The sequence below is a fragment of the Microbaculum marinisediminis genome (assembly GCF_025397915.1).
Lineage (GTDB): Bacteria > Pseudomonadota > Alphaproteobacteria > Rhizobiales > Tepidamorphaceae > Microbaculum > Microbaculum marinisediminis.
In genome coordinates, this window is sequence record NZ_JALIDZ010000001.1 from 111,019 (window position 1) to 224,147 (window position 113,129).

General features: G+C 67.1%; 108 protein-coding genes and 2 pseudogenes (2 of these 110 only partly in view). 45 read left to right on the top strand and 65 right to left on the bottom strand.

The features are described from left to right. The 12 genes from MUB46_RS00565 to coxB form a co-directional block, all read right to left on the bottom strand. On the bottom strand, positions 1–1,463 hold the 5' portion of the coding sequence (locus MUB46_RS00565) for a sensor domain-containing phosphodiesterase (protein ID WP_261613911.1). The gene continues 1,438 nt to the left of window position 1, outside the view; only the first 1,463 of its 2,901 coding nucleotides appear in the window; the start codon lies at positions 1,461–1,463; the stop codon falls past the left edge of the window. 47 nt (positions 1,464–1,510) lie between these two features. After that, the gene (locus MUB46_RS00570) at positions 1,511–2,104 is read right to left on the bottom strand and encodes a GNAT family N-acetyltransferase (protein ID WP_261613912.1); all 594 of its coding nucleotides are present in this window, start codon (positions 2,102–2,104) and stop codon (positions 1,511–1,513) included. 20 nt (positions 2,105–2,124) lie between these two features. Further along, positions 2,125–3,405, bottom strand: a complete 1,281-nt coding sequence (locus tag MUB46_RS00575) for a M16 family metallopeptidase (protein ID WP_261613913.1) — start codon at positions 3,403–3,405, stop codon at positions 2,125–2,127. Further along, positions 3,402–4,814: a threonine synthase gene (gene thrC / locus MUB46_RS00580; protein ID WP_261613914.1), complete on the bottom strand. Its 1,413-nt coding sequence runs from the start codon at positions 4,812–4,814 to the stop codon at positions 3,402–3,404. The genes MUB46_RS00575 and thrC overlap by 4 nt, the downstream gene beginning before the upstream one ends. 53 nt (positions 4,815–4,867) lie before the next feature. Further along, positions 4,868–5,635 carry an SURF1 family protein gene (locus MUB46_RS00585; RefSeq protein ID WP_261613915.1) on the bottom strand — a complete coding sequence of 256 codons (768 nt, stop codon included), beginning with the start codon at positions 5,633–5,635 and terminating at the stop codon, positions 4,868–4,870. A 4-nt stretch (positions 5,636–5,639) separates the two neighbouring features. Further along, on the bottom strand, positions 5,640–6,041 hold the full coding sequence (locus MUB46_RS00590) for a DUF983 domain-containing protein (RefSeq protein WP_261613916.1): 402 nt from the start codon (positions 6,039–6,041) through the stop codon (positions 5,640–5,642). A 74-nt stretch (positions 6,042–6,115) separates the two neighbouring features. Next, positions 6,116–6,952, bottom strand: coding sequence for a cytochrome c oxidase subunit 3 (locus MUB46_RS00595; RefSeq protein ID WP_261613917.1), 837 nt, complete (start codon positions 6,950–6,952; stop codon positions 6,116–6,118). 71 nt (positions 6,953–7,023) lie between these two features. Further along, the gene (locus MUB46_RS00600; protein WP_261613918.1) at positions 7,024–7,656 is read right to left on the bottom strand and encodes a cytochrome c oxidase assembly protein; all 633 of its coding nucleotides are present in this window, start codon (positions 7,654–7,656) and stop codon (positions 7,024–7,026) included. Positions 7,657–7,666: 10 nt separating this feature from the next. Continuing rightward, positions 7,667–7,822, bottom strand: a complete 156-nt coding sequence (locus MUB46_RS00605; protein WP_261613919.1) for a hypothetical protein — start codon at positions 7,820–7,822, stop codon at positions 7,667–7,669. Positions 7,823–7,825: 3 nt separating this feature from the next. Beyond that, positions 7,826–8,794 carry a heme o synthase gene (locus tag MUB46_RS00610; RefSeq protein WP_425256204.1) on the bottom strand — a complete coding sequence of 323 codons (969 nt, stop codon included), beginning with the start codon at positions 8,792–8,794 and terminating at the stop codon, positions 7,826–7,828. 92 nt (positions 8,795–8,886) lie between these two features. Next, positions 8,887–10,485 (bottom strand): cytochrome c oxidase subunit I, encoded by a 1,599-nt coding sequence (ctaD, locus tag MUB46_RS00615; protein WP_261613920.1) that lies wholly within the window; start codon positions 10,483–10,485, stop codon positions 8,887–8,889. 46 nt (positions 10,486–10,531) lie between these two features. Continuing rightward, positions 10,532–11,392, bottom strand: a complete 861-nt coding sequence (coxB, locus tag MUB46_RS00620) for a cytochrome c oxidase subunit II (protein WP_425256205.1) — start codon at positions 11,390–11,392, stop codon at positions 10,532–10,534. A 382-nt stretch (positions 11,393–11,774) separates the two neighbouring features. On the opposite strand from coxB, the gene MUB46_RS00625 reads away from it, so the two are divergent. The 3 genes from MUB46_RS00625 to MUB46_RS00635 all read left to right on the top strand — a co-directional run bounded on the left by MUB46_RS00625 (position 11,775) and on the right by MUB46_RS00635 (position 14,157). Continuing rightward, positions 11,775–12,341: an invasion associated locus B family protein gene (locus MUB46_RS00625; RefSeq protein ID WP_261613921.1), complete on the top strand. Its 567-nt coding sequence runs from the start codon at positions 11,775–11,777 to the stop codon at positions 12,339–12,341. Between the two features lie 24 nt (positions 12,342–12,365). Continuing rightward, positions 12,366–13,838 (top strand): MATE family efflux transporter, encoded by a 1,473-nt coding sequence (locus tag MUB46_RS00630; RefSeq protein WP_261613922.1) that lies wholly within the window; start codon positions 12,366–12,368, stop codon positions 13,836–13,838. Between the two features lie 94 nt (positions 13,839–13,932). Further along, a complete protein-coding gene (locus MUB46_RS00635) occupies positions 13,933–14,157 on the top strand; it encodes a DUF2093 domain-containing protein (RefSeq protein WP_261613923.1) in 225 nt (74 codons plus the stop codon). Positions 14,158–14,257: 100 nt separating this feature from the next. Here the strand turns inward: MUB46_RS00635 and lpxK are convergent, their stop codons facing one another. The 6 genes from lpxK to MUB46_RS00665 all read right to left on the bottom strand — a co-directional run bounded on the left by lpxK (position 14,258) and on the right by MUB46_RS00665 (position 20,340). Then, on the bottom strand, positions 14,258–15,289 hold the full coding sequence (gene lpxK, locus MUB46_RS00640; RefSeq protein WP_261613924.1) for a tetraacyldisaccharide 4'-kinase: 1,032 nt from the start codon (positions 15,287–15,289) through the stop codon (positions 14,258–14,260). Between the two features lies 1 nt (position 15,290). Further along, positions 15,291–16,601 carry a 3-deoxy-D-manno-octulosonic acid transferase gene (locus tag MUB46_RS00645; RefSeq protein ID WP_261613925.1) on the bottom strand — a complete coding sequence of 437 codons (1,311 nt, stop codon included), beginning with the start codon at positions 16,599–16,601 and terminating at the stop codon, positions 15,291–15,293. Next, on the bottom strand, positions 16,594–17,310 hold the full coding sequence (locus tag MUB46_RS00650; RefSeq protein ID WP_261613926.1) for a lysophospholipid acyltransferase family protein: 717 nt from the start codon (positions 17,308–17,310) through the stop codon (positions 16,594–16,596). The genes MUB46_RS00645 and MUB46_RS00650 overlap by 8 nt, the downstream gene beginning before the upstream one ends. Beyond that, positions 17,294–19,174 carry an ABC transporter ATP-binding protein gene (locus MUB46_RS00655; protein ID WP_261613927.1) on the bottom strand — a complete coding sequence of 627 codons (1,881 nt, stop codon included), beginning with the start codon at positions 19,172–19,174 and terminating at the stop codon, positions 17,294–17,296. The genes MUB46_RS00650 and MUB46_RS00655 overlap by 17 nt, the downstream gene beginning before the upstream one ends. Positions 19,175–19,267: 93 nt before the next feature. Next, positions 19,268–19,525: a DUF4170 domain-containing protein gene (locus tag MUB46_RS00660; protein ID WP_261613928.1), complete on the bottom strand. Its 258-nt coding sequence runs from the start codon at positions 19,523–19,525 to the stop codon at positions 19,268–19,270. A 23-nt stretch (positions 19,526–19,548) separates the two neighbouring features. Beyond that, complete coding sequence (locus tag MUB46_RS00665; protein ID WP_261613929.1) at positions 19,549–20,340, bottom strand: inositol monophosphatase family protein; 792 nt, start codon at positions 20,338–20,340, stop codon at positions 19,549–19,551. A 239-nt stretch (positions 20,341–20,579) separates the two neighbouring features. Here MUB46_RS00665 and MUB46_RS00670 point away from each other — a divergent pair, with 239 nt between their 5' ends. Beyond that, on the top strand, positions 20,580–21,176 hold the full coding sequence (locus MUB46_RS00670; RefSeq protein ID WP_261613930.1) for a DUF6101 family protein: 597 nt from the start codon (positions 20,580–20,582) through the stop codon (positions 21,174–21,176). 73 nt (positions 21,177–21,249) lie between these two features. Here MUB46_RS00670 and MUB46_RS00675 read toward each other — a convergent pair whose 3' ends face one another. After that, entirely contained in the window at positions 21,250–22,107 is an 858-nt protein-coding gene (locus MUB46_RS00675; RefSeq protein ID WP_261613931.1) for a hypothetical protein, read from the bottom strand. Positions 22,108–22,557: 450 nt separating this feature from the next. On the opposite strand from MUB46_RS00675, the gene arfB reads away from it, so the two are divergent. Then, entirely contained in the window at positions 22,558–22,983 is a 426-nt protein-coding gene (gene arfB / locus MUB46_RS00680) for an alternative ribosome rescue aminoacyl-tRNA hydrolase ArfB (RefSeq protein ID WP_261613932.1), read from the top strand. Between the two features lie 97 nt (positions 22,984–23,080). Next, a complete protein-coding gene (locus MUB46_RS00685) occupies positions 23,081–24,196 on the top strand; it encodes an NADH:flavin oxidoreductase/NADH oxidase (RefSeq protein ID WP_261613933.1) in 1,116 nt (371 codons plus the stop codon). A 24-nt stretch (positions 24,197–24,220) separates the two neighbouring features. Here the strand turns inward: MUB46_RS00685 and ubiA are convergent, their stop codons facing one another. After that, entirely contained in the window at positions 24,221–25,162 is a 942-nt protein-coding gene (gene ubiA, locus MUB46_RS00690; protein WP_261613934.1) for a 4-hydroxybenzoate octaprenyltransferase, read from the bottom strand. A 228-nt stretch (positions 25,163–25,390) separates the two neighbouring features. Here ubiA and MUB46_RS00695 point away from each other — a divergent pair, with 228 nt between their 5' ends. From MUB46_RS00695 to MUB46_RS00710, 4 genes are all read left to right on the top strand, one after another. After that, a complete protein-coding gene (locus MUB46_RS00695; RefSeq protein ID WP_261613935.1) occupies positions 25,391–26,119 on the top strand; it encodes a 16S rRNA (uracil(1498)-N(3))-methyltransferase in 729 nt (242 codons plus the stop codon). 108 nt (positions 26,120–26,227) lie between these two features. Beyond that, positions 26,228–27,598 carry a glutamate--cysteine ligase gene (locus MUB46_RS00700; RefSeq protein WP_261613936.1) on the top strand — a complete coding sequence of 457 codons (1,371 nt, stop codon included), beginning with the start codon at positions 26,228–26,230 and terminating at the stop codon, positions 27,596–27,598. Beyond that, complete coding sequence (locus MUB46_RS00705) at positions 27,595–28,527, top strand: DMT family transporter (RefSeq protein ID WP_261613937.1); 933 nt, start codon at positions 27,595–27,597, stop codon at positions 28,525–28,527. Before MUB46_RS00700 ends, MUB46_RS00705 begins: the two co-directional genes overlap by 4 nt. 60 nt (positions 28,528–28,587) lie before the next feature. After that, positions 28,588–29,043 (top strand): hypothetical protein, encoded by a 456-nt coding sequence (locus tag MUB46_RS00710; protein WP_261613938.1) that lies wholly within the window; start codon positions 28,588–28,590, stop codon positions 29,041–29,043. A gap of 49 nt (positions 29,044–29,092) precedes the next feature. Here MUB46_RS00710 and MUB46_RS00715 read toward each other — a convergent pair whose 3' ends face one another. Next, positions 29,093–29,974 (bottom strand): LysR substrate-binding domain-containing protein, encoded by an 882-nt coding sequence (locus MUB46_RS00715; RefSeq protein WP_261613939.1) that lies wholly within the window; start codon positions 29,972–29,974, stop codon positions 29,093–29,095. A gap of 173 nt (positions 29,975–30,147) precedes the next feature. Between MUB46_RS00715 and MUB46_RS00720 the strand changes: the two genes are divergently transcribed. From MUB46_RS00720 to MUB46_RS00730, 3 genes are all read left to right on the top strand, one after another. Next, a complete protein-coding gene (locus tag MUB46_RS00720; protein WP_261613940.1) occupies positions 30,148–30,423 on the top strand; it encodes a DUF1127 domain-containing protein in 276 nt (91 codons plus the stop codon). Between the two features lie 207 nt (positions 30,424–30,630). Next, entirely contained in the window at positions 30,631–30,894 is a 264-nt protein-coding gene (locus MUB46_RS00725) for a YjiS-like domain-containing protein (protein WP_261613941.1), read from the top strand. 363 nt (positions 30,895–31,257) lie between these two features. Then, positions 31,258–31,461, top strand: coding sequence for a YgaP family membrane protein (locus MUB46_RS00730; protein WP_261613942.1), 204 nt, complete (start codon positions 31,258–31,260; stop codon positions 31,459–31,461). Between the two features lie 67 nt (positions 31,462–31,528). Here the strand turns inward: MUB46_RS00730 and xseA are convergent, their stop codons facing one another. After that, entirely contained in the window at positions 31,529–33,013 is a 1,485-nt protein-coding gene (gene xseA / locus MUB46_RS00735; protein ID WP_261613943.1) for an exodeoxyribonuclease VII large subunit, read from the bottom strand. Positions 33,014–33,211: 198 nt separating this feature from the next. Between xseA and purD the strand changes: the two genes are divergently transcribed. Genes purD through MUB46_RS00755 form a run of 4 tightly spaced genes read left to right on the top strand, consistent with a single transcriptional unit; the run spans position 33,212 to position 37,366 of the window. Next, on the top strand, positions 33,212–34,495 hold the full coding sequence (gene purD, locus MUB46_RS00740) for a phosphoribosylamine--glycine ligase (protein WP_261613944.1): 1,284 nt from the start codon (positions 33,212–33,214) through the stop codon (positions 34,493–34,495). After that, positions 34,492–35,403, top strand: coding sequence for an alpha/beta fold hydrolase (locus MUB46_RS00745; protein WP_261613945.1), 912 nt, complete (start codon positions 34,492–34,494; stop codon positions 35,401–35,403). The genes purD and MUB46_RS00745 overlap by 4 nt, the downstream gene beginning before the upstream one ends. Beyond that, positions 35,400–36,491 (top strand): phosphotransferase family protein, encoded by a 1,092-nt coding sequence (locus MUB46_RS00750; protein ID WP_261613946.1) that lies wholly within the window; start codon positions 35,400–35,402, stop codon positions 36,489–36,491. Before MUB46_RS00745 ends, MUB46_RS00750 begins: the two co-directional genes overlap by 4 nt. A gap of 2 nt (positions 36,492–36,493) precedes the next feature. Continuing rightward, positions 36,494–37,366, top strand: a complete 873-nt coding sequence (locus tag MUB46_RS00755) for a patatin-like phospholipase family protein (protein ID WP_261613947.1) — start codon at positions 36,494–36,496, stop codon at positions 37,364–37,366. 22 nt (positions 37,367–37,388) lie between these two features. On the opposite strand, the gene MUB46_RS00760 is transcribed toward MUB46_RS00755, so the two are convergent. Then, positions 37,389–37,880 carry a BA14K family protein gene (locus MUB46_RS00760; protein ID WP_261613948.1) on the bottom strand — a complete coding sequence of 164 codons (492 nt, stop codon included), beginning with the start codon at positions 37,878–37,880 and terminating at the stop codon, positions 37,389–37,391. A gap of 205 nt (positions 37,881–38,085) precedes the next feature. Here MUB46_RS00760 and MUB46_RS00765 point away from each other — a divergent pair. Beyond that, positions 38,086–38,373 (top strand): annotated as a pseudogene (locus MUB46_RS00765) (ArsR/SmtB family transcription factor); the annotation flags it as partial. Positions 38,374–38,544: 171 nt separating this feature from the next. Continuing rightward, complete coding sequence (locus tag MUB46_RS00770) at positions 38,545–39,570, top strand: permease (RefSeq protein WP_261613949.1); 1,026 nt, start codon at positions 38,545–38,547, stop codon at positions 39,568–39,570. A 141-nt stretch (positions 39,571–39,711) separates the two neighbouring features. Here the strand turns inward: MUB46_RS00770 and MUB46_RS00775 are convergent, their stop codons facing one another. After that, positions 39,712–40,161, bottom strand: a complete 450-nt coding sequence (locus MUB46_RS00775) for a nucleoside deaminase (RefSeq protein ID WP_261613950.1) — start codon at positions 40,159–40,161, stop codon at positions 39,712–39,714. Between the two features lie 43 nt (positions 40,162–40,204). Here MUB46_RS00775 and MUB46_RS00780 point away from each other — a divergent pair, with 43 nt between their 5' ends. The 3 genes from MUB46_RS00780 to MUB46_RS00790 are packed head-to-tail and all read left to right on the top strand — an operon-like array spanning position 40,205 to position 42,454. Continuing rightward, positions 40,205–41,176 carry a pseudouridine synthase gene (locus MUB46_RS00780; protein ID WP_261613951.1) on the top strand — a complete coding sequence of 324 codons (972 nt, stop codon included), beginning with the start codon at positions 40,205–40,207 and terminating at the stop codon, positions 41,174–41,176. After that, positions 41,151–41,711, top strand: coding sequence for a 16S rRNA (guanine(966)-N(2))-methyltransferase RsmD (rsmD, locus tag MUB46_RS00785; RefSeq protein ID WP_261613952.1), 561 nt, complete (start codon positions 41,151–41,153; stop codon positions 41,709–41,711). Before MUB46_RS00780 ends, rsmD begins: the two co-directional genes overlap by 26 nt. A 38-nt stretch (positions 41,712–41,749) precedes the next feature. Further along, positions 41,750–42,454, top strand: coding sequence for a type 1 glutamine amidotransferase (locus MUB46_RS00790; protein WP_261613953.1), 705 nt, complete (start codon positions 41,750–41,752; stop codon positions 42,452–42,454). A 248-nt stretch (positions 42,455–42,702) separates the two neighbouring features. Here the strand turns inward: MUB46_RS00790 and mutL are convergent, their stop codons facing one another. The 10 genes from mutL to MUB46_RS00840 all read right to left on the bottom strand — a co-directional run bounded on the left by mutL (position 42,703) and on the right by MUB46_RS00840 (position 56,673). Further along, a complete protein-coding gene (gene mutL / locus MUB46_RS00795; protein WP_261613954.1) occupies positions 42,703–44,565 on the bottom strand; it encodes a DNA mismatch repair endonuclease MutL in 1,863 nt (620 codons plus the stop codon). Between the two features lie 669 nt (positions 44,566–45,234). Beyond that, the gene (locus tag MUB46_RS00800) at positions 45,235–46,554 is read right to left on the bottom strand and encodes a glucose-6-phosphate isomerase (RefSeq protein ID WP_261613955.1); all 1,320 of its coding nucleotides are present in this window, start codon (positions 46,552–46,554) and stop codon (positions 45,235–45,237) included. Positions 46,555–46,686: 132 nt separating this feature from the next. Beyond that, positions 46,687–48,060, bottom strand: coding sequence for a M16 family metallopeptidase (locus tag MUB46_RS00805; RefSeq protein ID WP_261613956.1), 1,374 nt, complete (start codon positions 48,058–48,060; stop codon positions 46,687–46,689). A 70-nt stretch (positions 48,061–48,130) separates the two neighbouring features. Continuing rightward, positions 48,131–49,561: a M16 family metallopeptidase gene (locus MUB46_RS00810; RefSeq protein WP_261613957.1), complete on the bottom strand. Its 1,431-nt coding sequence runs from the start codon at positions 49,559–49,561 to the stop codon at positions 48,131–48,133. 138 nt (positions 49,562–49,699) lie between these two features. Then, on the bottom strand, positions 49,700–50,368 hold the full coding sequence (locus MUB46_RS00815) for a hypothetical protein (RefSeq protein WP_261613958.1): 669 nt from the start codon (positions 50,366–50,368) through the stop codon (positions 49,700–49,702). Between the two features lie 108 nt (positions 50,369–50,476). Then, positions 50,477–50,989, bottom strand: coding sequence for a signal peptidase II (gene lspA, locus MUB46_RS00820; RefSeq protein WP_261613959.1), 513 nt, complete (start codon positions 50,987–50,989; stop codon positions 50,477–50,479). A gap of 37 nt (positions 50,990–51,026) precedes the next feature. Continuing rightward, positions 51,027–53,963 (bottom strand): isoleucine--tRNA ligase, encoded by a 2,937-nt coding sequence (gene ileS, locus MUB46_RS00825; RefSeq protein WP_261613960.1) that lies wholly within the window; start codon positions 53,961–53,963, stop codon positions 51,027–51,029. Between the two features lie 267 nt (positions 53,964–54,230). Then, positions 54,231–55,193, bottom strand: a complete 963-nt coding sequence (locus tag MUB46_RS00830) for a DMT family transporter (protein WP_261613961.1) — start codon at positions 55,191–55,193, stop codon at positions 54,231–54,233. 8 nt (positions 55,194–55,201) lie between these two features. Further along, a complete protein-coding gene (locus MUB46_RS00835) occupies positions 55,202–56,194 on the bottom strand; it encodes a bifunctional riboflavin kinase/FAD synthetase (protein ID WP_261613962.1) in 993 nt (330 codons plus the stop codon). Between the two features lie 29 nt (positions 56,195–56,223). Next, positions 56,224–56,673, bottom strand: coding sequence for a MaoC family dehydratase (locus tag MUB46_RS00840; protein ID WP_261614427.1), 450 nt, complete (start codon positions 56,671–56,673; stop codon positions 56,224–56,226). A gap of 248 nt (positions 56,674–56,921) precedes the next feature. On the opposite strand from MUB46_RS00840, the gene MUB46_RS00845 reads away from it, so the two are divergent. Both MUB46_RS00845 and MUB46_RS00850 read left to right on the top strand, forming a co-directional pair. Continuing rightward, the gene (locus MUB46_RS00845) at positions 56,922–57,305 is read left to right on the top strand and encodes a response regulator (RefSeq protein ID WP_261613963.1); all 384 of its coding nucleotides are present in this window, start codon (positions 56,922–56,924) and stop codon (positions 57,303–57,305) included. A gap of 66 nt (positions 57,306–57,371) precedes the next feature. Next, a complete protein-coding gene (locus tag MUB46_RS00850; RefSeq protein WP_261613964.1) occupies positions 57,372–58,022 on the top strand; it encodes a protein phosphatase CheZ in 651 nt (216 codons plus the stop codon). Positions 58,023–58,024: 2 nt separating this feature from the next. On the opposite strand, the gene MUB46_RS00855 is transcribed toward MUB46_RS00850, so the two are convergent. From MUB46_RS00855 to aptA, 4 genes are all read right to left on the bottom strand, one after another. Further along, positions 58,025–58,912: a TIGR01459 family HAD-type hydrolase gene (locus tag MUB46_RS00855; RefSeq protein WP_261613965.1), complete on the bottom strand. Its 888-nt coding sequence runs from the start codon at positions 58,910–58,912 to the stop codon at positions 58,025–58,027. Then, positions 58,913–60,238, bottom strand: coding sequence for an EAL domain-containing protein (locus MUB46_RS00860; RefSeq protein ID WP_261613966.1), 1,326 nt, complete (start codon positions 60,236–60,238; stop codon positions 58,913–58,915). A gap of 66 nt (positions 60,239–60,304) precedes the next feature. Beyond that, a complete protein-coding gene (locus tag MUB46_RS00865) occupies positions 60,305–60,904 on the bottom strand; it encodes a hypothetical protein (protein ID WP_261613967.1) in 600 nt (199 codons plus the stop codon). A gap of 28 nt (positions 60,905–60,932) precedes the next feature. Beyond that, complete coding sequence (aptA, locus tag MUB46_RS00870; protein ID WP_261613968.1) at positions 60,933–62,282, bottom strand: omega-aminotransferase AptA; 1,350 nt, start codon at positions 62,280–62,282, stop codon at positions 60,933–60,935. A 181-nt stretch (positions 62,283–62,463) separates the two neighbouring features. Between aptA and MUB46_RS00875 the strand changes: the two genes are divergently transcribed. Both MUB46_RS00875 and MUB46_RS00880 read left to right on the top strand, forming a co-directional pair. After that, positions 62,464–63,900, top strand: coding sequence for a sigma-54 interaction domain-containing protein (locus MUB46_RS00875; RefSeq protein WP_261613969.1), 1,437 nt, complete (start codon positions 62,464–62,466; stop codon positions 63,898–63,900). 102 nt (positions 63,901–64,002) lie between these two features. Next, positions 64,003–64,587: a hypothetical protein gene (locus MUB46_RS00880; protein ID WP_261613970.1), complete on the top strand. Its 585-nt coding sequence runs from the start codon at positions 64,003–64,005 to the stop codon at positions 64,585–64,587. Here MUB46_RS00880 and MUB46_RS00885 read toward each other — a convergent pair. Together MUB46_RS00885 and MUB46_RS00890 are read right to left on the bottom strand one after the other, a co-directional pair. Then, the gene (locus tag MUB46_RS00885) at positions 64,584–64,940 is read right to left on the bottom strand and encodes a DUF427 domain-containing protein (protein WP_261613971.1); all 357 of its coding nucleotides are present in this window, start codon (positions 64,938–64,940) and stop codon (positions 64,584–64,586) included. The genes MUB46_RS00880 and MUB46_RS00885 overlap by 4 nt on opposite strands. Before the next feature lie 35 nt (positions 64,941–64,975). Next, positions 64,976–66,178, bottom strand: a complete 1,203-nt coding sequence (locus tag MUB46_RS00890) for an MFS transporter (RefSeq protein WP_261613972.1) — start codon at positions 66,176–66,178, stop codon at positions 64,976–64,978. Between the two features lie 197 nt (positions 66,179–66,375). Between MUB46_RS00890 and MUB46_RS00895 the strand changes: the two genes are divergently transcribed. The 6 genes from MUB46_RS00895 to bcsS all read left to right on the top strand — a co-directional run bounded on the left by MUB46_RS00895 (position 66,376) and on the right by bcsS (position 72,798). Continuing rightward, entirely contained in the window at positions 66,376–68,349 is a 1,974-nt protein-coding gene (locus MUB46_RS00895; RefSeq protein ID WP_261613973.1) for an adenylate/guanylate cyclase domain-containing protein, read from the top strand. 16 nt (positions 68,350–68,365) lie between these two features. Further along, positions 68,366–68,683, top strand: coding sequence for a hypothetical protein (locus MUB46_RS00900; RefSeq protein WP_261613974.1), 318 nt, complete (start codon positions 68,366–68,368; stop codon positions 68,681–68,683). 112 nt (positions 68,684–68,795) lie between these two features. Beyond that, entirely contained in the window at positions 68,796–69,719 is a 924-nt protein-coding gene (locus tag MUB46_RS00905; RefSeq protein ID WP_261613975.1) for a DMT family transporter, read from the top strand. Positions 69,720–69,898: 179 nt separating this feature from the next. Continuing rightward, positions 69,899–70,213, top strand: a complete 315-nt coding sequence (gene groES / locus MUB46_RS00910; RefSeq protein WP_261613976.1) for a co-chaperone GroES — start codon at positions 69,899–69,901, stop codon at positions 70,211–70,213. Between the two features lie 60 nt (positions 70,214–70,273). Continuing rightward, positions 70,274–71,911, top strand: a complete 1,638-nt coding sequence (gene groL / locus MUB46_RS00915) for a chaperonin GroEL (protein WP_261613977.1) — start codon at positions 70,274–70,276, stop codon at positions 71,909–71,911. A gap of 170 nt (positions 71,912–72,081) precedes the next feature. Further along, on the top strand, positions 72,082–72,798 hold the full coding sequence (bcsS, locus tag MUB46_RS00920) for a cellulose biosynthesis protein BcsS (RefSeq protein ID WP_261613978.1): 717 nt from the start codon (positions 72,082–72,084) through the stop codon (positions 72,796–72,798). Positions 72,799–72,811: 13 nt separating this feature from the next. Here bcsS and MUB46_RS00925 read toward each other — a convergent pair whose 3' ends face one another. Next, entirely contained in the window at positions 72,812–73,120 is a 309-nt protein-coding gene (locus tag MUB46_RS00925; RefSeq protein ID WP_261613979.1) for a hypothetical protein, read from the bottom strand. A 326-nt stretch (positions 73,121–73,446) separates the two neighbouring features. On the opposite strand from MUB46_RS00925, the gene MUB46_RS00930 reads away from it, so the two are divergent. Continuing rightward, positions 73,447–73,719: a hypothetical protein gene (locus tag MUB46_RS00930; protein WP_261613980.1), complete on the top strand. Its 273-nt coding sequence runs from the start codon at positions 73,447–73,449 to the stop codon at positions 73,717–73,719. Here the strand turns inward: MUB46_RS00930 and hisG are convergent. From hisG to MUB46_RS00950, 4 genes are all read right to left on the bottom strand, one after another. Then, on the bottom strand, positions 73,716–74,690 hold the full coding sequence (gene hisG, locus MUB46_RS00935) for an ATP phosphoribosyltransferase (protein WP_261613981.1): 975 nt from the start codon (positions 74,688–74,690) through the stop codon (positions 73,716–73,718). The two genes, MUB46_RS00930 and hisG, sit on opposite strands and share 4 nt — an antisense overlap. Next, complete coding sequence (locus MUB46_RS00940; protein WP_261613982.1) at positions 74,687–75,823, bottom strand: ATP phosphoribosyltransferase regulatory subunit; 1,137 nt, start codon at positions 75,821–75,823, stop codon at positions 74,687–74,689. The genes hisG and MUB46_RS00940 overlap by 4 nt, the downstream gene beginning before the upstream one ends. Positions 75,824–75,929: 106 nt before the next feature. Further along, positions 75,930–77,414 (bottom strand): histidine--tRNA ligase, encoded by a 1,485-nt coding sequence (gene hisS / locus MUB46_RS00945; protein ID WP_261613983.1) that lies wholly within the window; start codon positions 77,412–77,414, stop codon positions 75,930–75,932. A 116-nt stretch (positions 77,415–77,530) separates the two neighbouring features. Beyond that, positions 77,531–78,256, bottom strand: a complete 726-nt coding sequence (locus tag MUB46_RS00950; RefSeq protein WP_261613984.1) for a protein phosphatase CheZ — start codon at positions 78,254–78,256, stop codon at positions 77,531–77,533. 210 nt (positions 78,257–78,466) lie between these two features. Here MUB46_RS00950 and MUB46_RS00955 point away from each other — a divergent pair, with 210 nt between their 5' ends. Both MUB46_RS00955 and MUB46_RS00960 read left to right on the top strand, forming a co-directional pair. Next, positions 78,467–79,054, top strand: coding sequence for a hypothetical protein (locus MUB46_RS00955; RefSeq protein WP_261613985.1), 588 nt, complete (start codon positions 78,467–78,469; stop codon positions 79,052–79,054). A 222-nt stretch (positions 79,055–79,276) separates the two neighbouring features. After that, complete coding sequence (locus tag MUB46_RS00960) at positions 79,277–80,113, top strand: L,D-transpeptidase (RefSeq protein ID WP_261613986.1); 837 nt, start codon at positions 79,277–79,279, stop codon at positions 80,111–80,113. A gap of 132 nt (positions 80,114–80,245) precedes the next feature. Here MUB46_RS00960 and MUB46_RS00965 read toward each other — a convergent pair whose 3' ends face one another. The 3 genes from MUB46_RS00965 to aceB form a co-directional block, all read right to left on the bottom strand. Then, the gene (locus MUB46_RS00965) at positions 80,246–81,523 is read right to left on the bottom strand and encodes a methyl-accepting chemotaxis protein (RefSeq protein ID WP_261613987.1); all 1,278 of its coding nucleotides are present in this window, start codon (positions 81,521–81,523) and stop codon (positions 80,246–80,248) included. Between the two features lie 10 nt (positions 81,524–81,533). Beyond that, entirely contained in the window at positions 81,534–82,115 is a 582-nt protein-coding gene (locus tag MUB46_RS00970) for a PAS domain-containing protein (RefSeq protein WP_261613988.1), read from the bottom strand. A 267-nt stretch (positions 82,116–82,382) separates the two neighbouring features. Then, the gene (aceB, locus tag MUB46_RS00975) at positions 82,383–83,981 is read right to left on the bottom strand and encodes a malate synthase A (RefSeq protein WP_261613989.1); all 1,599 of its coding nucleotides are present in this window, start codon (positions 83,979–83,981) and stop codon (positions 82,383–82,385) included. Positions 83,982–84,057: 76 nt separating this feature from the next. Between aceB and MUB46_RS00980 the strand changes: the two genes are divergently transcribed. The 4 genes from MUB46_RS00980 (at position 84,058) to MUB46_RS00995 (ending at position 88,792) form a co-directional block, all read left to right on the top strand. After that, positions 84,058–84,876, top strand: a complete 819-nt coding sequence (locus MUB46_RS00980; RefSeq protein WP_261613990.1) for a cache domain-containing protein — start codon at positions 84,058–84,060, stop codon at positions 84,874–84,876. A gap of 14 nt (positions 84,877–84,890) precedes the next feature. After that, a complete protein-coding gene (locus tag MUB46_RS00985; protein WP_261613991.1) occupies positions 84,891–86,558 on the top strand; it encodes a methyl-accepting chemotaxis protein in 1,668 nt (555 codons plus the stop codon). 186 nt (positions 86,559–86,744) lie between these two features. Continuing rightward, on the top strand, positions 86,745–88,370 hold the full coding sequence (locus MUB46_RS00990) for a GMC oxidoreductase (protein ID WP_261613992.1): 1,626 nt from the start codon (positions 86,745–86,747) through the stop codon (positions 88,368–88,370). A 2-nt stretch (positions 88,371–88,372) separates the two neighbouring features. Continuing rightward, positions 88,373–88,792, top strand: coding sequence for a hypothetical protein (locus tag MUB46_RS00995; RefSeq protein WP_261613993.1), 420 nt, complete (start codon positions 88,373–88,375; stop codon positions 88,790–88,792). Here the strand turns inward: MUB46_RS00995 and glcF are convergent. The 3 genes from glcF to MUB46_RS01010 are packed head-to-tail and all read right to left on the bottom strand — an operon-like array spanning position 88,789 to position 92,778. Then, positions 88,789–90,114: a glycolate oxidase subunit GlcF gene (gene glcF, locus MUB46_RS01000; RefSeq protein WP_261613994.1), complete on the bottom strand. Its 1,326-nt coding sequence runs from the start codon at positions 90,112–90,114 to the stop codon at positions 88,789–88,791. The two genes, MUB46_RS00995 and glcF, sit on opposite strands and share 4 nt — an antisense overlap. 4 nt (positions 90,115–90,118) lie before the next feature. Further along, positions 90,119–91,306: a glycolate oxidase subunit GlcE gene (gene glcE, locus MUB46_RS01005; RefSeq protein ID WP_261613995.1), complete on the bottom strand. Its 1,188-nt coding sequence runs from the start codon at positions 91,304–91,306 to the stop codon at positions 90,119–90,121. 8 nt (positions 91,307–91,314) lie between these two features. After that, on the bottom strand, positions 91,315–92,778 hold the full coding sequence (locus MUB46_RS01010) for an FAD-linked oxidase C-terminal domain-containing protein (RefSeq protein WP_261613996.1): 1,464 nt from the start codon (positions 92,776–92,778) through the stop codon (positions 91,315–91,317). Between the two features lie 141 nt (positions 92,779–92,919). On the opposite strand from MUB46_RS01010, the gene MUB46_RS01015 reads away from it, so the two are divergent. Next, positions 92,920–93,873, top strand: a complete 954-nt coding sequence (locus tag MUB46_RS01015) for a LysR family transcriptional regulator (RefSeq protein ID WP_261613997.1) — start codon at positions 92,920–92,922, stop codon at positions 93,871–93,873. Positions 93,874–94,024: 151 nt separating this feature from the next. Beyond that, positions 94,025–94,450, top strand: coding sequence for a c-type cytochrome (locus tag MUB46_RS01020; RefSeq protein ID WP_261613998.1), 426 nt, complete (start codon positions 94,025–94,027; stop codon positions 94,448–94,450). 40 nt (positions 94,451–94,490) lie between these two features. Here MUB46_RS01020 and MUB46_RS01025 read toward each other — a convergent pair whose 3' ends face one another. The 10 genes from MUB46_RS01025 to MUB46_RS01070 form a co-directional block, all read right to left on the bottom strand. Beyond that, positions 94,491–95,804, bottom strand: coding sequence for a DUF3422 family protein (locus MUB46_RS01025; protein ID WP_261613999.1), 1,314 nt, complete (start codon positions 95,802–95,804; stop codon positions 94,491–94,493). Between the two features lie 92 nt (positions 95,805–95,896). After that, complete coding sequence (locus MUB46_RS01030) at positions 95,897–97,279, bottom strand: TRAP transporter large permease (RefSeq protein WP_261614000.1); 1,383 nt, start codon at positions 97,277–97,279, stop codon at positions 95,897–95,899. Between the two features lie 11 nt (positions 97,280–97,290). After that, a complete protein-coding gene (locus MUB46_RS01035; protein WP_261614001.1) occupies positions 97,291–98,304 on the bottom strand; it encodes a TRAP transporter small permease subunit in 1,014 nt (337 codons plus the stop codon). Between the two features lie 70 nt (positions 98,305–98,374). Beyond that, the gene (locus MUB46_RS01040; RefSeq protein ID WP_261614002.1) at positions 98,375–99,403 is read right to left on the bottom strand and encodes a TRAP transporter substrate-binding protein; all 1,029 of its coding nucleotides are present in this window, start codon (positions 99,401–99,403) and stop codon (positions 98,375–98,377) included. Between the two features lie 274 nt (positions 99,404–99,677). Beyond that, a complete protein-coding gene (locus MUB46_RS01045; protein WP_261614003.1) occupies positions 99,678–99,836 on the bottom strand; it encodes a hypothetical protein in 159 nt (52 codons plus the stop codon). A gap of 26 nt (positions 99,837–99,862) precedes the next feature. Continuing rightward, the gene (locus MUB46_RS01050; RefSeq protein ID WP_261614004.1) at positions 99,863–101,233 is read right to left on the bottom strand and encodes an amidase; all 1,371 of its coding nucleotides are present in this window, start codon (positions 101,231–101,233) and stop codon (positions 99,863–99,865) included. Next, positions 101,223–102,578: a TRAP transporter large permease gene (locus tag MUB46_RS01055; protein WP_261614005.1), complete on the bottom strand. Its 1,356-nt coding sequence runs from the start codon at positions 102,576–102,578 to the stop codon at positions 101,223–101,225. The genes MUB46_RS01050 and MUB46_RS01055 overlap by 11 nt, the downstream gene beginning before the upstream one ends. After that, positions 102,575–103,237, bottom strand: coding sequence for a TRAP transporter small permease subunit (locus tag MUB46_RS01060; protein ID WP_261614006.1), 663 nt, complete (start codon positions 103,235–103,237; stop codon positions 102,575–102,577). Before MUB46_RS01060 ends, MUB46_RS01055 begins: the two co-directional genes overlap by 4 nt. Further along, positions 103,212–103,334 (bottom strand): hypothetical protein, encoded by a 123-nt coding sequence (locus MUB46_RS01065; protein ID WP_261614007.1) that lies wholly within the window; start codon positions 103,332–103,334, stop codon positions 103,212–103,214. Before MUB46_RS01065 ends, MUB46_RS01060 begins: the two co-directional genes overlap by 26 nt. A 40-nt stretch (positions 103,335–103,374) precedes the next feature. Further along, complete coding sequence (locus MUB46_RS01070) at positions 103,375–104,541, bottom strand: TRAP transporter substrate-binding protein (protein WP_261614008.1); 1,167 nt, start codon at positions 104,539–104,541, stop codon at positions 103,375–103,377. A 479-nt stretch (positions 104,542–105,020) separates the two neighbouring features. Here MUB46_RS01070 and MUB46_RS01075 point away from each other — a divergent pair, with 479 nt between their 5' ends. Together MUB46_RS01075 and MUB46_RS01080 are read left to right on the top strand one after the other, a co-directional pair. Continuing rightward, positions 105,021–106,169, top strand: a complete 1,149-nt coding sequence (locus MUB46_RS01075; RefSeq protein ID WP_261614009.1) for an alpha-hydroxy acid oxidase — start codon at positions 105,021–105,023, stop codon at positions 106,167–106,169. 121 nt (positions 106,170–106,290) lie between these two features. Continuing rightward, positions 106,291–107,424: an iron-containing alcohol dehydrogenase gene (locus MUB46_RS01080; protein ID WP_261614010.1), complete on the top strand. Its 1,134-nt coding sequence runs from the start codon at positions 106,291–106,293 to the stop codon at positions 107,422–107,424. Here MUB46_RS01080 and MUB46_RS01085 read toward each other — a convergent pair. From MUB46_RS01085 to MUB46_RS01095, 3 genes and pseudogenes are all read right to left on the bottom strand, one after another. After that, the gene (locus MUB46_RS01085) at positions 107,396–107,863 is read right to left on the bottom strand and encodes a hypothetical protein (protein WP_261614011.1); all 468 of its coding nucleotides are present in this window, start codon (positions 107,861–107,863) and stop codon (positions 107,396–107,398) included. The two genes, MUB46_RS01080 and MUB46_RS01085, sit on opposite strands and share 29 nt — an antisense overlap. A gap of 17 nt (positions 107,864–107,880) precedes the next feature. Further along, complete coding sequence (locus MUB46_RS01090; protein ID WP_261614012.1) at positions 107,881–108,351, bottom strand: MarR family winged helix-turn-helix transcriptional regulator; 471 nt, start codon at positions 108,349–108,351, stop codon at positions 107,881–107,883. 314 nt (positions 108,352–108,665) lie between these two features. Next, positions 108,666–109,868 (bottom strand): annotated as a pseudogene (locus MUB46_RS01095) (L,D-transpeptidase family protein); the annotation flags it as partial. 392 nt (positions 109,869–110,260) lie between these two features. On the opposite strand from MUB46_RS01095, the gene MUB46_RS01100 reads away from it, so the two are divergent. After that, positions 110,261–110,881 carry a thioredoxin family protein gene (locus tag MUB46_RS01100; RefSeq protein WP_261614014.1) on the top strand — a complete coding sequence of 207 codons (621 nt, stop codon included), beginning with the start codon at positions 110,261–110,263 and terminating at the stop codon, positions 110,879–110,881. A 20-nt stretch (positions 110,882–110,901) separates the two neighbouring features. Next, positions 110,902–111,504, top strand: coding sequence for a hypothetical protein (locus MUB46_RS01105; RefSeq protein ID WP_261614015.1), 603 nt, complete (start codon positions 110,902–110,904; stop codon positions 111,502–111,504). Here the strand turns inward: MUB46_RS01105 and MUB46_RS01110 are convergent. Further along, positions 111,501–113,129 carry the 3' portion of a putative bifunctional diguanylate cyclase/phosphodiesterase gene (locus MUB46_RS01110; protein ID WP_261614016.1) on the bottom strand. 468 nt of this gene lie beyond the right edge of the window, so 1,629 of the gene's 2,097 nt are visible here — the last part of the coding sequence; its start codon lies off the right edge, out of view — the gene reads right to left on this strand; it ends in the stop codon at positions 111,501–111,503. The two genes, MUB46_RS01105 and MUB46_RS01110, sit on opposite strands and share 4 nt — an antisense overlap.

Here is a 113,129-nt window from a genome sequence, read left to right on the forward strand (position 1 = left end):
GAGGCGCGCAGGCGGAAGTCCTGGGCGATGCGGCCGCGGCGCTGCTCGACCACGGCGTCGAGGGAGGCGCGGAATCGGTCTCGGTCGCCGGCGTGCAGGACGTCGAACCACTTGCGGGCGCTGCCTTCCAGCGTGCCGGGCTTGAGGCCGAGCTTCTCCTCCAGCTCCGGCGAAACGAAGACGCGGTCGCGCGGCACTTCCCAGTCCCAGACCAGGTCGCCGGCGCCGATCAGCGCCAGCGCCTTTCGGTGGAAGTCGGAGAGCGTGCCCTGGCCGATGGCGCCACCGGCGAAGGCATGCTGCATCACCGTGAAGCCGACGAGCAGCACCAGAACGACGAGACCGCCGGCCAGCGCCGGCGCCACCAGGTCGTTCGACAGCCGTCCCGTCGCCGTCATGCCGGCGGCAAGCAGCCAGGCGAGCAGCAGCGCCCAGGTGGGAATCAGCAGGATCGCCCGGTCGAAGCCGCGGAAGGCGAGGAACAGGATCAGGGCGAGGCCGATGACACCGGTGAGGCCGAGCGACAGGCGGGCGATGCCGGCAGCCAGCGGCGCATCGAATACGGCGATGCCGGCGACACCGAACAGCGTCACCAGCCACAGGCCGGCGACATAGATCAGCCGGACATGCCAGCGCATCAGGCTTAAATAGGAGGTCAGGAAGATCAGCAGCGTCGCCGACAGCATCGCCTCGGCGCCGGCGCGGAACACCTGATCGCCGCGGACGGCGACGTCAAAGATCTTGTTCCAGAAGCCGAAGTCGATCGACAGGTAGGCGAGCACGGCCCAGGCGAAGGCGGCCGCGGCGGGAAAGATGATCGTGCCCTTGACGACGAACAGGACGGTCAGGAACAGCGCCAGCAGGCCGGCGATGCCGATGACCATGCCCTGATACAGCGTGAAGCTGTTGACGTTCTCCTTGTAGGTGTCGGGCTGCCACAGCCGGAGCTGGGGCAGCGTATTGCCCTCCAGCTCGACGACGTAGGTGACCACGGCACCGGGATCGAGGGTAATCAGGTAGGAGTCTGAATCGTGGCTGTCCGCCCGGTCGGGCCGGAAGCCCTGGCTCGGCGTGATGGCGGCAATGCGGGTATCGCCGAGATCGGGACGGATGATCCCGGAGCCGACCATGCGGAAATAGGGGGCGACCAGAAGCCGGTCGATCTGCTCGTCGGAATCGTTGCGCAGGGCGAAGACCGCCCAGGACGCCGACCGCCCAGGCTCGCGCGAGCGCACCTCGATGCGGCGCACGAATCCCTCGGCGTCGGGCGCCGTCGAGATCTGGATACGATCACCGTAGCGCAGGTAGAGATCGACGGAATCGGTGAGATCGACGGCACCGGCGTCGAGCGGGACCGGAATCGCTTCGAGCGCCCTGACCGGCAACCCGGACAGCACGACGAACGCCAGTCCCAACAGGGCTGCGATCAGCCGTCCGTATGTCCCCCAGAGCGTCTCGTTCATCCGGTTTTCCGTGTATCGCGGCCCCGGCAAGGCCGGCATGTCAGGACCTACCGCACCGCAGGGCGCGGATCTTCACTAAGCATCGCGTAAAGGAGATGGTCCTGCCAGACACCATTGATACGCAAATACCGCCGCGCGAAGCCCTCGCGCGTAAAACCGACTTTTTCAAGGAGGCGTATAGACGCCGTGTTCGAAGGAAGGCAAGCCGCTTCGAGCCGGTGCAGCCGAAGCTGATCGAAGACGAAGGGCATTATCGCGCCGACCGCGGCCGACATATACCCCTGGCGGGCGAAGGCTTCGCCGATCCAGTATCCGATCGACGTCGACTGGGTGACGCCGCGGCGGACGTTCGACAGGGTGATCCCGCCCAGAAAGGCGCTGTCTTCGCTGCGGAAGACGAAGAACGGATAGGCGTTGTCCTCGCGAACATCCTGGATGTAGCGGCGGATGCGGCGGCGAAACGAGGCCCGCGTCAGGTCGTCGAGCGGCCAGGTCGGCTCCCACGGCGTCAAGAACGGGCGACTTTCCGCGCGCAAAGCCGTCCAGGCGGGAAAATCGCCCATCTGCGGCGTCCTGAGAAAGACACCGTCGCCATGGATCGCCGGCCCAGTATCCGCGGTGACCGAGCGCAGGAAGACCATTTTTTCGCTACCAACAGATCTCACGCCGCGCGACGGGCGGCCGAACGCAATCTTTCCTGTAAATCGGCCGCGGTTTCAAGTTTCTCGACCGGACCGACGGCGGCGAGCGTCGGCGGCGTGTCGAACACCATGCGCGCCAGGATGTGCTTCACCTGCGCCGTATCGACCGCGTCGATCCGCGAAATCAGCTCGTCCATCTCCACGACACGGTCGAGGAACAGCGACTGGCGGGCGATCTGCTCGGCGCGGACCGCACAGCTTTCCAGGCTCATCAGCAGCCCCGCCTTGAGCTGGGCGCGGGCCCGGGCGACCTCGGTATCGTCGATATCGTCGATCGCCAGAGCGAGCTCGCGCGTCGTCACGTCGATCAGCTCTTCCAGGTCATCCGGCCCGGTGGCCGCCGACACGCCGAACAGGCCGACATCGGAAAAGGCCCAGTTGAAGGCATAGATCGCGTAGCACAGGCCCCGCTCCTCGCGCACGCGCTGGAACAGGCGCGAGGACATGCCGCCCCCGACCACGGACGCGGCGATGCGCGCGGCATAGAAATCGTCGTCGACAAAGGCGGGCGCGCGGAAGGCGAATAGCAGGTTCGCCTCCGACAGGTCGCGCTCGGCGCGCCGCTCGCCGCCGGTATAGCGGGCCTGAGAGGTCTGCTCGCCGGGATCGGCCTGGAAGTCGCCGAACAGACGGGCGGCCATCTCGACCATGGCATCGTGGTCGACCGCGCCGGCGGCGCCGACGATCATGCCCGGCGCGCGATAGTGTTCGCCAAGATAGGCGCGCAGGCTTTCGGGGCTCTGCGCGTTGACGGTCTCGGTGGTGCCCAGGATCGGACGGCCGATCGGCTGGTCGCCGAACGCGGCTTCCTGCAGCAGGTCATGGACCAGATCGTCGGGATCGTCGAGCGCGGCGCCGATCTCCTGGACGATGACATGCTGCTCGCGCTTCAGCTCGTCGGCATCGAACTGACTGTCGCGCAGGATGTCGGACAGGATGTCCAGGGCCAGCGGCATGTCGTCCTTGAGGATGCGCGCGTAGTAGGCGGTCGTCTCGTGCGAGGTGGCAGCATTGAGATCGCCCCCGACCGATTCGATCGTCTCGGCGATCTCCCGCGCGTTGCGCCGGCTCGTGCCCTTGAAGGCCATGTGCTCGAGCAGGTGCGACAGGCCGTGCTGGTCCGTGCGCTCGTCGCGCGCGCCGGCCTTGACCCAGACGCCGAGCGCGGCGGTCTCGACATGGCCCATCTCGGCGGTGACGACCCGTACGCCGTTGTCGAGCCGGGTGGTGCGCACGCTCATTCGACGCCCTCCGCGACGACGCGCGTGGCCTTGCGGATATGGGCGGCGACGGCGGCCGTTTCGGCCGGCAGCCGCTCGAAGCGCTCCCGACGCTCGTGCAGGTCGGCCAGCCACGCCGGCAGTGCCGGACGGATGCCGGCCGCGGCCTCGACGGCATCGGGGAACTTGGCCGGATGGGCGGTCGACAAGGTGATCATCGGCACGCCGGCGTCGATCCGGACCTTGCGCGCGGCGGCGATGCCCACGGCGGTGTGCGGATCGGCCAGATAGCCGGCCCCGTCGAGGACCCGCTTGATCGTTGCCGCGCATTCGGCCTCGTCGGTGCGGGCGGCGTCGAAATGGCGCCTGATCGTCGAAAGCGTGGCATCGTCGAGGGTGAAGGAGCCGGACTGCTTGAGACCGTCCATCCAGCGGTTGACCGCGCCGGCGTCGCGGCCACTCGTCTCGAACAGCAGCCGCTCGAAGTTGGACGAGACCTGGATATCCATGCTCGGGCTCGTCGTCGGCAGCACCGAGCGCACCTCGTAGCGGCCGGTCTCGAGCGTGCGGGCTAGGATGTCGTTGACGTTGGTGGCGATCACCAGCCGGTCGATCGGCAGGCCCATCCGCGCGGCGACGTAGCCAGCGAAGATGTCGCCGAAATTGCCGGTCGGCACGGTGAAGCCGACCGGACGGTGCGGCGCGCCAAGGGCCACGGCAGACGTAAAGTAGTAGACGACCTGGGCAACGATGCGCGCCCAGTTGATCGAATTGACGCCGGAGAGCGCCACCTGCCGCCGGAAGTCCGAATCGTTGAACAGGCCCTTCACGATTGCCTGGCAGTCGTCGAAGTTGCCCGACAACGCCAGGGCGTGGACATTGTCCTCGCTGGCCGTCGTCATCTGGCGGCGCTGGACGTCGCTGACGCGCCCGTCCGGGAACAGGATGAAGACGTCGGTGCGGGCGCGGCCGCGGAAGGCCTCGATCGCCGCACCGCCTGTGTCTCCCGAAGTGGCGCCGACGATCGTCGCGCGGGCGCCGCGTTCCTCGAGCACATGGTCCATCAACCGCGCCAGCAGAAGCATCGCCACGTCCTTGAAGGCGAGCGTCGGCCCGTGGAACAGTTCGAGGACCCAGTCGTTCGGCCCGGTCTGCACGAGCGGGGCGACGGCCGGGTGACGGAACTGGGCGTAGGCATCGGCGATCATCGCGCGCAGCGCCGCCGGCGCGATGGCATCGCCGACGAACGGTGCAATGATCCGCTCCGCGACCTGTGGATAGCTCAGGCCGGCCAGCGCGGCGATATCGGCTTTCGACATGACCGGCCAGGTTTCGGGCACATAGAGCCCGCCGTCGGCGGCAAGGCCGGTCAGCAGGACGTCGGCGAAGTCGAGGACGGGCGCCTGCCCGCGGGTGCTCACGTATCTCAATTCTGCTCCAGACCGGTTCGGGAGGCGCGTTAAACGCCGCTTTCGAGTGGACCCTATTGCCGGGGCGCATCCTCGGCAAGCCGCCGACTACGCAGCTGGCCGAAGGCCCAGGCGATGTAGACGCCGGCCAGCGCGGCGGCGAGGCCGTACCAGGTGATGGCGTAGCCGAGGTGACTGTTGCTGAATTGGATCCGCGTGGTGCCGCCGAGCGGCAGGCCGCCGGGATTGGGCGCCGCGTCGGCATCGACGAAGAACGGCGCGACGCGCTGCAGGCCGAAGGCTTCGGCGATTTGAGCCGGGTCGCGGACATACCAGTCGCCGCGGGCCGGATCGGGATCGGGCGTAAACAGGTTGCCCGGTTCCGGCATGCGGATCAGGCCGGTCACCGTCACTTCGCCTTCGATCCGCCCCTCGGAGCGGCTCTCCGGATCGCGCTTGCCGTGGGGCACGAATCCGCGATTGACGATCACCGTCGACCCGTCGGCGAGGTCGAGCGGCGTCAGGATCCAGTAGCCGGGGCCGGATACGGCGAACCGATCGTCCTCGAGGCTGGTGAAGACGGCCACCTCGTGGGCGTGGTCGAAGGTGCCGGTCAGCGTCACCTTGCGGTATTCGTCAGCGTCGAAGTCGATCGCGGGCCAGTCGGCCTCCGTCGGGAGCGGCAGGGCTGGCTCTTCGATGCGCGTGGTCACCATCGCGATCAGGCCCTCTTTCCAGGCCAGCCGCTTGAGCTGCCAGGTGCCGAGGCCACACAGGATCGCGACGCCGAGCGCGCAGACGAGGCCGGCAAGGACGATTTTTCGGGTGACGGTCTTTTCCATGCCGCTAGTCGCCGCGTGGCTCCTCGTCGTCCCGGACGAGCCTGCCCTCCTGCGCCTTGTGGACATACTGCTGGGCGATCAACAGGCCCTTGAGCGGGCGCAGCATGCCGATGGACAGAAGCAGGATCAGCGGGATCCACAGGATCAGATGCAGCCAGTAGGGCGGCTGGTAGGTGAACTCGACGAAGAAGGCGAGGCCGACGACGATGATCCCGACGACGAGAATGACGAAAACCGCCGGGCCATCGGCGGAATCGATGAAGGAATAGTCGAGCCCGCATTGGTCGCATTTCGGCGCGGTGTCGAGCCAACGGGTGAACAGCCGGCCCTGGCCGCAGCGCGGGCACCGGCCGGCAAGGCCGGCGGACAGAGGCGAAACCGGCGGATATCTGTGGTCGTCGCTCATCACGAATGGGCCTCAGAAAGCAGGAAGGCGGCCGTGTGGCCGCCCCCCAATGGTTGTCGTGAGGCGGAAAAGCCTCAGTAGATCTCGGCGGTGCTGGCGCCCCACACGTAGATGCAGGCGAACAGGAACAGCCACACCACGTCGACGAAATGCCAGTACCAGGCGGCGGCCTCGAAGCCGAAATGGTGGTCCGGCTTGAAGTGGCCGGCCAGCGCGCGGAACAGGCAAACGAGCAGGAAGATCGTGCCGATGATGACGTGGGCGCCGTGGAAGCCGGTCGCCATGTAGAAGGTCGCGCCGTAGATGTTGCCGGCGAAGGAGAAGTCCGCGTGGGCATACTCGAACGCCTGCACGCAGGTGAACAGCACGGCCAGGATCACGGTGGTGATCAGCCCCCACTTCAGGCCGTTGCGGTCGTTGTGCACCAGCGAGTGGTGGGCCCAGGTCACCGTGGTGCCGGACGTCAGCAGGATCAGCGTGTTGAGCAGCGGCAGGTGCCAGGGATCGAAGGTCTCGATGCCCGCGGGCGGCCAGACACCGCCGGTCGCCTCGACGCGGGAATACTGGATCGCCTCGCCGGTGAACAGAGACGCGTCGAAGAAGGCCCAGAACCAGGCGACGAAGAACATCACCTCGGAGGCGATGAACAGGATCATGCCGTAGCGCAGATGCAGCTGGACGACAGGCGTGTGGTGCCCCTCGAACTCCGCCTCGCGGATCACGTCGCGCCACCAGGAGAGCATCACGAAAGCGACCAGCAGCAGGCCGATGATCAGCACCCAGGGGCCGGCGTCATGCATGAACATGACCATGCCGACGGCACTTACAAGGCCGGAGAAGGCCCCGACGATCGGCCAAGGGCTCGGATCGACGAGATGAAAGTCATGATTTTTCGCGTGGGCGTCTGCCATTTCGAAGTGTCCCCTCGTCAGGTCGCGTACCGCTTAGCGCGGCCTGTTCCCTCTATCTAGCCTCACAATGGCTACCCGTCAGCCCCGGTCGGGGCGGCGGCAGCCGGTTTAACTTCGGCCTTCTTCGCGTCCTTGTCGGGGAAGAAGGCGTAGGAGAGCGTTATCTCGCCGATCCGCTGGGTGTCCTTGTCGTCGACGATGGCCGGATCGACGAAGAAGACGACAGGCATGTCCGCGGTGGAGTCCGCGTCGAGCGGCTGCTCTGTGAAGCAGAAGCACTCGAGCTTGTTGAAATAGATGCCGGCCGCGGCGGGCGAGACGTTGAACGACGACGTGCCGACCGTGCCCTCGTGGCTCAGGTTGCGGGCGACGTAGATCATCTGTCCCGTCTCGCCGATGTTCAGGGTCAGCGTGGTCTGCTGCGGCTTCACCTTCCAGGGCAGATCGCCGGCCACCGTCGCATCGAAGCGGACGGTGATGGTTTGATCGAGCACCCGGTCGGCGCCCTGATCGGCGCGCTGGGTCGTGCCGCCGTATCCGGTGACGCGGCAGAACAGGTCGTAGAGGGGCACGGCGGCATACGACAAGCCGACCATAACCGCGACCAGCACGACCAACGAGTACGCGGTCGCCTTGTGCCCGCGCGGCACCGGCTTTTTCCCGTTCGTGTTGTTTCCGGTCGTGTTGTTGCCGTCCGTGCTCATGCCATACCCACTACAACGGCCGGTCTATGACGCTGGGACCGAAATTGACGATGGTGATGAGATAGATCAGCACAACGAATGCACTGAGCGCCACCGCGATGGCGATCGAGCGCGACCGTCGACGACGCTTCTGTTCTTCCGTCAAGACAATGCCTTCTTCCTTCATGGCTCACACAGAGATCCCCAGGAAAGAGTGGGCCGAGATACCGGTGCCCGGCAGGCCGACGACGCGTTCGACAAGCAGCGCCGCGAACAGGGCGAAGAGATAGAGAATCGAAAAGCCGAACAGGCGCTTGGCGACCGGGCCGATCGCCCCTTCAGGGCCGCGCCACAGTTGCCAGGCGAGGGCTAGGAAGACGATTCCGAGGCCAAGCGAAACGGCGAGATAGAGCCAGCCGCCGAAGCCCAGCACCGCAGGCGCGACGCCGAGCGGCACCAGGAGAACCGAATAGAGGAAGATCTGGCGGCGCGTCTCGCCGATGCCCGAGACGACCGGCAGCATCGGCACGCCGGCGCGCGCGTAGTCGCCGGAGCGCACCAGCGCCAGCGCCCAGAAGTGCGGCGGTGTCCAGAAGAAGATGATCAGGAACAGAACGATCGGCTCGAGCGTCACGGTGCCGGTCGCCGCCGCCCATGCGATCACAGGGGGGAAGGAGCCGGCCGCGCCACCGATGACGATGTTCAGGGCCGTCGCCCGCTTCAGCCACATCGTATAGATGACGGCATAGAAGAAGATCGTGAAGAAGAGCAGTCCGGCGGCCAGCCAGTTGGTGGCGAGGCCGAGCACGACGACCGAGAAGCCGGACAGGATCACGCCAAAGGTGAGCGCCTCCTGCGGATTGACCGCGCCCGAAGGAATCGGGCGGCCGCGCGTGCGCGACATCACCCGGTCGATGTCGGCGTCGTACCACATGTTCAGCGCGCCGGCGGCACCGGCGCCGATCGCGATCGAGAGGATCGCCGCGACCGCGATGACGGGATGAAGCTGGACGGGCGCCAGCGCCAGCGCGACGATGGCGGTGAAGACGACGAGCGACATCACGCGCGGCTTCAGAAGCGCGATGAAGTCGCCGACATCGCCGTTTCCGGCGAGGGTCGTGTCGACCGTCGTATCCATTTCGATGCGTGCGTCGCTCATACGAATCCGGAACCCATCCGTAACGCTGACCTGTCGTTAAGCGTGGTCCGGCGGCGTCTCGACGACGCCGCCGGAGCGTTTTCCTACTGCCGTCAGCTGATCTTCGGCAGCGTGTTGAACTGGTGGAACGGCGGCGGCGAGGACAGCGTCCACTCCAGCGTCGTCGCACCTTCGCCCCACGGATTGTCGGCAGCCTTGCGCTTGGCCATGAAGGCCTGGATCACGCCGAACAGGAAGATGAACACGCCGAACGCCGAGATGTAGGAGCCGATCGAGGAAACGTAGTTCCAGCCGGCGAAGGCATCCGGGTAGTCCACGTAGCGGCGCGGCATACCGGCAAGTCCGAGGAAGTGCTGCGGGAAGAAGATCAGGTTCACGCCGATGAACGAGACCCAGAAGTGCAGCTTGCCGATTGTCTCGTTGTAGAGATAGCCGGACATCTTCGGGAACCAGTAGTACCAGGCGGCGAAGATGCCGAAGGTGGCACCCAGCGACATGGTGTAGTGGAAGTGTGCGACGACGTAATAGGTGTCGTGCAGCGACCGGTCGACGCCGGCATTCGACAGCACCACGCCGGTGACGCCACCGACCGTGAACAGGAAGACGAACCCGATCGCCCAGAGCATCGGCGTGCGGAACTGGATGGAGCCGCCCCACATGGTGGCGATCCAGGAGAAGATCTTCACGCCGGTCGGTACCGCGATGATCATGGTCGCGGCGACGAAGTAGGCCTGCGTGTCGACGTCCATGCCGACGGTGTACATGTGGTGGGCCCACACGATGAAGCCGACGGCGCCGATGGCGACCATGGCATAGGCCATGCCGAGATAGCCGAACACGGGCTTGCGCGAGAAGGTCGCGATGACCTGGCTGACGACGCCGAAGGCCGGCAGCACGATGATGTAGACCTCCGGGTGACCGAAGAACCAGAACAGGTGCTGGTACAGGATCGGGTCACCGCCACCTTCCGGCGAGAAGAAGGTCGTGCCGAAGTTGCGGTCGGTCAGCAGCATGGTGATGGCGCCCGCCAGAACCGGCAGCGACAGCAGCAGCAGGAAGGCCGTGATCAGCGCCGACCACACGAACAGCGGCATCTTGTGCAGGGTCATGCCCGGCGCGCGCATGTTGAAGATCGTGGTGATGAAGTTGATGGCGCCGAGGATCGACGAGGCACCAGCCAGATGCAGGGCGAAGATCGCAAGATCCATCGCCGGGCCTGTGTGGCCGGTCGTCGACAGCGGCGCATAGGCCGTCCAGCCGGCGCCGACGCCGTTGCCCGACGCGGTGCCCGGCACGAACAGGGACATCACCAGCAGCGACATGGCGGCGGCCAGCAGCCAGAACGAGATGTTGTTCATGCGCGGGAAGGCCATGTCCGGCGCGCCGATCATCAGCGGCACGAACCAGTTGCCGAAGCCGCCCATCAGCGCCGGCATCACCATGAAGAACACCATGATGAGACCGTGGCCCGTGACGAACACGTTGAACATCTGGCCGGAGCCGAAGATTTGCAGCCCGGGCTCCATCAGCTCTGCCCGCATCATCACCGACAGGAAGCCGCCGATGAGGCCGCCGGTCAGCGCCAGGATCAGGTAGAGCGTCCCGATGTCCTTGTGGTTGGTGGAAAGAAGCCACCGCCGCCATCCGTGCGGATGGTCGTCGTGGGCTTCGTGTGCCGCTGCATAAGCCATTTGCTGTCGTCCTCTCTAAATCGTGTTCCGCTGCGGCGGGACCGGATCACTCGCCCGCGGCGCCAGCCGGCTGGGCGGTGACCTGCGCAAGCTTCTTGGTCTCATCGCGCGGATCGAGATGCGCCGTCTGCTCGGCGACCCAGGCGTCGTATTCCTCCTGGGTCACGACACGCACCGAAATCGGCATGAAGGCATGGTCGCGGCCGCACAGCTCGGAGCACTGGCCGTAGTACATGCCGGTCTTGGTCGCCTTGAACCAGGTCTCGTTCATACGGCCGGGAACGGCGTCGACCTTCGACCCGAAGGCGGGAATGGTCCAGGCATGGATGACGCCGAGCGGATCGGCGGTGATCAGCATCTTCACCACCTTGTCGACCGGAACGACGACGTCGTTGTCGGTGGCAAGCAGGCGCGGCTGGCCGGGCTGCAATTCATCTTCGGCCAACATGATCGAGTCGAAGCTCAGGCCGTCGTGATCGGGGTATTCGTAGCCCCAGTACCACTGATAGCCGGTCGCCTTGATGGTCACGTCGGGCTCGGGAACCTCGAGCTGGAAGTAGAGCAGACGGAAGGAGGGAATGGCGATCACGACCAGAATGATCACCGGAAGCACCGTCCAGGCGACCTCGAGCATGGTGTTGTGCGAGGTACGCGAGGGATTCGGGTTCCTGCGGGAATTGAACCGCACGACACACATCCCCAGGAGCACCACCACGAACAGCGTGATCAGTGTGATCAGGATCAGCAGGAAATTATGGAAACTGGCGATCGATTCCATCACCGGTGTGGCAGCCGGCTGAAAATCCAGCTGCCATGGCTCTGGCTGCTGGGCCAGCGCCGGCATCGCGCCAGCCGTGAATACCGCCGCCACCGCGAGGGCTGCCGCGATTCGCAATCTCGAAGCCATTTTGAGCGTGCTCCCTTACCTCTTGCCCCTGCCCCGGCGCGGTTTCCGTGATGTTCCGTCTTCGCGCCTGCCGGCAGTCCAGCGTGCCGGCACTATTGGGCCTGCTTTAAAATCACACTTCCGCCGCTCTCGGCAATGACCTTTGCCTTTTTTGGCCGCGACAAATTTCCACATCTGGCGATGTGCCGCAGTATGGCCATCCCCGGGTGGGACGGAATGCGCCTCTGTCCCACCGGCAAAGGGTCGCAACGACCATAGTTCCCTACAAGGTTCGCGGGGGCGTAACGATCATTCGGTCCCTTGACAGCCCGAAGGGGTCTGGTAGCACCGCGACTGACAAACAGACCGGGCGCGGCCCGGTCATCGGAAAAGGCGTAACAATATGGCGAATCGCCTCGAATCGCTGGCCGGTCGGCTGCGCAGCCGGTTTTCCGGGTCTTCCAAGCACTTTCTGACCGCCGGCATCCTCGGCGTCTGCACCCTCCTGGCCGGTTTCTCGCTTCCGAGCGCCGCCAACGCGCAGGGTGCGGTCAAGTCGACGCATGGCGACTGGCAGATCCGCTGCGACACGCCGCCCGGCGCCCAGGGCGAACAGTGCGCCCTGGTCCAGAGCGTCACCGCCGAAGACCGGCAGAATGTCGGTCTGACCGTGATCGTGCTGAAGACGGCGGACGGCAAGGACCAGATCCTGCGCGTCCTGGCGCCGCTCGGCGTCCTGCTGCCGACCGGGCTCGGCCTCAAGGTCGACGATGCGGATATCGGCCGCGCCCAGTTCATCCGCTGCCTGCCCAACGGCTGCGTCGCCGAGGTCATCATCGACGAGGAGCTGGTGAAGGCCCTCGAGGGCGGCCAGCTCGCCACCTTCATCATCTTCCAGACGCCGGAGGAAGGGATCGGCATCCCGATGTCGCTGGCCGGCTTCACCGAAGGGTACGCCGCACTGCCCTGACAGGCGGGATCGGGAGCTCCCGCCATGACCGGGCCTTCGCAGGGGGATGCTGTGACCGGGCCCGACGACAATCCCTCCGCGGGCGGGTCCGCGCCGATACCGAAGCACTTCGTCGCCGGCGGCACCATGCGCCACGTGGTGGTGATGACGGCGACCGCCTCGTTCGGCCTGATGTCGGTGTTCCTGGTCGACCTGGCCGACCTCTATTTCCTCTCGCTTATCGGCGAAGTGGCGGTGGCCGCGGCGATCGGCTACGCGGGCACGCTGCTGTTCTTCATGATTTCGGTCTCGGTCGGCGTGACGATCGCGGGCTCCGCCCTGGTCTCGCGGGCCATCGGCGCCGGCGACAACGAGCGGGCGCGCCGCATCGCGACGTCCAGCCTCGTCTACGCCGCTCTCGTCACCAGCCTGGTGGCGCTGCCGTTTGTCGTTTTTGTCGAGGACGCCCTGACCCTGCTCGGCGCGGACGGCCAGGCGCACACCCTGGCCACCGGCTACCTGCGGATCGTGCTTCCCGCGACGCCTCTCCTGGGGATGGGCATGTGCGCGGGCGGACTGCTCAGGGCGCGCGGCGATCCGCGCCGGGCAATGTACGTCACGCTGGCCGGCGCGGTGGTCAACGCGGTGATGGATCCGATCCTCATCTTCGGCGCAGGACTCGGGGTCGACGGGGCCGCGATCGCCTCTGTGCTGGCCCGTGTCGCCTTCGTCGTCGTCGGCTTCAACGGTCTCGTCCGTGTCCACAACCTGCTGGCAGCGCCGAGGCTCAGGGGCTTCGCCACCGACGTCCGGCCGATCTCCGCGATCGCCATTCCGGCCATGCTGACCAATGTCGCCACGCCCGTCGGCAACGCCTACATGACATGGGCGATCGCCAAATACGGCGTGTCGGCGGTGGCCGGCTGGGCGATCGTCGGACGCATCTTGCCAGTCGCCTTCGGCGGCATCTTCGCGCTGTCGGGCGCGGTGGGGCCGATCATCGGCCAGAACTACGGCGCCGGCCAGTTCGACCGGGTCCGCCAGACCTATATCGACGCGATGGTCTTCGTCCTCGTCTATGTCGGCATCGTCTGGGTGATCCTGTTCTCGACCCGGCACCTCCTCGTCGCGGCGTTCTCGGCCAGCGGCGACGGCGCCGGGCTCGTCCTTTTGTTCTGCGGGGTCATCTCCGCCAGCTTCGTGTTCGTCGGCGTGCTGTTCGTCTCGAACGCGGCCTTCAACACGCTCGGCTATCCCTACATCTCGACCCTGTTCAACTGGGGGCGGGCGACCCTCGGCACGATCCCGTTCGTCTGGATCGGATCGCTGTGGCTGGGCGCGCCGGGCGTCCTGTGGGGACAGGCGATCGGCAGCGTCCTGTTCGGCGCCGCCGCCGGGCTCGTCGGCTACCGGCTCGTCACCCACCTGCACCGCCGGCCGCCGGGCGAACCGCCGGTTCCGCTGTGGCGCATCGCCCTGTCGCCGTTCTCGACCGGCAAGAGCCTGACCGGAATCTGAGGGACGCGTCGCGCGAATATCCGAGGGTTATGGAATTCCGCGCCTAGAGACGCTATCTATCGGGCAGCGACAACCGGTCCCGACGGAATTCATCATGAACCGCTACGAACGCCCGGCCGCGCAAGGCGAAGCGGTCATCCAGTATCTCGACGGCGATTTCCGGATCCTCAAACCCGGAAGCTACGTCCTGTGCGCGGTCACGGGCCGCCAGATCCCGCTGAGCGAACTTCGCTACTGGAGCGTCGAGCGTCAGGAAGCCTACGCCGACCACGAAGTCGCCATGCAGGTCTACGAGGAAAAGTTCCGCAAGCGCGGATGACCTAGACCCGGATAACGGAGACCCGGATAACGGGGACGCGGATAACGGGCCGCCGATAACGGGCCGGGCGCGAAACCGCCCCGCCCTGCCCCTTCCGGCTCTATCCCCGCCGCAGCCCGCCCACCAGCAGCGTCCGCAGGTCCAGGGCGCTCGCCTCGTCGAGCGCCAGCGTCACCGGCAGGGCCACCGACGCCTCCGCGAGCGCCTTCAAGGTGCCGCCCTTCGGCGCGCCGATGCGCACGATGTCCTTTTCCGTCGTCACCGGTATAGCGCCGCTGCGCTTCTGCAACGCCATCAGGCCCCGCGCATCCGCCTCCGTATAGACGTGATGATCCGGAAAGCCGCGCGCCTCCATGATCTGCATGCCGATCGCGGACACGGTCTCGAAGAACTTGTCGGGGCGGCCGATGCCGGCGAAGGCGATGGCGGGACGCCCGGCCAGTGCCGTGGTCATCGCCGGCGCGGGTGCCAACCGGCCGCGCAGGACCAGCATTCCCTTGTCGCCGGCAAGGGTCGCGACCGCCTCGCCGGCCTCGCCCTCGCCGATCACCACGACGGCGGCGGCGCGGGCAAGCTGCGGGTCGAGCGGCAGGCGCAACGGGCCGGCGGGCAGACAATAGCCGTTGCCGATCCCATAGCCGCCGTCGATCACCAGCAGGGACAGATCCTTGGCCAGAGCGGCGTTCTGGAAGCCGTCATCCATGACGATGATGTCGCCGAGGGTCTGCGCGAGCCGGGCGCCGGCGGCGCGGTCGGGCGAAACGACGGTCGGCGCGGTGCGGGCGAGCAGCAGCGGCTCGTCGCCGACGTCGGCGGCGGTATGGACGGCCGGGTCGACCGAGACCGGCCCGGCGACGCGGGCGCCGTAGCCGCGACTAAGGAACACCGGCTTATGCCCGAGCGCGGCCAGCAGCCGCGCGATCAGGATCGCGGTCGGGGTCTTGCCGGAACCGCCCACCGTCGGATTGCCAATGCAGATCACCGGCACATCGGCCGTCGTTGCCGGCGCGCGGCGAAACCGCAGCCAGGCAATCAGCGCATAGATCAGGGAGAGCGGCCACAGGCACAGGGCCTGCCAACCCGGTCCGCGCCGACCGTCCCCGGGTCCTCGCCAGAAGCCGGGCGCGCGCACCTCACCGCCCTCCGGCCGTCTCGGAGAGAAGCGGGTCGAGCGCGGCCATCGACCGGTCGAGCGCGCCGGAGAAGGCGGAGACCGCCGCATTCGCGGCCTCGGCATGACGGCCGACGGCGGCGGGCGTGGCCATGAACGCCTCGACCTTGCCGGCAAGATCCGCGGCATCTGCGATTTCCTCGGCACCGCCGGCGCCATGCAGCGCGGCGTAGACGTCGGCGAAGTTGTGGATATGCGGGCCGTGCAGGATCGCCGTCGTCAGCTTGGCCGGCTCGATCGGGTTCTGCCCGCCGTGCGGGATCAGCGAGCCGCCCATGAAGACGATCGGGGCGAGCCGGTAGACAAGCCCCATCTCGCCGATCGTGTCGAACAGATAGATGTCGGTATCCGGCGCGGGCATCTCCCCCCTCGAGCGGACGGCGACCGTCAGGCCCCGGGCCTCGGCAGCGGCGGCCATCTCGGCGCCGCGCTCGGGATGGCGCGGGGCGATGATCGTCAGCGCGCCGGGCCGGCCGGCGACGATCGCCGCGTGCGCGTCGAGGATCGCCTCGACCTCGCCGGGATGCAGGCTCGCCGCCGCCCAGCGCGGCCGCTCGCCGATCGCCGCGCCGACATCCTTCAGAGCGGCTTCGTCGGCCGCAGGCGCCGGTACGTCGTATTTCAGGTTGCCGGAGCAGATCACCGGTTCCGCGCCCAGGGCCCGCAGGCGCTCGGCGTCGCCTTCGGATTGCGCCAGACACAGGTCGAAGCGCGACAGCAGCGCGCCGATCATCGCCGGTCCCTTCTGCCAGCGGCGGAACGAGCGGTCGGACATGCGCGCGTTGACGAGCGACAGGCGCGCCCCGCTGCGCGCGGTCTCCAGGATCAGGTTGGGCCAGAGCTCGGACTCGGCGAAGATCGCCAGCCCCGGGCGCCAATGCTCGAGGAACCGGCGCACGAAGCGCGGCCCGTCGAGCGGCACGTATTGATGGATCGCACGACCGTTCAGGCCCGCCCCGGCCAGCCGGGCCCTGGCGATCCGCGTCGACGTCATCGTCCCCGTCGTCAGCAGCACCGAGACGCGGCCGTCGGCGAGGATGCGCTCGATCATCGGCAGCACGGACATGGTCTCGCCTACGCTTGCGGCATGGACCCAGACGAGCGGGCCGTCCGGGCGCGGCAGGCTGGCCTCGCCGTAGCGCTCGCCCTGGTGCTCGGGGTCTTCCTTGCCGTGCTTGAGCCGCCAGCTCAGGATCAGCCCGGCCAGAGGATGGGCCACCGATGTCAGCGTCCTGTATGTCGCCAGTATCAGCGAGCGCGGCGCCTCAGCCATTCTCGGGTCCGTCGACGATCTCGTAGGCCCGGCGGGTGCAGGCGTTGATGGACTCCTCCACCTGCAGCCGGATCGCCTCCAGCGTATCGCGATCGGCATCGGGCGCCACCCTAATCTCGTCGGCGACGACGGCGGAGAGATGGCTGAACGGCAGGTTCACCGCGGCTTTGTCCCAGCTCTTCATCGTGATGCGCCGGCTCGACGCGATGGCGATGGGAAGGATCGGCCGGCCGGACTGCTGGGCGAGCTTGACGACGCCGAGGCCGGCACGCCGAGAGATCTTCGGCACATCGGCGGTCAGCGCCACGTTCACGCCTTCGCCCAGCGTCGCCACCATCTCGCGGAAGGCCACTGAGCCGCCCTTGACGTGAAACCGGCCCTTGGTGTCGCCGGAGCCGCGGATCGTGCCGACGCCGAGCCGCTCCGCCGCCTGGGCGTTGATCTCGCCGTCGCGGTGACGGGAAATCAGCACGGCGGCCTTGTGATAGGGCCTCTTGACGAACGGCATGAGGAAATGCTGCCCGTGCCAGAAGGTCAGGATCAGCGGCAGGTTGCGATCGATCCGCTCGTAGACATCCGGCGGCTCGATGGTGACCCGGCTGGTCCTGTAGACGAGGCGCAGGTAGCCGGCGATCAGCGCGCCGAGAAGGACCTGCACCCAGCGGGCGGCGAACAGTCGTTTCAGCATCGCCTCAGGCGTTTGTCGCATTGGCCGCAGCACGCGCGCGCGGCTCGCGGTCGGTCGGATCGGAAGGCTCCGACTTCGTTGATTCGGCGCCGAACTGGGTGCGATGCAGCCGTGCGTAGACGCCGTTCCTGGCGACGAGCTCGTCATGGTTGCCGCTCTCGACGATCCGGCCGGCTTCCATGACGTGGATGACGTCGGCCTTCTTCACCGTCGACAGGCGGTGGGCGATCATGATCACCGAGCGTCCCTTGAGAAGCACGTCGAGGGCTTCCTGGATCTGCGCCTCGGCCTCGGTGTCGAGCGAGGAGGTCGGCTCGTCGAGCAGCAGGATCGGCGCGTCGCGCAACATGGCGCGGGCAAACGCGATGCGCTGGCGCTGGCCGCCGGACAACATGTTGCCGGCCTCGCCGACCGGCGTGTCGTAGCCCTTCGGGAAGGCCATGATGAAATCGTGCGCGACGGCGGCCCTGGCCGCGGCGATCACCTGTTCCTCGCTCGCCCCTTCCGAGCCGTACATGATGTTGGCGCGGATGGTGTCGTCGAACAGCACCGGCTCCTGGGTCACCAGCGCGCTGGCGAGGCGGACGGAGGAAATGGTGCAGTCGGTGATGTCCTGGCCGTCGATCCGAACCTGCCCGGACTGCGGATCGTAGAAGCGCAGCAGCAGGTTGAGAACGGTGCTCTTGCCCGAGCCGCTCGGCCCCACCAGGGCGATCCGCTTGCCGGCGGGAACGGTCAGCGAGAAGTCGCGCAGCACCGGTTCGCCGTCGCGGTAGTGGAAGGAGACATCGTCGAAGGAGATCTCGCCGGCGGTGACCTTGAGCGGCAGCGCGCCCGGCTTCTCCGCCACCTTCGAGTCGAGGTCGATGATGCCGAACACGCGGTTGGCCGCGACCACGCCTTCCTGCAGCATGGTCTGCAGTGAGGCGACCGTCTTCATCGGCTGGTACATCAGCATCGCGGCGGTGACGAAGCCCATGAACTGGCCGGCGGTCAGCGAACCGTGGATGCCCTGATAGCCGCCATAGAGGATGGCCAGCGCGAAGCCGACCCCGGTCAACGCCTCGACCACCGGGCCCGACGAGGCCTTGGTGCGCACCGAGCGCATGATGAATTCGAGCGTGCGGTCGATGATGCGCCGGGCCCGTTCGGTCTCGTGCGCCTCGCGGTCATAGGCCTTGACGACGCGGATGCCGGTCAGCGTCTGCGACACCAGGATGCCGAGGTCGCCGGTCTCCTGGAACGTCTTTGTGGCCGAGACATGGACCCGGCGGCGCTGGCGGCCGAGCACCCGCAGCGCCAAGGGAATGGCGATCACCGCGAAGACTGACAGGCGCCAGTCCATGTAGAACATCGAGCCGGTGAGCAGCAGGACTTTCAGGATGTTCTGGCCGAGCGCGACGATGGTCAGGCTCGCGGCCTCGCGGATCGCCAGCACGTCGTTCATGAAGCTGGAGACGAAACGGCCCGAATGGGTCCGCTGCAGCCAGCCGAGATCGGCCTGGGTCAGCCGCTCGAACATCTCCACCCGCAGGTCGGCGACGATCGAATTGCCGACATAGGCCTGACCGACGGTGGCGAAATACTCCGACGTCGCCTTGATGGCGACCATGACGATGACGAGCGCCGGCAGCATATAGAGCATCGTCTCGTTCTTGCCGAGGAACACCTCGTCGGCGGCCTGCTGCATCAGGAACGGCAGCGAGCCGGTGGCGATCGCCGAGAACATCATCGCCCCGAAGCAGCCGAGCAGCAGCTTCTTGCGCGGCAGAAGATGGTCGCGCGTCAGCCGGCCAACGACCTGCCATGTCGACAGATTCGTGGTGTGCAGGCTGTCGTCGGCCCGGTCGATTGAATTGCTGTCGGTGAATACGTTCGAAACCACGCGATCTTTCCTCGAGCGCGGGATGATCCGCGTGCGTTCTATCCCGTCTGCGGCCCGCCGTCACCTATGACGAAGGCCGAAGGCCGGTACCGGTCAATCCGTGCCGGCGTCCCTACCCATCGCTTCGGGATCGAGCAATCGGTGCATGTGCACAATGAAGTAGCGCATCTGGGCATTGTCCACCGTGCGCTGCGCGGCGTCCTTCCACGCGTCGTAGGCCGTCGCATAGTTAGGATAGATGCCGACGATATCCAGTCTGTCGAGATCGCGAAATTCCAGTGCCTCGACGTCCCGCAGCTCGCCACCGAAGACGAGATGGAGAAGCTGCTTCCCGGTCTGGGTCTCGGCCATATCCCTCACTCCTGCATTCGAAGTCATGTGTTTTCGTGGCCGATGGCCGCGAGAATCGCGCCATGCAGCCGTCGTCCCGCCGCAAAGAAGGCCGGATGCCGCGCCGATGCACCGTTCAGGCGGATCGGGGCACCTTCGAAGTCGGTGACGATACCGCCCGCTTCCTGCACGATCACGAGCGCGGCGGCAAGGTCCCAGTCCGCACTTCCCGACGTCGCCAGCGCCGCATCGACATCGCCGCTGGCAACCCGGGCCAGGCGATGGGCGAGCGACTTCAGGAAACGGCGATCCTCGGCAAACCGCGCATTTTCAACGCCGGCCTGGGCGATCGCCTTCTTCGAGGCGGCGATTTTCGCCGATTCGAGCGACGAACAGTCGCTCACGGCGAGTTTTGCCCCGTTCAGCGTCGCCCCGGACCCGGACCGTGCCGCCCAAAGCTCGTCGCGGACCGGATTGTAGAGGACGCCGGCGACCGACGCGCCGTTTTCCACGACCCCGATGGACACCACCCATTCGTCGGTCCGTTCGACAAAGGCGCGGGTGCCGTCGATCGGGTCGACAATGATAACGCGGGCGGCCTCGTGGCGCGAACCGTCGTCCGGGCGCTCTTCCGACAGCCAGCCGTAGTCCGGCCGATATCCGGTCAGCCGCGCATGCAGCAGGTCGTCGAGGGCGATATCGGCCTCGGTGACGATCGACTGATCGTGCTTGTTCCATCGCCTCGGGTCGCCGCGGAAATATTCGAGCGCCAGCGCGCCGGCCTCGCGGGCGACGGCCGAGATCATGTCGAGGTCCTTGCGGTCGATGTCGGACAAAAGTGGCGATCCAATCGGTAGACGGCGGCCGGCGGCGTTCCGAACACTTCGGCCGGCGGCGACGGAAATCGTTGATGGGCGGGGCTTTGTGTAGTGATCCCTTACAAACTGTTCAAGTCGACACGACCTGGTGACTCCCTTTTAACCGAACCTCTTAAGCCGTTCCCAAGGTTTGGCAGGCACACTCCTGAATAACGACGGGCACCAAACAAACAAGCGGGCCCGGCAGGGAGACTTTCATGAGGCGTCAAATCGCGTGCACCGCCGAGGTGCACCGGGGTGCGAGCTGTCGTGTGCGGCTCGACCCCTTCGAATTGCCGGCGCGGGTCGTCTACAAAGGCGTGTCCCGCGCCGGCGGCCACGCTCCGGGACAGCACGTGGCGATCGTCGGTCGCGACAGCGTGATGATCCGCCGCGAGACGAACGCGGGCGTGCCGCTCTACGTAACCGTACCGCTCTCCGCCTATGCGGGCGTCCTGCTTTCGGTCCATGACGGTCCGGAAGGCCGGATCGTCGGATTGACCCTGCACCACAGGAACGGCGACCTCGAGGTGCCGCTGTTCGAGGCGGACAACACCGATGACGTCATCGCCGACTGGCAGGTCTGGTCGCGCACGCTCTCCCGGCCACTGCTGATCCGCAACGCCGACGGCACGGTCTGCGAGCCCCAGGAGCGGCTCGGCGGCGTCATCGTCAAGCGTCCGGTGGCGCGGCGCGCCAACCGGTTCTTCGCCGAGCGTCGGCCGAAATTCCTGTGCCAGCGCGGCACCGGCGGGCGGCTGTCCGGCATCATCTATCGCGAGGACGAGATCATCGCCCGCGACATCGCCAGCTAGGGCCGCTCCGCACAGCGCGAACACTGCGAAACCGCCGGCCGGACGGCCGTCCACATCGGCGGTTTCCATCCATTCACGCGGACGAATCGGGGGCTTTCGGCGCCAGCGCCTCGCGTATCGCGAACAGGTGCAGCATCAGGATCGCCGCGATGAAGCGGTCCACCGCATCGAGCAGCGATCCGGTCACGGCGATGCCCTCGCCACGCTCCCCGCTGCGGACGACCATGGCCTGACCTTCCGCGTCGCGCAGGACCGAGAGCACATGACCGCGCGACGCAGACGCACGTTTCGCGAGATCGGTGATCGTGACGGCAAGCGGCGCGAGGGGATCACGCCCGTCACGGCGTGCCTCGACCGCCAACGTCATCAGGATCAGCATGCCGGCGTCGCGCCTGAAGACGGCTTCCAGTTCGGGGACGTAGTCGACGAGCCGCATTCCGGACACGAACATCCGCGCGAAGGCGGCCATGTGCGCGGCGACGAAGTCGGGATCGCCCTCCCGCTCCAGTGCCTGCTCCCCCTCCGGCATCAGCATCGCCAGGGCCTCGAAGAAACTGCGGCGGCGGTCGCGATGAAGCGCCAGAAACCTGTCGGTGGGGCGCAGCCGGCGAACACGGCGATCCGCGCCGCGGACCTCCTCCAGAAGCCCGAGCATCTTCAGCGCGCCGAGCATGGCGGTGACGCGCCCCGGACTGCAAATACCGAGCTCCGTACAATGCTGCTTCAGGTTGGTCGCGGTCAGGCCGCCCTCGTCGGCGCGGTTGTAGTGGAGATCCAGGATGGCAAGGCCCAAGACCGTGCGGCCGCGGTCGCCGAGGAGCCGGTTGAGCACCCAGTTGCCCTTGTACTGCTCTACGACGCCGACGGCCGCGTGCAGCGACGCCTCGCCGAAACGGGGATGGCGGCGCAGCCGCTCGACATCCTCCGGCATGGGGTATCCGGCGGCGTGACCTGATCTCGACCGCTCGGGCGCAGAAGCGGTCGGGGACGGCCCGGATTTCGCGTTCAACATGAAGTGGCGCCCTGCGATGCGATCAAACTTTGACATTGTCCGTAGGCTGCATCGCACCACTGTAGCCGTACAGACCGCGTGCGCGAATCACACATTCGCGACACAGCGAGTCGTTGGCGATGCCCGGACAGGCTACCCGGACGCTATCGAAACATCTGGAAGACTCCGGGGTTTTGACAGCCTTTGCACCCTATCGGGCATCGCTGCGGCCGGCCATCGTCTCGCCGGTGCCCCCAACCCGGCGCGGCGATGGTCCGGGCCGTATCCGGCCCCCGCCTCGCCGGCTGCTTCCCTGCACGGACATGATGGCTATAGTCGCCGCCAGACGCAGTTCAGCGAACGCAGCTCCCGTGACCCGGCGGCAACGAGATGGACCGGATAGTCGTAACGCCCCATATCGCAATCGACGAGAGCGAACTCGAGGAACGGTTCGTCCAGGCCTCCGGGCCGGGCGGACAGAACGTCAACAAGGTCGCGACCGCCGTCCAGCTCCGCTTCGACGTCGCCAACTCGCCGTCGCTCACCGAGTATGTCCGGGCGCGGCTGAAGACGCTGGCGGGCAAGCGAATGACGCGCGACGGCGTGCTGGTCATCGACGCGCGCCGCTTCCGCACCCAGGACCGCAACCGAGAGGATGCCCGCGCGCGGCTGATCGACCTGATCCGCGAGGCAGCCGAGCGGCCGACGCCGCGCCGCCCCACGAAACCGACGCTCGGCTCGAAGAAGCGCCGGCTCGAAACCAAGAGCAAGCGCGCGCAGGTCAAGAAGGGGCGCGGCAAGCCACAGATCGACTAGGGTCCCGCGTCGCCAACCGGGACCGGTCCGACACGGGGGCTGGCCTTCCCGCCATTGCGTGCTAAGTGGGCAGGATCGCCTTCAAAGAGACCCCTCCATGACCAGCCAGCTCTTTTCCCCCTTCGAACTCGGTTCCCTGCGGCTCGAGAACCGCATCGTCGTCAGCCCGATGTGCCAGTATTCCGCGGTCGACGGCAGCGCCACCGACTGGCACCTGATCCACCTCGGCAACATGGCGCTGTCGGGTGCGGCCCTGCTGATCATCGAGGCCACGGCCGTGGAGCCGCAGGGGCGGATCACGCCCGGCTGCCTCGGGCTCTACTCGGACGACAACGAGGCTGCCTTGCGCCGTGTCCTGGAGGCGGTGCGCGGCCAGTCCGACATGCCGATCGGCATCCAGATCGGCCATGCCGGCCGCAAGGCATCGAGCGAGCCGCCGTGGCGGGGCGGGCAATTGATACCGGCCGATCAGGGCGGCTGGCCGCCGGTCGCGCCCTCGGCGGTGCCGATGTACCCGCAGGAGCCGGCGCCGCTCGCCCTCGATGTCGCCGGGATCGAGCGCATCCGCGACGCCTTCGTCGCCAGCGCGCGGCGGGCAGCGGCGCTCGGCCTCGACGCGCTCGAGCTGCATTGCGCCCACGGCTACCTGCTGCACGAGTTCCTCTCGCCGCTGTCCAACCATCGCGACGATCGCTACGGCGGCTCGCTCGACAACCGGATGCGGCTGCCGCTCGAGATCTTCGAGGCAGTCCGCGCCGTGTGGCCCGCCGACCGGCCGCTCGGCGTGCGGATATCCGCCACCGACTGGGTCGAGGGCGGATGGGACCTGGAGCAGTCGGTGGCCTTCGTCCACGCCCTGAAGGCGCGTGGCTGCGACTGGATCGACGGGTCGTCGGCGGGCGTCTCTCCGCAACAGAAGATCACGCTCGGCCCGGGCTACCAGGTGCCGTTCGCCCGCCAGATCCGCGCGGAGACGGGCATCACGACGCTTGCCGTCGGGCTGATCACCGAGCCGCAGCAGGCCGAAGCCATCATCGCGGACGGCGACGCCGATCTCATCGGCCTGGGACGCGGCCTTCTCTGGGAACCCCGCTGGCCTTGGCACGCCGCCGCAACGCTCGGTGGTCAGGTGCGCACGGCAAAGCAGTACTGGCGGTCGCTGGAACGCAGGGCCACGGGCGTGTTCAAGAACATGGAGTTCGGGATGCGGTAGGCCTCGGGCCTCAGGCCTCAGCCCTCAGGCCCACCCCATCGCCCGGAACGCCGCGTCGGCTACGAGTCCCAGGAACAGGATCCAGCCGTAGCCGCGATTGGCACGGAACAGCATCAGGCAGCGGGCGGGATCGTCGTAGCGGAAGGCGACGACCTGCCACACCATGTGGCCGGCGCCCGCGGCCAGGCCAAGCCAGGCCGGCCAGCCGGCGCCGGCGAGGAAGAACGCCACGCCGAAGAACACCGTCGCGACCGCGTAGAACACCGCGATCATCTCCCGCGTCCTGTCGCCGAACAGGCGGGCGGTGGAATGGACGCCGATCAATTCGTCGTCGGCGATGTCCTGGTGGGCGTAGATGGTGTCGTAGCCGATGGTCCAGGCGATGCCGCCGGCATAAAGGGCGAGCGGCGCCCAGGAGAGCGAGCCGAACGTCGCCGCCCAGCCCATCAGCGCGCCCCAGTTGAAGGCCAGGCCCAGGACGAATTGCGGCCACCAGGTCACCCGCTTCATCAGCGGATAGATCAATACGATCACCACGGACGCGAAGCCGACGGCGACGGCGAACCAGTTGAACTGCAGCAGCACCAGAAGCCCGATCAGGCACAGGCCGGCCATGAAGGCTCCCGCCTGCAGCACCGTCACCTGACCCGCCGGAATCGGCCGTTTGCGGGTGCGTTCGACCTTGGCGTCGATGTCGCGGTCGACGATGTCGTTCCAGACACAGCCGGCCCCACGCATGGAGATTGCGCCGATCAGGAACAGGACGATGTGCCACGGGTTCGGATAGGCGGCACCTGCCGCGACCGCAGCGAGCGCCGTCGACCACCAGCATGGCGCCAGGAGCAGCCGCCAGCCGATTGGCCGGTCCATGCGCGCCATCCGCAGGTAGGGCTTGGCCCAGTCGGGCGCGATGCGGGCGACCCAATGGTCGCGGACCGCATCTATGGTGGCCGTCGGATCGCTCATTTCGCCTGGCGGCCCCCTGCCCGCATCAGCCCTTCACTCATCTCGCGGGACGCCCGGGCCGCATGGGTCCGCTTGCCGCGCGGGGTTTCACCGGGGTTTCCCCCGGGTCTAGCTCTCTAGGGTCTCGCTCCCCGGGGTCTCGATCCCTGGGGTTCCGTTGAGTCGCGGCGGACGGTAGACGAGAGCGATCGAAAAATCGAGGCGGCCCGAAGCCGGGCCGGGACCGTCATGAGCAAACCGCAACGGCTTTTCGTCGAGGCCCCGTTGTCGCAGGGCGCGCGCGTTCCGCTGCCGAACGACCAGGCGCATTATCTCCTCAACGTCATGCGACGCGGCGACGGCGATCCAGTCGTCCTGTTCAACGGCTGCGACGGGGAATGGCGCGGCGCGATCCGGAAGACCGGGAAACGCACCGTCGCGGTGGATCTCGCCGAAAAGATGCGCGACCAGTCCGCGCCGTGCGACATCGACTACTGTTTCGCGCCGATCAAGCGGGCGCGGCTCGATTTCATCGCGCAGAAGGCGACGGAACTGGGCGCCGCCCGTCTTCAACCAATCGTGACCCGGTTCACGGTGTCCGAGCGGGTGAAGACCGAGAGGCTTGTCGCCAACGCCGTCGAAGCGGCCGAGCAATGCGGCATCCTGTGGGTGCCGGAGGTCGCCGAGCCGATGGCGTTCGACCGCTATCTCGCCGACCGCGACCCGGCCCGCACCCTGATCTTCTGCGACGAGGCGGCCCCGGTATCCGACCCGATCGAGGCCCTGACCGCCGCTCCGGAGGGAGCTTTCGCCGTCCTGATCGGTCCGGAGGGCGGTTTTGCCGAAGAGGAACGAGAGTTGCTCCTGCGCGGCGAGAATGTCGTTCCCCTCTCGCTTGGACCGCGTGTCATGCGGGCCGATACGGCGGGAATCGCGGCGCTGACGCTGCTTCAGGCGGTCAAGGGCGACTGGCGCTGAGCCCGTCTGCCATTCACTCAGCGAATGGCAACCATCAGAAAGGGATGATTGCTTGTGTGCCCACCCTATGTATTGTGCCGCATCGATCCTATCCCTTGAGCTTTCAGCATGGCCCGAGACCTTGATGATTCCACGCCGCTCGAGACCCGCGACGAGCTGATCGCCTATCTCGAAAGCGGCTGCAAACCGGCCTCGGAGTTCCGTATCGGTACCGAGCACGAGAAATTCGGCTTCTACGAGGCCGATTGCTCGCCGGTGCCCTACGAGGGCGAACGCGGCATCGGCGCGCTGTTGCACAACATGCAGGTGCTGCTCGGCTGGGAGCCGGTGATGGACGGAGACGACATCATCGGCCTCGTCGATCCGACCCACGGCGGGGCGATCTCGCTCGAGCCGGGCGGCCAGTTCGAACTGTCCGGCGCGCCGCTGCATTCGATCCACCAGACCTGCCGCGAGGTAAACTCGCATCTGGCGCAGCTGCGCGAGGTGGCGGAGCCGCTCGGCATCGGCTTCCTCGGCCTCGGTTTCTCGCCGAAATGGACGCGCGCCGAGACGCCGCGCATGCCCAAGCAGCGCTACGACATCATGACGGCCTACATGCAGAAGGTCGGCACGATGGGCCTCGACATGATGTATCGGACCTGCACCGTGCAGGTGAATCTCGACTTCGCCTCCGAAGCCGACATGGTCAAGAAGATGCGCGTTGGCCTGGCGCTGCAGCCGATCGCGACCGCGCTGTTCGCCAATTCGCCGTTCAAGGAAGGCAAGCCGAACGGCTTCCTGTCGCTCAGAAGCGAGGTGTGGAAGCACACCGACGCGGACCGCACGGGCATGCTGCCGTTCGTCTTCGACGACGGCTTCGGCTTCGAGGCCTATGCCGACTACGCGCTGAACGTGCCGCTCTATTTCGTCAAGCGCGGCGAGACCTATCACGACGTCGCCGGCGACTCCTTCCGCGACCTCATGGACGGCAAGCTGGCCAAGCTGCCCGGCGTGCGGGCGACGCAATCGGACTGGGTCAATCACCTGACCACGATCTTCCCCGAGGTCCGGCTGAAGAAATTCATCGAGATGCGGGGCGCCGACGGCGGCCCGTGGCGCCGGCTGTGCGCCCTGCCGGCGCTCTGGGTCGGCCTGATGTACGACGGCACCGCGCTCGACGCGGCCTGGGATATCGTCAAGGACTGGACCGCCGAGGAGCGCGAGACGCTGCGCGACGCCGTGCCGGCGACGGCGCTGAAGACCCCGTTCCGCAACCGAACCGTCCAGGACATCGCCAAGGAGGTGATGGCGATCGCCCATGACGGGCTCAAGCGGCGGGCGGCCGGCTACGGCGGCGAGAGCGACGAGACCCGCTTCCTCGAGGAGCTTTGCGAGATCGCCGAGAGCGGCGTCACGCCGGCCGAACGCATGCTCGAGGAATTCCACGGCCCCTGGAAGGGCGACATCGACCGCGCCTTCGAGGAATACGCGTATTGACGACGGAGGCCCGACGCGTCGCAGCCCTCGAAGGGTCGGGTACGTTCGGAACCACGGAATTCGTCCTCTACGCCCTCACCGTCGTCACCTGGTCGACGAGCTGGATCCTGATCAAGTTTCAGGTCGGCCCGGTGTCGATCTGGCAATCCGTGCTCTACCGCTTCTCGATCGCGGTGGTGGTGATGTTCGCCTGGGTGGTGCTGTCGGGCCGGCGCATCCGGTTCCCCGCCGCGCTGCACCCGCGCCTGATGCTGATGGGCGCGCTGATGTTCTCGATGAACTTCGCGCTGTTCTATCTCGCCGCCCAGTGGCTGACCTCCGGCCTGCTGGCGGTCGTCTTCTCGGTGGTGACGATCCTCAATCCGATCAACGCCGCGATCGTTCTGCGCGATCGCCTCGAGCCGCGCGTGCTGGTCGGCGCGCTGATCGGCGTCACCGGCATCGCCCTGATCTTCTGGCCAGAGGTGAACCGTCCCGAAACCGGCAATACGGCGCTGTTCGGGCTTGCGGCGGCCGGGGCGGGCGCGATGTGCTTCTCGCTCGGCAACATGGTCGCCTCCGGCGTGCACCGGCGCGGCTATCCGGTGATCTCCGCCAACGCCTGGGCGAGCCTCTATGGCGTCGTGCTGCTGGCGGGGATCGTGGCGGGGATCGGCGCGCCGCTGAAATTCGATCCCGATCCCTCCTACGTGGTGCCGCTCGTGCTGCTGGCGACGGTCTCCACGGTCGTGCCGATGGCGAGCTACCTCACCCTGATGCGGCGCATCGGACCGGGCCGGGCCGGCTACGCGACCGTCATGTTCCCGATCGGCGCCCTTGTCATCTCATGGCTTTTCGAGGGATACGAGTGGACGATGGTCGCGCTCGCGGGGCTGGCGCTTGCGCTGCTGGGCAACCTGTTCGTCCTGAGAAAGCCCCGTTCGCGCTGAGACGCAGACGGGACGCGGTCCCGTCATTCCGGGGGCGAAAGCCATGATCGCACGACTGCCATGATCACGCGGATGGCCCTGCTGGCGGTGGTGGCCGCTGTGGTGCTTGGCGGCCCGGCAAGCGCCGCCTGGCGCGTCGTCGGTCCCGGCATCGCCGTGGGCGAAGCGCGCGCGGGCAACGCGTCGCTAGCCGCCGAATGCCTCGGCGACGGACTGGTGCTCGCCGTCTACGAGAAATCCTGGCCGTTCGACCGCGAAGCGACGCTGGACATTGTCGTCGACGGCACGGCCTTTCCCGTCCGCCAGCACGGTTCGGGCGACAGGATCGTCTTGTCGGACGCCACCAGCGAGAGCGGCAATCCCGACACCTCGCCGGCGCTCCGGGCGGCGCTGAAGTCCGGCCGGGAGGCACGGCTCGACGGCCCTGTCGTCAGCCATATCGCGCCGGAGGATATCAGCTTCGGCCTGCTCGGCTCGCAAGCGGCGGTCACGACCGTCGAACGGTTCTGCCAATAGCGCGTCCGGCCCGTCGCCGCACGTCGTCCCATGAAGCCCCCGGCCCCGATCACTCCGCCGCCTCGGCGACCGGCGTCTGCAGGTTGCCGATGCGCGTGACGATATGCTGCGCCAGCGCATCGTGGATCGCCGAGCGGGCGTGCCTGGCGCGAATGAAGCCGATATCGCAGGGCGGCAGCGCCGGAAAGCCGTCGCGCCCGGAGAGGATCCGCATGCCCGAGCGCATGGCGCTTTCGGGCAGGACCGTCACGGCGAGCCCCGCCAGAACCGCGCTGACGAGCGGCGCCGCGGCCGAGCTGGTGTAGGCGACGCGGTACCTGCGGCCGACGGAGTCGAGCGCGGCCTGCGCCGAATTGCGCCACGAGCAGGTCTGCGGCCCGACGGCCAGCGGCAGCGGATCGGCCAGATGCGTGGCATGTTCCTCCGCGCCGACGAAGTTCAGCGCCTCGCGACGGATAAGCTCGGCGTCCATAGCATCGCTGTGGGTGATGATCGCCAGATCCAGGTCGCCTTTTCGCACATAGTTCGCCAGCGCCATGGAGCCGTGGCAATTCACCACCAATTCCACCTGCGGGTGGCTGCGGGCGAACGCGGACAACACCCGGGGCAGCAATCGATCGGCGTAATCGTCGGGGACACCGAGGGTGACGACGCCCTGCAGATCCGGCTCCGCGAAGATGGATACCGCCTCCTCGCTCAGCGAGACGATGCGCTGGGCATAGTCGAGAAGCCGCAGACCGTCCGGCGTCAGGCGAACCGACCGGGCACCGCGCTCGAACAACGCCTTGCCGACCAGCTCCTCGAGCTTCTTCATCTGCATCGACACCGCCGATTGGGTGCGATGCACCTCGTCGGCCGCGCGGGTGAAACTGCCGGTCTCCGCGATCGCCAGAAGGGTGCGCAGGAGTTCGACGTCGATCAGATTCGCCATGGACCACTCCATCAACGTTTCTGATGACAAGCATAAGAAACATTCGCTGGAATAATCAATCCCATTCCACCATTTTGCAGCCATTCGAGATTGTCGCCGGCATCGCGGTGGCCGGGCCGAATCGGGCCGGCCACCGGACGGGGACCATGCGTTCCGCAAGAAAGGAGGCGGAGATGACAACGACATCGGTTTCTCTGGGCAGGAGAAGGCTTTTCGTTGCGGCCGGCAACCGGCTGGTCGCCAGGGCGTGGCAGCTGTGGCGCGCACTGATCGCCCGCAAACAGGTTACGACCCTGCTGGAGGCCGACGACCGCATGCTGGCCGACATCGGGCTCACCCGGTCCGACGTCATCGGTTCGCTTCAGTTGCCGATGGATGCGGACCCCTCGCATCACCTGATCCGGGCGCGGGCGGACCACAGGAGCAGCCGGTCTCGCCGCACGTCCTAGAGGCGGGTCGCAAACCTGATATTCGCAGTCGCAAAAACAACAGGCGAGATTTCGCTAAGCCACTGAGGCATAGCTGGTTTTTGAAATCCGCATAGCACAATTAAGCCTTATTCAATACCTACGTGTTGCAGTGCACAACGAACGTCGCGCCGGCTCTCCGTCGCGGCGTTTGTGCCCTCAACGGTCGGTTATTCGAAAGGCAATGACATGGATATGATCACCTATGCCGGCCATGCCGCCGGTGCCCTCCACCCGCCGCGCACCTTCCGTGACCGGCTCACCCATCTGTTCGTCCGCCTCGCCCGTGCGCGCCGGGCGCGCCGCGACTTCAAGTCCCTGCGCGGCGCCAGCGATCACCTGCTGGCCGATATCGGCCTGAACCGGTCCCAGGTCGACAGCGCGCTGGCGTCCCCGTTCTGGGTCAATCCGTCCGATCGGATCGCGCTTTCCCGTCATCGGCGCGGCCGCTGAACGGTGGGAGCGCCGGACACCGGCCAAACCGCAACCGATTTTGCCGCCCGACGGCCGCGACTGAGAAAACAGTCGCGGCCGTTTGTTTTTTCTCGGCCGGGGCGCGACTGAGGAAACAGTCACGGCCGTTTGCTTTTCCGGGCCGGGCTGCGACCGAGGAAACAGTCGCGGCCGTTCGCTTTTCTAGATGAGGGCGCGACCGAGTAGCCCATCCCGGTCGTTTTTTTGCACGAGGGCGCGGCCGAATAGACAGCCAGGGCTGTTTGCGGCCTGGGAATTTCCGAATGACCCGCGACATTTCCCTTGCGCGGCAAGGTCAGCCCATTATATATTCAAGAATACGAATATGAACGGGTGACCACTATGAATATCGATCGCTTCGTTTTCGCTTTCGCCGGCGCCGTGATCCTCGGCTCGCTGGCGCTGGGCATCTGGGTCAATACCTGGTGGTTCGTGCTGACGGCCTTTGTCGGCTTCAACATGTTCCAGGCCGCCTTCACCGGTTTCTGCCCGCTGGCCATGATCCTGAAAAAGGTGGGCCTCAAGCCGGGCAACGCGTTCGCCTGACCGGACGCGCGCGACTTTCCGGGGGCGCAAGCCCCGGGGCACGCTTCCCTCCCGGGCCGTATCGGCGCTAGTCGTCGAAAAGGCTCGCCTGACGGCCGGGCTTCTGCCCGGCCTTTTTCTTTGCATCGGCTGATTTTGCGTCGGCGGTCTTTGGATTGGCGGTCTTTGGATTGGCGGCCGGCCGGGCCGGGCGCGGCGTCGAACCATCGACGACGACGGGCACGGTGCCGTCCGCGAACCGGATCTCCAGCCGGTCGCCGGTCGCATGCCCCCTGGCGGTGCGCACCATCTCACCCGCCGTGTCGCGTACCAGCGCATAGCCGCGTTTCAGCGTCTGTTCGTAGCTCAGTGCATCGAGCAGGGTCGCGACCCGGGCAAGCCGGTCCTTGCGGCGATCCACCAGGACCGCCATCGCCCGGCCGGCGCGGCTCTGCAGCGTGGCCACCCGTTCCTGCCCGCGCACGATCCGGTCGCCGATGCGTCCGGGCGACAGCCGTCCCGAGGCGCGGACGAGCCGGGTTCCGTGGGCATGGGTGTTGGCCATCAGCGCGCGGCCGAGACGACCGGCGGCCTCATCGAAACGCTGGCGCGGCAGCGCGAGCAGGTCGGTCAGGCGCGGCAGGCCGCGGCTTGCGGCGCGCAGATGCGCCTTGCGCTCCTGGACGAGACGCAGAAGCCCGGTCTTCAGCCGCTGGCCGCGGTCGGCGACGACGGCGATCAGCTCGGCGCGCACCGGGACCGCCATTTCCGCGGCCGCGGTCGGCGTCGGTGCGCGGATGTCGGCGGCGTGGTCGATCAGCGTCCAGTCGGTCTCGTGGCCGACCGCCGAGACGATCGGGATGCGGCTTTCGGCGGCGGCGCGCACCACGACTTCCTCGTTGAAGCACCACAGGTCCTCGAGGCTGCCGCCGCCGCGCGCGGCGATGATCACGTCGGGACGCGGGATCGGGCCGCCTTCGTCGAGCGCGTTGAAGCCGCGGATGCCGGCGGCGATCTCGTCTTCCGCGCCCTCGCCCTGCACCCGCGCCGGCCATACCAGCACGCGGACCGGGAACCGGTCCGTGATGCGATGCAGGATGTCGCGAATCACCGCGCCCGTCGGCGAGGTGACGACGCCGATGACGCGCGGCAGGTAGGGCAGCGGCACCTTGCGGGATTCGTCGAACAGGCCCTCGGCGGCGAGCTTCCTGCGGCGCTCCTCCAGAAGCGCCATCAGCGCGCCGACGCCGGCCGGCTCCAGCGATTCGATGACGATCTGGTAGCTCGAGCGGCCCGGATAGGTGGTCACCTTGCCGGTGGCGATGACCTCCATCCCCTCTTCCGGCTTGAAGCGCAGCCTGCCGAACACGCCCTTCCAGATGATCGCGTCGATGCGCGCCTTCTCGTCCTTCAGGGCGAAATAGCAGTGGCCGGAGGAATGGGGCCCGCGATAGCCGGACACCTCGCCGCGCAGCCGCACATAGGGGAACGCGTCCTCAACCGTGCGTTTCACGGCGAAGGCGAGGTCGGATACGCTGAGCTCCGGGATATTGCCTTGGGCGGGGTCGGCCATCCGTCCTGTTTACGCGAAAGCGCGGCGGGGCGCGAGAGCCCGACGGACCTCAATCCCTGTCGGGCGCACCACCGGGGAAGAACGACCGATAGGGCCGCGCCCGGCGACGACGCGGGCGAGAACGGCAAGCGAGGGTGACGACCGCCGAACCGCGTGCTAGTCGGACTATCCCGACGGTCGGCTACTAGACGAGGCGAAATGAACGTCCTTCTCATCGGATCGGGCGGGCGCGAACACGCGCTGGCCTGGGCGCTTTCCAAGAGTTCCCTGCTCAAGAAACTGTGGGCCGCGCCCGGCAACGCGGGGATCGCCGAGATCGCCAAATGCATGCCCCTCGACGTGACGGACCATGCCGCCGTCATCGCCTTCTGCAAGGCCAACGATATCGGCCTCGTCGTCGTCGGCCCGGAAGCGCCGCTGGTCGCCGGCATGGTCGACGATCTCGACAAGGCCGGCATCCGCGCCTTCGGACCGACCGCGGCGGCCGCCCAGCTTGAAGGCTCCAAGGCCTTCATGAAGGACCTGTGCAGCCGCTACGGCATTCCCACCGCCGCCTACGGGGTGTTCACGGACGCGGAGGCGGCAAAGTCCTTCGTGCGCACCGAGGGTGCGCCGATCGTGGTCAAGGCCGACGGGCTCGCCGCCGGCAAGGGCGTGATCATCGCCCAGACGGTGGCCGAAGCCGAGGCGGCGATCGACGACATGCTGGCCGGCGCCTTCGGCGAGGCGGGCGCGCGCGTCGTGATCGAGGAGTTCATGGAGGGCGAGGAAGCCAGCTTCTTCGCCATCTGCGACGGTCGCACCGCCCTGCCGCTGGCCACGGCGCAGGACCACAAGCGCGCCCATGACGGCGACACTGGCCCGAACACCGGCGGCATGGGCGCCTATTCGCCTGCCCCGGTGATGACCGAGGAATTGTGCCGCCGCGCGATGGACGAGATCGTCACGCCGACGATGACGGCGATGCGCACCGAGGGCATGCCGTTTTCCGGCATCCTCTACGCCGGGCTGATGATCACCGAAAAGGGACCGCGCCTGCTCGAATACAACGTGCGCTTCGGCGACCCGGAGGCGCAGGTGCTGATGATGCGCCTCCAGGACGACCTGTTGCTGCTGATCCTCGGCGCGCTCGACCAGTCGCTCGACAGCCGCAGCATCCACTGGCGCTCCGAGCCGGCGCTCACCGTGGTGATGGCGAGCCGCGGCTATCCCGGCACCTACGAGAAGGGCACGGTCATCGGCAATGTCGCGGACGCCGCGGCGATGGACTCCGTCGCGGTCTTCCACGCCGGCACGGCGCGCGACGGCGACGTGCTGACGGCGACCGGCGGGCGCGTGCTCAACGTCACGGCGCTCGGCCGCGACATCCGCGAGGCGCAGATGCGCGCCTATGCCGCCGTCGACCTGATAGACTGGCCGGACGGCTTCTGCCGCCGCGATATCGGCTGGCGTGCCGTCGAGAGGGAGACACCCGTGACATGAGCGAACCGCTCGCCGACCTGTTTCCGGGCTTCGAGGCCCGCACCGTGACCGGGGACGGCGCCGAGATCTTCCTGCGCACCGGCGGCGACGGGCCGCCCCTGCTGCTCGTGCACGGCTATCCGCAGACGCACGTGATGTGGCACCGGGTGGCGCCGGCGCTCGCCGCGCACTTCACGCTGGTGATCCCGGACCTGCGCGGCTACGGCCAGAGCTCGGTGCCGGCGACGGTGCCCGATCACGCATCCTATTCGAAGCGGGCGATGGCCAGCGACCTGGTCGCGGTGATGGCGGCGCTCGGACACGACCGGTTCCATCTGGCCGGCCACGATCGCGGCGGGCGCGTCGCCTACCGGCTGGCACTCGACCACCCGCAGGTCCTCGACAGGCTGGCGGTGCTCGACATCGTGCCGACCCACGCGATGTGGCACGAGTTCACGGTCGCCATGGCGATGAAGGTCTATCACTGGCTGTTCCTGGCCCAGCCGGAGCCGCTGCCGGAGATGCTGATCACCAAGGCCCCGGCCGACTACCTCGACTATACGATCGCGAGCTGGACCAAGGCCGGGTCGCTCGATGCCTTCGATCCCCGGGCGATGGTGCACTACCGCGCCTCCTTCTCGCAGTCCGACCGCATTCACGCCTGCTGCGAGGACTACCGTTCCGGCCAGACCTACGACCTCGCCGCCGACGAGGCCGACGTCGCCGCGGGCAGGACGATCGCCGCGCCGCTGCTCGCCCTGTGGGGCAACGCCGGCATTCCCGGAGAGACGCGCGGCCCGCTCGACATCTGGCGCGACTGGGCCGATGACGTTACCGGGATCGGCATCGACTCCGGCCACTTCGTCTGCGAAGAAAATCCGGACGCGGCGACACAGGCACTGCTCGATTTTTTCCGGGGAGGATCATGAGCGAACAGACGATCGACCGGCAGACCGCCTTCAGCGGCACCAAGGACGTCGCCGAGGCCCTGGCCTTCGACGAAAAGCGGCTGGCGGCCTGGCTCGAAGCCCATGTGCCGGAGTTCAAGGGGCCGCTGACAGCGAAGCAGTTCAAGGGCGGACAGTCGAACCCGACCTACATGATCGAGGCCGCCTCGGGCCGCTACGTGCTGCGGCGCAAGCCGCCGGGCAAGCTGTTGCCGTCGGCGCACGCGGTCGATCGCGAATACCGGGTGCTGAGCGCGCTGCACAGCGTCGGCTTCCCCGTCGCCCGGCCGCTGATCCTGTGCGACGACGACGAGGTCGTCGGCACGATGTTCTACCTGATGGATTTCGTCGGCGGCCGTGTCTACTGGGTGCCGAGCCTGCCCGACTGCGACAACGCCGAACGCGCGGCGATCTACGACGCGATGAACGCGACGATCGCGCAGTTGCACACGATCGACTACGAGGCGGTGGGCCTCGGCGATTTCGGCAAGCCGGCCGGCTACGTGTCGCGCCAGATCAAGCGCTGGTCGGACCAGTACCGCGCCTCCGAGACCCAGGAGATCGCCGAAATGGAACGGCTGATCGACTGGCTGCCCGGCGCGACGCCGCCGGATACCGGCGCCTCCATCGTCCACGGCGATTTCCGCCTCGACAACATGATCCTGGCGCCGGACTCCCCGAAGGTGCTGGCCGTGCTCGACTGGGAACTCGCCACGCTCGGCGACCCGATCGGCGATTTCACCTATCACCTGATGCAATGGCACATGCCGACGTCACGCTTCGGGTCGGGAACCGGCAGCCTGGTCGATGTCGACCTGCCCTCGCTCGGCATCCCGACGCTCGACGACTATGTCGCCCGCTACTGCGAGCGCACCGGCCGGGACGGCATTCCGAACCTCGATTTCTACTTCGCCTATAACTTCTTCCGGCTGGCGGCGATCCTGCAGGGCATCGTCGGGCGGGTGCGCGACGGCACCGCGACCAACGAGAACGCGGCGGCGATGGCGAGCCAGGTGAGACCGCTCGCCGAGACCGCCTGGGGCTTCGCCGAGCGCGCGGGCGCGCGCTGACCATGGCGCACAAGCCCCGGCCCCATCATGGTGATTCGACGATTGGGGGGCCGAGGATCGGGCTGGCACTCGGCGGCGGCGGGGCACGCGGGCTCGCGCACATCCCGGTGCTTGAAGCCTTCGACGAGCTCGGCATCAGGCCGTACCGCGTCGTCGGCACTTCGATCGGGGCGATCGTCGGGGCGGCTTATTGCTCCGGCATCCCGGCCGCCGATCTGCGCGACTACACGCTGTCCGTCTTCAAGCACCGCGGCGAGGTGCTGTCGCGGTTGTGGAAGCTGCGGCGCGAGCGCTTCAGCGACCTGCTGACGCCGAGCCTCGGCAATCCGGTGCAGCTCAACGCGCAGAAGCTCCTCGACCTGTTCCTGCCCGAGGGCGTGGCGACCGACTTCAAGGATCTGGAGATCCCGCTCTCGGCGGTGGCGACGGACTTCTACTCCGGCAAGGCCGTCGCGCTGTCGTCCGGCGACCTTCGCCTCGCCGTGTCCGCCTCGATGGCGATACCGATGGTGTTCCGCCCCGTCGTCGTAGACAAACGGGTGATGGTCGACGGGGGCGTCACCGAGCCGCTGCCGTTCGGGTTCTTCGGCAAGGACGTCGACGTGGTCGCGGCGGTCGATGTGATCAACATGCCCAGGGGCGATGCCGGCCGCGTGCCCACCCCCTACGAGTCGATCTTCGGGTCGACGCAGATCCTGATGCAGAGCGTGATCGCCGACCGGCTCACGCACAAGGGACCGGACATCCTGATCCGCCCGAACATCACCCTGTTCCGCGTGCTCGATTTCCTCAAGGCCCGCGCCATCGTCAGGGCGGCGGAGCCGGCGAAGGACGAAATGAAGCGGGCGCTCGAGACGACGCTTAGGCGGTTCTGACTATCGCCCCGGCGGTCTCGGCCTACTGGCAGTACTGCCTGAAGCCCTCTGCGTCGACATAGGTGCCCGTCTGGGCGTCGTAGTTTGGGTATTTCGACGCGCAGTAGGCGTGCCACTCCGGCGGATAGACGCCGGCCGTGACCGGGAAGCTCGGCGCTGGCATCGCCGGATTGGCGACGGGGCGCGACGGCGGCACGATGGTGACGGACGACGGCGGCGCGGTGGGTTGGGGCCGGGGCTGCGCTTGCGGCTGGCCGAGCGCGTTGCCGATGGCCTGGCCGGCGACGATTCCCGCGGCCGCGCCGGCCGCGGCCGCGGCGGCATCGTTGCGGAAGCCCGGATCGGGGTGCAGTCCGGGATTCCAGGGGCGCGCCGATACGCCGCCCGCGCGCCACTCCTGCGCAATCGACACCGACGGCGACACCGACGGCGACACCGACACCAGGACGGCGGCGCAGGTCACGGTCGCCAACCCTGCCGTCACAACGCCGCGTACGATCCGTTTCGCAGCCATCGCAGCTCCTTCCGCATGCCTCCCCCGCGCCGGATCGAAAGCCCGCCTCGACGGCCCGCAATCCCGCGCGTTCGGTGTCCAACCTACCGCGAATCCTTGAACCCGCTGTGAATCGGCACCGTCAGACTGCATCCGGAAATTATAATTTCGATAATTCTGGAAATACCGATTGACCTGCGGTCGCTGTTTCGTCAGAGTCGGCCCCATGAAACGCGACGATGTTGCCGCAAGGCTCGAGGCACTGGGCAATCCGACACGGCTCGACATCGTCCGCACGCTGGTGCGGACGGGCAATCGCGGCCTGCCGGTGGGTGATCTGCGGCAGCGCCTCGACATCGCCGCCTCCACCCTGTCGCACCATCTGGCGAAGCTGATCATGGTCGGGCTCGTCAGCCAGGAAAGGCAGGGAACCACCCTGATCTGCCGAGCGGAGTTCGACACCATGAAGGAAACGGCCGACTACCTGATCGCCGAATGCTGCATCGAGGAAAAGGCGGCGGCGAAGAACGACAATGGCGATTCTGGCGCCGATCCTGGGGCCGATCCCTGCTGCGAGGACGGCTGTTGCGGGCCGGAGTGCTGCCCGCCGGCGGATGCCGGAAAAGCCGCGGGCTGATTTTTTCGCCCGAATTATTCGATATTTCTGGAAATACCGGAGCCCGACATGACCACCGCCATCGCCCTGTTGAGACGACGCGCCGCGACGATCGACCCGGCAGTCGCCGCGATCCTGATCGTCCTGGCGGTTCTCGCCGCCGCCGCGCCGGCGCAGGCCCGCGCCTCGGCGATCTTCACGGTCGACAGCCTGATCTCGATCCTGCCCTATCTCGCCGCCTCGATCGGGCTTGCCGCCTATGCGGCGGCGTCGGGCGCGGACAACCTGATCGCCAGGGCGTTCCGGGGACACACGGCAGGCATGGTGGTGATGGCGGCGCTGATCGGGGCGTTGTCGCCGTTCTGCTCGTGCGGCGTCATCCCGCTGATCGCGGCGCTGCTCGCAATGGGCGTGCCACTCGCGCCCGTCATGGCGTTCTGGCTCGCCTCGCCGATCATGGACCCTTCCATGTTCGCGCTGACCGCCGGCACGCTCGGCATGGAGTTCGCCATCGCCAAGACGATCGCGGCGATCGGCATGGGGCTTCTCGGCGGCTTCGGCATGTGGGCGCTGATGAAGCTGCCGCTGTTCGAGTCGCCGCTGCGGCCGGGGATCGGCGATGGCGGTTGTGGCGGCAGCAAGGTGCGCGCGCCGAAGCCGGTCGTCTGGGCCTTCTGGGACGACGCCGACCGCCGCGAGACGTTCACGAAGAACGGCCTCAGGAACACCGTGTTCCTCGGCAAGTGGCTGACGCTCGCCTTCCTGCTGGAATCGCTGATGCTGGCCTATATTCCCGCCGAGATGATCGCGCATGTGCTCGGCTCTGGCGGCGTCGGCACGGTGGCGCTGGCGACGGTGGTCGGCATCCCCGCCTATCTCAACGGCTACGCGGCGCTGCCGCTGGTCGGCGGGCTGATCGACCAGGGGATGGCGCCCGGCGTCGGCATGGCCTTCCTGGTCGCCGGCGGCGTCACCTCGATCCCGGCCGCGATCGCCGTGTTCGCGCTGGCCCGCCCGCCCGTGTTCGCGGCCTATGTCGGCTTCGCCCTGTCCGGCGCGCTGATCGCGGGCCTGGTCTACGGCGCCGTGGCCTAGCGGCTATCCTTGGGAGCGGCACGCCGACCCGGCCTGCGTCCCAACCCCGCCTACGACATGGCCGGGATAGCCCCGGGTCAGGCCCGGGGATGACGTCCAGAGGGAGCATGGGAAGGGGAGACGCGCCGGCAGGCGCGTCCGTTAGGCCCGCTTTGCCTCGAAAAAGCCCTTCAACAGGTCCGCCGCCTCGCGCTCGGCGATGCCCGAATAGACCTCGGGGGCGTGATGGCAGGTCGCCTGGGCGAAGAAGCGGGGGCCGTGCTCGACCGCGCCCATCTTCATGTCGGCGGCGGCGAAGTAGAGCCGGCGGATACGGGCGAACGAAATCGCCGCCGCGCACATGGCGCAGGGCTCCAGCGTCACCCACAGGTCGCAGTCGACCAGGCGTTCGGAGCCGAGCCTTTGCGCCGCGTCGCGAATCGCCAGCAATTCGGCGTGGGCGGTGGGGTCCTTCAGCTCCAGCGTCCGGTTGCCGGCGCGGGCGATGATCTCGCCGGCCTTCACGATCACGGCGCCGACGGGCACCTCGCCGCGCGCCGCGGCGGCGCGGGCCTCCGCCAGCGCCTCGGCCATATAGCTCCTGCCGACCATCTTCTTCCTTATCCTATCCGCCGCACTCTGCTATCAGGACGCCATGCCCGGCAAGACCACCCACCAACCGACACCCGCCGCCGCCGAGCGCGAGCGTATCGCCAAGCGGATCGCCCGCTCCGGCCTGTGCTCGCGCCGCGACGCCGAGCGGCTGATCGCCGAGGGCCGCGTGACTGTGAACGGCACGGTGCTCGACACCCCCGCCCTCACCGTAGCCCCCGGCGACACGATCACCGTCAACGGCACGCCGCTGCCGGAGACCGAGCCGACCCGGCTGTGGCTCTACCACAAGCCGGCGGGGCTGGTGACCACCACGCGCGATCCGCAGGGGCGCGCGACGATCTTCGAGCGGCTGCCCAAGGACCTGCCGCGGGTGATGACGATCGGCCGGCTCGACATCAACACCGAGGGGCTGCTGCTGCTCACCAATGACGGCGGGCTCGCCCGGGTGCTGGAACTGCCGGCGACCGGCTGGCTGCGCCGCTACCGGGTGCGCGCGCACGGCACCGTCACCCAGGACAGGCTCGACGCGCTGAAGGACGGCATCACCATCGAGGAGGTGCGCTACGGGCCGATCGAGGCGACGCTCGACCGCACGCAGGGCGGCAACGTTTGGCTGACGATGGGCCTGCGCGAGGGCAAGTACCGCGAGGTCAAGACGATCCTCGAGGCGCTGGGGCTGAAGGTGAACCGGCTGATCCGGGTGTCGTTCGGCCCGTTCATGCTGCGCGATCTCGCCGTCGGCGCGGTCGAGGAGGTGAAGCCGCGGGTGCTGCGCGACCAGCTCGGCGTCAAGCTCGCCCGCGCGGCCAACATCACCCTGCCCGAGCCGACCAAGGCGGCGGCGCCGCAGCGCGGCAAGGACGGCAAGCAGGGGTCCCCCAAGCCGGGCGGGAAGCCGGGCCCGAAACCGGGCACCAAACCTGGAAGGGGGCCGCGACCGGCGGCCGCGAAGACGGGCGGGCCGGGAAAGCCCGCGGGCAAGCAGCATGCGCGTCGTCGGCGGCCGGTTTAAGGGGCTGGCGCTGGCCGCGCCGAAGGGCCAGGCGATCCGGCCGACATCGGATCGCCTGCGCGAATCCGTGTTCAACATCCTTGCCCATGCCTATGACGATCCGGTCGAGGGCGCGCGCGTGCTCGACCTGTGCGCGGGCACCGGGGCGCTGGGCATCGAGGCCCTGTCGCGCGGGGCGCGCTCGGCCCTCTTCGTCGACGTCTCGGCGGATGCGCGGGCGCTGATCCGCCGCAACCTCGAGGCCGCCGGCATCATGGGGCTCGCCCGCATCTCCAAGCGCGACGTCGCCCATCTGGGACCGGCCGGCGCGCAGGGCGGCTTCACCCTCGTGTTCCTCGACCCGCCCTACGGCCAGGGTCTCGCCGACAAGGCGCTTTCGAGCCTGGCCAAAGGCGGCTGGCTGGCCGACGGCGCGCTTGTCGTCGTCGAGGAACGGGCGGGGGTCGAACTCGACCTGCCGGCGGGCTATACCGAGCGCGAACGCCGTGCCTACGGCGAAACCGAGATCGCGATCCTGAGCTACGGACAGTCCTGAGAAGCCCCACCTGACACTCCTGGCGTGAGAATCCCGGCATGAACATCCTTGTCGTCGAGAGCTACCCGAACTCGCCGCTCGGCAATGTCGGCCAGGCCCTGGCCGAGGTCGGCGCGAAGATCGATACCATCGCCGCGCATGGCGGCGAGCCGCTGCCCGAAACGCCCGACGACCACGACGCGCTGATCATGCTGGGCGGGCCCCAGAGCGCCCTCGACGACGACGACTATCCCTTCCTGCCGGCGCTGTGCCGGCTGACGCGCGCCTTCGGCGATTCCGGCCGCGCCGTACTCGGCATCTGCCTCGGCTCGCAGATCATCGCGCGCGCCTACAACGGCGAGAATGTCCTGAACCGGCCGATCGAGTTCGGCTACCTGCCCGTCTCGCCGCTGCCGGAGGCCGCCGACGATCCGGTGCTGTCGGGCCTGACCGCGCCGACTCCGGCCTTCCACTGGCACAAGGACACGGTGCGGCTGCCCGCTGGCGCGATCCGGCTCGCCGAAAGCGCCATGACGCCGAACCAGGCCTGGAAGATCGGGGCCAAGGTCTATGCCGTGCAGTTCCACTTCGAGGCATCGCGCGCGGTCGTCGCCGACTGGTCCAGCAAGTCGGCGGAGTATGTCCGCGACCTTGTGCCCGACTGGGAGGCGCGGATGCCCGCGGAGCTGGAGACCAACGGCGCCGTCGCCGACGTGCTCGGCCTCGAGCTGGCGCGCCGATGGGTCAAGGTGGTCGGCGCCTAGCGCCGGGGTCCGCCGCTGAAACCGGCCGTCCGCCTGATGCGTGATGCACTCAGGTGTCGTCGACAACAGCGGCCTAGGCAGCGCCACGACCGCCCTATGGGCCCTGGATCAAGTCCAGGGCACGCCTTTGTTTTCGAGGCACGACCAGAGAGACAAACAAGGGCCGAGCGACAAACACGGACCGCGTGTCCCGGCCGTGATCCGGGACCCACGGACGGCAGTCGCGGCAGTCCGTCCGCGTCACCGGCCTAGCGCCGCCCGAACAGCCGCTCGATATCCGACAGCTTCAGTTCCACGAAGGTCGGCCGGCCATGGTTGCACTGGCCGGAATTGGGCGTCGCCTCCATCTCGCGCAGCAGCGCGTTCATCTCCTGCGCGTTGAGCCGGCGGCCGGCCCGTACCGAGCCGTGACAGGCCATGCGCGAGGCGATGGCCTCGAGCCGGTCCAGGAGCCTGGTCGAGGTGCCCGCCTCGGCGATATCGTCGGCGAGGTCGCGCACCAGCCCCTTCACGTCGAAATCGCCGAGCATCGCCGGCGTCTCGCTGACCGCCACCGCGCCCGGTCCGAACGCATCGAGCACCAGGCCGAGCGCGGCCAGCTCCTCGGCGTTGTCGGCGAGCCGGGCGGCGTCTGCCGGAGGCAGGTCGACGATCTCGGGGATCAGCAGCGCCTGCCGGGCGACGCCGTTCTCGGCGATCGCCGTCTTCAGCCGCTCGTAGACGAGGCGCTCGTGGGCGGCGTGCTGGTCGACGATGACGATGCCGTCGGCGGTCTGGGCGACGATGAAGGTCTCGTGCACCTGCGCGCGGGCGGCACCCAGCGGATGCGCGCCGGCCTCCGGGGCATCCGGCTCGACCGTGGCGCGAAAATCTGCGGCGGGCGCGGCCGAGGGGGCTGCAAAGCCCTCGAAGGCCGCAGGCGCCTCGGCGAAGCCGGTTGCGGCGGGATGGGTATCGGCAGGCACGGCGCCGGCAACCGCCGCCGAGACGGCGTAGGCAGCCGGTCCGCCCGTCGCGTATCCGCCGGACCGAAAGGCCGCCTGCCCTGCCCCGCCGCCGCGGAAGTTCGACAGCGTCTCCTCCGCCATCGCCGCCGAGGGCTTCGGCCCGGTGCCGGCGAGCACCGACTTCAGCGCGCTGACGACCAGGCCGCGCACCAGGCCGGCGTCGCGGAACCGCACCTCCGCCTTGGCGGGATGGACGTTGACGTCGACCTCGCGGGGATCGAGCGACAGGAACAGGGCGCAGGCCGGCCAGCGGTCGCGGGCGAGCACGTCGCCATAGCCCGCCTTGACCGCGCCGACCAGCGAGCGGTCCTTCACCGGACGGCCGTTGACGAAGAGGTAGAGATGACGGGAATTCGGCCGGTGCCAGGTCGGGTGGCCGGCGAGGCCGGTGAGCCGCACGCCGCCGCGCTCGACGTCGAGGACGATGCCGTTGTCGCGAAACTCGCCGCCCAGCACCTCGGCGATCCGGTCGGCAAACGCGTTGGCCTCGTCGAGCAGCGCGCCGGCCGGGGCGACCGCCAGCACGTTGCGCTCGCCGACGGTCAGCGAGAAGCCGACTTCCGGATGGGCGAGCGCCAGCCGGCGGACCACGTCGGTGACGGCCTGGTTCTCGGCGCTCTCGGATTTCAGGAACCGCAGGCGGGCGGGCGTGGCGTGGAACAATTCGCTCACCTCGACGCGGGTGCCGCGCCCCCGCGCGCCGGGCATCGGGCCGTCGCGCACGCCGGAATCGACGACGATGCGGCTGGCATGGTCATCGTCGGCGGTCCGGCTGACGATGGTCAGGCGCGCCACCGAGCCGATCGAGGGCAGTGCCTCGCCGCGGAAACCGAGCGTGCGGATATCGACCAGGTCGCCTTCGGGCAGCTTCGAGGTCGCGTGGCGCTCGACGGCAAGCGTCAGGTCCTGCGGCGACATGCCGGCGCCGTCGTCGTCGACGCGGATCAGCCGGCGGCCGCCGCCCTCCACCACCACGTCGACGCGCTTCGCTCCGGCATCGATGGCGTTCTCGACCAGCTCCTTGACGACGCTGGCCGGGCGCTCGATCACCTCGCCGGCGGCGATGCGGTCGACAATCGTATCGGGCAGGCGGCGGACGGCCATGGAGTCTCAAGCGATTCGTCGGTTTCGTGGGACGCGCCAGTGTCGCGCAATTCGCGCGCGCCGTCATCCCATGCGCACCGGCCGGCATGTACGGCCTGGTGCAGTGGACTTGATCCAGGACCCATACAGCGGCTGCGGCGAAGTGGGGATCGGTGCGACGCGGTTCGTGACCAACACCGACGGACGGTGAAGGGGCTCGGCCGACTGGGCGCTGGATCAAGTCCAGGGCACGCGGTCTTTTGCCATTGCCACGTTTGTGCGTCCCTGACGCCCTTGCCGCCCGAGATTGCCGGGTCAAGCCCGGCAATGACGTAAGAGGGAGCGAAACAGCGTGACGGATTGGAATGCGGGCAGCCGATATGCCAGGCCTCGTGCCCTGGACTTGATCCAGGGCCCATACAGCGGCTGCGACGTCGCGCGCGCCCCTGCGACGCGGGCCTTGCCCAACACCGACCGGCGGCGAGAAGGGCATCGCCGATTGGGCCCTGGATCACGTCCAGGGCGTCCGGTCTGTTGCCTTTGCCACGATTGTGCGCCCCTGACGCCCTTGCGGCCCCACCCACACGCGTCATCCCCGGGCTTGACCCGGGGATCTCCCGGCAAGAGCACGTTCGAAGCGCGAAGTTGCCGGGTGAGGCGCGGCAATGACGAAGTACGGGGCGCGGCGGCCTACATCCCTTCCAGATAGGTCCGCGCCAGCACCTTGCCCTCTTCCACCGCGGGCTGATCGAAGGCGTCGACGCCAATCAGGTGGGCGGCGATGATGGTCTCCAGCATGAAATGCATCATCAGCTCGCCGATCCGCTCGGCATCGAGCGCCGAGGCGTGGAGCACGCGCACGGGGCGGGCGTTGCGGGCCAGCGTCTCGACGGTGGCGCGCTGCTGGCTGGCGACGAAATCGCCGACGGTGCGGCCGCCGAACTCGGCCTGGCCGGCCTCGGCCGCGAGCGCGGGATCGATGCGCGGGCCCTTGTCGGCGACGTCGGTGGTGACGACGGTGAACAGCTTGTCGGCGGGACCGTCGAGGAAGAGCTGGAGCTGCGAATGCTGGTCGACCGGGCCGACGGCGGGGATCGGGGTCATGCCCCTGCCCTGCTTGCCGAGGCTTTCGGCCCAGAGCTGCACGTACCAGCGGGTCAGCCGCTCGGTGCGGTCGCCATAGGCCAGGAGCACGTTCTGGGTGATGCCGCGCGCTTCCGCATAGGCGACAGCCAGCGCGGCGCCGACCGCGGACGGGACGGCACCGGGCGCCGCCTTGTCGCGCACCGGCGCCAGCGCGCGCGCCGCGCCGGCGCGCACCGCGGCGACGTCGAGGCCGACAAGCGCGGCGGGGATCAGGCCGACATTGGTAAGCGCGGCGAAGCGGCCGCCGACGCCGGGATCATGGTCGTGGAAACGGACACCGAAGGGCTCAAGCAGCTTGCGCAGCTTGTTGAGCTTGCCGGAGACCGCCGGCTCGCTGAGGCCCAGCAGACGCTCGCCGATCGCACCCTTGAGCCCCGCATCCTCGTAGGCCGCCAGCAGCGCCATGGTCTGCATCAGCGTCTCGCCAGTGCCGCCGGACTTGGACACGACGATTGCCCTGGTGGTGGCAAGCGGCAGGACGGCAAGCGCCTCGGCGAGGCCGTGCGGATCGAGATTGTCGAGGAAGTGCAGGCGCGGGGCGGGACGGAAATCGCCGGAGACCGGCAGGTGCCAGCCGGCGACCTGGGCCAGCGTCTGGCCTCCGAGGCTGGAGCCCCCGGTGCCGAGCACCAGGACGTCGGTACTGCCGTCGGCAAGCCAGTCGGCGGCCTCGCGGATCCCGGCGAGATCGGCGGTTTTCGCGGGCAGCGACAAGAGCGGGAGCGCGCCGGTTTCCCGGGCCTCGCGCAGCCACACCAGCACCGGTTCGGTGCGGGCCAGAACGGCCTCGAACTCGGCGCGCGTGAGGCCGGTTTCGCCGACCTCGACATCGAAACAGGTATCGATCGTCTGCTTGAGCGGCATGGCCCCTCCCTCGCCTGGCGACTGGCGACACGCGGTCCGCCACGCTTCCACCTTTAGGCGAAAGGCTGACCGTACGCTAGCCCGGACGGGATGGCCGGCCGTGACGCGGTGGCGGGGCCGGCGTGGCCGGCCTCAGCCGCCCTTGGCGTCGGCGGCGATACCGTCGGGACGGCCGACCATGGTCACGTAGAGGCTGCCGTCGCCATAGAGCTTGCGGGCGACACGCTTAGCATCGTCGATCGTCACCGCATCGATCAGGTCGTTGCGCTTGTTGATGTAATCGATGCCGAGCTTGTCCCGCTGGATCTCGACGAGCTGGCGGGCGATCTTGGTCGAGGTGTCGAAACGCAGCGGGTAGGAGCCCTTGAGATAGCGCTTGGCCTTGTCCAGCTCCTCCGCGGTCGGGCCCTCGTCGGCCATCCGCTTGATCTCCTCGTCGATGATGGCCAGCGATTCCGCGGCGCGGTCGTTGCGGGTCGCAGCCCCGCCGGCGATCAGGCCGGCGCGGTCGAGGGGATAGAGGAAGCTGTAGACCGAATAGGACAGGCCGCGCTTTTCGCGAACCTCCTGGTAGAGGCGCGAGGAGAACGCGCCGCCGCCGAGGATATGGTTGACGACATAGGCGGGGATGAAATCGGGATCGTCGCGCTTCAGGCCGGGCCGGCCGAACTGGATCACCGTCTGCGGGATTTCCATCTCGACGACCTTGCGCATGCCGCCGTCCGGCAGCGTCGCCTCGGCGACAGGGGCGAGGTCGGCCGTCTGCGGCAGGCCGCCGAAGATCTCGTCGAGCAGGGGGGCAAGACGCTCGGCGGTGATGTCGCCGACGACGGCGATCTTGAGCGTGTCGCGGGCGAAGATGCGCTCGTGATAGGCGCGCAGGTCGTCGACGGTGATCGCCGCCACGGTCTCCAGCGTGCCCTTGACCGGGCGGCCGTAGGGGTGGCTGCCGAACACGGTGTCGGACCACAGCCGGCCGGCGACCGCGTTGGGATCGGTCAGCTCGCGGCGCAGGCCGGATTCGGTCTGGACGCGCATGCGCTCGATCGCGTCGGCGTCGAAGCGCGGCGCGGTGATCGCCAGGCGCAGCAGGTTCGCGGCCTCGTCCAGGTTCTCCGTCAGCGTCTGCATCGCGCCGTAGAAGGTGTCGCGGCCGGCGTCGAACGACATCTCGATCGCCAGGCTCTCCAGCTTCTCCTGGAAGGCGGCGGAATCGATGTCGCCGGCGCCCTCGTCGAGAAGGACGCTTATCAGATTGGCGACGCCGGGCCGGTCGGGCGGGTCCTGCGCGGCGCCGCCGTCGAAGGCGAACTGCACGCTCACCAGCGGCACGGCGGATTCGGACACCAGCCAGGCCTCGATGCCGCCGGGCGAGACCACCTTCTCGATCTCGATCGCCGAGGCCGGACGGACGGCGGCGGTGGTGGCCACGGTCGCGACCGTGGCGACGGCAAGGGCGGGGACTATCGCGTCAGTCATGAACTTCCACACCAGGGACTTCAGCATGGGGAGGGAACCTCCGCTTTCGAATAATCGGGCGACGGCGCACCGTGCGTACTGGGCGCTGACAGGGCGCTTACTGGACGGCGCTCTCGCCGGCGGGTTCGGCCGCGCCGGTGGCGCCGCCCTGCGGGACGGACGCCTGCTCCTGCGGCTCGGCGCGCAGATAGGCGGTCACCGAGCGCTCCGGAGTCAGGTACTTGCGCGCGACGTCGACCACCTGGTCCGCGGTGACGGCGCGGATCCTGTCCGGCCACGCGGCGATGTCGGCGACGGTGCCGCCGGTGGTCAGCGCGGTGCCGTAGATGCGGGCGAGCGAGGACTGGCTGTCCTGGGCGTAGACCGATTCGGCGATCAGCGCGTTCTTGACGCGGGTCAGCTCGGCCTCGGTGACGCCGCCGGCGACGAGATCGGCGATGACGCCGTCCGCCGCCTGGGCCAATGTGTCGAGAGCGATGTCGGGCGTGGGCACGCCGTAGACCATGAAGCGGGAATCATCCAGCGCGGAGCCCTGGTAGAAGCCGCCGGCTGCGGCCGCCTCGCCGCCATCGACGACGAGCGACCTGTAGAGCCGCGAGTTGGCGCCGCCGCCGAGGATGCCGGCGAGCACGTCCAGCGCCTCGGCCTCACCGGGCTCGGCGGTGCGGTAGCTCGGCGCCAGCCAGGCGATCCGTACGCTTTCCTGCTGCACCCGAGGGCTCGACATCGACACCGTACGGGCGGCGCGCGGCTCCGGCTCGCGCGGGCGAACGCGCTCGCCCGGCTCGGCGCGGCGCTGCACCTTGCCGTAGGTCTCCTCGGCGAGTGCGCGAACCTCGTCCGGCGTCACGTCGCCGGCGACGACCAGGATGGCGTTGTTGGGGGTGTAGTAGCGCTTGTAGAAGCTGAGCGCGTCGTCGCGGGTCAGCGCCTCGACCTCGTGCTTCCAGCCGATGATCGGGCGCGAATAGGGGTGCGCCATGTAGAGGGTGGCGTCGAGCTCCTCGCCGAGCTGAGCGGAGGGATCGTTGTCGGTGCGGCTGGAGCGCTCCTCGAGAACCACCTGCAGCTCGGACGTGACGTCCTCGGGCGCCAGCACCAGGCCGGTCATCCGGTCGGCCTCGTATTCCATCATCAGGCCGAGATGGTCCTTGGCCACCTTCTGGAAATAGGCGGTGTAGTCGGAAGAGGTGAAGGCGTTCTCCTGGCCGCCGATGTCGGCGACCACCTTGGAGAACTCGCCGGCCGGGTGCGCCTCGGTGCCCTTGAACATCAGATGCTCGAGGAAATGGGCGATGCCGGACTTGGTCGGCGGCTCGTCGGAGGCCCCGACCCTGTACCACACCATGTGGGTGACCACCGGGGTGCGGTGATCCTCGATGACGACGACCTTGAGGCCGTTGTCGAGATCGAAGGTCGTCACCGCGTCGGCGGAAGCGGCGCCCGCCGGCGCGCTGAAAGCAAAGCCGTAGGCCATCATTGAAACCAGTGCCGGAAAAACCAGACGTATCGCTGCGACTGCTCGCATCGGGCTACCCTCACGTAGTTGGCCGCCCCGGTCCGTTCAACCGGCGCGACGCTGCCAAACGATATAGACGGGTGCCCCGTCCGGCGCCACCACGCTCCCGAAGTCGTGATCGGCCGGACCTCCTCTGACGTCCAGGTATTAACTGTTGCCCCACAGCTTGGAGAAAAAGCCCTTCTTCTCCGGCTCCTCGGGGCCCTCGACCGACGGCGCCGGCGTCCGGTAGCCGGCCGGCGGCTCGTTCAGGGACTGCCGCGGCGGCTCGGACCGGAGCTGCTGGGTGGGATCCTTGCGGCGATCCAGGAGTTCGCGCGGGCTGACCGTCTTGGCCTCTTCCTTGCCGCCCGGCTTCTTCGGGCCGAGCGCCATGCCGGAGCCGTTGCTGCGGCCATACATGCGCCCCCACTCCTCGAGTTCGCCCGGCGTCATCGGCTCGGAAGCGTACTCGACGTCGCGCGGCTTCTCCTTGAGGGCGGCCTGGCGCATCTCCGCCTCCGCCCGGCGGCGTTCCGCGTCGGGGTCGGTCGGCCACGCGGCACCATAGGATTCGCTGGCGGCGACCGGCGGCGGCAGGTCCCGGGCGGCCTGGTCGGCCGACGGCATCACCAGCGGCGAGCGCGGCCCGTACTCGATCGTCTCCTCGCTGGGATCGACCTTCAGGCCCATCGCGACGAGCGGATCGCCGAGCATGTCCTCAACGGGATCGTTGAAGCCACTGCTGGATCCCGAGCAGGCTGCCAGAAGCCCGCCCGCCACGCAGATCGCGAAGCCTGTCGTCAGCCTCGCACCGAACCGACCGTCTCGTTTCATGCGGTTACCCGTTCCCGTGCCTGCTGGCGTCGTGCCCCGTCCGGGCCCATCGCCCAAGCGCCATACGCAAATACCAGCACGTGTTGCGTCTCGTTCGAGACTAGCCCGCTAATCGGGCTTTGGGGCTGTTTTGTGACTATCCGTCAGCGAGTCATACAGAAGCCCGACGACACCCGCAACAATGGCGACGTCGGCGAGGTTGAACACGTACCAGGACCAGCCGAAGGCGGAGAAGTGGAAAAAGTCCGCAACAGCGCCGTAAATCGCCCGATCGACGGCGTTTCCGATCGCCCCGCCGATAACCAGGCCGATCGAGACCGCCGTGAGCCTGGAATGCGCCCGGGCGAGCCAGATCCACAGGGCGAGGCTCGCGACGATCTTGACCGCCACGAGGACCCACCGCCCCGCTTCGGTATCCTGCTGGAACAGGCCGTAGCTGACGCCGCGGTTCCAGACGAGGATGAGATCGAAGAACGGCGCAACCTCGATTCGCCCCCGCGCGGCGATGTCGATCGGGCCGAGCATCGCCCACTTGTGCAAGCGGTCGAGCAGGAAGACGACGAGCGCGACCGAGGCGCCAAGGCCGGTCAGCGGGCCCCAGAGGGTGCGGCGGAGGCTCATCGTCTTTGCTGTGTCCCGCTGTGCAACGGCCGGCGCCCTATTGCGCGGCCGCGCGGCCCGCCTCGAACTCGCGCATCGCCATGGCGTCGCGCGGCGACAGGTCCGGCCAGGCCGGATCGGAGCCGACGTCGGGGAGGATCTTCCACGAGCGGGCGCACTTCCTGCCCTGGGCCAGCGCCGGCACGACGGCGACGCCGGACACCTCGTCGATGCGGTGCGCATCGGCCGGGCCCGCGCCTTCCTTCAGGACGATCTGGCTGGTGATCGAGACCTCCGCCAGGTCGACGTCGGCGACGGCCGCGATCAGCTCGGCATCGGTGAACCAGACCTCCGGCGCGGCCTCGAGACTGGAGCCGATGCGCTTGGCCGCGCGCTCGATCTCGATGGCACCGGTGATGACGCGGCGCACCCGGCGCACCCGCCGCCACTTCTCGGCCAGGCGTTCGTCATACCAGCTCTCGGGAACCTCCGGGAACGTCTCGAAGTGCACCGAGCCGTCCTCCGAGGGGAACCGCGACAGCCACGCCTCGTCCATGGTGAAGGGCAGCATCGGCGCCCACCAGCTGATCAGGCACCGGAAGATGCGGTCGAGCACCGCGAGGCAGGCCTTGCGCTTCGTGCTGGAGAGCGGGTCGCAGTAGAGCGAGTCCTTGCGGATGTCGAAGTAGAAGGCCGACAGGTCGACGGTCGCGAAGTTGAACAGCGCGTGCGAGACGCGCTTGTAGTCGTAGTCCTGGTAGCCGCGGCGCACGAGCCGGTCGAGCTCGGCCAGCCGATGCAGCATATAGCGCTCCAGCTCGGGCATCTCGGCCTCGGGCACGTCCTCACCGTCGTAGTGGGCAAGGGAGCCGAGCATCCAGCGCACCGTATTGCGCAGCTTGCGATAGGACTCGACGTTCATCTTCAGGATCTCGGGGCCGATCCGCTGGTCTTCCCAGTAGTCGGTCGACACCACCCACAGGCGCAGGATGTCGGCGCCGGATTGCTTGATGACGTCCTGCGGGAAGATCTGGTTGTTCAGCGACTTCGACATCTTGCGGCCGTCCTCGGCCATGGTGAAGCCGTGCGTCAGCACCGCGTCGTAGGGCGCGCGGCCACGCGTGCCGCAGGACTCCAGCAGCGAGGAATGGAACCAGCCGCGATGCTGGTCCGAGCCTTCCAGATAGAGCGAGGCCGGCCATTTCAGGTCCGGACGCACCTCCAGTACGAAGGAATGGGTCGAGCCCGAGTCGAACCAGACGTCGAGGATGTCGTCGACCTTGTCCCAGGCGGCCGGATCGTCGACGAGGCCCGACAGGAAGCGCTCGCGCGCACCGTCGGCGAACCAGGCGTCGGCGCCTTCGGCCTCGAAGGCATCGCCGATGCGGCGGATCAGCGCGTCGGATTCGGCGAAACCGGCGTTCGGGATCACCTGGCCCGTCTCGCGATGGACGAACACGGTGATCGGCACGCCCCAGGCGCGCTGGCGCGAGATCACCCAGTCGGGGCGCTCGGCGATCATGCTGCGCAGGCGGTTCTGTCCGGCGTCCGGCACGAAACGGGTCTCGGCGATGGCCTTCAGCGCCTTGGCGCGCAGGCCGTCGTCGCCCTTGCCGTCCTCCATCGAGATGAACCATTGCGGCGTGTTGCGGAAGATGACCGGCTTCTTGGAGCGCCAGGAATGCGGGTACTGGTGCTTGAGCCGGCCGCGGCCGACCAGATTGCCCGCCGCGACGAGGGCGTCGATGACGGCCTGGTTGGCATCGCCCTTGTCGCCCTTGTCGGTGATTACCCGCTTGCCCGTGAGACCCGGCGCGTCCTTGGTGAAGAAGCCGTCGGCGTCGACCGTATAGGGGATGGTCGGGTCGATGCCGCGGCCTTCGAGCGCGACCTTGTTGTCGGTCCAGACCTCGAAGTCTTCGGCGCCATGGCCCGGCGCGGTGTGCACGAAGCCGGTGCCGGCGTCGTCGGTGACGTGGTCGCCGGCGAGCAGCGGCACCGCGAAGTCGTAGGCGCCGTCGAGACCTTTCAGCGGATGGGCGCAGACCATCTCGCCGGGCTCGGCGTAGTCGATGTCGCGGACGCGCTCGTAATGCTCGACCCGAGCGGCCTTCATCACCTCCTCGGCGAGCTTGTCGGCCAGGATGTAGAGATCGCCGGGCTTCGCCCAGTTCTCTTCCGGTGCCTCGACCACCTTGTAGAGGCCGTATTCGATGCGCGGGCTGAACGAGATCGCCCGGTTGCCGGGGATCGTCCACGGCGTGGTCGTCCAGATCACCACCGCGGCGCTGCCGGCCTCGGGGCCCTCGACGATCGGAAACTTCACGAAGATCGTGTCCGACGTGTAGTCGTGATACTCGACCTCGGCCTCGGCCAGCGCCGTCTTCTCGACCACCGACCACATCACCGGCTTGGAGCCGCGATAGAGGCCGCCGTTCATGGCGAACTTCGTCAATTCCCGGGCGATCTGCGCCTCGGCGGCGAAGGTCATGGTGGTGTAGGGGTTGTCCCAGTCGCCCTCGACGCCGAGACGGCGGAACTCGGCCTTCTGGACGCCGATCCAGTGTTCGGCGAACTGGCGGCATTCCTTGCGGAACTCGATGACCGGGACGTCGTCCTTGTTCCTGCCCGAGGCGCGGTACTGCTCCTCGATCTTCCATTCGATCGGCAGGCCGTGGCAGTCCCAACCGGGCACGTAGTTGGAATCGTAGCCCAGCATCTGGTGCGAGCGGGTGACGACGTCCTTGAGGATCTTGTTGAGCGCGGTGCCGATATGGATGTTGCCGTTGGCGTAGGGCGGGCCGTCGTGGAGGACGTATTTCTCGCGGCCCTTGGCCATCTCGCGCTGGCGCTTGTAGACCTCGAGGCGGTCCCAGCGCTCGATAAACTCGGGCTCGCGCTTGGGCAGGCCCGCGCGCATCGGGAAATCGGTCTTGGGCAGGAACAGGGTTTCGGAATAGTCGCGCTTGGCGGCGGAATCGGATCCGTTTGTCATGGTCTTCTGACTGGCTTTCGGGGCGGTCGCTCGATGGTTTCGGACACGTGGTCGGGAATCCCGGCTTTCCGCCCGTCGGGATCGATCTCCCGCCTCAGGCGAAAACCGGGCCGATAATTCGCCGCGCGGCTATGAGCCCCCGGACGGGTCTGCTCACGGGTTCGCTCGCGGTCTTGCTCACGGGCTTGTTCTCCATGACCAGGACATCCGAATGCATGGCGGGCCTTCTATCAGGCACTGGAGCCCGGATAAAGAGGCGGATTCGGCTCACAGGCCCGCATCGGTCCCGCTGATCGGCACCTGCGCCTGCTTCCTGCGGGCGCGGAACACCACGTAGAGGCCGCTGGAGACGATCACCGCGACGCCGACCCAGGTCCAGAAATCGGGGAAGTCGCCGAAGACCAGATAGCCCAGGATCGTCGCCCCGACGATCTCGAAATAGGTCATGGGCGCCAGCGTCGAGGCGGGAGCGCGGTTATAGGCCAGGATGATCAGGAAATGCGAGACGGTGGAGATGAGCCCGACCACCGCCAGGAGCCCCCATTCGCCCGGGCTCGGCGCGACCGGCGTGATCAGCGGCAGCCCGGTGACCATGCCGATGGCGAGCGGGATGCTGATCGCCACCGCGCTGACGACGGCGGTGAAGAAATGCGTCGAAATCGCCGGCGCCGAGGTCTTGAGGCGGCGGGTGACGATCAGATAGCAGGCGTAGGAGATCGCCGCCGTGATCGGCAGCAGGGCGACGAGGCCGAACAGGCCGGAGCCCGGCCGGATGATGATGACCGCGCCGGCCAGTCCGATGACGACCGCCGTCCAGCGGCGCGGGCCGACCGTCTCGCCGAGCACCAGCGCCGACAGCGCGGTGACGACCAGCGGGGCGACGAAGACGAGCGCGATCGCGTCGGCGAGCGGCATGACGATGATGGCGGAGACGAAGGCGACGTTGGTGCAGCCGATGAACAGGCCGCGCAGGATCTGCAGGCCGTAGGGCCTGGGCAGAAGGCCGGCGATGCCCGGCCCGATCAGCACGAAGGGCAGCGTGAACAGCATCTGGAAGACCATGCGCGCCCAGGCGACCTGAACCGCCGGCACGGCACCGCCGAGATATTTCATGATGGCGTCCTGCATGGGCTGCAGGGTCGCGGCCAGCAGCATCAAGAGGACGCCGGCGACGACTTCGCGCTCTCCGATGACGGATTCACCTGCGGGGCGTGCGGACGGGATCGACACGGAAAGGCTCAGCGCGCGGCGAGACGGGCGGGCACGGACAGTCCGGCGGAACCCTCGGCGTCGGCCCTGGCCAGCAGGCGGCGGGCCTCGGCGACGTCGATCTTCATCCGCGCGACCAGCTCCTCGACACCGTCGAAGCGCGCCTCGGGGCGGATGAAGCCGACGAACTCGACCTCCACCGTCTTGCCGTAGAGATCGGGCGAGACGTCGAGCAGGTGGACCTCGAGCAGCGGCGCGCCGTTGTCGAACTGCGGCCGGCGGCCGAAGCTGGCGGCGCCGTCATGGACCGCGCCGTCGACCCGCATCCGCACCGCGTAGACGCCGTGGGCGAGACCGGTTTCCGGGGCGAGGCCGATATTGGCGGTCGGGAAGCCGAGGTCGCGGCCGCGCTTGGCGCCGTGCACGACCTCGCCGCGCACGAACCAGCGGTAGCCGAGGATGCGCGCCGCCGCCTCGACATCGCCTTCGGCGAGCGCCGCGCGCGCCGCGCTCGCCGACCAGACGGTCTCGGAATCGCCGGCCTTGCCGACGATCTCGACGTCGAAGCCGCGGTCGCGGCCGAGCGCCCTGAGGACGTCCGGCGAGCCGGCGCGGCCCTTGCCGAAATGGAAGTCGTAGCCGACGACGGCGGCGCCGACGCCGAGCCGCTCGACCAGGAGCCAGTCGACGAAGCTCTCGGCGGGGGTCGACGCCAGCGCGGCGTCGAAGGCCACCTCGACGACGCCGTCGAGACCGAGGGCCTCGAACAGCTCCGCCTTGACGGGCGCCGGCGTCAGCCGGAACACGGGGGCCTCGGGGCGGAAGAAGGTGCGCGGATGCGGCTCGAAGGTCAGCGCCAGCGCGGCCACGCCGCGGGCGCGCGCCATCTCGATCACGCGGCTGAGGACGGCCTGGTGGCCACGATGGACACCGTCGAAGTTGCCGATCGCGACGACGCCGCCGCGCAGGGCCGCGGGCACCGGATCGGCATTGGTGATGATGGCGAAGCGGTGGTCGGGCATCGGATCGGCTGGCGGCGTGGTGGTGACGGTCAGCCGCGCTTGCGCAGGCTGTCGCGGGAGGGGACCATGACGATCGCCTCGCCGTCGAGCACGGTCTTGGCATCGACCGTGCACTCGCAATGCAGCCGGGCGCGGCGCTTGTCGGCGTCGAGCTCGACGACCTCGACGTGCGCCTTGACCACGTCGCCGATGCGCACCGGCGCGCGGAAATTCAGGCTCTGGGAGATATAGACGGCGCCGGGGCCCGGCAACCGGGTTCCGAGCACGGCGGAGATCAGGCTGGCGGTATAGAGGCCGTGGGCGATCCGCTCGCGGAACGGGGTCTGGGCGGCGAAGTGATCGCTGAGATGCACCGGGTTGTTGTCGCCGGACAGCTTGGCGAAACCGATGACGTCGTCGGCCATGACGGTCTTCATCAGCACTTCGGTCATGCCGACGCGCAGATCCTCGAAACAATAGCCGAAACCGGCCGGCGCCATGTTCATCGTCGGTCCCCTTTCCAGTACGGGCGATGACTAGCCGCGCAAACTAGGCGGGAGCGCCGACCGGCGCAATCCGCCAAATTCCGCAAACCAGCGGTTTACCAACCCAATCGGGCCGGAACCAGCTTAACCTATTTTTCAGCGCGCGTTCCTACCGTCGGCGGCCTCAACGAGACGGGCCGGCCACCATGTCGCAGAACGCGGCTGGCGGCGGACGAGAGCCCGGAAAAGAATGGAGAGCTAGGATGGCGATCGACACCGCGATGCCAATTCTCGTCGTCGACGACTACAAGACGATGATCCGGATTATCCGCAACCTTCTCAAGCAGCTCGGTTTCAACGACGTCGACGAGGCGACGGACGGCACCGAGGCGCTGCAGAAGCTGCGGGCCAAACAGTATGGTCTCGTCATCTCCGACTGGAACATGGAGCCGATGACCGGCTACGAGCTGCTGAAGCAGGTGCGCGGCGACGAGCGCCTGTGCGGCATGCCCTTCATCATGGTCACCGCCGAATCCAAGACCGAGAACGTCATCGCCGCCAAGAAGGCCGGCGTGAACAACTACATCGTCAAGCCGTTCAACGCCGCGACGCTGAAGTCCAAGATCGACGCCGTCTTCGGCGCCTGATCCCGCCGGAGCGGCGGGACATCCCGCCCCTCCGCAACGCTCGGCTGGTCAAGAGGGGATCACACCATGGCCAATACGGAATCGGGCGCCGCGCGGGTTTCGCGGGTCCTCGACGAAATCGGCATCGGCACCAACGGCGATATCACCGTCAACGAGATCCTGTCGCTGGCGCAGACGATGTCGTCGTCGCTGTCGAGCGTCTATCGCGCCGTCGACGCGTCGATCCAGCGCGAGTTCCGCGAGATCGCCTCGTATATCGAGGCGATGAAGACGGACATCGCCGGGCTGCAGGCCAACGACCTGCAGCAGACGCATCTGCCGACGGCGGGCAAGGAGCTCGACGCCGTGGTCGAGGCCACCGAAGAGGCCACGAACACGATCATGGAGTGCGCCGAGACGATCATGAACGCCGACGACGCCGACCATGACGCCTACAAGGCACTGGTCGACGAGAACGTCATGAAGATCTTCGAGGCCTGCTCCTTCCAGGACATTACCGGCCAGCGCATCACCAAGGTGGTCGAGACGCTGCGGATGATCGACGATCGCGTCAGCCGCTTCGCCCAGCGCATGCGGGTCGAGGACTCCGAGGGCCATGCCAACGAGGACGAGGCGAGCCGCGTGCAGCGCAGGAAGGACCTGCTGCTCGACGGGCCCCAGGCCAAGGGCGAAGGCGTCAGCCAGGACGAGGTCGACGACCTGTTTTCCGCGGCCTGACCCTACCAGACCAGCCGCGACATCACCGCGCGCGGCCAGACGTCGGCCTGCCGGAAGGAGGCCTCCAGTCCCGGCAGGTCGAGCGCATCCTCACGGATCAGTTCGCTGCCGTGAATGCCCGAGGCGATGAACAGGGCATCCACGCCCGACCGCGCCGCGCCGGCGAGATCCGTGCGCAGGCTGTCGCCGATCGCCAGCACGCGCCCGCGCTCGACCGGACGGCCGGCCGCCGTCGCCAGGCGGGCAAGGGCCTCGTCGTAGATCGGCGGGTGCGGCTTGCCGGCCCATAGCACCCTGCCCCCCAACGCTTCGTAGGCATCGGCGAGCGCGCCGGCGCAGTAGAGCAGCTCGTCGCCGCGCTCGACCACGACATCGGGATTGGCGCACACCATCTCTACGTCGCGCGCGCGGAACGCGGCGAGCATGTCGGCATAGTCCTCGGGCGTCTCTGTGGTGTCGTCGAACAGGCCGGTATTGACCACCAGCTCGGCATCGTCGGCGCCGGTGAGCGGCATGTCGATCCCCTCGAACACCCCGAGGTCGCGTTCCGGCCCGAGATGGAAGGCCTTGCGGCCGGCCCGCTCGGCCAGCATCGCGTGCGTCAGGTCGCCCGAAGAGACGATATCGTCATAGGCATGGTGCGGCACCTTCAGGCCGTCGAGCATCGCGCGGATCGGCCCCGAGGGGCGCGGCGCGTTGGTGATCAGGACGACCCGGCCGCCGGCCTCGCGGAACCGGTGGAGCGCGTCGCAGGCGTCGGGCCAGGCGCGGACGCCATTGTGGACGACGCCCCAGATGTCGCAGAGGATACCGTCGTAGCGTTCCGCAAGATCGCGGAACCGCAACAGGATTTGCGGGTGCGGCCCGTTTGTCGGGCTGGTGTCTGACATTCAGTTTATCGTGGGTTTGCGGGCCGCCTGCGCGGCATCGGCGCGGACGATGCGCGGTGGCGAGAACAGGTTCCCTTGGGCGAATTTCACGTCGTAGTCAAGGATATCGACCACTTGCGACTCCGCCTCCACGCGCGTGGCGATCAGCGTGATGCCGTACCGGGCGAGCAGCTTGGCGAGGTCGGCGGCGTGGATGTGGGCGCTGGCCGATAGTGGCGGCTGCATCAGCGTGTCCGCGTCGATCTTGATGTATCGGACGCCGTGCTTGGCCAGGCGCGCGCCGTCGATATCGAGCCGGTTCACGTTGTCCAGCGAGAAGCGGAAGCCGAGTTCGGCGAGCGCGTCGAGATTGGCGAGCTCTATGGGACCGAGATCGTCGAAGGCGGCCTGCGTGAACTCGAAGACGATGGCCCCGGCGAGATTGCGGTTCTCGCCCATGAAATCCACGAACTGCTGGAAGAACTCGCCATCGCCCAGGGACCGGGCCGAGATGTTGCAGAAGATCCCGACATCGTTGTTCTTGCGGGCGATCTTGCGCAGGATCTGAACCGTGCGGAACAGCACGGCGTTGTCGATGATCGGCATGATGCCGGTGCGCTCGGCCAGCGGGATGAACTGCCGCGGCATCAGCGAGCGGCCGTCGTCGGTGCGCAGCCGCGCGAAGGCCTCGTAGTACCGCACCCGCCGTTGCGGCAGGGTGACGATCGACTGCAGGTGGATGAGCGGCCCGTGCTCCTCGACCGAGCGCCGCAGGATAGCCGCGGCGTCGGCATCCGACATGCCCGGGAACGCCGGGGACTCCTCGAGGGTCTCCGCCCGCCCGCCGATCTCCGCGCCGGCCAGCGCCCCCCTGGCGGCAGGCGCCGCGCTCTCGAGCGCCGAAACCGTCTCGGCGAGGCCGTCGAGCCGGTCCTCGATCTGGCGCATGTCGGTGACGATCGTCTCCACCCGTTCCTCGATCATGTCGTCGACACGCACCGTCAGCGTCGCCTCGATGTCGGCGATCCGCTGGTTAAGCCCAGCGATCTCGTCCTGGAACCGGCCGGAGACGCGCACGACCTCGCGTAGCTCGGCCTCGACGGCGGAACGCTCGCGGGCGCGCGCGGAGTAGAATTCGGCCAGCACCATGATCAGAAGCGCGGCGAAGCCGATCCAGCCAGCCTCGGCGACGCTCATGCCGGCGCGGGCATAGAGGATCGTCGCCAGCGACCCCGCGATCACCACCATGCAGAAGGCGACGAACCACGGCGACGGCGACGGCAGGACGGAGCGCGGCTCGTCCGGGCCTCTCAAGGTGTCCGCTTCGACCGGTGACGACACTGACATGCGGCGGATACTAGGTGATTCTCGCCGGCAAGTAGCGCGGTGCTTAACAAATCGTGTACGGGCCCGTCAGCAGCCCGCGCCGCCCGATACCGGGAACTTCAGCGTCGGCCGGCCGGCCTTCATGACCGTTACCTCGCCGGCGGAGACGGGAACGTCCTCGGGATCGGTTTCCTCGCCGAAATCGACCTCGACGACGACCCTGACCGTGTTGTCTGCGCTGTCGAATACCTGCCGCGGGTACTGGCCGAAGCCGATCGGCTCGCCGTCGGCGGTGGTGCGCGAGAAGGTGACGAGCGTACCGTCGATCAGCATCACCGCCGGCATGGGGCCGTTGGCGTCGTCACTGCCGCCGCCGGGCATGGCGTCGACGAAGACGATGTCCTCCTCGCCCTCGCGGCTGAGGAACAGGCCGCACCCGCTTTCGAACGGCAGCGCGGCCAGGTCGAGGACGCCGACATTCGGCATCTCGTCGGACGCCCCCTGGCCGGCGGGAACCGGCGTCGAGGTGGTGATCCGGGAGGAGTCCTTGGCCGGCTGCGCCGGCGCGGTCTCCTCCGCCATCTCGACGCCCACCCGGTCGAGGGCATCGGGAACGACCAACACATAGGCGACGCCGGCCGCAACCAGCACGGCGACGCCTATGACCAACATGCTCTTTATCGACATCGATTCCGATCCAGGTACCGCCGTGCGGTCAGCTCAGCTCGCCGAGCAGCTTGCCGAGCCCGTCAAACAGCCCGCCGATCTGATCGCGGGAGATGGTCAGCGGTGGCGACAGCGCGATGGTGTCGCCGGTGACGCGGATCATCATGTCATACTCGTGGAAGGCCCTGTCCATCGCCTCGTAGGCGCGGGCGCCGACGGCGCCGGGCCGCGACTCAAGGTCGATGGCCGCCACCAGGCCGATGGTGCGGATGTCGACGACATTCGGCTTGCCCTTCAGGCTCATGGCCGCGTCGGCCCACTCGCCCTCCAGTTCCCTGGCCCGGTCGAACAGGCCCTCGTCGAGATAGACGTCGAGGGTCGCCAGCCCCGCGGCCACCGCGATCGGATGGGCCGAGTAGGTGTAGCCGTGGAACAGCTCGATCACGTGCTCGGGGCCGTTCATGAAGGCATCGTAGACCGGCTTGCGCACGATCACGCCGCCCATGGGGACGGTGCCCGAGGTGACGCCCTTGGCGAAGGTGATCATGTCGGGGACGACGCCGTAGCGCTCGGCGGCGGTGCCGAAGCCGAGGCGGCCGAACGCGGTGATGACCTCGTCGAAGATCAGCAGGATGCCGTGCTTGTCGCAGATCTCGCGCAGCTTCCTGAGGTAGCCCTTGGGCGGCGGCAGCACGCCGGTGGAGCCGGCCATCGGCTCGACGACGACGGCGGCGATGGTGGAGGCGTCGTGCAGGGCGACGATCGATTCGAGATTGTCGGCCAGGTGCGCGCCCCATTCGGGCTCGCCGCGGGTGAAGGCCTGCTCGGCGCGGTTATAGGTGTGCGGCAGGTGGTCGACGCCGGTCAGGAGGCCGCCGAAGAACTTGCGGTTGTTGACGATGCCGCCGACCGAGATGCCGCCGAAACCGACGCCGTGATAGCCGCGCTCGCGGCCGATCAGGCGGGTCTTCGAGCCCTTGCCCTGGACGTTCCAGTAGGCGAGCGCGATCTTCAGAGCCGAATCAACGGCCTCGGAGCCGGAATTGGCGAAGAAGACGTGGTCGAGATCGGCCGGCGCCATCATGCCCAGACGGTTGGCCAGCGCGAAGGCCTTGGGATGGGCGAACTGGAAGGCCGGCGCGTAGTCGAGCTCGGCGGCCTGCTTCTGGATCGCCTCGACGATCGGCGCGCGGCCGTGGCCGGCGTTGCAGCACCACAGACCGGCGGTCGCATCGAGGACCGCGCGCCCGTCCGGGGTATAATAATGGACGTCCTTGGCGCGCGAGATCAGGCGCGGGTTCTTCTTGAACGCCCGATTCGGCGTGAACGGCATCCAGAAGGCTTCGAGATCGTTGGGCGACAGTTCCGCCGATGTGTCGATGTCATGCGCGACCGACATTGATGTGCTCCTTGAACGGATTTGGTTCTCGTTGGTGCAGCGCGCGGGACGATAGCAGAGGCCCGCGGGTCGGGAAACCACCCGAGCGGTGGCGCGGGCAACCGTTTCTTTACCCTAATTGCGGATTAATCGGGGCGTTCGCGGTCGTCAGTCTGCAGGAAAGCGAGGGGTTCGTCCGGTCATGGCATCGGCCGAAACAGATTCACCAGTCCATCGGGTTCTCGTCGTCGACCGCGATCCGGTCTTCCGGCGCTTCGTGCGCGAGGAAGTCGCATCGCGCTCGGGCCTGGCGCTCGACATCCTCGAAGCCGAAAGCTGGAGCGAGGCGCGCGCAGCCGCCGAGGCGCCGGTCGACGCCATCCTGTTCGGGATCGACGGCGCCAACGGCGAGCGGAGCGCCGATCTCGCCGCCGCCGCCGCAGAGGCGCCCGTCATAGCGATCAGCGGCACCGGATCGCTCGGCCTGGCGGTTGCCGCGATGCGGGCCGGCGCCGCCGACGTCCTGGTCCGGCCGACCCGACCCGAAGCCGTCGCCGAGGCGATCGAACGGACGCTGGAGCCGACGCCCAAGCAGCCCCTCGTTCCGACCGGGTCGGCGCGGCAGACGGCCCGCGCCCCGTCCACCGATTTCGAGCGGTTCATCGGCCATTCGGAGGTGATGCGCGGTGTTTTCGAGCTGATTTCCCGGGTGTCCCCTTCGAAAGCCCCGGTTTTCGTCACCGGCGAGAGCGGAACCGGCAAGGAACTGACCGCCGAGGCGGTGCATGGCCGGTCCGGACGTCCCGGCGCCTTCGTCGCGCTCAATTGCGGCGCGATCCCGCGCGATCTGATGGAAAGCGAGATTTTCGGCCACGTTCGCGGCGCCTTCACCAGCGCCAACGAGGACCGCGCCGGCGCCGCGGAGCTGGCCAATGGCGGCACGCTGTTCCTCGACGAAATCTGCGAAATGGCGCCGGACCTGCAGACAAAGCTCCTGCGCTTCATCCAAACGGGCACTTTGCGCCGGGTCGGCGACACCCAGTCCAGGCCCGTCGACGTGCGCTTCGTCTGCGCGACCAACCGCAACCCGGAGGCCGAAGTCGCCGCAGGCCGGTTCCGCGCCGACCTCTACTACCGCCTGCACGTGCTGCCAGTTCACCTGCCGCCGCTTCGCGAGCGGTGCGAGGACATCCTGCCGATCGCGGACGCGACGCTGCTGGCGTTCGCCGCCGAGGAAGGCCGCGGCTTCACACGGTTCGACGCGGAGGCCCGCGCCCTGCTCGTCCACTACGAGTGGCCCGGCAACGTGCGCCAACTGCAGAACGTCATCCGCCGCGCCGTCGTGATGAACGACGGGGACGAAATCACAGCCCCGATGCTGGCGATGGCGCTGGCCCGGGCCGGCCAGATCGGTGTCGAGGCGCCCGTCCGGAGCGCGGACGCCGGCAATCCGATCCAGCAATCCGGGACGATTGAGCCGTTCTGGCTGCAGGAACGGCGCATCATCGAGGATGCGCTCTCGGCCTTCGACGGCAATGTCGTCCAGGCCGCCGCCGCCCTGCAGATCAGCGCCTCCACCATCTACCGCAAGAAACAGGGCTGGACGGCAGACCGCCTGGTCGCGCACTCCGCGGCCTGATCGCGCACTTCGCAGGGTTCGCTTGCCGCGGCCCGTTTCCATGCGCCAATATGATTGCCGGATGCAGCGGCTGAGCGAAAAGGCCGTGCTTCGGGGGGTAAGATGATCCGTTTTCTCCGCAGCGCCCTGGTCGGCGCCATCGTGTCGTGGATCGCCGCGGCGCCCGCCATGGCGGACGAGGCCCTGAAGGCGCTGGCGGGCGAGGCTGAACAGGCCGCCGCCGCCGGCCGGACCCTGGAGGCGCTGGACCTCGCCGACCGGTTCGCCGAGGCCGTCTGGCAGACGGTCCCCCTCGCCTTCCGCAAGACCGCACTGGTCGATTCCGCGCCGACCGCGTTCGGCCGGGAAGAGCCGCGCGCGACCAACACCTACACGGTCGACGAGGAAATCCACATCTACGCCGAGCCGGTGGCCTTCGGCTGGGAGTCCACCGGCGAAGGTTACCGGACCGACCTGGTCGCCGACGTCAGGGTGGCGACGGCCGAAGGCAAGATCATCGTCGGCCACAAGGCGTTCGCGGAGTTCCAGATCGCATCGGCCGAGCGCGACGCGGACGTGTTCCTGGCTCTGACCTACGTGTTCGGCGGGCTCGGCCCCGGCGACTACGTGGTCACGACCACGCTCACGGACCGGGTCTACGGCAAGACGGCGGCGTTCTCGCTGCCGATCACGATCACGCGCGGCTAGCCGATCTCGACGTCGACGCGATCGGCATAGAAGGCGAGACAGCCGGCGATCTCCGCGACCGCCGCATAAGGCGTCTCGTAGGACCACGCCACGTTGCGGCCGGCATCCCCCAGGGCGGGGATCGTAAAATAGCAAGCCTCCCCCTTGAACGGGCAGTAGGTCAGGTGCTCGCTGGGCTCGAGCCGGTCCATCGCCGCATCCTCGCGCGGCAGGTAGTAGACCGGCGGATAATGAGCCTCCCGCATCACCAGGGCACGGTCGCTTTCGGCGACACGCTGCCCGCCGGCGATGACGGTGACATGCCGTCTGGCCGGTGAAATCGTGATCGGATGGTCGGGTCCGGGCAGTTTCATCGGATGCTCCCCATCGGACTTTCCAGTGAAGGGGGTCAGCCCTTGCCCTTGCCCTTGCCCTCCCGCTCCAGTCCGACCAGCGCGGCGCGGATCGGCGGCAAGCTGAGGGCGGCGATCGTCAGGACACCGTAAACCACGGCGAAGGTGAGCGACAATCCGACGGGCCCCTGCGACTGCATCGCCAAACCGGTGATCCAGGGTCCGATCAGGGCGCCGATTCCCCACATCACGCCGAACGCGGCGTTTGCCGCCACAAGGCGGATGCCGGTTAGATACTGGCCGATAAGGGTTATGGCGATCGTGTAGACGCCAAAGGCCGCTGCCCCCCAGAAGAACAGGAAGACATAGGTCAGGACATTGGACAGCGGCAGTAGCGGAAGCACGATGGCACCGGCGAACGCGGCGGCGGACAGCAGCGCCAGCAGAAGGCGGCGGTTCATCCGGTCGGCGAGCCAGCCGATCGGAAACTGCAGGATCACGTTGCCGGTCACCAGCACCGACAGGGTGATGATCGTCACCGTCTGGGTCTCGCCGCGACCGAACGCGTAGACGACCCACAGGGCGAAGGTCGCGGCATCGAAGAACGAAAACACCGCGACCGCCAGCAGCAGGACCGGGATCGCCAACATGACCCTCGGCAGTTCGCGGAACGGCACTTTCTCCATCGCCGGCACCGCCGTCCGGAGCCAAAGCACCGGCGCGCCCATGAGAAGGTAGATCGCAGCGACCGCACCGAAGGAGCCGGCACCCTGGTAGCCGAGCACCGGGACGAGTAGCGGGCCGAGCGCGAACAGAGCGGAAATCACGGTCGTGTAGGTACCGATGACACGGCCGCGAAACCGTTCCGGCGCCAGGACGTTGATCCACACCTCGCAGATGACGAACAGGGCGTTGGCGCCGACGCCGAGCAGGAAGCGCAGGATGCCCCAGATGACCAGATGTTCGGTCAGCCCCAGAAGCGTCATGGTCGCGGCGGTTCCCAGCAGCGACCAGACCGCAAGCCGCCAGGCGCCGAAACGCCCGGTGAGCCACGGCAGCATGACCGAGCAGACGAGGACGCCGAGGCCCTGGATCGCCGCCAGCACGCCGATCGTCACGGTCGACACGCCGCGCTCCTCGAGATTGAGGGCAATGGCGGGATAGATGTAGCCGACCGACAGCGCGAATGCGCCGATCACCGCCATGACGGCGGCCAACGCGGGCAACGGCAGGGCCGTATCGGCTCGAGTATCGGTCAAAGGGCCTGCCATCGCCTTAGGCTCGCATGCGAACGGAATACTCGCGATAGACGAAGGTCGACGGCGGCGCAATCCGAATCCATCGGCCGTCCGATTCCCGCAGTTCGCGAACAGCTTGGCCCGTCGCGCGCGACCGGTGTTAGGGTTGTGAAGGGAAAGCGGATTGCCGATTCGCAAGTTGGGGGAACGGACGGTCGATGCGGGAGAACGACGAGAACGGCACCTGGACCAGACCCCTTCGCATCCATCTCGGGCTTGTCTTCGTGGTCCTGCTGATCGCTATCGCCGGGCCGATGCTCTGGCTGTCCTACGACCGCGGGCACGATGCGGCCTACGAGGCCATCGACCTCGAAATGGCGTCGGTCTCCGAGCGCATCGTCGATCATTACCGCATCGCGTTCGCCGACAAGCTGGCGATGGCGCAACTGGCGGCCGGGCTGGACGACATGGCGACGTCGCCACCGGCCAGCCTCGACGAAAAGCGCGGCTTTTTGTTCGAGACCATCGCACTCGCGCCGGACCTGGACGGCATCTTCGTAGGATATCCCGACGGCCGCTTCCTGCGCCTGGTGAGCCTGCGCGAAGGTTCCCCCTGGCGGGCGCCGCTGGACGCACCGGAAGACGCCGTCGCGGCTATGGAGATGATCATCCCCGACGCGGCGGGCGATCCGACCGTGCGCTGGACGTTTCTCGGCGCCGATGGCGAACCGACCTCGTTCATCCCGGCCAGGCCGACGGACTTCGATCCGCGCACGCGGATCTGGTATCGCGAGGCGACCCAGGCGACAGGGCCGATCGCCACCGAGCCTTACTTCATGCCGTTCAGCGGCGCCTACGTGAAGACCATCGCACTCAAGCACAAGACCGATCCGGGCGTGGTGATCGCCGCCGACGTTCTCATGGATACCGTGGCGCGTTTCCTGGACGAGGAGCGGGTGTCGCCGAACGCGCATTCCTACATCTTCGATCCGGACGGCAAGCTGATCGTCCACTCCGACCCGGTCCTGATGGCCGAACTCATCGAGATCGCCAACGGTCAACGCGGCGACGACCATGTCGACCTCGCCGAGCACGACCCGCTGCTTAATCAGGTCGGCGACGCGCTGAAGACCTCCCGCAGCGGCCGGACGCATTTCGCGCACGCCGGAAAGGTCTACGAGGTACTGCTCGCGCCGATCGATTTCCTCTCGACGTTCGCGGGCTACACCATCGCGGTCGCCGCGCCGCGAAGCGACTTCACGGCCGACGTCGAAAGGGGGCTGCATCAGGGGCTCGCGATCGGCATCGGCGTCCTGGGGCTCGGGATCGCCATCACCGTCATCATTTCCCGGCTGATCAGCCGGTCGCTGACGACGCTCACCGGACAAGCGTTGCGGCTGAGGGATTTCGATTTTTCCGAGCCCCCGCCCCTGCGCTCGCGGATCTCGGAAATCGTCACGCTGAACGGCGCACTCGCCTCCGCGCGCATCGCGATAAGCTCGTTCGGGCTTTACGTGCCGAAGGAACTCGTCCGCCGCATCGTCGATTCGGGCCTGTTCGACCGGCGTGCCGCGGTGCGGGAGACCGTCACCGTCATGTTCACCGACATCAAGGATTTCACGACGATCTCGGAGCAGAACGCGCCGGAGACCGTCGTCTCCATGCTGTCGGACTATTTCGAGTTGCTCAATGGCTGCGTGGACGCGAACAACGGGACGATCGTCCAGTTCCTGGGCGATTCCATCAACGCGATGTGGAACGCGCCCGTCGCCTCGCCCGACCATGCGCGGGACGCCTGCCGCTGCGCCCTGCAGATGAAGGAGGCGCTGGCGGCGTTCAACGCCGCGCAGCGTGCCGCGGGAAAGCCCGAACTGATCACACGCATCGGCATCCATACCGGGCCGGCGGTGGTCGGCAACGTCGGGGCCGAGGACCGGCTCCAATATACGGCGATGGGCGATACCGTGAACGTCGCCTCGCGGCTGGAAGGGATGAACAAGGAGCTCGGCACCGCAATCCTCGTCAGCAGGCAGACATACGATCTGTGTGCAGGTGAGCCGGGCGCAGGCAATCTGGCCGCAGACAAAATCGACTTCACCGCGCGGGGCGAAGTTCAGGTAAAAGGGCGGTCAGAGCCGCTCGAGGTGTTCGAGCCGCGCCGCATCGTCACGCCGGCGCAAAGCGGAACGTAGACAGGAGACCTGGTACATGATCGTCGAGATGGTCAGCTTCGAAGCCCCCGAGGGCATGAGCAACGATGACATCGTCGCGGACGCGCGCGGCGTCGTCGCCCATTGGCAGGCCAACCCCGATCTCGTCCGCAAGCATTTCGTGCGCGCCGCGGACGGAAAGCTCGCCGGCATCTATGTCTGGCCGAACAAGGAAGCAGCGCGCAAGGCGCACGACGCCGCCTGGATTGCCCGGTTCAAGGACCGCACGGGCACGGAGCCGACCTTCGCCTATTTCGACCTGTTCATGGTGATCGACAACGAGGCGGGCACGGTCAGCGAGTTCCCCCTTCCCTAACATACTCCCGCCGCGCTCACGCTACGGCAGGGCTGGCATGCGCCGTCGGCGATAGGCGGCCGGTGCGCGCCGTGCTATTGGCGGTGAGAAACGTCTTCGAGGGCCCCCGATCATGTCCGACGCGACCGGCCGCACGGCGGACACCGCCGCGTCCATGCGCCCTGCCCTCGTGGTGGCGCTGTCCATCTTCCTGCTGTCGGGCATGGACGCCATCGTAAAAGGGTTCGGTCCGGAATCTTCGATCCTGCAGATCGTCTGGCTGCGCTACGTGATGGGCGCGGCGTTCGCGTTCGTCGTCTTCTTGGCGACGGGACCGCACCGGATCACCCGGCAATCGCTCAAGTCCAACGGCCTGCGCGCCTCGGTGATGATCGTCGCCGCCGGATCGTTCTTCTACGCCATCACGCGGATGCCACTGGTCGAAGCGGTGACGCTGTCCTTCACCGCGCCGATCTTCATGATCCTGATCGCCAGGCTGATCCTCGGCGAACCGGTCACCACACGGGCGATCGGGGCCGTCGGCCTCGGCTTCGTCGGCATCGTCGTCGTCGTCGCCGGAGACTTCGGCTCGGGTCAGGCGCTGACGCCGGCCGGGATCGCGGCGGCGCTGTTGTCGGCGATCGCCTACGCGCTCGGCATCGTGCTTCTGCGCAAGCACTCCGCCCACGACGCCATCCCCGTGCTGATCTTCATGCAGGCGATCCTCGCCGCCATCGTCCTGACGCCGGTCGGGATCGCGACCTGGACCGGGATCGGCATGCACGACCTGATCGCGTTCGTCGTGGTCGGGCTACTCGGCACCACCGGGCACCTGCTGATCGCCTGGGGGTTCAAGCACGCCGAGGCCGGCCGGCTGGCGCCGCTGGAATACACCAATCTGCTGTGGGCGACCGCGTTCGCGATGCTGTTCTTCCAGGAACGGCCCGGTCCGGCCACCTATCTGGGCGCGGCGCTGATCATTCTCGCCTGCCTGATCGCCACCCGTCCGGGGTGGCCGATCTTCCCGCGGCGGCGCTATACGGCGCCGGGAGACTGACCCCGGGACGACCGTATCGGCCGTTCCGGCGGCTCCGCCCCTTGACAGTCCCACGCCCCCAACTTATCTCGTTCGGCGACTGCTGGCACTCATCAATCGAGAGTGCTAACAGCCGTCCCAAACACTCTGTGAACCCGTGGCTCCGCGAAGAGAGCCGCACAATTTGGAGGGTACTTTACATGCACTTTCGTCCTCTGCACGACCGTGTGCTTGTGAAGCGCATTAGCGAAGAAGAGAAGACCGCGGGCGGCATCATCATCCCGGACACCGCCAAGGAAAAGCCGAGCGAAGGCGAAGTCGTCGCCGTCGGCCCGGGCGGCCGGGACGAGGCCGGCAAGCGTACCGCGATGGATGTCAAGGCAGGCGATCGGATCCTGTTCGGCAAGTGGTCTGGCACCGAGGTGAAGGTCGATGGTCAGGATTACCTGATCATGAAAGAGTCCGACATCATGGGCGTCATCGAAACCAAGGCTGCGAAGAAGAAAGCCGCGTGACCTGACGGGTCGCTGCGGTTTTTTTATTTCTGCGCAAGCACTTAACAGAGGTAGCAAGAAATGGCTGCGAAAGAAGTCAAATTTTCCCGCGATGCCCGTGAGCGCATGCTCAACGGCGTCGACATCCTCGCCAACGCGGTGAAGGTGACGCTGGGCCCGAAGGGCCGCAACGTCGTTCTCGAGAAGTCGTTCGGCGCGCCGCGCATCACCAAGGACGGTGTGACGGTCGCCAAGGAGATCGAGCTCGAGGACAAGTTCGAGAACATGGGCGCCCAGATGGTGCGCGAGGTGGCGTCGAAGACCAACGACATCGCCGGTGACGGCACCACCACCGCGACCGTTCTCGCCCAGTCGATCGTGCGCGAAGGCGCCAAGGCGGTTGCCGCCGGCATGAACCCGATGGATCTCAAGCGCGGCGTCGACATGGCCGTGGAAGAGGCCGTCGCGAACCTCCAGAAGCGCTCGAAGAAGATCAAGACCTCCGAGGAAGTCGCCCAGGTCGGCACGATCTCGGCGAACGGCGACCGCGAGATCGGCGACATGATCGCCGAGGCCATGCAGCGCGTCGGCAACGAGGGCGTGATCACGGTCGAGGAAGCCAAGTCGCTCGAGACCGAGCTCGAGGTCGTCGAGGGCATGCAGTTCGATCGCGGCTATCTCTCGCCGTACTTCATCACCAACGCCGAGAAGATGGTCTGCGACCTCGAGGATCCCTACATCCTCCTGCACGAGAAGAAGCTGTCGAACCTTCAGGCGATGCTTCCCGTTCTCGAATCGGTCGTTCAGTCCAGCCGTCCGCTGCTGATCATCGCCGAGGACGTCGAGGGCGAGGCCCTGGCCACGCTCGTCGTCAACAAGCTGCGCGGTGGCCTGAAGGTCGCGGCCGTGAAGGCGCCGGGCTTCGGTGACCGCCGCAAGGCCATGCTCGAGGACATCGCCACCCTGACGGGCGGCCAGGTGATCTCCGAGGACCTCGGCATCAAGCTCGAGAACGTCACCCTCGACATGCTGGGCAAGGCGAAGACGGTCAACATCACCAAGGAAGAGACCACCATCGTCGACGGCGCCGGCAAGAAGAAGGACATCGAGGGCCGCGTCGGCCAGATCAAGGCCCAGATCGAGGAGACCACCTCCGACTACGATCGCGAGAAGCTGCAGGAGCGGCTGGCGAAGCTCGCCGGCGGCGTCGCGGTGATCCGTGTCGGCGGTGCCACCGAGATCGAGGTGAAGGAGAAGAAGGACCGCGTCGACGACGCCCTCAACGCCACCCGCGCGGCGGTCGAGGAAGGCATCGTTCCCGGCGGCGGCATCGCTCTTCTGCGCGCCAAGGCCGCGGTTTCCAAGCTGTCTTCGGACAACGCCGACATCCAGTCCGGCATCAACATCGTGCTGAAGGCGCTGGAAGCCCCGATCCGGCAGATCGTCGAGAACGCCGGTGTCGAAGGCTCGATCGTGGTCGGCAAGGTGCTGGAGACGAAGGGCGACACCTTCGGCTTCAACGCCCAGACCGAAGAGTATGGCGACATGGTCGCCCAGGGCATCATCGACCCGACCAAGGTCGTTCGCACCGCCCTGCAGGACGCCGCTTCGGTTGCCGGCCTGCTGATCACCACCGAGGCGATGGTTGCCGAGCTTCCCAAGAAAGAAGCCGCGGCTCCGGCCATGCCTGGTGGCGGCATGGGCGGCATGGACTTCTAAGAAGTCTCCCGCTTATCGCAGATACGAGGGGCGGCCTCCGGGCCGCCCCTTTTGTTTTGGCGCATTCCCCTTCCCTGCATACCCGTCCCCCGCATACAACTGGTTGCACCCGGTTTCTAACTCTGGTTGAATTTGCCCTAGGGGAAGTCCTATGGACGGGGGCCGGGCCGATGAAGGCGCGATCGCACCGGCGGTTGGCATTCGCTGCCGCATTCACGGTTGCGCTCGCCGCGACGCCCGGAGCGGCTTCCGAAACCCGTTCGCCGCGCTGGCACCTGTTCTTCGGTCTCGATGGCGCAGAGGACTCCTACTTCGGACATGGCGGCCTGGTCTGGGCGCCGGTCGGCGACCTCGACCACACGGGCTGGCGGCTCAGGGCCAGCGTCAACGGCGGCCAGTTCAACTACCTCGCTGGAACCGTGGATATCACCGGCCGCCTGCTGTCGGCGGAGGTGATGCCGGGCTTCCAGTGGATCGGCGGCAACATGGGACTGACGGTCTACGGCGGGCCGACCGTTCAGGACCAGACGACCGAGCCCTACGATCCGGGCAAGACGCGACAGGGCACGCGCCTTGGCGCCAAGGTGCTGGTCGAGGGCTGGCTGCGGCTGACCGACACGACGATCCTCAACGGATCGGCCTGCTACGCCACAGCCGCGGAGACCTATTGCGCCAGGATCGCCGCGAGTGTCGACGTGGCGCCGAACATCAGTCTCGAACCGGAGATCGCCGCCTTCGGCGAGCCGGGCTACGACCAGCAGCGCTACGGCCTTCTCGTGGGATTCCGGCCATCGCCCGCCATGCAGATCAAGGCCGGCGGCGGCTGGGCCGTGGAGCCGGATGCCGACGGGCCCTATGTCGCCGTGCAGGTCAAGATATGGAAATGATCGCAATCGGCAGTCAGCGCGGAACGGCCGGGCCGCGCCCGGCCACCAGCCGGAATCCCGCCCACACGATCAACACGATCATCACGATCGCCGCCAGCGAGACACCGATATCGCCCCACAGGCCAAGGGGCAGATCGAGGGACGTGGCGACAACCGCGCCGATCGAGGCGGCGAACACGCCGGTGAACGCCACGCTGACCGGCATGACCACGGGCTCGTTGTCGAGCCATTTCGGCCTGGCCGGCGAACAGTAGACCCGCTGGACGGTCATGAACGCCACTTCCACCACGGCGAGCGCGACAACAGAGAGAAGAAAGACCATCGCCGGAACCCCGGATAGGGGACAAGCGTCCCGTTGCGCGAGACGCCCTCGCGCTCGGCTCGAGGCGGAATTTCCGGCTTTCGCAGGGCGCCTCCCGGACCGTTACGTGCCCACCGGAGGCGCTTTTCAGGCCGGACGCTCCGTCCGACACGTCAGATACTGCGCCTGGGTTCCGGCTTTCGCAAGCCCGCCCATGGGGGCGCAAAAATAAAATCCGTCGCCTCTTTCAAACCGAACTTCTTCGACAAATATGATTGCAGCGTCGGCGCCGTTGCGCCCGCCCCGCGGCCCGAAAGGCGCGTGGATCCCCGAAGGAACCGTTTTCGATGTCCACCCCGTTGGAACCTGCCGGGCCGTCGCGTCCGGCTGCGACCGTCCTCGCGATCGCAATCCTCAACACGATCGGAATGACGATCCTGTTCGGCTCCGAAATCGGTTTCGTCGCGCTTGCGCTGGACTGGTCGGCCGCCGGGCTACTGCACCTGCCGCCGGAGATCTACCTGCCGCTCGGCGTCATCCCGATGGCCTGCGCCCTCGTCGCCACGGCCTGGATCGCCAAACGGACGTGGGCCTACGAAACCGGCCGCGTCGTTGACTAGCCCTCCAGACGCTGCATCACCTTGTCGTAGAGCGGATTGCGGGCCTGGAACACGTACTCGGCCTGAGTGACGCCGACCGTGTGGGCGCCCTGCTCGCGCAGGTATTCGGCCAGGGGATGGATCGCGCCGACCGGACAGTGCAGAACGAGCGGTCCGCTTTTCTCCACGCCGTAGGGAGCCTCGCAGCCGAAGCGTCCGATCACGCCCTCCGCGATCTTGCGCGCATCACCCGGGACAACGGCACGAACCTCGCGGATGGTGCGGGCCCGCTCTTCCGCGGCGATCCGGTCGAGAAGGCTCTTCAGCGCGCGGCGCTGCCGGCCGTTCCATGCCGCCTTCAGGGACGCGACCAGATTGGCCTCGCTCTTCAGGATGACGCCGTCATCGAGGATCTTCAGCGCGTTGGCGGCGAGCGTCGCGCCGGTCGTCGTGATGTCGACGATCAGGTCCGCCGCGCCGGACGCCGGCGTGCCTTCCGTGGCCCCCAGGCTCTCGACGATCAGATAGTCGCCGACCGCGTGCTCTGCGAAGAACGCGCGCGTCAGGTTCACGTATTTGGTCGCGACGCGCAGCCTGCGGCCGTGGCGGGCATGGAACCCCTGCGCCACGTCGTCGAGGTCCGCCATGGTGCGCACGTCGATCCACATCTGCGGCACGGCGACGACCACGTTGGCGCCGCCGAAGCCGAGCGGGGTGACGAGCGCGACCGCCTTGTCGGCATCTGGGATCACCTCGCGAACGAGATCCTCGCCGGTAATGCCCAGATGGACGGCACCGACGCCGATCTCGCGCGTGATCTCGGAGGCCGACAGGAACAGCACCTCGACGCCGGGTACGCCGTCGATCACGCCGCGATAGTCGCGGGCGCCGCGAGAGCGCTTCACGGCAAGACCGGCGCGGGCGAAGAACCTGTCGGCGTTTTCCTGCAAGCGCCCCTTCGAAGGCACGGCGATCAGCAGCGTTTCGCTCATGCCGGCTCCTCCCCGACGAGACGGTCGATCCAGATGGCGCATCCCACGGCAGGGACCTCCCGCGGCGCGCCCAGAAGACTCAACAGTTTGTCGTAGCGACCGCCGCCGACGACCTGGCCCGCCTCTCGGTGCGCCGGATCGTAGATTTCGAACACGAAGCCCGTGTAGTAATCGAGCCGGCGGCCAAACTCGGCGGAAAAGGTGACCCGCTCCAGCGACACACCGCGCTCGACCATGGTCAGGAACCGGCGGGCGAGACCGACAAGCTGGTCGTTCACGTCGAGACCGGCGCCATCGGCGATCTCGGTGAAATCCTTCAACGCCGCTTCGGGCTCGCCGCGCACAGCGGCAACGCGGGTCAGCACGTCGCGGGCCTTTTCGTCGAGGCCCCGGCCGTCGGCAAGCTCGGCCTGTTCCAGCAGGCGCTCGGCGATCTCCTGCGGGCTGCGGCCGCCGATCGGCGCGATGCCGGCAACCGCCACCATCTCCTCGACCGCGGCACGCGCCGCTTCCGGATCGGTACGCGCAAGACCGGCAAGGAACGCGTGGCGCTTGTCGTTTGCGGCTAGAGGCGCCGGCTTGCCCGACAGGACTTCGGCAAGCCCGCCGGGCCGGCCGAAGGCGGCACGCAGGCGGCGCGGCCACGGCTCGGGCAGCTCAAGGGCGGCGACGAAGGCCATGAACAGGCTCGGATCGCCCAGCCTGATCTCGGGATCGCTCAAGCCGAAACGGCTGACGGCATCGAGCGACAGGGCGACGATCTCGGCGTCGGCGTGATCGCGATCCTCGATGCCGTAGAGCTCGATGCCGGCCTGGATGAATTCGCCCGGCGTGCCCTGCTGGGGACGGTAGCGGAACACCGGCCCGAGATAGGAATAGCCGGCGGCCTTGTCGGCGGCAGAACCGGCGAGATGATCGAGGCTGACGGGGATCGTGTAATCGGGCCTAAGGCATAGCTCGTGGCCGGAGGGATCCTGCACGAGATAGAGCCGGCGGCGAATGTCCTCGCCCGACATCTCGAGGAACACCGAGGCCGGCTGCAGGATCGGCGGATCGACGCGATTGAGTCCGCGCTCGGCGAAGAACGCGAGCAGCGCGTCAAGGCTTTTGTCTTTGTCGGCGGGCCGGATCATCGGTCTTGGTCCGATTTCGCGGGGTTATTTAAGCGAATACGAAAGAGTCGCAGCCTTTTAGCAGGCGCGTGCGCGGAAGGCGACAGGCTGGCCTGCCGCATTGGCGCTAGCAGTGTCGGCCGACGATTTCGCGAACGGTGTCGACGAGGTTCGCGACCTCCGCCTCGACCTGGGCGGGCCGCGCCTCCTTCCACTCGGCATGATCCTCGATCGCCTCGGCCAGACGGGCGCCCTCGATCAGGTCCTTGATCTGGACGATACCGCGTTCGCGCTCGTCCGAGCCCTGGATGACCACGCAAGGGGCGTTGCGGCGATCGGCGTATTTCATCTGCGCCTTCATGCCGGAGGTTCCCAGATACATCTCGGCGCGGATGCCGGCGGCGCGCAGGTCGGCCACCATCTTCTGGTAGTCGGCGATGCGGTCGCGGTCCATCACCAGGACGACGACCGGACCAAGCGCCGTCCTGTCCTCGACGCGGCCGAGCGCCGACAGCGCGGCGAGAAGACGGCTGACACCGATCGAAAACCCGGTCGCCGGGGTGTCCTCGGGGCGGAAACGGCCGACGAGGCCGTCATAGCGCCCGCCGCCGGCGACGGAACCGAAGCGGGCCTTCTCGCCCTTCTCGTTGACCGTCTCGAAGGTCAGCTCCACCTCGTAGACCGGGCCGGTGTAGTATTCCAGGCCGCGGACGACGGAGGGGTCGATCTTCACGCGGTTCTCGTAGCCCGCGGCATCGACGAGTCCGCCGATCTCGGCCAGCTCCGCGACGCCCTCGGCGCCTCGGGCACTGCCCTCCACCGCGGCCGCGAGATTGGCCAGGGTCTCCTCGAAGGTCGCGCCGCCGGCGGACACGAACCCGAGCACCCGGGCGATCTGACCGTCTTCCAGACCCGCGCCCTTGGTGAAGTCGCCGCTTTCGTCCTTGCGTCCGGGGCCGAGCAGGAGCCGCACGCCATCCGGCCCAAGGCGGTCGAGCTTGTCGATCGCCCGCAGCACGGTCAGTCGCTTGCCGGCGTTCTCGTCGCCCGCGAGGCCGACAGCCTCCATCACGCCGTCGAGCACCTTGCGGTTGTTCACGCGGACGACGTAGTCGCCACGCGGGATGCCCAGCTCCTCCATGACGTCGGCGGCCATCATGCAGATTTCGGCATCGGCGGCGACCGACGCGGAGCCGACGGTGTCGGCATCGAACTGCATGAACTGCCGGAAGCGCCCCGGCCCCGGCTTCTCATTCCGGAAAACGTAGCCGTAGCGATAGCTGCGATAGGGTTTGGGCAGGCGGTCGAAGTTCTCGGCGACGTAGCGGGCGAGCGGCGCGGTCAGGTCGTAGCGCAGGCTCAGCCATTGCTCGTCGTCGTCCTGGAAGGAGAACACGCCCTCGTTCGGCCGGTCCTGGTCGGGCAGGAACTTGCCCAACGCCTCGGTATATTCGACTGCCGGGGTCTCGACCGGATCGAAGCCGTAGCGCTCGAAGACATGACCGATCGTCTCCAGCATGGCGCGGGTGGCGCGCAGGGTGCCGGTGTCATGATCCTGGAAACCGCGTGGAAGCCGCGGCTTTAGGCGATCCGCCTTGTCGGTCTTTGCCATCGATAAACGCCATGAAACACGAGGAGAAACGCCCGCTATCACGCGGGCGCGGCCCTACCTAGATCATCGGCGCCGATACGGCAAGGCGGAGCCCCGGGTCCCGGCGGCAACGCCGGTCAGTCGAACAGGGCGTCGATGTCGTCCTGGGAGGCGACGCCGGAGTCGTCCTCAAGCGCCGGGCCGTGCATGATCGTGCCTTCGTCCCGCGTGCTTTGCGGAAGGACGAAGGCCTCCAGATCGCTCCACAGCGCCATCATCGTGTCGACGCGCTCCTCGATGAAGCGCAGGGTATTGACGACCTTGGTGATGCGCTGGCCGGTCAGATCCTGGAAGTTGCAGGCTTCGAAGATCTTGACGGTTTGATCGCGGATGTCGTCGAGCAGATCGATACTCTCGCCGTCCTTCAGACGGGCGCTGAGGTCGTTGGCGTCGTTGTCGATGTGCTCGGCGGCCTGAAGCAGTTGCTCGGTCGCCTGCTCCGTGCCCTTCACGACCGCATCAAGTTGATCGGTGACGCTGTGGATGTCCCTGCCGCCCGGTCCGGCATGGAGCGCGGCAAGCTCCAGCTTCGTCGTGTTGATGGCGTGCTGGACCGACTCCATTTCGATGCGCAGCTGACGGGCCTCGTCGGCACGGCCGCGGTAATCCTCGACGATTTCCTGGGAAACCATCTGTTCGGTATTGCCGATCGAGGCGCGGATGTCGGCGAGCGCGTCCATGATCTCGCGAAACTTGTCGCCGTCGCTGCCGCCCCCGGCGCCGCCGGTGCCACCGCCGTCGCCACCCCTGCCGCCCTGTTCCTGGGTCATTTCGATGCGAAAGCGTCGCGCCGCGGAAGCCATTTCACTGCCTCGTCTCAACCTAAGTTCGAGTTCGCAATTTGACGATCGCGCCTTAATGAACCGTTCCCGGCTTCCGTGACGAGATCCGACTGCGCATTGCTGAACGGGCGATGAACCAGAGGTTCAATACGGGTTCAGCAGCCCTCGCACATCCTTTGTCTCGACGAACGGCGACAGACCCGCCGTCGGCGCAGTTCGAAGGAGAGCACCATGACCGCCAAGACTACCCTCCGCCGCATCGCCGGATTCGCCGTCGGCGCAGCCATCGTTATGACCCTGCCGCTGACCGCGGCAGCCGGCCAGGCGCAGTCCGAAGTCGCCACCCCGCGCGTCGCCGTCCCGCATGTACCCGCCCCCGGCGGCGGTGCCGACATGGCCGGCTGCTGGTCGTCACAGCGGCTGATCTACGGCCCCTATGCCTTCTCGTTCTGCAGCAACGGGCGCTATGGCAGCTACCGGGTGCGTGGCGGCGGGCTGGCCTGCGAGGGCAACGTGACCGTCAGCCCTGGACGCGGCGGCACCGCCACCGTGCGGCTGAGCCGCAGCCGCTGCAACGGGCGTACCGACTGGAGCGCCGACTACCTCGTCTGCCGCAGCGTCGGCGGTGGTGGTGTGGGCTACGGAAACGGCGGATACGGGCAGTACGGGACACGCGGCTATCGACCCGAGGTCGCCGTGCCGCGCGCACCGACCCCACGCTATCCGCGCGTCCCCATTCCCGCCGGCCGCCTCGACTGCACCTACTATCCGACGGTCGCCGGCTATCACCCGATCGACCTGGCAATGGTCCGCAACTAACGTCCCCGCTCCCACGCGGCCGCCAGGCTGCCGGCGGGCACGGTTTTCCATCACCGTGCCCGTCTCCGCTACATTAACGCCGCGTCAACCACTTCGGCAGATGCCGCCTCACCGTGAAGTCCGATTTACCATTCGCTCGCCGGTCTCCGCCTACCCTCGCCTCCCTGACGGGGAAAGTGTGTATCTCCCCGCATCACGACGAAATGTAGAGCGAGTACGTCGATGAAACGCCTTCTCTTCGCGACGGCCCTAGTCGCCGCCGGAGCGGCCAGCCCCGCCGTCGCCAGCCAGTACGACAACAGCAAGATGCCGTTTCCCGCCCTGATGAACGCCCTGTTCGGCGAGCAGACCGCATCCACCGAACGCCGCCTGGATCCTTCGCGCCCGACCTACCAGCAGCCACAATCCGCCCAGCCAAAAAGATCCTACAGGCAGCCCGGCGAACCCGCCCGGAGCGCGCGCACCGTCAGACAGCCTTCCGGCTTCGTGCAGCCCGGCCAACGGCTGCCGAGCTATTCGGGCATGACCACGGCGCCTAGCGGGAGCCGAAACGTCTCCGCGATTCAGCCGCCCCCGCGCACGCGCGTGGACACCAGGCGCCAGCTGCCGCAATTCAATACAGCCTTCGCTCCGAAAGTCGTCTCGTACAACGGTCCGGAGAGGCCCGGCACTATCGTGATCAACACGAACGAGCGGTTTCTGTACCTCGTCCAGAACGACGGCACCGCTATGCGCTACGGCGTCGGCGTCGGCCGGCCCGGCTTCGAGTGGGCCGGCACCCACAAGATCACCCGCAAGGCCGAATGGCCCGGCTGGACGCCGCCGGCAGCGATGAAGAAGCGCCAGCCCGGCCTGCCGGACCACATGCCCGGCGGCCCCAACAACCCGCTCGGCGCCCGCGCCATGTATCTGGGTTCGACGCTCTACCGCATCCACGGCTCCAACGAACCCTGGACCATCGGCCGTGCGGTATCCTCGGGCTGCATCCGGATGCGGAACGAGGATGTGATCGACCTTTACGAGAGGGTCGGCGTCGGCACCGCGGTCAAGGTGATCTGACTCAAAGCCGGACGGACCGGCGACAGGATTTACAGGGGGAAGACGTCAAAGGCGGGCGGTCCGATCAACGGGCCGCCCGCCTTCTCTTTAGATACCACTGCGTTTCGACAGTCCGCCTTCGGCGGCGAAACCCTATTGTCGCAGAAGCGTGCGGGCCTTGACGAAGAAGTCCTCGATCTCGCTTTCGAGATGGTTGGCCCGCCCCTGAAGCCTTTCGGCGGCCGTCTGCAAAGCCTTCGATGCCGTACCGGTTTCCTCGACCGAGCGGGTAACGACGGCGATGTTGCCCGACACCGTGTCGGTTCCGGTGCGCGCCAGCACCATGCTCTCGGAAATCCCCTGCGTCGCCTCCGTCTGCGCGTGAACGGCGGTGGCAATGGCGTCGGAAATGCCGGCGATCTCGCCGATGATCGACGACACGCCCCCGATGGCGGAGACCGCCCGTTCGGTTTCGCCGCGGATCAGGGCAATCTGCTCCTCGATACGGTCGGTCGCCTGGGCGGACTGGCTGGCGAGTGCCTTCACCTCTGCGGCGACGACGGCGAACCCTTTGCCGGCCTCACCGGCACGAGCCGCCTCGATGGTCGCGTTGAGAGCCAGCAGGTTGGTCTGCTCAGCAATCGCGCGGATCAGCTCGACGATCTCGCCGATCGCCGCGGCGGCCCGCTCGAGACCCTCGACGGTTTCCTGAGAGGCCCGCGATTCCATGACCGCCCGATCGCTGATCTGCTTGGCTGTCAGGACCTGTCCTCCGACCTCTTCGACCGCCCCGGACAACCGCATGACCGCCTCGGCAGCGGCGGATACCTCACGGTTCATGATATCCGCCTGCTGGCCGATCTCCGCGGTCTTGGCGCCGCTGGCGTGCGTCGCCGACGCCATCTGGTCGGCCGTGGCCCCCATTTCCTGAGTCGAACCGCGAACCTCGCGCATCAGGTCGGACAGTTCCTTTTCGAAGTGGTCGGTCACCTGCTCGAAATGGCCGAACTTCTCGCCCATCGATTTGGTCGCCGCGTTCATCACCTCGGCGGCATGACGGAACGAGCCAGACAGGCCACGCCGCAAGACCCGGCGGAAGAAGCGGCCGTCACGCACATGGGCGAGCGAGGCCGTCGACTCGCGGGCGAAGGCATCGACGATGTCGAGCTGGTGATTGATGGCACGCATCAGCCGGCCAAGGCTGTCGCGCTCGCCTTCGCGGATGCCGATGATCCGCGCCTCGAGATCCCCGCGCGCGGCGCGCTCGCAGACGCCAGCGACCATTTCGAGACGCCGTCCAAGATGGCTCAGCCGACCAAGCAGAAGAACCATAACGATGACCAGCGCCGCGGCGAGCGCAACGGTCACGATCGGGCCGAACCAGGCAGCCGCAACGATTGCAATCGACAGGACGGCCGCCGTGAGCGCCAATAGCCGCGCGCTAGAGAGAGAAGACGAACTCGTCATACGGCATGCCTTTTTCTTTAAGCTGGGCTTGGAGCAGCCCGACGGAAGCCTCCAGGCCAAGGGCTCGGCTTTCGTGCCGGTTCTCCTCGGCCTTCAGGTCGGCGTAGACCCCGGAGATGATCGGAAGCACACTGCGGTCCGGCGTGCGCCGGCTCGAGTGGTAGCCGATGATCGAGCCATCCGGTCCGAAGCTCGGCGTGACATGGGCAAACACCCAGTAATGGTCGCCATCCATCGCCAGGTTGACGACATAGGCGAAGATCTCCTTGCCGGACTGGAGAGTTTCCCAGAGCAGCCAGAAGATCGCACGCGGCATATCCGGATGGCGGATGACGGAATGCGGCGCGCCTAGTGCCTCCTCCTCGGTCATCGCGGACAGGCGAAGAAATACGTCGTTGGCGTAGGTGATGCGACCCTTCAGGTCGGTCTTGGTGACGATCAGTTCGTCTTCGAGAAAAGTCCGCTCGCGTCCGGTTGGAGCAACGGTGCGGGCAAGCTTGCGGCTTGACGCACGAGGGTTCTCACCCCGGCGAGCCGCAGGAGTCCGTTGAAGCATTTCTGTCGGTCGCTCCCCCAAAAGGGATGGTATCGGCGCAGCGAGACATTTCGTTGCGAATAGGGCCGACCCTAGAAGTGCGCATCTTAACGAATGATGAAATGAGTGCGGCGCGAATATTCCGAAAACGGCTTATAAACCAATGGTTTATAAGCCGACATCACATACATTCCGCGTTGCGCTCCACCGCTCGCGGATTGCGATGCCAACCGGCTACGGGCCGTGGCAACTACCGGATAATCGGCTACCACGGCCAGCGCCTTCATCTCACACAATCAGCTCGTAGGCCGGCAGCGTCAGAAACTCGGCGAACGTGTCCGCGGTCGACATGTCGCGAAACAGGACGATCGCCTCCGGGAAGCGGCCCGCGTCATAGACGGCGGCGGTGAGTTCCTCGCGAACGCCGGCCATCTCGTCGTCGAGCGTTGTCAGGAACAGTTCCCTGGTAACGGTCCGTCCGTCCTCGAGCGCCGCGTTGTGACGGAGCTGCTGCCAGATCTGGGCGCGGCTGATCTCGGCCGTCGCCGCATCTTCCATGAGGTTGTAGAGCGGCACGGCACCGCGCCCGCGAAGCCACGCCTCGATGTACTGGACGCCGACGCGGATGTTTTCGCGCAGGCCCGCTTCGGTGCGCGTGCCCTCGTGGATTTCCAGCAGCTCGGCCTGGCCGATCGCTACGTCCTCGCGCTTGTTGTCGAGCTGGTTCTGGCCCGGCATCAGCCGGTCGAACACCTCCATCGCGACCGGCACCAGGTCGGGATGGGCGACCCAGGTTCCGTCATGACCGTCTCCGGCTTCGCGTTCCTTGTCCGCCTTCACCTTGGCGAGCGCGATCTCGTTGGCTTTCGGATCGCGCCGGTTGGGGATCTGCGCGGCCATTCCGCCCATGGCGAAGGCGCCGCGGCGATGGCAGGTCTTGATCAAGAGCAGCGAATAGGCCCGCAGGAAGGCCTTGCCCATCACCACCTGACCGCGGTCCGGCAGCAGAAAGGCCGGGTTGTTCCGGAGCCGCTTGATGAAGGAGAAGATGTAGTCCCATCGGCCGCAATTGAGGCCGACAATATGATCCTTCAGCTCCCAGAGGATCTCGTCCATCTCGAAAGCGGCCGGCAACGTCTCGATCAGGATCGTCGCCTTGATCGTTCCGTGCGGGAGACCGAGGGCATCCTGCGTATGAACGAAGACATCGTTCCACAGCCGCGCCTCGAGATGGCTTTCCAGCTTGGGTAGATAGAAATAGGGCCCGGCGCCAGCGGCGAGCGCCTTCTTGGCGCTGTGAACCATGTAGAGCCCGAAGTCGAACAGGGCGCCGGACACCGGCTCGCCATCGACCAGCACATGGTCCTCTGGCAGGTGCCAGCCACGGGGGCGCACCAGCAGAGCGGCCGGGTCGGCCCCCAGCTTGTATTCCTTACCGCTGTCGGGATCGACGAAATCGATCTTACCGTCCCATCGGTCCTTCAGGTTGATCTGGCCTTCCACCTGGTTATCCCAGGTCGGCGCCGTCGCGTCCTCGAAGTCGGCCATGAAAACCTTGGCGCCGGAATTCAGCGCGTTGATCACCATCTTGCGGTCGACGGGACCGGTGATCTCGACACGGCGATCGAGCAGCGGCTCCGGGATCCGGGCGACGGTCCAGTCGCTCTCACGGACGTGACGGGTCTCCTCCAGGAAATCCGGCAGTTCCCCGGCGTCGAACCGCTTCTGGCGCTCCAGGCGCATCTTCAGAAGACGGCGACGCTGCTCGTCGAAGCGACGGTGCAGGTCGGCGACGAAGGCAAGCGCCTCGTCGTTCAAGACCTCGTCGTAGCGCTCCTTCAAAGCGCCGCGAATTTCCACGCCGGCCACGTGTGCGGTTGCGCCCATAACGCCGCTCCTCATTGCATTTGCCCGTTTGCGTTTTCGTGCTGGTGCCAGGCAGTTTCACATATGGCGCGGCGCGGTGAAACAATCGTCGCAAACCGGCTCTTTTTCCAAATTGGAAATAATCCTGTCTCGCCTTCTCCATTCAGGCAATCCAAGTAGCGGGTGCCCGCCGACGCGACGAAAATCCCGAAAAAACGGGCGTTTCGTAACCAAACCACAAGAGTTCACCGTTTACCCATGCAACTTCATGGGAGAAATGCAGAACACCTTCGGGGCAACAATGATCATCAAAACCATCGCAATCGGGGCCGCGGCCTTGCTGACGTCTGTCGGCATAGGCGCCACGCAAGTCGTGCCGAGCCCGACGACTTCACTGATCGACGAACGCGTGATCGCCGACATCCGGGATTTCCTGGACGCGCCGGTGGTCTGGCGTTCGGTCACGGCACGCAACAAGGTCACCGCCGGCCTCTCCGACGCCGACATCGACACGCTCGACAAGCAGTGGCGGGCCGAGCGCGAGGTCGCCGACCAGCCGATCATCGCCAGCGTGCTGACCAGCCCGCTCTCGAGCTATCTGACACGCATCCAGGCCGGCAACCTCGGCCTGTACAGCGAAATCTTCGTCATGGACGCGGCCGGGCTGAACGTCGGTCAAAGCGCCACGACGTCGGACTACTGGCAGGGCGACGAAGCCAAGTTCCAGAAAACCTATCCCGTCGGGCCGGAGGCGATCTTCGTCGACGAGGCCGAATTCAACGACAAGACCGGCACCTGGCGCGCGCAGGTCAATGTGACGATCGTCGATCCGGACGGACGGTCCATCGGCGCGGCGACGGTTGAAATCAATCTCACGGAACTGCAGCGCCGCCGGCTGCTGGGCCTCAATTCCTGATCCGGAGTTCGACCATGACAATCGCCAAGAAACTCGTCGTCAGCTTCGGTGTCATCGTTTTCCTGAACATCCTCGTCGGCGTCCTGATCTGGACGGCCGGCAACCGCATCAGCAACGCCAACACCGAGGCAGCCCGGGTCGCGAGCATCGCCGGGGCGATCGCCGGCATCTCCACCTCCTTCGAGGCCGAGCAAGGAACGATCCGCGGCTTCGTGATGTCGGGTGACCGCTCCTTCCTCGACTCCGCCAATGCGGCGCAGCAGCGCCGCGCCGAAGCCACGGCGCTGGCCCGTGACGTCGTCACCCCCGGCTCGGAGCTTGCGGCCGAACTCGACGGCGTTTTCGGCCAGATGTCGAAATGGGGCAGCGAGATCCGCGATCCGCAGATCGCGCTCATGCGGCACCCGCTCACCGTGGACGAAGCCCGGCTCTACGAGGCCTCGGGGCAGAACGAGGCCCAGATCGGTGTCATCCGGGCCGGCCTTCTGAACGCCACGCGCATCGCGGAACAGATGACAGCGGCGGGTACCGCGACGGTTGCCGCCGCGGTGGGCCTGACGCGAACCGTCATCCTGCTGGGCGTGGCGGCGGTCGTCGCCGCGGCGATCGGACTGGGCATCTGGGTGCAGCGCACCGTGACCCGCCCGGTGCTGACGCTGACCGCGCAGATGAGCGAACTGGCCAATGGCGACACCGCCCTCGCGGTTCAGGGCGTCGACCGCAGCGACGAGATCGGCGCCATGGCGAAGACCGTCGAGGTGTTCCGCGCCAACGCCATCGAACGGGCCCGACTCGAGCAGAAAGCAGCCGGCGAGCAGGAGCGGGACGCCGAGCGTCGGCGCCGGGTCGAGAGCCTCATCAACGGCTTCCGAAGCGACGTGACCGAAGCCCTGCAAGCGGTCTCGGCGAACATGGGCCAGATGCGCGAGACGGCGCAGGTTCTCACCGGGATCGCCGGCAGCACCGCCGGTCGCGCGTCAAGCGTTTCGTCGGCATCCGCCGAGGCATCCTCCAACGTGCAGACCGTGGCCGCCGCGGCCGAGGAACTCGCCAGCTCGATCACCGAGATCGGGCGTCAGATCAGCGAGACCAACTCGACCGTGCATCAGGCGACCGAGGCGGCACGCCGGTCGAACGACCAGATATCCGGCCTCGCATCGGCGGCACAGCGCATCGGCGACGTGGTCGGCCTGATCTCCGACATCGCCGAGCAGACCAACCTGCTGGCCCTGAACGCCACGATCGAGGCGGCCCGCGCAGGCGAGGCCGGCCGCGGCTTCGCCGTGGTCGCCAGCGAGGTCAAGACGCTGGCCGGCCAGACCGCGAAGGCGACGGAGGACATCTCCGAGCAGATCACGGCGATCCAGCAATCGACCGGGGACGCCGTCACGGCGATCCAGGCGATCGCCAAGACGATCGAGGAGGTGAACGACCACGCCTCCGCCATCGCCGCGGCAATCGAAGAGCAAGGCTCGGCGACGGCGGAAATCAGCCGCAACGTGGCCGTCGCGGCATCGGGAACGCAGGCGGTCGTGGAGAATGTCGCCGGCCTGGATGCCGCCGCGGGGGAGACCTCGCAGTCGGCCGCGCAGGTCGAGACCGTCACCTCTTCGGCCGTCGCGGAGACCGAACGGCTGCGCCAGTCGATCGACCGGTTCCTGGCCGACGTCGCCGCCGCCTGACGTCCGCGACAACGCAATCCATCGAGGCGGGCCGCCCCATGCGGGCGGCCCGCCTTGCTTCCACCATACCCGATCGACGGATCGCCCTCGGCGGCCGGCACCCGGGTTTCGGCGCATTGGAACCAAATTAACTTCGTTGCCCTAGAAGCCACTCTCGGCGCAGTCGTGCCGCTGAGGACCCACGGAATGATCATCGATCTGCGGGACTATTCGTCCCACGAGCCGGTTGCCGGCTCGGTCTGCGTCGCTGGGGCCGGACCGGCCGGCATCGCGCTGGCGCTCGAACTGGCCGGCAAGGGCATCGATGTCGTCCTGCTGGAATCCGGCGGCCATGGCTACGAGTCCGACACCCAGGCCCTTTACGAAGGAGACGTGGTGGGCGACGCGAACACGGACGTCGCCTCCTCGCGCCTGCGCGAATTCGGCGGCACGTCCGGCCATTGGACCGGGCTGTGCGCACCGCTCGACCCGATCGACTTCGAAGCGCGCCCCGGCGTCCCCCATTCCGGCTGGCCGATCTCGCGGACCGATCTCGATCCCTACTACGCCAGAGCACAGCCCTATCTTCAGCTCGGTCCCTTCGACTACACGTTCGCCGACTGGGAGCCCCAGTTCGATGCACCGGCGCTGCCGCTCGATCCGGCAATGGTCGGTGATGCCGTCTATCAGCAAAGCCCGCCGACCCGGTTCGCGGAAACCTACTGGGATCCGATCGCGGAGAACCCGCGTATCCGCTGCTTCCTGCACGCCAATCTCATCGACATCGCGTTGACGGACGACGCGGTCGACCATTGCGAATTCTCGACGCTGGAGGGCCGCACGCTGCGCGTTCGCGCCGAGACCTATGTCATCGCCTGCGGCGGCATCGAGAACGCCCGCATCCTCCTGAATTGCGACAAGCAGCGGGCCGGCGGCATCGGCAACGAGAACGACCTCGTCGGCCGTTACTTCATGGACCATCTCAACTGCGAGATCGGTACGGTCCTGTTCGCCGACGAGACCATCGATCTTTCGCTCTACAGCGAGGTGGTCGAAGCCGACGGTACGGCGATGCAGGTCGGGCTGAAACTGCCGTTCGACATCATGCGTCGCGAGCAGCTGCTGAACAACACCGCCTTCCTGGTACCGCAATACGAAAACACCACGTTCAGCAACGACTTCCGCGGACACGGCTGGGTTTCGTTCTCCGCGATCGTCAAGGCCTTCGCGCACGGGCAAAGGCCCGACCGATTCGCCGAAAACTACTGCAACGCCGTCGAGGACGCCGACACCATCGCGGTCGGCGTCTATCGCCATGTGATGCGCCCGTTCGCCGCCAAGGGCCGGGCACTGGCCGCCAAGCTGCGGCAGGACGCCGAGCAGTCGCCCAATCCGGCGAGCCGCGTCTATCTGGTCGAGGACACCGATCCGTTCGGCTGGCGGCGGATCGCTCTCGACTGGCAAATCGCGCCGTCCGACCTGCTCAGCCTGCGCCGGACCCATGAACTGATCGGGGCCGCGATCGGCGCGGCCGGCCTCGGACGGGTCAATGTCGGCATCACCGAACCGCCGGATCTGGATGTCGTCTTCACCGGTTACCATCACATCGGCACGACGCGAATGAGCGACGACCCCAGGACGGGCGTCGTCGACAGGAATTGCCGCGTCCATTCGGTGAAGAACCTGTACATGGCCGGCAGCTCGGTCTTCACGACCGCGGGTACGGCCAACCCGACACTCACGATCGTCGCACTCGCCGCGCGTCTCGCCGACCACCTGGCAGGCATAGTCCCGGTCACGGCCAAAGGCGCGCGATCGATCGGAAAGAGCTGAGCATGGGCAAGATCACACGCAGACTGGCAATCGGGTTCGCAGGCATCGTCGGTGTCGGCGCCGCGGCCTATGGCGGGTCACTGTTCGCCTGCCGGTTCGTGCCGCGCAAACACCCCGACTTCTTCGCACTGCTCGATACCGTCCCAGGCGACGCGGCCGCACGCCGCATCGGCCGGGCCCTCGTCGCCGCCGGGCGCGCGCCGGCAGACTTCGACCGCCTCGCCGCCCTCGTCTCGCAGCGACCACTGATCCGAACCGCTCTGTCGACAAACTGTCCGACCACGCGGAAGCGGCTCGTTCAGGACCAGTGCGGCGCCGACTTCGCCGAAGGCCGCATGGTCAGCGTCGACGGCTGGATCCTGTCGGAAACAGAAGCCAACCTGTGCGCGGCGGCGTGGCTCGCCGAGAGCGAGACGGTCTAAGCGGCCGGGTTGCCGACCCGTCCGGCGAGAGCCTCCGGCATCGCTCCGCCATAGGCCCAATCGAGCAGCTCCACGGTGTGGACGACGGGCAGGCCCGTGCCGCTGCCGATCTGCGTCATGCACCCGATATTGCCCGCGGCGATCAGGTCCGGCGCGGTGCTCTCGATGTTGCGCACCTTACGATCGCGCAGACGCTCGGCAAGCCTCGGCTGCAGGATGTTGTAGGTGCCCGCCGAGCCGCAGCAGATATGGCCTTCGGGCACGTCCTTGACGGTGAAGCCCGCCGCCTTCAGGAGCGCCTTCGGTTCCTCGCGGATCTGCTGGCCGTGCTGCATCGAGCAGGCCGAATGATAGGCGACCGTCAGGCCGGGGGCCTCGGACGGCGCGGGCAATTCGAGCGTCGCGAGATACTCGGTGATGTCCTTCGCCAGAGCCGACACCGTCGCCGCCTTGTCGGCATAGGTCGGGTCCTCGCGCAGCATGAAGCCGTAATCCTTGACCGTGGTGCCGCAGCCGGACGCGGTGATCAGGATGGCGTCGATGCCGTCGCCTTCGATCTCGGCGGTCCATGCGTCGACATTGGCCCGGGCGAAATCCAGCGCCGGCGCTTCCTTGCCCATGTGATGGACGAGAGCCCCGCAGCAGCCCTCCCCCTTCGGCAGCACGACCTCGACGTCGAGCCGGTTCAGAAGGCGGATGGTGGCCGCGTTGATGCCGGGATCGAGCACCGGCTGGGCGCAGCCGGAAAGCAGCGCGACGCGCCCGCGCCGCTTCCGCTTCGGCGCAAACACGGCCGGCCCCTCCATCTCGCCGCGAGACGGCAGGGCGGACGGGGCCAGCGACAGCATCGCGGCGACACGCTGCAGCCCGGGGGTCGCCTTGAACACCGGCAACATCAGTCGGCCGAGCAGCGCGCCACCGAGCGCCAGCCGGAAGCGGCCGGGATAGGGCAGGATCGCCGCCAGCAGCGACCGCATCGCCCGGTCGTGCCAGGGGCGCGTATAGGTGTCCTCGATATAGGCGCGGGCGTGGTCGACCAGATGCATGTAATGGACGCCGGAGGGACAGGTCGTCATGCACGACAGGCACGACAGGCAGCGGTCGACGTGACGCACGACCTCCGTCGAGGCCGGCTTGCCGCCCTCGAGCATGTCCTTGATCATGTAGATGCGCCCGCGCGGGCTATCGAGTTCGTCGCCGAGTTCGAGATAGGTCGGACAGGTGGCCGTGCAGAAGCCGCAATGGACGCAGGTTCGCAGGATCTTTTCCGACGACGCCATATGCGGATCGGCGAGCTGGGCCAGGGAGAAATTGGTCTGCATCGGCTCACACGCCCGCGTACATACGACCGGGATTGAGCACCCGGTCGGGATCGAAGGTTTCTTTCAGTTTTCGCGTCAACGCCATGACCGGTTCGGGCTGCGGCTCGAAGACGGCTATCGCAGCGCGGATTTCGTCGGGCGCACGCATGCAAGTGGCATGACCGCCGGCATCCGACAGGGCCGCGCGGATCGCGGCGGCGCCCGCGTCACCCTCGGCCGGCACGGCGACCCAGATCAGGCCGCCGCCCCAGTCGTAATACAGGCGCGCACCGGTCGCGGCGCGGATCGCGGCGGCAACCTCGGGGGCCTTGTTGGGCGTGGTCGAGACCTTCCAGACGGCCTCGTCGTCATGCGCGGCGAGCGGTTCCAGCTCGCCGATCGCGGCCCAGCGCGCCGCGCTGTCGGCCCCGCGCAGGATGTCGCAGCCGCCGAACCCGGCGAGCGCATCGCCGAGCGCCTTGCCGCGATAGGCCATCTGGGTCTCGAAGCCCTCCAGACGCAGGAGCGTGCGCGCCGGCGCGCCGGCGACGGCTGGCAGATGCGCCGCGCCGGTGACCTCCCACGGGCTGCCCAGCCCGGCCGAGAGACAGGCCACGGCCTGATGGTCGTCCAGTCCCTCGAAGACCAGCGTCGCCTCGGTCTCCGGCGCGGGCAGCGCCTTGAACGTCACTTCGGTGAGGACGCCCAGCGTGCCGAAGGCACCGCTCATGAGCTTGACCAGGTCCAGGCCGGTCACGTTCTTCATCACGCGGCCGCCGGACTTCACCGTCTCGCCGGCGCCGTTGACGAACCGCACGCCGATCAACGAGTCGCGCGCCGCCCCGGCATGGACGCGGCGCGGACCGGACAGGTTGCTCGCCACGACCGCGCCGATGGATGCCGTGTCGCGATCGCCGCCGTAGAGCCGGTGCAGACGCGGCGGGTCGAAGGGCAATCTCTGGCCCTGCTGCTTCAGCCTCGCCTCGATCTCGGCGAGCGGCGTGCCGGCTTTCGCCGCGATCACCAATTCGCTCGGCTCGTAGAGCGTGATGCCGGCGAGCTTGCCGAGCGACAGGGTGGCGGCGGCCTGTACGGGCCTGCCAAGCGCGCGCTTGCCGCCACCGCCGGCGATTTCCAGTGGCTCGGACCTGGCCCGGGCCGCGCGGACGATCTCCTCGACCGCCGCTTCGCTATCAGGTGTGTACTGCGACATGGCCGGGCTCAGGCCGCCTCGCTGGTCTTGAGCCGGACCGGTTCGGGCCGCCCGGCAAGCGGGAACACCTTGGCCGGATTGAGCAGCCATTGCGGGTCGAGCATGGTCTTGATGCGCATCTGCTGGTCGAGGTCGGTCGCGTTGAACTGGCTCGTCATCAGTTCCCTTTTCTCGATGCCGACGCCGTGCTCGCCGGTGAGGCAGCCGCCGACCTCGACGCAGAGTTCGAGGATGTCGGCGCCGCAGGCTTCGGCCTTTTCAAGCTGCTCGGGATCGTTGACGTCATACAAAACGAGGGGGTGCAGGTTGCCGTCGCCGGCATGGAAGATGTTGGCGACGCCGAGGCCGTAGCCTTCGCAGATCTCGGAGATCTTCACCAGCACCTCGGGCAGGCGCCCGGTCGGGATCGTGCCGTCCATGCACATATAGTCGGAGATGCGGCCCATGGCGCCGAAGGCCGATTTGCGGCCCTTCCAGATCGCCGCGCTCTCGGCCGGCGTCTTCGCCTCGCGCACATGCACCGCGCCGTTGTCCCTGGCCACGGCGACGATCTTGGCGAGCTGCTCGACGATTTCCTCCTCCGAGCCCTCGACCTCGATGATCAGCATCGCCTCGACGTCGAGCGGATAGCCGGCATGGGCGAAATCCTCGCAGATGCGGATCGCGGGCCTGTCCATGAACTCGATCACAACCGGCAGCATTCCCTGGCCGATGATATCGGACACGCAGGTGCCGGCATCGGTGTTCGAGCTGAAGCCGACGAGCACAGGGCGCGCGCCCTCCGCCTTGGGCAGGATGCGGAGCACGGCCTCGGTGACGATGCCGAGCTGACCTTCGGAGCCGGTCATCAGGCCGAGCAGGTCGTACCCGGGGCTGTCCATATGCGTGCCGCCGAGCTCGATCACGGTGCCGTCCATCAGGACGACGGTGAGGCCGAGCACATTGTTGGTGGTGACGCCGTATTTCAGGCAGTGGGCGCCCCCGGAATTCATCGCCACATTGCCGGCAATCGTGCAGGCAAGCTGGCTCGAGGGATCCGGAGCGTAGAAGAAGCCGAGATGGTCGACGGCGCCCGACACGGCGAGATTGGTGACGCCCGCCTCGACCCTGATCGCGCGGTTGGCGGTGTCGATGTCGAGCACCCGGCTCATGCGCGAGACGCCCACCACCACGGAATCGGCGAGCGGCAGGGCGCCGCCGGCCAGCGACGTGCCGGCACCGCGGCCGATCACCTTCACGCCCTCCTCGTTCAGGACCGCGAGAACCCGCGATACCTCGTCGGTCGTGGAGGGCAACGCCACGGCGAGCGGAATCTGCCGATAGGCCGTCAGGGCGTCGGTCTCGTAGGCGCGCAACTCGTCCTCGTCGGAGATCACCCAACGGGCACCGACGACCTCCCCGAGTCGCTCGACTATGCGCGCGCGCTTGGCCAGAATGCCAGCATCTACGGCCGGTAAAGCCAGGGAAGACATAGGGTTTCTCCTTCAAACCGCCCCTCGTTCCAGTGGCGGCCGGTTTTTTCCTTGATGCAGTTTGGCAACGTATCCGTTACTCTCATGAACAAAAGTCTACAAGAATTGTTTCCCTGAGGGAAAATAACACTGGGGGAGGACATGGCCGACCTGACGGATATGGAAATCTTTGCCAGGGTCGTGACGGCTGGGAGCATGTCGGCAGCCGGGCGCGAAATGGGGCTTTCGCCGGCGGTCATCTCCAAGCGGGTGCGGCGCCTGGAGGAACGGCTCGGGGCGCGCCTGCTGCAACGCACGACCCGGCAGATCGCCCTGACCGAGGACGGACAGGGCTATTACGAGCGGGTTATCGGCATCCTCGCATCGATCGAGGAAGCCGAGTCGTACGTCACCCGACGCAACGCGGCTCCGCGCGGGACGCTCAAGATCACCGCGCCGACGTCGTTCGGGCGCATGCATATCGCGCCCAACCTGGGCCGGTTCTCCGAACTCTATCCCGACCTGACGCTGAGCCTGATGCTGTCGGACAGCTTCGTCGACATTGTCGGCGAGGGCTACGATCTAGCGGTGCGCATCGCCGCGCTCGAGAATTCCAGCCTGATCGCACGCAGGCTCGCGCCGAACCACCGCGTGATCTGCGCCTCGCCGGCCTATCTCGAACGCGAGGGCGAACCCAAGACCTTGGCGGAGCTGACCCGCCACAATTGCGTCTTCGCCACCCATCAGGACCTTTGGCAGCTCGAAGGACCGGAGGGGCCGACCTCGGTTCGCGTATCGGGGAACCTGCAGACCAATTCGAGCGAAGTGGTGCGCGAGACGGTGATTGCCGGGCTCGGCATCGCGCTGCGCTCGACCTGGGACGTCGGGCCGGCGCTGCAGCGCGGCGACCTGAAGATCATCCTGCCGGACTTCCGGGAGTCGCGGCGCGTCGCCGTCTACGCGGTCTATCCCAGCCGTCGCTTTCTGCCCGCGCGGGTCAGGGTGTTCATCGATTTCCTGGCCGAGCTGTTCGGGCCGGAGCCCTACTGGGACGAGGGGCTGGACCTGACGTTCCTCGATCCCAAGGCCGGGCCCGACCGCGAGGCGGCGGCCTGACGCGCGCGGCCATGGTCTTCGCTTCTTTCGTAACGATTCACGGTGTTTCGCCAACACGGGTGCGAGCGCCTCGCATTGGCTGGCCATCCCCTCCACCGTGCGTTTATGTTAGTCGCCAATATAGTGCGCAAAGCTGATAGTGATTCGGAAAATGATCATTCGACTGGCAATTTTCGCTGTATTTTCTCTGTTCTTCGGCAGTGTCAGCGGCAACCTCGCTCTTGCCGGCGGGGATGCCGGCAAGGGCCAGGACCTGTTCCACACCTGCGCGGCCTGCCACCAGATCGGTAACGGGGCGAGAAACGACGTCGGCCCCGTGCTCAACAATATCATCGGACGACGCGCGGCGAGCCGCGACGGCTTCGTCTATTCCCGGGCCATGAAGGAAAAGGGCGCCGACGGCCTGGTGTGGACCGAACAAACGCTCGACGCCTACCTCGCCAATCCGCGCAACTACGTGCGCGGCACCCGCATGGCCTATGCCGGCTTACACGATGACGTCGCCCGCGAGGACCTGATCGCCTTTCTGAAGACGCTCAAGTTCGACGGCCCCGCCGAAACGAAAATCCTGAAATAGGACCGTCCGCCGGCTCGCTCGCCTGCCTCACTCGCCAGCCTCACTCGTCGGTGTGACCGCCGCGGATACGGCGCACGAGGAGCCAGACGAGGAGCACCGCGACCGGCACGGCGGCAGCTGTCGCCAACGACGGATCGAAGGCGATTCCGAGCACCTTCTCGCCGCCCTTGGCGAGGTAGCCTATCAGGCCGACGATATAATAGCTGACGGCGGCAACCGACAGGCCCTCGACCGTGCGCTGCAGGCGCAACTGCAGGCGCGCGCGGCGGTTCATCGATTGCAGGAGATCGCGGTTCTGGCTTTCCAGCTCGATGTCGACGCGGGTCCGCAACAGGTTGGATGTCCGCGCGAGCTTCTGCGACAGATCCGTGAGCCGCCGCTCGACACTGTCGCAAGTACGCAGCGCGGGCTTCATGCGCCGGGAGAGAAATCCTTCGATCGACCCGTATCCGGGAATGCGCTCCTCGCGGATCGAGACGAACCGCTGCGTCACCAGTTCCCAGTAGGCTCGGGTCGCACCGAAGCGGTAGGTCGCCCCGGCCGCTTCGGATTCCACTTCGGCCGCGAGCCCCACCAGCTTTTCGAGCAGTTCGCGGGAGAGCTGCAAACCGACCTCATCCTTCATGCGCAAGGTCAGAGCGGCAAGCTCGGATTCGATGCGGTCGACGATCGGGCGGATGCGCTGGGCTTCGGGCAGACCGAGAATGGCGAGGGTGCGGTAGGTCTCGATCTCCAGCAGGCGCTGCACCAGCGCGCCGGCGCGCGCCGGCGTCAGCCTGGCGTTCGCCACCAGCATGCGCGTGAAGCCGGACGGATCGGGCCTGAAATCGGTCGCGACGACGGCGCCGCCGCTATCGGCGCGCGCCACGCACAGGCTCGAGGCGTCGAACATGCCGAGATCCGGCAGGTCGTCTTCCATTGGCACCAGCGCCAGACGGGTCGCGGCGATCAGCGGCCCCGGAGGCTTCGGCAGGAAGGCGGACAGGGAGGCGATATTCGGGGCGGCAAAGGCATCGTTGGGCGGGGGGGCGACGGCCAGCGTCATGGTGGTGAATTCGGTGTGCCGCTCCCAGCGCAACTCGGCGCCGCCGAGGGTAACCACATGGTGCCGCGCGCCGGGGCCCGGCGGCAGGGCGCCATGCGCCGTGCAGAAGCGGGCGAGCGCCTCCAGCTCCTCGGCCGCGTCCACGTCCGACAGGAACGCCATGTGATGGAGGACGCGCGGCGTCTCGACCGGCCGGAAGGGCCGTGCATGCACCTCACCAGCCAGCATGTCGCGCAGGGGGTGGATTTCAAACGACGCCTGGGTCTTCGTTGGCTGCTGCGCGCCGTTCTGTTCCGCAGTGTTGTCCATTCGCGTCGTCCATGTGCGATCGCCGTCGGGTCACGAAAAAATCGGCGGCGACCCTAAACCAGCGGTTCGGCGAGGCAAGCCCTTTCGCGCGGCTAATGCAGCAGATAGCTCGGCAGCCAGAGCACCAGCGCCGGAAAAGCCATGCACAGGAGCAGGCCGATCACCTGCAGGGCGACGAAGGGAATGATGCCGCGATAGATGTGCTGGATCGTCACCTCGGGCGGGGCGACGCCCTTCATATAGAACAGCGCGAAGCCGAACGGCGGTGTCAGGAACGACGTCTGCAGGTTCACCGCCGCCAGCACCAGGAACCAGATGACGTTCGCCTGGGTGACGCCCTCCCAATCGCCGACATGGCCGCCGAAATCGAGCAGGCCCACGATCGGCGCGAACACCGGCAGCACGATCAGGGTGATCTCGATCCAGTCGAAGAAGAAGCCGAGCAGGAAGATCATCAGCATCAGCACGGACAGGATGCTCCACGGGCCGACGCCGGTGGCCTGGATGAACTCGATGATCAGATGCTCGCCGCCGAGCGTGCGGAAAACGAACGAAAAGCAGGTCGCGCCGACGAAGATGCCGAACAGCATGCCGCCGGTCAGCGCCGATCGCTGGCAAACCTCGACGAAGACATTCCAGGTCAGGGCCCGATTGAAAACGGCAAGCAGTATCGAGCCGCCAGCACCGACGCCGGCGGCTTCGGTCGGCGTCGCGAAACCGGCGAAAATCGAGCCGAGAACCAGCACGATCAGCACCACGGGCGGCACGAAGCTGCGCAGGATCATCGCCCAGAACTCGCCGCGGTCGGCCGGGCCGATATCGTCCGGCAGCGGCGGGGCGAGATGCGGCTTAACGTGGCACAGGGTCCAGATGTAGACCGCGTAGAGCAGCGACAGCAGCAAGCCGGGAATGATGGCACCGATGAACACCGTGCCGACCGGAACCGACAGGAGATCGGCCATGATCACGAGCATGATCGATGGCGGGATGAGGATACCGAGGGTTCCGGACGCGGCGATGGTGCCGGTGGCGAGCGGCAGATTGTATTGCCGCTCCAGCATGACGGGCAGCGCCAGCAGCGTCATCATCACCACCGAGGCGCCGATGATGCCTGTGGTCGCCGCCATGATGGTGCCCATCAGCGTGACCGACAGGGCCAGACCGCCGGGAACGCGGCGCAGCAACACCTGCAACGCGTGCAGCAGGTCCTTGGCGACGCCGGATTTCTCCAGCATCGTCCCCATGAAGATGAACATCGGGATGGCCACGAGGACCGGGCTCTCCATGGTGCCCCCGTAGATCCGCAGCGGGATCAGGGAGAGCTGCTGGAGCCGGAAGACGCCGGCGAGGTCGCCGATCAGGGCAAAGGCCAGCCCGACACCGCCGAGCACGAACGCCACCGGGTAGCCGGTGAACAGCAGCAGCGCCAGGACGAAGAACATCCAGAGCGGCAGGAACTCGACGAATATTTCCATAGCCCCTGCCCTCAGCGATCCGCGGTTGCCGGTTCAACGGCGTCTTCGGGAATATCCGCGTGATGGGTTCCCGCGTAGTAGCCGGACGCGGACCGCAAGGCCTCCGGTCCAAACAGATAGACGACGCACTTCACCGCGACCGCAACGCCGGCGAGCCCCAGGATCAGGAAGCCGAACGGCAGGAACGACTTGATGATGAAGCGCAGCGGCAGCCCGGTCTGGGCCGACGACTGCTCCATGAGCTTGAACGAATTCTGGGCGAAGTCGTAGCCGAAGCGCATGACCACGTAGCAATAGGCGACGAGGAAGAAGATGCAGCCCAGAAGCTCGATCCAGACGCGGGTGCGCGGGGCGAGCTTGTCGCGCACGAGCTCGATGCGCACATGCGCGTCCTTGATGTAGGCGTAGCCGAAGCACAGCAGGAACAGGACCGCGTGCAGATGCCATTCGGCTTCCTGCAGCTTGGTCGAGGTGAAGGTGTGATACCAGCCGGTCTCGGCGAAGGTCGGCCAGAATTCCAGCATTTTGCGCTGGCTGACGTCGTAGATGATTATGAAGATCATCGGCACGTAGAGGAACGACGCCGCCTTGCCGATCCAGACGGTCATGTCGCCGAGGGCATCGCTCTCCCGCAGATAGAACGACCAGCCGTCGGGGCTGGCCCGACGCGCCGCGATTCGGATGGCGATCGCAACCAGCACCAGGGTGGCCACCACGAGCAGCCCGGATACGTTCGTCGTGACGTCGTGAATGGACAGGACGACTGAGGAAAACGCGTCACCGTCCTCCGCCGCCCTGGTCATCAGACGCAGGTCCGCGCGCGACATCTCGAAGGCATCGTCGACAGGGACGGAAACCGCCATCAACGCAGCCGAGGTGAGAAACAAGCCCGGCCGGGCTCCTTTCGCGGCGGCAACGAAAAGGGCGACGAAACCGATGATCAGCGCGATCCAGTGAAGACCGAACGGCGCCATCACGACGGCGAAGGCCGAGATCACGGCCACTAAAGCGCTCAGGGTGCCCATCGAACCAAAACCGTCCGGGTGTGCACGGCCCGGACCCGCCGGGCCGTGCATCGGGTTTTTCGAATACGGCTCAGTCGAGGTAACCGAGGTCCTTCCACTTCTTGTAGTTCTCGCGGAACGTCGCCAGCGATTCCCAGACGCGGGCGAAATCAGCGTCCGCGGCAACCTGCTCGGCCACCACCTCGTCCCAGGCGGCCTTCAGCTGGTCTAGGATCTCCGGCGGCCACCGGTGGATCTGCACGCCATTCTTCTCCAGTTCCTGAAGCGCCTTGAACTGGATCGCCTCGCCCTCGGCCAGGCCATAGGCGATGGCGGCGTCGCACACGGTCTCGATCTGTGCCTTCTGCGTATCGGAGAGGCTCTCCCACAGGTCGAGGTTGATCATCAGGTCGAACAGCGTGGCCTGCTGATGCCAGCCCGGGAAATAGTAATGTTTGGCGACCTGGTAGAAGCCGAGGTTCAGGTCGATCGCCGGCATGGAGAACTCGGTGGCGTCGATCGTGCCGAGCTCGAGTGCCGGGAAGATGTCGCCGCCTGCCAGAAGCTGGGTCGAGACGCCCATCTTCTCCATGACCTTGGCGCCGAGGCCGAAGAAGCGCATCTTCAGACCCTTGAGATCGTCAACCGACTTGATCTCGTTCTTGAACCAGCCGGACGCCTCGGGCGCGATGACGCCGCAGGTGACCGAGTGGATGCCGTATTTCTCGTAGATCTCGTCGAACAGCTCCTTGCCGCCGCCGAACTTCATCCAGGCGATATACTCGCCGGCCTGCGGCCCGAACGGCACCGCCGCGAAAAGCTGCAGGGCGGGCACCTTGCCGGCCCAGTAGCCGGGCGTGGACCAGCCGGCTTCGACGGCACCGGAGGCGACCGCGTCGAACACCTCAAGCGCGGGAACCAGGGCGCCCGGTTCCTGGAAGACGAGCTCGATATCACCGTCGGTGACGGCCTTCAGTTGCTCCGCGATGTGCTTGCCGAGCGTGCCGAGCTGGGTCAGCGAGCCCGGATAGGTCGACTGCATGTTCCACTGCTCGGCCTTCGCAGCGCCCGCAAAGCCGACGCCGAGAGCCAGAGCCGATACGGCGAGTAGTTTCTTCATTTTATGAAGTTCCTCCCTGTTGAACGTAGCCCCGGTTTCTTGCCTTCCGGGTTTCGCAACGTTCCGAAAACAAACGACGTGTTTTAGATTCGCCGCCTAAAAATAGACCGAATACACGCGCGGAGGCCAGTCCTCCATTGGTGGCAGACTGGTCCGGAATGCCCGTTACTTGCCGAAATTTTGGGCAGCCCGCGGTGGGCCGCATTGGGAACCGCGACGGGGGCCGCGTCGCGGCCGGCCGGTTCCCCGATTATTCGGCCGGATGGCCGCGGTCTCAGGCCGTCAGTTCGCGATAGAAATCATAGGCCGCCAAGATAATGACGACGCCCACCACGACGGCGAGATCGATGCGCATCACGTAGACGACGAGTATGCCAAGAAAAGCGATCAATGCGATCAAAGCCAGGGCCGCGAAAAGCCTGTCAGTCCACATTGTCCGGCTCTCCCGTGTTCATTGCATCACGCATGTGTCGCCAGCTCCCCCGCCAGCCAGCGCGCGGTGCGCAACAGGCGCCCGTCCTGCCCGCGACGGCCGACGACCTGGACGCCGATCGGCAGACCGTCATCGCCGACCATCAGCGGCACGGTGACCGCAGGCACCTGGCAATAGGTCCAGATCGTGCAGAACGCGGGATCGCCCGTCGCCTCGAGTCCGGGCGCCTCGCCCGGCGCCGCCGGCGTCACGATCGCATCGTAGCGATCGAAGATCTGCTCGAGCGCGCCATTCAATATGTCGACCCACTCCCTGGCGAGAATGTAGTCCACGGCGAGAACGCGCCGTCCGTCCTCGATGATCTCGCGGAGGCGTGCGCTCAAGCGATCGCGACCGTCATCGTAGTAGCGGGCGAAATGGCGGGCGATGTCAGCATTCATGACGGTGCGATGCAGGTCGATCGCCCGATCGAAAGGCTCGGGCAGCGCCACCTCGTCGATCGCATCGCCCAACACGTCGCAGAGCTCGGCGAAGCCGGCGCGCGTGTCGTCGTCGGCCCGGTCCCAAACGGGCGTCCGCACGAAGGCGAGGGTCGGGCGCACCGGCGGCTCGGCCGTCGCGGTCTCAAGGAGCTTCGGCGGCCCGCTTGTCCGCATCCACGGGTCGGCGGGATCGTAGCCGGCGATGACATCGGCAAGCAGCGATGCATCTTCGATCGATCGCGCCATGGTGCCGATGGAATCGAAAATCGGCGACTCGGTCAGCACGCCGCGGCGCGAGACGAGATCGTGGCTCGGCTTGAATCCGTAGACGCCGCAGAAGGACGCCGGGCGGATCACCGAGCCGTTGGTCTGGGTACCGAGCGCACCGGGCACCATGCCGGCGGCGACGGCGGCCGCCGAGCCGGACGACGAGCCGCCCGGCGTGCGGGCGGGGTCGTGGGGATTGCGGGTCTTGCCAGGGGCATAGACCGCGAGCTCGGTGGTGACCGTCTTGCCCAGGATCACGGCTCCGGCGGCGCGCAACCGAGCCACCACCGCGGCATCGTCGCCGGGGCGGCGCCCCTGATCGAGGACCGTGCCCCGTTCGCACGGCAGGCCGCGCACATCGATGATGTCCTTGATACCGATGGGCACGCCGTGCAGGGGGCCGAGCGGTCGCCCGCTGGCCCGGTGGGCGTCCAGGGCCCGCGCCTGCGCCAGGGCATAATCCGCGTCGAGGTGGGCCCAGGCACAGACCTCCGGCTCGCGATCGGCGATGCGGGCAAGGCAGGCTTGCGTGACCTCCTCCGCCTTGACCGTGCCGGCGGCCACGAGGCCGGCGAGCTCGACAATCCCTAGGTCCGCCAGTCCGGTTCCCGGCATCTCGTTCATCGCCCGCGCCCCGCTAACGGCCATAGACCTGCTCCGGAAGCCAAAGGGCGATTTCCGGGAATATGTACAGCAGCGCCATCGCGGTGAAGATCATCACCAGGTACGGCATCACGCCGGCGAAGATCTGCGTCAGACGCACGTGTGGCGGGGCTATGCCTTTCAGGTAGTAAGCGGCCATCGCCATCGGCGGCGTCAGGAACGAGGTCTGCAGGTTGAGCGCGATCAGGATGCCGAACATCAACGGATCGATGCCGAAGTGCGGCAGCAGCGGCAGGAAGATCGGCACGAAGATGATGATGATCTCGCTCCACTCGAGCGGCCAGCCGAGCAGGAAGATGATCAGCTGGGCGATAATCAGGAACGTGATCGGCGACAGGTCGAGGCTGAGCACGAATTCGCTGATCAGTTGCTCGCCGCCGAGATAGGAAAACACCGAGGAGAAGGTCCACGACCCGACGAACAGCCAGCACACCATGGCCGACGTCCGCACGGTCAGATAGACCGCCTCGCGCAGTCGCTGCCAGGTGAGCGCCCGGTAGGCGACGGCCAGGACGAGGCCGCCGAGGGCGCCGATGGATGCGGCTTCCGACGGCGTCGCCAGCCCGAACAGGATGGCCCCGAGCACCGACAGGATCAGGAAGGCGAGCGGGAAGAACGAGGTCAGCAGCATCAACACGACCTGTCCCGCCGAGACGTCGCCGATTTCTTCCTCGCTCGGTTTCGGCGCGATCTTCGGATTGAAGGCCGCCCGGCCCATCACATAGAGAAGGTACAGCCCGGCCAGCATGAACCCCGGAAACAGCGCGCCGGCATAGAGCTTGACGATCGACACGCCGGATGTCGCCGCGTAGACGATCAGCATGATCGAGGGCGGGATCAGGATGCCGAGACAACCGCCGGCGCAGATGACGCCCGAGGCGAAGCTCGTGTCGTAGCGGGCTTTCAGCATCGCCGGAAACGCCAGCAGGCCCATCAGCGTGACGACCGCGCCGACGATACCGGTGGCCGTCGCGAACAGGGAACAGGTTACCAGCGCGGCGATGGCCATCGATCCCGGCAGGCGGCGGGCGGCTATGTTGAGGGTCTGGAACAATCGGTCGACGATGTTCGCTCGTTCGACGATGTAGCCCATGAACAGGAACAGGGGCACCGCCGTCAGAACGTCGTTCGACATGACCGAATAGGTCTGGTTGACGAACAGGTCGAAGACGCGGTTGTCGAAGAGCGACCGCATCCGTTCGGGGTCGTAATAGGCGTAGTAGCCGAAGCCGAGACCCATGCCCATCAGCGTGAATGCGATCGGGTAGCCGAGCAAAATCACGAAGATGAACGCGCCCAGCATGAGAACGGCGACTTGCGGGTCTGTCATGGCCGGTCACCGTCGGTTCGGGGTTTATCGCTGGTATCTGTACCGCCGTCGCGCGGAGAGACGACGTCCACCGCCTCGGAATAGTGGCGCAGTTCGTCGCGTTCGTGCTCGCGCAGGAGAACCTGATCGAGTTCCTCGACGTCCTCCAGATGCCTGGGCCAGACGCCGGTGCGGATACACAGGATGCAACGACAGACCTGTGCGAGCCCCTGGATGAACAGAAGCAGGCCGGCGGCAATGATGATGGTCTTGAACTGGAAGACCGGGATATTCGCCGGGCTCATGACGCTGACTTCGAGGTAGCGCCAGGAACGGCTGGCATAGCGCCATCCCGAAAAGATCAGGGCAAGCACGGCCGGGAAGAAGAAAAGCACGTACAGGACGAGTTCGACCCTGGCCTGGGTTTGCGGCTTCCACAACCGATAGAGAAAGTCGCCACGCACGTGGCTGTCGCGCGACAGCGCGTAGGCGCCGGCCATCATGAACAGCGCGCCGTAGCCCATGTAGCTGACGTCGAAGGCCCAGGGCGTGGGATCGCGCAGCACGTAGCGCACGAAGACCTCGTATCCGACGCCGAACGTCATCACCAGGATCAGCCAGGCGAACGCCTTGCCGAACCAGGCCGTCAGCTTGTCAATGAAGAAGATGAACCGTTCCATCGATGTCCTTGGCGATGTCCTTGGCGAAGCCGTTGGCAGTGCCCCGGGAAATGCCCTTGGCGATGCCGGCGGCCGCGCGGCCGAAGGGGCGACGCACGGCGTCGCCCCCAATCGTCAAACACGGACCGAACGATCCATCAGAAGCCGAGCTTGCCCGGGAAGTAGTGTTCGTAGGCAAGCTTGTAGTCGGCCGTGTTCATCAGGTCGTAGAAGGCCACACGCTCCGACCAGGCGCGCTGGCTGTCGACGACCTTCTTGAAGAACTCGTCCTGCGTGAGGTTTTCGAGAACCTGGTCCCAGGACACCAGTTGGGCCTGCATGACCGAGGTCGGCGTGCGGTAGACATTGACGCCGTCCTCATTGATCAACTTCTGCAGGTCGCGCGAATAGTTGTCCATCGCGAGACCGTAGTTGGCGGTGTTCGCCGCCTCGGCACCATATTCGAGGATGGCCTGCTGCTCTTCCGGCAGCGACTCGAACAGGTCCTTGTTGAAGATGATCTCGAAGAACTCGGCGGCCTGATGGTAGGAGCCCATCATGTAGACCTTCGAGACGTCCTGGGCGCCGAAACGGCTGTCCGAGGTCGGATTGTTGAACTCGAACGCCTCGATGACGCCGCGTTCCAGCGCCGGCACGATTTCGCCGCCGGGAAGCTGCGTCACGCTCAGGCCCATGCCCTGCATGATGTCGGTGGCCAGACCGACGGTGCGATACTTGAGCCCCTGCATGTCGTCGGCCGACGAGATCTGCTCCTTGAACCAGCCGAGCGGCTGCGTGGGCATCGGCATGGCGAAGAACCCGACCACGTTCAGGCCGAGCTTGTCCTGCACCAGTTCCCGGTACAGATCCTTGCCACCACCGAAATGGATCCAGGCCAGGATCTGCGAGGCATTGGCGCCGAAGACCGGGCCGGTGCCGAACAGCGACGCGGCCTTGTCCTTGCCGTACCAATAGGCCGTTACGGTATGGGCACCGTCGAGCACGCCGTCGTGACAGGCATCCTGGACCTGGAAGGCCTGGACCACCGCGCCGGACGGCAGAAGGTCCACCTTGAGGCGCCCGCCGGACATCTTCTCGACGCGGTCGGCATATTGCTGCGCCATCTCCTGGAAGATGTCCGACGCGCTCCAGGAGCTCTGCATCTTGAGCGTTTTGGTCTGGGCCCGCGATACCTGAGGCATCGCGACGGTGGCGGCAGCACCGCCGGCGACGGTGGCGGCACCGGCCAGGAACTTCCGACGGCTCGCGTTCTTGGGAGCGCCGGATTCTGCTACCGTTTTGGCATCTTCTGATTTCTTGGACATAGACAACCCTCCTAAAGGTCGTTTCCCCAAGCGACCTAAGTCGCGAATACCGCAGCGCATTCTTGGGCTTCATCGTGCACGACTTTGTCGCGCCGACCGCCGGTTGTTATCGTCGACCCCGTTTGCTCGGGATCAGCGCTCGGATTATTCATTTGAACGCAACGTATTCGCATTTAGCAATGAAAATCGGAGAACATCGCCTTTTCCCAGCGAGAAATATTCCTTATCAGGTCAGCATTGCTTCCCTAATTCGCCCCCCGCGCGTACGGCAACATGCAAAGCAGACAGAGGACAACGCGGATACTGACTGACCCCGATATTGGCCGACGGGGATTCTGACCAACGCAAACACCGGGCGTGGACCGGCACCGGCAAAATCCCGGGTTCCAGTGGATCACGCTTGCGGGTATCTACGTCGGTGCGAAAACGCACGCCCGGTCGGGTTTCGGCGGGGTGTCAGATCCCGGGGAGCGAACGCTATGGGACCCGTTGTTGAAATTGCCGATCTCGAGCGCCTGGCCCGGCGCCGGGTGCCGAAGATGTTTTTCGACTATGCCGATTCCGGCGCCTGGACCGAGAGCACCTACCGCGCCAACAGCGAGGACTTCGGCAAGATCAAGCTGCGCCAGCGCGTCGCCGTCGACATGACCAACCGGTCGCTGGAGACCACCATGATCGGCCAGACGGTGGCGATGCCGGTGGCGCTCGCTCCCGTCGGCCTGACCGGGATGCAGCATGCCGACGGGGAGATCCTGGCGGCGAAGGCGGCAGCGGCGTTCGGCGTTCCCTTCACGCTGTCGACCATGAGCATCTGCTCGCTCGAGGCGGTGGCGGAAGCCACAAAGAAGCCGTTCTGGTTCCAGCTCTACGTGATGCGCGACCGCGACTTCATCAACGCTCTGATCGACCGGGCGAAGGCGGCCGGCTGCTCGGCGCTGGTTCTGACCCTCGACCTGCAGATCCTCGGCCAGCGCCACAAGGACCTGCGCAACGGCCTGTCGGCGCCGCCGAAATTCACGCCGAAGCACATCTGGCAGATGGCCACCCGGCCGGGCTGGTGCCTCAACATGCTGGGCACCAAGAACCGTACCTTTGGCAATATCGTCGGCCACGCGAAGGGGGTCGGGGACCTGTCGTCGCTCAGCGCCTGGACCAACGAACAGTTCGATCCGCGTCTCAGCTGGAATGACATAGACTGGATCAAGGAGCGCTGGGGCGGCCCGCTGATCCTGAAGGGCATCCTCGATGCCGAAGACGCCAAGATGGCGGCCAAGACCGGCGCCGACGCGATCATCGTCTCCAACCACGGCGGGCGGCAACTGGACGGGGCGCCGTCCTCGATCGCGGCCCTGCCGGAGATCGTCGAGGCGGTCGGCGACAAGATCGAGGTGCATCTGGACGGCGGCATCCGCTCGGGACAGGACGTGCTCAAGGCGCTGTGCCTGGGCGCGAAGGGCACCTATATCGGCCGCGCCTTCATCTTCGGGCTCGGCGCGATGGGACAGGCCGGCGTCAAACAGGCGCTCGACATCATCGCCAAGGAGCTCGACATGACCATGGCCCTGTGCGGCGAGCGCACGGTGAGCGCGCTGTCGCGCGACAACCTCTACAGGTACGGCCAGCTGTAGACCGGCCGGGAGCGAAAGGCGGTCCACAAGGCTAGAGAGAATCGGTCACGCGGGGCGGACACAGGACGCGGGCTGCACGGCCGCTCGGTCCGGATCCGCGAACAAACGGGAGGGGTCGACCGTGTCGGCACTGATCACCTATCTCACCACCATCCGGTTCGGCGAAGGCTGCGTCGGCGAGATCGCCGAGGATCTGGCGCAGCTCGGTATCGAACGGGCGCTCGTCGTCACCGACACGGGCGTCACCGCCGCCGGCCTCACCGAAACGGTGATGGCGGCGGCAGGCGAAGGGCGGATAGCGGCGGTCTTCGACGAAACGCCGTCGAACCCGACCGAAGGGGCGGCGGAGGCCGCCCTCGCGCTTTATCGGGCCAGTGGCGCGGACGGGCTGATCGCGGTCGGCGGCGGCTCGCCGATCGATCTGGCCAAGGCGGTGGCGCTGATGGCGACGCACGAGGGGCCGCTGGAGTCCTATGCGGCGATCCTCGGCGGCATCCCGAAGATCACCGCCGCGGTCGCGCCGGTCGTCGCGGTGCCGACGACGGCGGGAACCGGATCGGAAGTCGGGCGCGCCGCGCTGGTGACGCTGAAGGACGGGCGCAAGCTCGGCTTCATCTCGCCGCACCTGTTCCCCAGGCGCGCCGTGTGCGACCCCGAGCTGACCTACGGCATGCCGGCGACACTGACGGCGGCGACCGGCATGGACGCGATCAGCCACTGCATCGAGACCTACCTGTCACCGCGCTTCAATCCGCCGGCCGACGCGATCGCGCTCGACGGCCTTGCCCGGGCGGTCCGGTTCCTGCGGCGCGCCGTGGCGGACGGCGGCGACGTGGAGGCGCGCCGCGAAATGATGATCGCGGCGCTGCATGGCGGCCTCACCTTCCAGAAGGGTCTGGGCGCGATCCACGCGATCTCGCATCCGCTCGGCGGCCTGAAGGCGGTCTCGCTGCATCACGGCACGCTGAACGCGGTGCTGCTGCCGCACGTGCTGCGCTTCAACGCGCCGGCGGCCGAGGAGAAATACGCGGTGATGCGCCGGACAATCGGTGTCGCCGAAGACACCGATCTCGCCGCGTGGTTCGACAGCCTCAACGGCGAGATCGGCATGCCGAAGACGCTGTCGCAGATGGGTTTCGAGCGACAGCTCATCGCGCCGATCGTCGCGGGCGCGCTTGAGGACCATTCCGGCCCGACCAATCCGCGCCCGCTCGACGAGGCCGCCGTCACCGCGTTGATGGAAGCGGCGCTCTAGCCCCTGCCCTGCGCCGCCGCGTGAGCTGGAAGCCATCGCGGATGTTGAGCCCCATCAGCGTGATGTTGACGGCGCCGACGGCGAGTTCGATCGCCTGCACGGCATAGAACGTCGTGCCGAAGTCGCCGGCGGCGGCCAGCCGCTGCAGATACACGGCGCAGGGGATCAGGATGACGATGCCGTTGCCGGCGATGAACGGCATGCGCCGTTTCTTGGCGGCGACGAGTCCCCGCGGGTTCGGCCCGGCGAGCCGGAAGCCGCTCGCCCCGGCGATCGCCAGCGAGGGGATCAGCACGATCATGCCCCACAGGATGCCGGTCTTCACGGTGGCGATCGCGGACGCCGATCCGAAGACCTCGACGGCGACTGTCGATGTCCAGAAGACGAGGATCGTGAGGAAGCCGACAAAGCCGGCGGCGGGATGAATTCGGCGAAGCATGGAATCTTCCTTGTGCTTTACGACGACTGTCCTTCGAGCCGCTGCGCCAGCGCGGCCAGCACACGGCGGGCGGCGGCGATCTCGGCGGGCGACATCCCTTCGGCGAGCGCGTTCGACCAGGGCGCTTCCCGCGCCGAGGCGTCCGCGTAGGCCGCCTCCCCCTTGGGCGTCAGAACGACGAGATGCGCGCGCTTGTGGTGCGGGTTCGTTTCGAACCGCACGTAACCCTGCCCTTCCAGATCGTTGACGACCCGCTGCACCGCCTGGCGGGTCAGTCCCATGACGCGCGCGAGATGGGCGACCGGCAGCGGCCTGTCGGACAGGGCGATGGACCCAAGCACCTGCCAGCGCGCGCTGGTCAGGCCGAGCGGCGCGACCAACCTGTCTCCCGCGGCGAGCAGCGCGCCGTTGACGCGGAAGACATCGAGCATCAGCGCCGTCAGTTCGGCGCCGGAGTCGGTGTGGGCGGGATATCGAGCATCCTTCATGAGCAACATATGGTCATATTGACAATATATTGTCAATATCGGCGCATCAAAGAACCACTGGCCGATGCGGCCGCCTAGCTTTTCTGAAGCCGATGGGTGGCTTCGATCCCCTCGCGCAGGCGCTTGTCGCGACCGTAGAGATCCTTGCGGAAGTGCACCGTCCCGTCCTTGTTCACCCAGGCGGTGAGATAGGTGACGTGCACCGGTATGGGCGTCTCCAGATTGACCACGGTCTTCTTGCCCGAGGCGACGACCTTGCGGATGCGGTCGGCGCTCCAGCCCTGCGCGCCGAGGATCACCTCGCCCAGCGCGATCGGATTCTCCACGCGCATGCAGCCGTGGCTGAACGTGCGGTGCGGGCGAGCGAACAGGCCCTTCGAAGGGGTGTCGTGAAGATAGACGTTATAGGCGTTGGGAAACATGAACTTGATGACGCCCAACGCATTCTCGGGTCCCGGATCCTGACGCAGCGTGTAGCGGAAGTCCGATTTCGTGATGGTCGACCAGTTGATCGACATGGGACTGATCGCGGTACTGCCGGCGTAGATCCGGATGTTCTGCTTGGACAGCGCCTCCGGCGATTTCTTCAGTTTCGGCAGGTACTCGTTGCGGGCGATCGAGGCCGGCACGGTCCAGTCGGGATTGATGACGACGTATTTCATCGTCTCGTCGAAGACGGGGGTGCGGGCATAGGGCTTGCCGACGACGAGCCTGGCGGTGTGGATGGTGCGCCCCTGATCGACAACCTTGAGATACTGGTCGGCGATATTGACGAAGACATAGCGCTCGCCGGGATCGTCCTTCATCCAGCGGCGACGCTCCAGATTGAGCTCCATGGTGGCGATACGGTCGTCGATCGGCGTGTTGATCGCAGCAAGCGTCTCCTTGCCGACCGCACCGTCGACATCAAGGCCATGGCGCGCCTGGAACCGCTCGACGGCTTCGGCCATTTCCGCGTCGAACAGCGTGGAGGACTCGTCCGGGTCACCGTCGTAGTCGCCGACGGTGAACAGGTAGGCGCGCAGCGGCACAACGCGCGGATCGTCCAGGCCGGGCTTCAGCGTCTCGCCATCCGGAACGGTCGGCCAGCCGCCTTGAGCGGCGATCTCCCGGTATTCGGCGAGCATCGTGGCCAGCCGGGCATACTCGTCGGTCTTCGGGGCCAGGGACAGCGCGTAGGGACCGATATTGTCGGCCTCCTCGGCGCCGCGGATTAGCTCGCTCGCGTCGATCGGCGTCGGATTGAGATTAATCTCGGAATCGACCGATTCCGGCGCCACCCGTCCCGCCGACAGATCGCGGCCATAGTCGAGGAAGGCGCGCGTGAGCAGGAGGTCCAGTCGCGCGAGACTGTAGATGTCGCGCTGCTCCATCAGTTCCGAAAGCCGGTCGACATAGTAGTCGGTCGGCTCCAGGCCCTCGGCACCGGCGTTGCGCAGAACCGCCAGCAGCTCGTGCCCCTTCGTCTTCGGCCCGCTGTCACGCACCCAGATCGGGGTGAAGGACCGCAGGTGATAGTAGGCGTAGACCTGGAACAGCCGTTGTTCGTCGATATCGTTGCCGAACGGCACCTGCCCGTCGCGGATAATCCGGGCAATCTCGCCTGCGACCAGCTTGGGCTGCTGTGCCTTGGTCGCAGTTGCCATCGCCGTCGCCATCACGATGAACGCAACGACGACGACCATCCATAAAGCGCGTTTTCTCGCGACCGCCATAGACCACTCCCGATTGCCTTGCCGATATCGCACCGAACTCGTCGCAAGAACAGTCTAGCGCGAAGCCGTAGTGGATTTCAGCGCCTCAACAATTCGTGAGACGGAAATTTACTTCCCACACCGCTTGTTTCCCTTGGTTACCGGCCGCACTATTTGGACACGACAATAAACGGCACACGCCAGGGAGGAGCGTCATGACCGTATCACGCAGAGGACTGCTCACCGCCACCGCACTGCTCGGCGCAACCAGTCTCGCGCCACCGGGGGCCCTTGCCACGGAAGAGGAACCGGCGGTCGCCGATAACGGCCTGTATACGCAACCGTTCTTCGTCGACACGTTTATGAACTTCGGCGACGACCACGCCGAGGCGGCGGCCGAGGGCAAGGGGCTCGTGCTTATCTTCGAACAGCGCGGCTGCCCCTATTGCCGCGAGATGCACCGGGTGAATTTCGCCGTACCCGAGATCGTCGACTTCGTGACGGAACACTTCAACGTCATCCAGCTCGACATGTGGGGATCCCGGGAGGTGACGGATTTCGACGGCGAGGCCATGGAAGAGCGGGCGCTGGCGCGCCGATGGGGCGTCAACTTCACGCCGACGCTGGTCTTCTTCGCCGCGGACGCGGATGTCGCCGGCAAGCCGGGGAACACCGTGGAGTCGGCCCGCCTGCCCGGCTACTTCAAGCCGTTCCACTTCCTGTCGATGTTCCAGTTCGTCGAAAGCGGCCGCTACGACGAGCTGCCCTTCCAGCGCTTCCTGCAGGAAAAGGCCGAGACGTTGCGCGAACAGGGCGTCGAGGTCGATCTCTGGTAGGCAACCCGCTGCAGAACCGGGTGACGCCGTTCGGCGCGCTGATCGCGACGCCGGCGCGCGGAACGCTGCTCGGCAATCGCGGCGGCAGGTTCCATGACCCGGAGACGCGACGGCTCGGACGCCGCCGTTGGGCTTCGCGGCAGTGGATCGCCTGCGTCCTAGCCTTCAAGGAGCGCCATCGGCGGGTCTGGGGCGACGGTTACACCGAGCTGTTCTTCCTCGACGAGGTGACCGCGCTGGCGGCGGGCCATCGGCCCTGTTTCGAATGCCGGCGGCAAGACGCCGTTGCGTTCGCCGGGGCCGTGGCGCGTGGGCTCGGATGGCCGGCGCCGCCGCGCGCAACGGCGATGGACAGACAGCTGCACGCGGAACGGCTCGACGGCAGAACGAAGCGCTGCCATGTCGCAGACCTCGCAAGCCTGCCGGACGGGGCGATGATCGCGTTGGACGGGCAGGCCTTCGCGGTTCGCGACGACCGGCTACTTGCCTGGGAACCGGCGGGATATGCCGCGGCGATGCGGAGACCGAAGGCAGCGACGGTATCGGTGCTGACGCCGCCACTCGTCATCGCGGCGCTGGATGCGGGCTACCGGCCAGGCTGGCACCCGAGCGCGGAACCTTAGGCCGCGGAGACGGCTGCCTTGGCCTTGGCGAGGACTTCGACGATTTCGTCGCGCGGGACGGGTGGAGAAAACAGATAGCCCTGGACCTCCGTCAGCCCTTCGGCACGCAGCGTCTTGAGCTGGGATTCCGTCTCGACGCCCTCCGCCGTCGTATCGATCCCGAGATCCGACCCGAGGCTCGCCACGGCGCGGATGATCGCCCGGCAGTCGTCCTTGGTCTCCAGGTCGGCGATGAAGGAGCGGTCGATCTTGATGCGATCGAAGGGGAAGCGCCTGAGATAGCTCAGCGACGAGTATCCGGTGCCGAAATCGTCCATCGAGATGCGGACGCCGAGATCGCGCAGCCGATGCAGGGCGGCGAGCGTGTCCTCGCTTTCCAGCAGAAGCACGGATTCGGTGATCTCGAGTTCCAGCCGGCCGGGGTCGAGGCGCGCCTGCGACAGCGCCTGCATGACAGACGAGACGATGCCAGGCGCCTTGAACTGGACCGGCGACAGGTTCACGGCGACGGAGATGTCATCGGACATCCGCGCCACCTCGCAGCATGCGGTCCTCAACACCCAGTCCCCGAGCGGGACGATCAGCCCCGTCTCCTCGCACATCGGCACGAACTCGACCGGCGACAGCAGCCCGCGCTCGGGATGGCACCACCGCAGCAGCGCCTCCAGGCCCACGACCCGGCCCGACGAAAGGCCGACAATGGGCTGATAGAACAACTCGAACTCGCCCGTCACCAGCGCCTGGCGCAGGTCGATTTCCAGCGCCCGGCGCGATTGCTGGTGGACGTCCATCTCCGCCTCGAAGAAGCGGTAGGTACGGCGGCCGTCGTCCTTGGCGCGGTAAAGCGCGAGGTCGGCGTTCTTCAGCAGCAGGTCCGGCTCGGCACCATCCTGCGGAGCCAGCGCGATGCCGATGCTGGTACCGACCACCACCTGCTGCCCCTCGATGGTGAAGGCGGCCGAGAGCACCTCGATGATCCGCCGGGCGAGCGTCGCCGCGCGTTCCGGCGCGCTCGGGCCGGGCTGCAGGATGGCGAACTCGTCACCGCCCAGCCGCGCTACCGTATCGGTCTCGCGCACGCAGACCTGAAGCCGGCGCGTCACCGCCTGCAAGAGAGCGTCACCGGCGGGATGCCCGAGCGAGTCGTTCACGGCCTTGAAGTTGTCGAGATCGAGGCACAGCACCGCGAAGCTCCCGCCGCCACTGGCGCGGGCAAGCGACTCTTCCATCTTGTCGCGCAGAAAGAGCCGGTTCGGCAGGCCGGTCAGCGCGTCGTGGCGGGCCATGTGGGCGATCTTCGCCTCGGCCCTCTTGCGCTCGGTGATGTCCTCGTGGATAGCCACCGACCCGCCGCCCGGCATCCGGGCATGGGCGATCAGATAGATGCGACCGTCCCGAAGCTCGTCGACCATCTGCGAGCGCGTGTCCGAATCGACCATCCGAAGACGGTTTCGCGCGAATTCGGTCGGGTCCGCGCCGGTGTACAGTCCGGTGGCGATGCGGTGGTCGAGGATCGTCTCGAGCGGCGTGCCGGGCCGCGTCAACGGCTCGGGCAGGCCGTACATCTCGGCATAGCGCTTGTTGCAGACGATGAGCCGGCGGTCGTCGTCGAACATGCAGATGCC

Coding starts and splice junctions, on each gene's coding strand:
- MUB46_RS00570 (WP_261613912.1), bottom strand. CDS start 2,104: ATGGTCTTCCTGCGCTCGGTCACCGCGGATACTGGGCCGGCGATCCAT.
- MUB46_RS00575 (WP_261613913.1), bottom strand. CDS start 3,405: ATGAGCGTGCGCACCACCCGGCTCGACAACGGCGTACGGGTCGTCACC.
- MUB46_RS00585 (WP_261613915.1), bottom strand. CDS start 5,635: ATGGAAAAGACCGTCACCCGAAAAATCGTCCTTGCCGGCCTCGTCTGC.
- MUB46_RS00590 (WP_261613916.1), bottom strand. CDS start 6,041: ATGAGCGACGACCACAGATATCCGCCGGTTTCGCCTCTGTCCGCCGGC.
- MUB46_RS00595 (WP_261613917.1), bottom strand. CDS start 6,952: ATGGCAGACGCCCACGCGAAAAATCATGACTTTCATCTCGTCGATCCG.
- MUB46_RS00600 (WP_261613918.1), bottom strand. CDS start 7,656: ATGAGCACGGACGGCAACAACACGACCGGAAACAACACGAACGGGAAA.
- MUB46_RS00605 (WP_261613919.1), bottom strand. CDS start 7,822: ATGAAGGAAGAAGGCATTGTCTTGACGGAAGAACAGAAGCGTCGTCGA.
- MUB46_RS00610 (WP_425256204.1), bottom strand. CDS start 8,794: ATGAGCGACGCACGCATCGAAATGGATACGACGGTCGACACGACCCTC.
- ctaD (WP_261613920.1), bottom strand. CDS start 10,485: ATGGCTTATGCAGCGGCACACGAAGCCCACGACGACCATCCGCACGGA.
- coxB (WP_425256205.1), bottom strand. CDS start 11,392: ATGGCTTCGAGATTGCGAATCGCGGCAGCCCTCGCGGTGGCGGCGGTA.
- MUB46_RS00625 (WP_261613921.1), top strand. CDS start 11,775: ATGGCGAATCGCCTCGAATCGCTGGCCGGTCGGCTGCGCAGCCGGTTT.
- MUB46_RS00630 (WP_261613922.1), top strand. CDS start 12,366: ATGACCGGGCCTTCGCAGGGGGATGCTGTGACCGGGCCCGACGACAAT.
- MUB46_RS00635 (WP_261613923.1), top strand. CDS start 13,933: ATGAACCGCTACGAACGCCCGGCCGCGCAAGGCGAAGCGGTCATCCAG.
- MUB46_RS00645 (WP_261613925.1), bottom strand. CDS start 16,601: ATGGCTGAGGCGCCGCGCTCGCTGATACTGGCGACATACAGGACGCTG.
- MUB46_RS00650 (WP_261613926.1), bottom strand. CDS start 17,310: ATGCGACAAACGCCTGAGGCGATGCTGAAACGACTGTTCGCCGCCCGC.
- MUB46_RS00660 (WP_261613928.1), bottom strand. CDS start 19,525: ATGGCCGAGACCCAGACCGGGAAGCAGCTTCTCCATCTCGTCTTCGGT.
- MUB46_RS00670 (WP_261613930.1), top strand. CDS start 20,580: ATGAGGCGTCAAATCGCGTGCACCGCCGAGGTGCACCGGGGTGCGAGC.
- MUB46_RS00675 (WP_261613931.1), bottom strand. CDS start 22,107: ATGCCGGAGGATGTCGAGCGGCTGCGCCGCCATCCCCGTTTCGGCGAG.
- arfB (WP_261613932.1), top strand. CDS start 22,558: ATGGACCGGATAGTCGTAACGCCCCATATCGCAATCGACGAGAGCGAA.
- MUB46_RS00685 (WP_261613933.1), top strand. CDS start 23,081: ATGACCAGCCAGCTCTTTTCCCCCTTCGAACTCGGTTCCCTGCGGCTC.
- ubiA (WP_261613934.1), bottom strand. CDS start 25,162: ATGAGCGATCCGACGGCCACCATAGATGCGGTCCGCGACCATTGGGTC.
- MUB46_RS00695 (WP_261613935.1), top strand. CDS start 25,391: ATGAGCAAACCGCAACGGCTTTTCGTCGAGGCCCCGTTGTCGCAGGGC.
- MUB46_RS00700 (WP_261613936.1), top strand. CDS start 26,228: ATGGCCCGAGACCTTGATGATTCCACGCCGCTCGAGACCCGCGACGAG.
- MUB46_RS00710 (WP_261613938.1), top strand. CDS start 28,588: ATGATCACGCGGATGGCCCTGCTGGCGGTGGTGGCCGCTGTGGTGCTT.
- MUB46_RS00715 (WP_261613939.1), bottom strand. CDS start 29,974: ATGGCGAATCTGATCGACGTCGAACTCCTGCGCACCCTTCTGGCGATC.
- MUB46_RS00720 (WP_261613940.1), top strand. CDS start 30,148: ATGACAACGACATCGGTTTCTCTGGGCAGGAGAAGGCTTTTCGTTGCG.
- MUB46_RS00725 (WP_261613941.1), top strand. CDS start 30,631: ATGGATATGATCACCTATGCCGGCCATGCCGCCGGTGCCCTCCACCCG.
- MUB46_RS00730 (WP_261613942.1), top strand. CDS start 31,258: ATGAATATCGATCGCTTCGTTTTCGCTTTCGCCGGCGCCGTGATCCTC.
- xseA (WP_261613943.1), bottom strand. CDS start 33,013: ATGGCCGACCCCGCCCAAGGCAATATCCCGGAGCTCAGCGTATCCGAC.
- purD (WP_261613944.1), top strand. CDS start 33,212: ATGAACGTCCTTCTCATCGGATCGGGCGGGCGCGAACACGCGCTGGCC.
- MUB46_RS00745 (WP_261613945.1), top strand. CDS start 34,492: ATGAGCGAACCGCTCGCCGACCTGTTTCCGGGCTTCGAGGCCCGCACC.
- MUB46_RS00750 (WP_261613946.1), top strand. CDS start 35,400: ATGAGCGAACAGACGATCGACCGGCAGACCGCCTTCAGCGGCACCAAG.
- MUB46_RS00755 (WP_261613947.1), top strand. CDS start 36,494: ATGGCGCACAAGCCCCGGCCCCATCATGGTGATTCGACGATTGGGGGG.
- MUB46_RS00760 (WP_261613948.1), bottom strand. CDS start 37,880: ATGGCTGCGAAACGGATCGTACGCGGCGTTGTGACGGCAGGGTTGGCG.
- MUB46_RS00770 (WP_261613949.1), top strand. CDS start 38,545: ATGACCACCGCCATCGCCCTGTTGAGACGACGCGCCGCGACGATCGAC.
- MUB46_RS00775 (WP_261613950.1), bottom strand. CDS start 40,161: ATGGTCGGCAGGAGCTATATGGCCGAGGCGCTGGCGGAGGCCCGCGCC.
- MUB46_RS00780 (WP_261613951.1), top strand. CDS start 40,205: ATGCCCGGCAAGACCACCCACCAACCGACACCCGCCGCCGCCGAGCGC.
- rsmD (WP_261613952.1), top strand. CDS start 41,151: ATGCGCGTCGTCGGCGGCCGGTTTAAGGGGCTGGCGCTGGCCGCGCCG.
- MUB46_RS00790 (WP_261613953.1), top strand. CDS start 41,750: ATGAACATCCTTGTCGTCGAGAGCTACCCGAACTCGCCGCTCGGCAAT.
- mutL (WP_261613954.1), bottom strand. CDS start 44,565: ATGGCCGTCCGCCGCCTGCCCGATACGATTGTCGACCGCATCGCCGCC.
- MUB46_RS00800 (WP_261613955.1), bottom strand. CDS start 46,554: ATGCCGCTCAAGCAGACGATCGATACCTGTTTCGATGTCGAGGTCGGC.
- MUB46_RS00805 (WP_261613956.1), bottom strand. CDS start 48,060: ATGCTGAAGTCCCTGGTGTGGAAGTTCATGACTGACGCGATAGTCCCC.
- MUB46_RS00810 (WP_261613957.1), bottom strand. CDS start 49,561: ATGCGAGCAGTCGCAGCGATACGTCTGGTTTTTCCGGCACTGGTTTCA.
- MUB46_RS00815 (WP_261613958.1), bottom strand. CDS start 50,368: ATGAAACGAGACGGTCGGTTCGGTGCGAGGCTGACGACAGGCTTCGCG.
- lspA (WP_261613959.1), bottom strand. CDS start 50,989: ATGAGCCTCCGCCGCACCCTCTGGGGCCCGCTGACCGGCCTTGGCGCC.
- ileS (WP_261613960.1), bottom strand. CDS start 53,963: ATGACAAACGGATCCGATTCCGCCGCCAAGCGCGACTATTCCGAAACC.
- MUB46_RS00835 (WP_261613962.1), bottom strand. CDS start 56,194: ATGCCCGACCACCGCTTCGCCATCATCACCAATGCCGATCCGGTGCCC.
- MUB46_RS00840 (WP_261614427.1), bottom strand. CDS start 56,673: ATGGCGCCGGCCGGTTTCGGCTATTGTTTCGAGGATCTGCGCGTCGGC.
- MUB46_RS00845 (WP_261613963.1), top strand. CDS start 56,922: ATGGCGATCGACACCGCGATGCCAATTCTCGTCGTCGACGACTACAAG.
- MUB46_RS00850 (WP_261613964.1), top strand. CDS start 57,372: ATGGCCAATACGGAATCGGGCGCCGCGCGGGTTTCGCGGGTCCTCGAC.
- MUB46_RS00855 (WP_261613965.1), bottom strand. CDS start 58,912: ATGTCAGACACCAGCCCGACAAACGGGCCGCACCCGCAAATCCTGTTG.
- MUB46_RS00860 (WP_261613966.1), bottom strand. CDS start 60,238: ATGTCAGTGTCGTCACCGGTCGAAGCGGACACCTTGAGAGGCCCGGAC.
- MUB46_RS00865 (WP_261613967.1), bottom strand. CDS start 60,904: ATGTCGATAAAGAGCATGTTGGTCATAGGCGTCGCCGTGCTGGTTGCG.
- aptA (WP_261613968.1), bottom strand. CDS start 62,282: ATGTCGGTCGCGCATGACATCGACACATCGGCGGAACTGTCGCCCAAC.
- MUB46_RS00875 (WP_261613969.1), top strand. CDS start 62,464: ATGGCATCGGCCGAAACAGATTCACCAGTCCATCGGGTTCTCGTCGTC.
- MUB46_RS00880 (WP_261613970.1), top strand. CDS start 64,003: ATGATCCGTTTTCTCCGCAGCGCCCTGGTCGGCGCCATCGTGTCGTGG.
- MUB46_RS00885 (WP_261613971.1), bottom strand. CDS start 64,940: ATGAAACTGCCCGGACCCGACCATCCGATCACGATTTCACCGGCCAGA.
- MUB46_RS00895 (WP_261613973.1), top strand. CDS start 66,376: ATGCGGGAGAACGACGAGAACGGCACCTGGACCAGACCCCTTCGCATC.
- MUB46_RS00900 (WP_261613974.1), top strand. CDS start 68,366: ATGATCGTCGAGATGGTCAGCTTCGAAGCCCCCGAGGGCATGAGCAAC.
- MUB46_RS00905 (WP_261613975.1), top strand. CDS start 68,796: ATGTCCGACGCGACCGGCCGCACGGCGGACACCGCCGCGTCCATGCGC.
- groES (WP_261613976.1), top strand. CDS start 69,899: ATGCACTTTCGTCCTCTGCACGACCGTGTGCTTGTGAAGCGCATTAGC.
- groL (WP_261613977.1), top strand. CDS start 70,274: ATGGCTGCGAAAGAAGTCAAATTTTCCCGCGATGCCCGTGAGCGCATG.
- bcsS (WP_261613978.1), top strand. CDS start 72,082: ATGAAGGCGCGATCGCACCGGCGGTTGGCATTCGCTGCCGCATTCACG.
- MUB46_RS00925 (WP_261613979.1), bottom strand. CDS start 73,120: ATGGTCTTTCTTCTCTCTGTTGTCGCGCTCGCCGTGGTGGAAGTGGCG.
- MUB46_RS00930 (WP_261613980.1), top strand. CDS start 73,447: ATGTCCACCCCGTTGGAACCTGCCGGGCCGTCGCGTCCGGCTGCGACC.
- hisG (WP_261613981.1), bottom strand. CDS start 74,690: ATGAGCGAAACGCTGCTGATCGCCGTGCCTTCGAAGGGGCGCTTGCAG.
- MUB46_RS00940 (WP_261613982.1), bottom strand. CDS start 75,823: ATGATCCGGCCCGCCGACAAAGACAAAAGCCTTGACGCGCTGCTCGCG.
- hisS (WP_261613983.1), bottom strand. CDS start 77,414: ATGGCAAAGACCGACAAGGCGGATCGCCTAAAGCCGCGGCTTCCACGC.
- MUB46_RS00950 (WP_261613984.1), bottom strand. CDS start 78,256: ATGGCTTCCGCGGCGCGACGCTTTCGCATCGAAATGACCCAGGAACAG.
- MUB46_RS00955 (WP_261613985.1), top strand. CDS start 78,467: ATGACCGCCAAGACTACCCTCCGCCGCATCGCCGGATTCGCCGTCGGC.
- MUB46_RS00960 (WP_261613986.1), top strand. CDS start 79,277: ATGAAACGCCTTCTCTTCGCGACGGCCCTAGTCGCCGCCGGAGCGGCC.
- MUB46_RS00970 (WP_261613988.1), bottom strand. CDS start 82,115: ATGCTTCAACGGACTCCTGCGGCTCGCCGGGGTGAGAACCCTCGTGCG.
- aceB (WP_261613989.1), bottom strand. CDS start 83,981: ATGGGCGCAACCGCACACGTGGCCGGCGTGGAAATTCGCGGCGCTTTG.
- MUB46_RS00985 (WP_261613991.1), top strand. CDS start 84,891: ATGACAATCGCCAAGAAACTCGTCGTCAGCTTCGGTGTCATCGTTTTC.
- MUB46_RS00990 (WP_261613992.1), top strand. CDS start 86,745: ATGATCATCGATCTGCGGGACTATTCGTCCCACGAGCCGGTTGCCGGC.
- MUB46_RS00995 (WP_261613993.1), top strand. CDS start 88,373: ATGGGCAAGATCACACGCAGACTGGCAATCGGGTTCGCAGGCATCGTC.
- glcF (WP_261613994.1), bottom strand. CDS start 90,114: ATGCAGACCAATTTCTCCCTGGCCCAGCTCGCCGATCCGCATATGGCG.
- glcE (WP_261613995.1), bottom strand. CDS start 91,306: ATGTCGCAGTACACACCTGATAGCGAAGCGGCGGTCGAGGAGATCGTC.
- MUB46_RS01010 (WP_261613996.1), bottom strand. CDS start 92,778: ATGTCTTCCCTGGCTTTACCGGCCGTAGATGCTGGCATTCTGGCCAAG.
- MUB46_RS01015 (WP_261613997.1), top strand. CDS start 92,920: ATGGCCGACCTGACGGATATGGAAATCTTTGCCAGGGTCGTGACGGCT.
- MUB46_RS01020 (WP_261613998.1), top strand. CDS start 94,025: ATGATCATTCGACTGGCAATTTTCGCTGTATTTTCTCTGTTCTTCGGC.
- MUB46_RS01025 (WP_261613999.1), bottom strand. CDS start 95,804: ATGGACAACACTGCGGAACAGAACGGCGCGCAGCAGCCAACGAAGACC.
- MUB46_RS01030 (WP_261614000.1), bottom strand. CDS start 97,279: ATGGAAATATTCGTCGAGTTCCTGCCGCTCTGGATGTTCTTCGTCCTG.
- MUB46_RS01035 (WP_261614001.1), bottom strand. CDS start 98,304: ATGGGCACCCTGAGCGCTTTAGTGGCCGTGATCTCGGCCTTCGCCGTC.
- MUB46_RS01040 (WP_261614002.1), bottom strand. CDS start 99,403: ATGAAGAAACTACTCGCCGTATCGGCTCTGGCTCTCGGCGTCGGCTTT.
- MUB46_RS01045 (WP_261614003.1), bottom strand. CDS start 99,836: ATGTGGACTGACAGGCTTTTCGCGGCCCTGGCTTTGATCGCATTGATC.
- MUB46_RS01050 (WP_261614004.1), bottom strand. CDS start 101,233: ATGGCCGTTAGCGGGGCGCGGGCGATGAACGAGATGCCGGGAACCGGA.
- MUB46_RS01055 (WP_261614005.1), bottom strand. CDS start 102,578: ATGACAGACCCGCAAGTCGCCGTTCTCATGCTGGGCGCGTTCATCTTC.
- MUB46_RS01060 (WP_261614006.1), bottom strand. CDS start 103,237: ATGGAACGGTTCATCTTCTTCATTGACAAGCTGACGGCCTGGTTCGGC.
- MUB46_RS01070 (WP_261614008.1), bottom strand. CDS start 104,541: ATGTCCAAGAAATCAGAAGATGCCAAAACGGTAGCAGAATCCGGCGCT.
- MUB46_RS01075 (WP_261614009.1), top strand. CDS start 105,021: ATGGGACCCGTTGTTGAAATTGCCGATCTCGAGCGCCTGGCCCGGCGC.
- MUB46_RS01085 (WP_261614011.1), bottom strand. CDS start 107,863: ATGCTTCGCCGAATTCATCCCGCCGCCGGCTTTGTCGGCTTCCTCACG.
- MUB46_RS01090 (WP_261614012.1), bottom strand. CDS start 108,351: ATGAAGGATGCTCGATATCCCGCCCACACCGACTCCGGCGCCGAACTG.
- MUB46_RS01100 (WP_261614014.1), top strand. CDS start 110,261: ATGACCGTATCACGCAGAGGACTGCTCACCGCCACCGCACTGCTCGGC.